This is a genomic window from uncultured Polaribacter sp. (assembly GCF_947501385.1).
GTDB lineage: Bacteria > Bacteroidota > Bacteroidia > Flavobacteriales > Flavobacteriaceae > Polaribacter.
In genome coordinates this window covers 1-115343 of the sequence record NZ_CANMVP010000003.1, presented here as the reverse complement: position 1 = coordinate 115343, position 115343 = coordinate 1, and the positions used below count along the sequence as shown (strand labels likewise).

Annotated in this window: 77 protein-coding genes and 4 tRNA genes (1 of these 81 running past the window's edge); 40 read left to right on the top strand and 41 right to left on the bottom strand. The window is 32.3% G+C overall.

Annotation, left to right across the window (positions count from 1 at the left end; translation table 11 throughout):
* Positions 1–214, bottom strand: partial view of a T9SS type B sorting domain-containing protein gene (locus Q0998_RS03055; protein WP_299666079.1) — the beginning only. It extends 1973 nt beyond the left edge of the window; the window shows 214 of its 2187 coding nt (coding positions 1–214); its start codon is at positions 212–214; its stop codon lies beyond the left edge, outside the window.
* A 392-nt stretch (positions 215–606) separates the two neighbouring features.
* Here Q0998_RS03055 and Q0998_RS03050 point away from each other — a divergent pair, with 392 nt between their 5' ends.
* On the top strand, positions 607–1617 hold the full coding sequence (locus Q0998_RS03050) for a dipeptide epimerase (protein ID WP_299666076.1): 1011 nt from the start codon (positions 607–609) through the stop codon (positions 1615–1617).
* 2 nt (positions 1618–1619) lie between these two features.
* Positions 1620–2660, top strand: a complete 1041-nt coding sequence (locus tag Q0998_RS03045; protein WP_299666073.1) for an aminotransferase class I/II-fold pyridoxal phosphate-dependent enzyme — start codon at positions 1620–1622, stop codon at positions 2658–2660.
* Between the two features lie 223 nt (positions 2661–2883).
* Here the strand turns inward: Q0998_RS03045 and Q0998_RS03040 are convergent, their stop codons facing one another.
* Together Q0998_RS03040 and Q0998_RS03035 are read right to left on the bottom strand one after the other, a co-directional pair.
* Positions 2884–4395 (bottom strand): SusD/RagB family nutrient-binding outer membrane lipoprotein, encoded by a 1512-nt coding sequence (locus Q0998_RS03040; RefSeq protein ID WP_299666070.1) that lies wholly within the window; start codon positions 4393–4395, stop codon positions 2884–2886.
* An 11-nt stretch (positions 4396–4406) separates the two neighbouring features.
* Positions 4407–7445 (bottom strand): SusC/RagA family TonB-linked outer membrane protein, encoded by a 3039-nt coding sequence (locus Q0998_RS03035; RefSeq protein WP_299666067.1) that lies wholly within the window; start codon positions 7443–7445, stop codon positions 4407–4409.
* Between the two features lie 289 nt (positions 7446–7734).
* Here Q0998_RS03035 and Q0998_RS03030 point away from each other — a divergent pair, with 289 nt between their 5' ends.
* The 3 genes from Q0998_RS03030 to Q0998_RS03020 all read left to right on the top strand — a co-directional run bounded on the left by Q0998_RS03030 (position 7735) and on the right by Q0998_RS03020 (position 10254).
* A complete protein-coding gene (locus Q0998_RS03030; protein WP_299666064.1) occupies positions 7735–8163 on the top strand; it encodes an OsmC family protein in 429 nt (142 codons plus the stop codon).
* Between the two features lie 77 nt (positions 8164–8240).
* On the top strand, positions 8241–9926 hold the full coding sequence (gene recJ / locus Q0998_RS03025; RefSeq protein WP_299666062.1) for a single-stranded-DNA-specific exonuclease RecJ: 1686 nt from the start codon (positions 8241–8243) through the stop codon (positions 9924–9926).
* 1 nt (position 9927) lies between these two features.
* The gene (locus Q0998_RS03020) at positions 9928–10254 is read left to right on the top strand and encodes a hypothetical protein (RefSeq protein WP_299666059.1); all 327 of its coding nucleotides are present in this window, start codon (positions 9928–9930) and stop codon (positions 10252–10254) included.
* A 92-nt stretch (positions 10255–10346) separates the two neighbouring features.
* On the opposite strand, the gene Q0998_RS03015 is transcribed toward Q0998_RS03020, so the two are convergent.
* On the bottom strand, positions 10347–10718 hold the full coding sequence (locus tag Q0998_RS03015; RefSeq protein ID WP_299666057.1) for a VOC family protein: 372 nt from the start codon (positions 10716–10718) through the stop codon (positions 10347–10349).
* Between the two features lie 139 nt (positions 10719–10857).
* Entirely contained in the window at positions 10858–13263 is a 2406-nt protein-coding gene (locus tag Q0998_RS03010) for a helix-turn-helix domain-containing protein (protein ID WP_299666054.1), read from the bottom strand.
* A 1494-nt stretch (positions 13264–14757) separates the two neighbouring features.
* Here Q0998_RS03010 and Q0998_RS03005 point away from each other — a divergent pair.
* Positions 14758–16119 (top strand): 7TM diverse intracellular signaling domain-containing protein, encoded by a 1362-nt coding sequence (locus Q0998_RS03005; RefSeq protein ID WP_299666051.1) that lies wholly within the window; start codon positions 14758–14760, stop codon positions 16117–16119.
* Between the two features lie 190 nt (positions 16120–16309).
* Here Q0998_RS03005 and Q0998_RS03000 read toward each other — a convergent pair whose 3' ends face one another.
* From Q0998_RS03000 to Q0998_RS02975, 6 genes are all read right to left on the bottom strand, one after another.
* Positions 16310–16483, bottom strand: a complete 174-nt coding sequence (locus Q0998_RS03000) for a hypothetical protein (RefSeq protein ID WP_299666048.1) — start codon at positions 16481–16483, stop codon at positions 16310–16312.
* A gap of 6 nt (positions 16484–16489) precedes the next feature.
* Entirely contained in the window at positions 16490–19498 is a 3009-nt protein-coding gene (locus Q0998_RS02995; protein WP_299666045.1) for a T9SS type A sorting domain-containing protein, read from the bottom strand.
* Between the two features lie 95 nt (positions 19499–19593).
* Positions 19594–20298 carry a response regulator gene (locus Q0998_RS02990; protein ID WP_299666042.1) on the bottom strand — a complete coding sequence of 235 codons (705 nt, stop codon included), beginning with the start codon at positions 20296–20298 and terminating at the stop codon, positions 19594–19596.
* A gap of 3 nt (positions 20299–20301) precedes the next feature.
* Positions 20302–22245, bottom strand: coding sequence for a sensor histidine kinase (locus Q0998_RS02985; protein WP_299666039.1), 1944 nt, complete (start codon positions 22243–22245; stop codon positions 20302–20304).
* 190 nt (positions 22246–22435) lie between these two features.
* The gene (odhB, locus tag Q0998_RS02980) at positions 22436–23674 is read right to left on the bottom strand and encodes a 2-oxoglutarate dehydrogenase complex dihydrolipoyllysine-residue succinyltransferase (protein WP_299666036.1); all 1239 of its coding nucleotides are present in this window, start codon (positions 23672–23674) and stop codon (positions 22436–22438) included.
* Between the two features lie 199 nt (positions 23675–23873).
* Entirely contained in the window at positions 23874–26606 is a 2733-nt protein-coding gene (locus Q0998_RS02975; protein WP_299666033.1) for a 2-oxoglutarate dehydrogenase E1 component, read from the bottom strand.
* Between the two features lie 182 nt (positions 26607–26788).
* Between Q0998_RS02975 and Q0998_RS02970 the strand changes: the two genes are divergently transcribed.
* The 3 genes from Q0998_RS02970 to Q0998_RS02960 all read left to right on the top strand — a co-directional run bounded on the left by Q0998_RS02970 (position 26789) and on the right by Q0998_RS02960 (position 27064).
* Positions 26789–26862, top strand: a tRNA-Asn gene (locus Q0998_RS02970).
* Positions 26863–26884: 22 nt separating this feature from the next.
* Positions 26885–26956: transfer RNA gene (locus Q0998_RS02965), tRNA-Gly, on the top strand.
* Positions 26957–26978: 22 nt separating this feature from the next.
* Positions 26979–27064 (top strand) — tRNA-Leu (locus Q0998_RS02960).
* Between the two features lie 53 nt (positions 27065–27117).
* Here Q0998_RS02960 and Q0998_RS02955 read toward each other — a convergent pair.
* The 11 genes from Q0998_RS02955 to pdxA form a co-directional block, all read right to left on the bottom strand.
* Positions 27118–30663, bottom strand: a complete 3546-nt coding sequence (locus Q0998_RS02955; protein WP_299666030.1) for a sulfatase-like hydrolase/transferase — start codon at positions 30661–30663, stop codon at positions 27118–27120.
* Between the two features lie 538 nt (positions 30664–31201).
* A complete protein-coding gene (locus Q0998_RS02950; RefSeq protein WP_299666027.1) occupies positions 31202–31906 on the bottom strand; it encodes a LytTR family DNA-binding domain-containing protein in 705 nt (234 codons plus the stop codon).
* A gap of 14 nt (positions 31907–31920) precedes the next feature.
* Positions 31921–32238 (bottom strand): Hpt domain-containing protein, encoded by a 318-nt coding sequence (locus Q0998_RS02945; protein WP_299666024.1) that lies wholly within the window; start codon positions 32236–32238, stop codon positions 31921–31923.
* A gap of 20 nt (positions 32239–32258) precedes the next feature.
* Positions 32259–32672 (bottom strand): response regulator, encoded by a 414-nt coding sequence (locus tag Q0998_RS02940; protein WP_299666022.1) that lies wholly within the window; start codon positions 32670–32672, stop codon positions 32259–32261.
* 115 nt (positions 32673–32787) lie between these two features.
* Positions 32788–33237 (bottom strand): Lrp/AsnC ligand binding domain-containing protein, encoded by a 450-nt coding sequence (locus tag Q0998_RS02935; protein WP_299666019.1) that lies wholly within the window; start codon positions 33235–33237, stop codon positions 32788–32790.
* 92 nt (positions 33238–33329) lie between these two features.
* The gene (gene accC, locus Q0998_RS02930) at positions 33330–34667 is read right to left on the bottom strand and encodes an acetyl-CoA carboxylase biotin carboxylase subunit (RefSeq protein WP_299666017.1); all 1338 of its coding nucleotides are present in this window, start codon (positions 34665–34667) and stop codon (positions 33330–33332) included.
* A gap of 86 nt (positions 34668–34753) precedes the next feature.
* The gene (gene accB / locus Q0998_RS02925; protein WP_299666015.1) at positions 34754–35236 is read right to left on the bottom strand and encodes an acetyl-CoA carboxylase biotin carboxyl carrier protein; all 483 of its coding nucleotides are present in this window, start codon (positions 35234–35236) and stop codon (positions 34754–34756) included.
* A 26-nt stretch (positions 35237–35262) separates the two neighbouring features.
* Positions 35263–36258 carry a beta-ketoacyl-ACP synthase III gene (locus tag Q0998_RS02920; protein WP_299666013.1) on the bottom strand — a complete coding sequence of 332 codons (996 nt, stop codon included), beginning with the start codon at positions 36256–36258 and terminating at the stop codon, positions 35263–35265.
* Positions 36259–36412: 154 nt separating this feature from the next.
* On the bottom strand, positions 36413–36607 hold the full coding sequence (gene rpmF / locus Q0998_RS02915) for a 50S ribosomal protein L32 (protein WP_299666010.1): 195 nt from the start codon (positions 36605–36607) through the stop codon (positions 36413–36415).
* 1 nt (position 36608) lies between these two features.
* On the bottom strand, positions 36609–37145 hold the full coding sequence (locus Q0998_RS02910; RefSeq protein ID WP_299666008.1) for a DUF177 domain-containing protein: 537 nt from the start codon (positions 37143–37145) through the stop codon (positions 36609–36611).
* 84 nt (positions 37146–37229) lie between these two features.
* Positions 37230–38267 carry a 4-hydroxythreonine-4-phosphate dehydrogenase PdxA gene (gene pdxA, locus Q0998_RS02905; protein ID WP_299666005.1) on the bottom strand — a complete coding sequence of 346 codons (1038 nt, stop codon included), beginning with the start codon at positions 38265–38267 and terminating at the stop codon, positions 37230–37232.
* 57 nt (positions 38268–38324) lie between these two features.
* On the opposite strand from pdxA, the gene Q0998_RS02900 reads away from it, so the two are divergent.
* Positions 38325–38909: a riboflavin synthase gene (locus tag Q0998_RS02900; RefSeq protein ID WP_299666002.1), complete on the top strand. Its 585-nt coding sequence runs from the start codon at positions 38325–38327 to the stop codon at positions 38907–38909.
* A gap of 4 nt (positions 38910–38913) precedes the next feature.
* Here the strand turns inward: Q0998_RS02900 and Q0998_RS02895 are convergent, their stop codons facing one another.
* The 7 genes from Q0998_RS02895 to Q0998_RS02865 all read right to left on the bottom strand — a co-directional run bounded on the left by Q0998_RS02895 (position 38914) and on the right by Q0998_RS02865 (position 51307).
* The gene (locus Q0998_RS02895; RefSeq protein ID WP_299665999.1) at positions 38914–39093 is read right to left on the bottom strand and encodes a PID-CTERM protein-sorting domain-containing protein; all 180 of its coding nucleotides are present in this window, start codon (positions 39091–39093) and stop codon (positions 38914–38916) included.
* 123 nt (positions 39094–39216) lie between these two features.
* Complete coding sequence (locus Q0998_RS02890) at positions 39217–43698, bottom strand: G8 domain-containing protein (RefSeq protein WP_299665997.1); 4482 nt, start codon at positions 43696–43698, stop codon at positions 39217–39219.
* A 121-nt stretch (positions 43699–43819) separates the two neighbouring features.
* Complete coding sequence (locus Q0998_RS02885; protein WP_299665995.1) at positions 43820–45316, bottom strand: sulfatase-like hydrolase/transferase; 1497 nt, start codon at positions 45314–45316, stop codon at positions 43820–43822.
* 15 nt (positions 45317–45331) lie between these two features.
* Positions 45332–45646: an L-rhamnose mutarotase gene (gene rhaM / locus Q0998_RS02880; protein WP_299665993.1), complete on the bottom strand. Its 315-nt coding sequence runs from the start codon at positions 45644–45646 to the stop codon at positions 45332–45334.
* Positions 45647–45655: 9 nt separating this feature from the next.
* Entirely contained in the window at positions 45656–47434 is a 1779-nt protein-coding gene (locus Q0998_RS02875; RefSeq protein ID WP_299665991.1) for a hypothetical protein, read from the bottom strand.
* Positions 47435–47463: 29 nt separating this feature from the next.
* Positions 47464–49221 (bottom strand): hypothetical protein, encoded by a 1758-nt coding sequence (locus tag Q0998_RS02870; protein WP_299665989.1) that lies wholly within the window; start codon positions 49219–49221, stop codon positions 47464–47466.
* A 115-nt stretch (positions 49222–49336) separates the two neighbouring features.
* Complete coding sequence (locus Q0998_RS02865; RefSeq protein ID WP_299665987.1) at positions 49337–51307, bottom strand: sulfatase-like hydrolase/transferase; 1971 nt, start codon at positions 51305–51307, stop codon at positions 49337–49339.
* A gap of 226 nt (positions 51308–51533) precedes the next feature.
* Here Q0998_RS02865 and Q0998_RS02860 point away from each other — a divergent pair, with 226 nt between their 5' ends.
* From Q0998_RS02860 to Q0998_RS02820, 9 genes are all read left to right on the top strand, one after another.
* A complete protein-coding gene (locus tag Q0998_RS02860; protein ID WP_299665985.1) occupies positions 51534–53000 on the top strand; it encodes a sulfatase in 1467 nt (488 codons plus the stop codon).
* A gap of 45 nt (positions 53001–53045) precedes the next feature.
* Positions 53046–54044: a LamG-like jellyroll fold domain-containing protein gene (locus Q0998_RS02855; protein WP_299665984.1), complete on the top strand. Its 999-nt coding sequence runs from the start codon at positions 53046–53048 to the stop codon at positions 54042–54044.
* Positions 54045–54192: 148 nt separating this feature from the next.
* Positions 54193–56922: an alpha-L-rhamnosidase gene (locus Q0998_RS02850; protein WP_299665982.1), complete on the top strand. Its 2730-nt coding sequence runs from the start codon at positions 54193–54195 to the stop codon at positions 56920–56922.
* A 239-nt stretch (positions 56923–57161) separates the two neighbouring features.
* Positions 57162–60407, top strand: a complete 3246-nt coding sequence (locus tag Q0998_RS02845; protein WP_299665980.1) for a TonB-dependent receptor — start codon at positions 57162–57164, stop codon at positions 60405–60407.
* 17 nt (positions 60408–60424) lie between these two features.
* Positions 60425–61957 (top strand): RagB/SusD family nutrient uptake outer membrane protein, encoded by a 1533-nt coding sequence (locus Q0998_RS02840; protein ID WP_299665977.1) that lies wholly within the window; start codon positions 60425–60427, stop codon positions 61955–61957.
* 77 nt (positions 61958–62034) lie between these two features.
* Positions 62035–63522, top strand: a complete 1488-nt coding sequence (locus Q0998_RS02835) for a sulfatase (RefSeq protein ID WP_299665974.1) — start codon at positions 62035–62037, stop codon at positions 63520–63522.
* A gap of 81 nt (positions 63523–63603) precedes the next feature.
* Complete coding sequence (locus Q0998_RS02830) at positions 63604–64779, top strand: carboxypeptidase-like regulatory domain-containing protein (RefSeq protein ID WP_299665971.1); 1176 nt, start codon at positions 63604–63606, stop codon at positions 64777–64779.
* 5 nt (positions 64780–64784) lie between these two features.
* Positions 64785–66317, top strand: a complete 1533-nt coding sequence (locus tag Q0998_RS02825) for a sulfatase (RefSeq protein WP_299665969.1) — start codon at positions 64785–64787, stop codon at positions 66315–66317.
* Positions 66318–66467: 150 nt separating this feature from the next.
* Entirely contained in the window at positions 66468–69761 is a 3294-nt protein-coding gene (locus Q0998_RS02820; RefSeq protein ID WP_299665966.1) for a glycosyl hydrolase, read from the top strand.
* A 192-nt stretch (positions 69762–69953) separates the two neighbouring features.
* Here Q0998_RS02820 and Q0998_RS02815 read toward each other — a convergent pair whose 3' ends face one another.
* The 5 genes from Q0998_RS02815 to Q0998_RS02795 all read right to left on the bottom strand — a co-directional run bounded on the left by Q0998_RS02815 (position 69954) and on the right by Q0998_RS02795 (position 77873).
* Positions 69954–71312, bottom strand: coding sequence for a family 43 glycosylhydrolase (locus Q0998_RS02815; protein WP_299665963.1), 1359 nt, complete (start codon positions 71310–71312; stop codon positions 69954–69956).
* A 1-nt stretch (position 71313) separates the two neighbouring features.
* Positions 71314–72687, bottom strand: a complete 1374-nt coding sequence (locus Q0998_RS02810; RefSeq protein WP_299665960.1) for a sulfatase — start codon at positions 72685–72687, stop codon at positions 71314–71316.
* Between the two features lie 132 nt (positions 72688–72819).
* Complete coding sequence (locus tag Q0998_RS02805) at positions 72820–74346, bottom strand: BNR-4 repeat-containing protein (protein WP_299665957.1); 1527 nt, start codon at positions 74344–74346, stop codon at positions 72820–72822.
* 9 nt (positions 74347–74355) lie between these two features.
* Positions 74356–76152, bottom strand: a complete 1797-nt coding sequence (locus tag Q0998_RS02800) for a hypothetical protein (RefSeq protein ID WP_299665954.1) — start codon at positions 76150–76152, stop codon at positions 74356–74358.
* Between the two features lie 56 nt (positions 76153–76208).
* Positions 76209–77873, bottom strand: a complete 1665-nt coding sequence (locus tag Q0998_RS02795; RefSeq protein ID WP_299665951.1) for a sulfatase — start codon at positions 77871–77873, stop codon at positions 76209–76211.
* 213 nt (positions 77874–78086) lie between these two features.
* On the opposite strand from Q0998_RS02795, the gene Q0998_RS02790 reads away from it, so the two are divergent.
* The 3 genes from Q0998_RS02790 (at position 78087) to Q0998_RS02780 (ending at position 82116) form a co-directional block, all read left to right on the top strand.
* Complete coding sequence (locus Q0998_RS02790) at positions 78087–80423, top strand: LamG-like jellyroll fold domain-containing protein (protein ID WP_299665948.1); 2337 nt, start codon at positions 78087–78089, stop codon at positions 80421–80423.
* 26 nt (positions 80424–80449) lie between these two features.
* A complete protein-coding gene (locus Q0998_RS02785; protein ID WP_299665945.1) occupies positions 80450–80617 on the top strand; it encodes a hypothetical protein in 168 nt (55 codons plus the stop codon).
* A gap of 74 nt (positions 80618–80691) precedes the next feature.
* Positions 80692–82116: a sulfatase-like hydrolase/transferase gene (locus Q0998_RS02780; RefSeq protein WP_299665943.1), complete on the top strand. Its 1425-nt coding sequence runs from the start codon at positions 80692–80694 to the stop codon at positions 82114–82116.
* A gap of 657 nt (positions 82117–82773) precedes the next feature.
* On the opposite strand, the gene Q0998_RS02775 is transcribed toward Q0998_RS02780, so the two are convergent.
* From Q0998_RS02775 to Q0998_RS02765, 3 genes are all read right to left on the bottom strand, one after another.
* Positions 82774–84522, bottom strand: coding sequence for a RagB/SusD family nutrient uptake outer membrane protein (locus tag Q0998_RS02775; RefSeq protein WP_299665941.1), 1749 nt, complete (start codon positions 84520–84522; stop codon positions 82774–82776).
* A 21-nt stretch (positions 84523–84543) separates the two neighbouring features.
* Complete coding sequence (locus tag Q0998_RS02770; protein WP_299665938.1) at positions 84544–87618, bottom strand: TonB-dependent receptor; 3075 nt, start codon at positions 87616–87618, stop codon at positions 84544–84546.
* 339 nt (positions 87619–87957) lie between these two features.
* On the bottom strand, positions 87958–88998 hold the full coding sequence (locus tag Q0998_RS02765) for a GntR family transcriptional regulator (protein ID WP_299665935.1): 1041 nt from the start codon (positions 88996–88998) through the stop codon (positions 87958–87960).
* A gap of 205 nt (positions 88999–89203) precedes the next feature.
* Here Q0998_RS02765 and Q0998_RS02760 point away from each other — a divergent pair, with 205 nt between their 5' ends.
* The 7 genes from Q0998_RS02760 to Q0998_RS02730 all read left to right on the top strand — a co-directional run bounded on the left by Q0998_RS02760 (position 89204) and on the right by Q0998_RS02730 (position 99529).
* Complete coding sequence (locus tag Q0998_RS02760; RefSeq protein WP_299665932.1) at positions 89204–91309, top strand: bifunctional aldolase/short-chain dehydrogenase; 2106 nt, start codon at positions 89204–89206, stop codon at positions 91307–91309.
* Between the two features lie 86 nt (positions 91310–91395).
* The gene (locus Q0998_RS02755) at positions 91396–92676 is read left to right on the top strand and encodes a sugar isomerase (protein ID WP_299665929.1); all 1281 of its coding nucleotides are present in this window, start codon (positions 91396–91398) and stop codon (positions 92674–92676) included.
* Between the two features lie 10 nt (positions 92677–92686).
* Entirely contained in the window at positions 92687–94060 is a 1374-nt protein-coding gene (locus tag Q0998_RS02750) for an FGGY family carbohydrate kinase (protein ID WP_299665926.1), read from the top strand.
* A gap of 6 nt (positions 94061–94066) precedes the next feature.
* Positions 94067–95212, top strand: coding sequence for an alpha-hydroxy acid oxidase (locus Q0998_RS02745; RefSeq protein ID WP_299665923.1), 1146 nt, complete (start codon positions 94067–94069; stop codon positions 95210–95212).
* Between the two features lie 105 nt (positions 95213–95317).
* Entirely contained in the window at positions 95318–96730 is a 1413-nt protein-coding gene (locus Q0998_RS02740; RefSeq protein ID WP_299665920.1) for a hypothetical protein, read from the top strand.
* Between the two features lie 304 nt (positions 96731–97034).
* Positions 97035–98297: a Gfo/Idh/MocA family oxidoreductase gene (locus Q0998_RS02735; protein WP_299665917.1), complete on the top strand. Its 1263-nt coding sequence runs from the start codon at positions 97035–97037 to the stop codon at positions 98295–98297.
* 23 nt (positions 98298–98320) lie between these two features.
* The gene (locus tag Q0998_RS02730) at positions 98321–99529 is read left to right on the top strand and encodes a Gfo/Idh/MocA family oxidoreductase (RefSeq protein WP_299665916.1); all 1209 of its coding nucleotides are present in this window, start codon (positions 98321–98323) and stop codon (positions 99527–99529) included.
* A 74-nt stretch (positions 99530–99603) separates the two neighbouring features.
* Here Q0998_RS02730 and Q0998_RS02725 read toward each other — a convergent pair.
* Together Q0998_RS02725 and Q0998_RS02720 are read right to left on the bottom strand one after the other, a co-directional pair.
* Positions 99604–99677 (bottom strand) — tRNA-Ile (locus tag Q0998_RS02725).
* Between the two features lie 60 nt (positions 99678–99737).
* Positions 99738–100709, bottom strand: coding sequence for a polyprenyl synthetase family protein (locus tag Q0998_RS02720; RefSeq protein ID WP_299665913.1), 972 nt, complete (start codon positions 100707–100709; stop codon positions 99738–99740).
* Positions 100710–100836: 127 nt separating this feature from the next.
* On the opposite strand from Q0998_RS02720, the gene Q0998_RS02715 reads away from it, so the two are divergent.
* From Q0998_RS02715 to Q0998_RS02695, 5 genes are all read left to right on the top strand, one after another.
* Positions 100837–101436, top strand: a complete 600-nt coding sequence (locus tag Q0998_RS02715; protein ID WP_299665910.1) for a TetR/AcrR family transcriptional regulator — start codon at positions 100837–100839, stop codon at positions 101434–101436.
* A 7-nt stretch (positions 101437–101443) separates the two neighbouring features.
* On the top strand, positions 101444–102850 hold the full coding sequence (locus Q0998_RS02710) for a TolC family protein (RefSeq protein WP_299665908.1): 1407 nt from the start codon (positions 101444–101446) through the stop codon (positions 102848–102850).
* Positions 102851–102860: 10 nt separating this feature from the next.
* The gene (locus tag Q0998_RS02705; protein WP_299665906.1) at positions 102861–104033 is read left to right on the top strand and encodes an efflux RND transporter periplasmic adaptor subunit; all 1173 of its coding nucleotides are present in this window, start codon (positions 102861–102863) and stop codon (positions 104031–104033) included.
* A gap of 7 nt (positions 104034–104040) precedes the next feature.
* Positions 104041–107535, top strand: a complete 3495-nt coding sequence (locus Q0998_RS02700) for an efflux RND transporter permease subunit (protein ID WP_299665903.1) — start codon at positions 104041–104043, stop codon at positions 107533–107535.
* Between the two features lie 547 nt (positions 107536–108082).
* On the top strand, positions 108083–108562 hold the full coding sequence (locus tag Q0998_RS02695; protein ID WP_299666332.1) for a regulatory protein RecX: 480 nt from the start codon (positions 108083–108085) through the stop codon (positions 108560–108562).
* Positions 108563–108856: 294 nt separating this feature from the next.
* Here the strand turns inward: Q0998_RS02695 and Q0998_RS02690 are convergent, their stop codons facing one another.
* Together Q0998_RS02690 and Q0998_RS02685 are read right to left on the bottom strand one after the other, a co-directional pair.
* Complete coding sequence (locus Q0998_RS02690; RefSeq protein ID WP_299665901.1) at positions 108857–109366, bottom strand: nuclear transport factor 2 family protein; 510 nt, start codon at positions 109364–109366, stop codon at positions 108857–108859.
* 2 nt (positions 109367–109368) lie between these two features.
* Entirely contained in the window at positions 109369–109998 is a 630-nt protein-coding gene (locus Q0998_RS02685; RefSeq protein ID WP_299665899.1) for a hypothetical protein, read from the bottom strand.
* 176 nt (positions 109999–110174) lie between these two features.
* Here Q0998_RS02685 and Q0998_RS02680 point away from each other — a divergent pair, with 176 nt between their 5' ends.
* From Q0998_RS02680 to Q0998_RS02655, 6 genes are all read left to right on the top strand, one after another.
* On the top strand, positions 110175–111116 hold the full coding sequence (locus tag Q0998_RS02680; protein ID WP_299665897.1) for an NAD-dependent epimerase/dehydratase family protein: 942 nt from the start codon (positions 110175–110177) through the stop codon (positions 111114–111116).
* A 62-nt stretch (positions 111117–111178) separates the two neighbouring features.
* The gene (locus Q0998_RS02675; RefSeq protein WP_299665895.1) at positions 111179–111790 is read left to right on the top strand and encodes a thioredoxin family protein; all 612 of its coding nucleotides are present in this window, start codon (positions 111179–111181) and stop codon (positions 111788–111790) included.
* An 87-nt stretch (positions 111791–111877) separates the two neighbouring features.
* Positions 111878–112363, top strand: coding sequence for an ABC transporter ATPase (locus tag Q0998_RS02670; protein WP_299665894.1), 486 nt, complete (start codon positions 111878–111880; stop codon positions 112361–112363).
* A gap of 6 nt (positions 112364–112369) precedes the next feature.
* Positions 112370–113521: a lycopene cyclase family protein gene (locus tag Q0998_RS02665; RefSeq protein ID WP_299665890.1), complete on the top strand. Its 1152-nt coding sequence runs from the start codon at positions 112370–112372 to the stop codon at positions 113519–113521.
* Positions 113522–113576: 55 nt separating this feature from the next.
* Positions 113577–114728 (top strand): tyrosine-type recombinase/integrase, encoded by a 1152-nt coding sequence (locus Q0998_RS02660; RefSeq protein WP_299665888.1) that lies wholly within the window; start codon positions 113577–113579, stop codon positions 114726–114728.
* A gap of 64 nt (positions 114729–114792) precedes the next feature.
* A complete protein-coding gene (locus Q0998_RS02655; protein WP_299665886.1) occupies positions 114793–115275 on the top strand; it encodes a hypothetical protein in 483 nt (160 codons plus the stop codon).
* Positions 115276–115343 lie beyond the last annotated feature (68 nt).

The following is a 115343-nucleotide window of genomic DNA, read 5'->3' as shown; positions in this document are numbered from 1 at the left end:
CCTGAATAAAAAACAATGCGATACCTGCATCATCTGCATCTGAAATCGTAAAATCTGTAACAACAGGTATAGAATTCCCAATACAAAAAGCTTGATCACCTTCTGCAAAAACAACTGGAGCAGCGTCTTGAGAATGAAAAACAGGAATAAAAAGAAAACTAAACACAAAAAATAGATTGTATTTAAGATTCAGAGATGTATTTAAAAAAATCATTAACTTGTAAAGGTTTTATTATTTTTATGGATAGCACAATTTAGTCCTTCAAATTCAAAAATAATATAAATTGTGGTTAAAAAACAGTAATTTATTTGGATGCTAAAAGAACAGTCTACATCTCATAAATCTAGTGGAATCATTTTACGATATTTTCTGTTACAAATGAAGAGGATCGTTACAAAATAGCCGGTTAAAATTACTAGACAAGTATTATTCAGTAAAGTATTTTTGGTTCTTGTGAAAACCATAATAACTTAGAATCTGGAAACCAAAAAAAAGAAATCTATCTGTCACAAAACACGATGAAATTATGGGAATATTTTCACATAAAAAGAATCAAATTTTTAAAATATTTTCTCTAAATTTCCTTTTTTAAATAGCTATTTATTATGAAAATTAAATTGCACGCATATAACTTAGAATTAAAACACACATTTACAATTTCAAGAGAATCACACAATTTTCAATCTAGTTTAATTGTAGAATTAACTGACGGCGGATTTTCTGGTTTTGGAGAAGCAACCTCAAATCCGTATTATCATATTACAGTTACCAATATGATGGAAATTATACATAAAAATCTATCATTTATTACTTCTTTAGCAGATGAACATCCTACAGTTTTCTGGCAAAAACTACAGCCTTTATTTCATAATAACCTCTTTGCATTATGCGCGCTAGACATCGCCTTCAATGATTTATATGCTAGAAAGAAAGGGAAAAAACTCTATGATTTATGGGGTTTAAATATCAATAAAAATCCAATGACCGATTATACTATTGGAATTGATTCCATAGAAAATATGGTGGCAAAAATGAAAGAATTGCCTTGGCCAATTTATAAAATAAAATTAGGTACAAAAAACGATATAGAAATAGTAACCGAGTTAAGAAAACATAGCAATGCTATTTTTAGGATTGATGCAAATTGTGGTTGGACAATAGATAAAGCTATAGAAAATTCTTACAAACTAAAAGAATTAGGTGTAGAATTTTTAGAACAACCATTGAAAGCAAATGATATTGAAGGAGCTAAAAAATTATTTAAAAACTCTGCATTGCCCATAATTGCAGATGAAAGTTGTATTGTAGAAAGTGATGTAGAAAAATGCGCTGGTTTGTTTCATGGAGTTAATGTAAAATTGACCAAATGTGGTGGTTTAACTCCCGGGAAAAGAATGTTATTAAAAGCAAAAGAATTGGGAATGAAAACAATGGTTGGCTGTATGACAGAATCTACTATTGGTATTTCTGCAATTGCTCATCTATTACCTCTTTTAGATTATGTAGATATGGATGGTGGCTTGCTTCTTAAAAAGGATATTGCCAAAGGAATAAGAATAGAAAATGGCGTAATTTCATATTCAGAAAAAAACGGAATTGGAGCGAGCCTTTTATAATTATGCAAATAGATAAAGCACCAGACACAACTGTTCTGATAAACAATATAGCCTACCTATATTTTAGTGGAACTTCTTATTTAGGAGTTGCTACTTTACCAGAGTTTCAAGAAATTATTTTTGGAAATATTAAAAACTGGGGAAGTTCTTTTGGTAGTTCTAGAAATGCAAATATAAAATTAAGCGTCTATAAAAAAGCAGAAGACTTTTTGTCTAACTTTTTAAAAAGTGAAGATTGTGTAACAGTTTCTTCAGGAACTTTTTCTGGTTTATTAGCCATTTCTACTTTAGAAAAAATGGTAGATACTTTCTTTTATATGCCAAAAACACATCCAGCAATTTTACCAAAGAAAGCAAAACCTGTTTTTAAAAATAATCGTTTACATTCTTTGTTACAAAACAGTAAAAAAGAAACTTTATGTATTGTTGTAGATGGAATTGCTGCATTAGAAACAACGCCTTTTAATTTTGATTTTTTGCATAAAATTTCATCGGATAAAAAAATATTTCTTGTTATAGATGAATCTCATAGCTTAGGTGTTTTAGGTGAAAACGGAAGTGGAATTTCGACGAAAATTAAAGTTAGTGATCAAATAGAAATGATTCGTGTGTCTTCTTTCACAAAAGCATTTGGTTTGAATGGTGGCGTTATTGCTGGATCGAAGAAATTCATCAATTTCATTAAACACAACCCGCTTTTTATTGGAAGTGCACCAATGAATCCTGCTTTCTTACAAAGTTTTTTAGATGCACAAGAACTGTACTACAATCAATTAAAAAAATTGCAGTATAATTGCAAGTATGTTTATGATGCTCTTAAAGATTTAGAAAATATTACAATTTCTGAAAACTACCCTGTTTTTTTTATTGACAATGAATATATTGCTGATGAGCTGTTATTACATCACATCATAATTACCAGTTTTTATTATCCTACATCCTCAAAAAAAATCAACAGAATTGTTTTAAACGCAAATCATACAACACCACAATTAAATTTCTTAATAAAAAGTTTAAAGAATCTGAGCGCTAAAAACAACTGATATACAGCTAAAAAATTTACCAAAAATAATTGTTTATAAATGGTCTGGCAGACTCGAGTGAGTTTTATCGGAAAATTATTCAGATGAAAATCTGATATCTGGCGGGTTTACTATTGATATTAAAATATAAGCATAGCATTTCTCTTATGTAGCTCATAATAAAAAAATATAGAAGCTACCAAAAATTTGGTTCTTGATAGCTTTTTATTTGTAATTCTAAGCGCTATTCAACTACATTCCACCAAACAGGTGTAGTTAATCTAACATTGGGGGTATTATCTGGCATGTTTTCATAATTTCTATCCTCTTCATTATATTCATACATCATGGCTTGAATCCAATCATTTGAATCAGGAAAAATAGACAAGTTTACGTTTACTGGTCTTTCTAAACCAGGGTATATCGTATTGCTATAATCCATTCTTCTCATATCTACCCACGTTTCTGGATCAAAAAGTAGTGTAATATATTTCTGAATCATAATATGTGATAAGGTAATACCGGTAGCCCCTACCTCATCGTCCATAGTAGCTATATAATTTGCTGTATCTATTGAATCTACTGAAGCTTTTTCAAAATCTGCTTGAACTCCAGCTTTTAAAGCTGTATAAGCACCAGCCATGTCTCCTTTTCTAAATCTTGCTTCGGCTTCAATATATTTAACTTCACTATAAGTCATCATATAGGTTGGAGACGTAGGGCTTGTATAATACCCACCATTTCCTAAAGAATAATTATCGCCTCCAGTAGAATTATCTGGTAAAGGTCCTTGTCCTGTTTTAACACCTTGGTATCCGCCATTTACAGCTTCTGGAACAATAATTTTAAGACGCGGATCTTCATAAGTAGTAGAAAGGTTTAAGGAATTTTTTAACAACTCTACAAAAAAATGTGAAAAGTAATCCACTCTTGAGCTTCCATAACCTCCCACAGCAAATGGCTGACGGTCATTTTCTGCTTCACCACCGCCATAACTTCTAAAGGCATTATCTGCATTTGATTGTAATGCTTTAGAACAGGCCTCTATAATTGCATCTGCATCATAAGCCATATCTCCAGCACTTTTTTTAGACAAATGGTTTAAGTAACGTGCCTTTAAAGCGTATGCCAATCTTGTCCATTGTTCTTTATTTCCACTATAAAAAACATCTCCACCGTCTTCATTTAATGCTATTTCACTTGGTTGGTTTATTTCTACAATGGCTTCGTCTAGCATTGTAGCGATACCTTGATAAACTGTTTTTTGATCATCGAATTCAGGTGTTAAATTTAACGAAGATTCACCATCATACGTTTCATTAAAAACAATAGCTCCGTATTGATCGGTGGTTGTGCCAAAACCATACGCACGTAAAATTTTACCAACAGCTGTAAAATTGGGTGAGTTATGTTTTTCTCCTAAAACTATTAAATCTGCCGTGTTTGGCAAAGAATATACATAGGCATTTTGCCATAAAAAATAGCGTCCGGTAGTAAGAAAACTACTCCATGTTTCTGAATAATAATTAGCAACATTTTGAGAACCATATTGGGTTATTCCTAACACCTCTCTACTACCTCTATAGATAATACCAGTAAACATATTTTCTATTGCTCCTTTTATACGATATTGGGGCTCTAATGATTCTGTTGTTGGTGCTGTTACAGAACTATTTACATCAAAATAATCTTCAGAACATGAGAAAAAAAAGATACTAGCTATGCATGTAAAGAGGGTATATATTATCTGTTTCATTTCTTTATATTTTAAAAAGTTAATTTAATTCCAATATCTAAACCTTTTGTGTTTGGTGTACTAAGATTATCTACACCTACTGAACCAGCACCAGGAATGCCTCCACCGAATGTATTTATTTCTGGATCTATACCACTATAATTTGTAATTGTAAATAAATTTCTACCCGTTAAAGAAAATTCTAAATTAGAAATTGATAAACGATCTAAAACTTTTTGGTTTAATGTATAACTCAAACTAATATAACGCAAACGTGTATACGAACCATCTTCAACAAAATTATCAGATAACATAGAGTAATAATCTTGATAATAAGATTGGTTTTTAGTCACAGAAATATCATTGGGCGATCCGTCTGCTTTTACACCAGGAATAATAGTAGTTTCTCCTCTATCTAAAGTGCTGGTACCAACGCCATAATATGCTAGTGCAGATGCAGTAGCATTATAAACTGTATTTCCTTCTATAATATCAAGTAAAAAAGATAAACCAAAATTTTTATACTTTATATTACTTGAAATTCCTAGCGTAAAATCTGGTTGTCTGTCAACATCTGTATATGTTTCATCTGCTAAAGTAGGGTATCCATTGTCTCCAATTATAACCTCTCCATCTTCATTTTTTAAGGCTCTTTTTCCACGAAGTGAAAATAAAGAGGCATTTAAAACGCCTGCTCCTGCTGCAGAGTTTAGAAAGGTCCAGGAATCTGATAAATAAACCTCATTAATTTCTCCAGGTAAATCTATCACTGTAGTCTTATTGCTACCAAAATTGAAATTCATATCCCATTGAAAATTGGAAGTAGATGGCATTAATTTTAAAGATAACAATGCTTCTAAACCTTCATTTTCGATAGCACCGCCGTTTAAAGTTGCATAAAAAGTTCCTGCAGTTGGAGGTACCCGAATGTCCGTTAAAATTTGATTGTCCGAAACACTCTTATAATAAGTTGCATCAAAACCAATCCTGTTATTTAAAAAAGTTGAGTCAAAACCAACTTCCCAGCTATTGGTAAACTCTGGTTCTAATGCTGCATTTCCAACATCTACTCCATTATACGCATAGCCCGAACTACCAAGTGGGTTAATTTGCGTTACTAAATAACTTTCTAACTGCCCTATTGGAGCATCTTTACCAACCTGTGCCCAAGTAGCCCTTAATTTAAAATAACTTAAGCCGTTTCCTTCTGATTTTATATCGAATAAATCAGTAAGAATAGCGGAACCACCAATAGAGGGATAAAAGAAAGATCTACTGTTTGAAGGTAGCGTAGAAGACCAGTCATTTCTACCAGTAACATTTAAAAATAAGGCATTTCTATACCCTAATTTTACCTCTCCAAAAACACCAACGTTTCTTTTTCTAGCAATATTTTCTGTAATTGTTTGATTTTCTGTAGCAACATTACTTATATTATAAATACCAGGTGCCAAAAACCCTTCACCTGTCATATAATCTGTTCTAACATTGCTATCTTCAATAGTATTTCCTGCCAATAGATTCAATTCAAAATGAGTAGCTATTGTTTTAACATACGTGGCAATAAAGTTAGATGTATACTTTTTATAAAGTCTTTCGTATTGTGATATATAGCCATCATTTCTAATGTCATTTAATGAACCATTTGCTGTTATTCTACGACTGTGTTGATTGTATATATCTGCTCCAAATTTATAAGAAAGGTTTACGTTTTCAAGTATCGCATAATCTAATGCTATTGAACCTATAAATCTATTTAATTCGTTGGTGTTAGGACTATTTTCTATGCTCCAATAAACATTATCAAACTCTTGTCCTGTAAAAAAACTTTTTTGTGCTCCATCTGCATCTAGATAATCATTTATATTAACGTTAGACGGGTAATTTAATAGACTTGTAATACTACCACCAGTTGCATTTCCTTGGCGGGTACTGTTAATATTTGTTCTAATATAATTTCCTAAAACTCCTAAAGTAAGCTTCTCTGAAAGTTTAGAATTCTGTGTAATTCTAAAAGTTGTTTTATCATAAGAGGTTGTTGGTATTATTCCATCATTAGCTATGTTTCCCACTGAAAAATAAGTGTTATTTTTTGCGCTTCCTCCAGCATAACTTAAAAAATAATTTTGCGTAATTCCTGTGGTATAAAAATCATTAATATGATTATAGGTTTGTATGCCTGAAGGAATTTGTTCTCCCCAAGATAACGGGCTATCATTATTATAAGTAATAGTACCATTAGTTTGAAGAATTTGTTCTCCTTGCCCATACACTCTTTGAATAGAGGGTGTACCCATAACATTATCTACTGAAAAAGAAGTAGATAAAAATACTTTACTTACACCTTCTTTACCTCTTTTGGTTGTAATAATTACAGCACCTTCAGCTGCCTGAATACCATATAGGGCTGCGGCTGCCGGACCTTTAAGTACAGTAATACTTTCAATATCTTCTGGATGTAAATCAGAGGCTCTATTGATACTGGCAACCTCTCCACTAGAACCTGTAGAGTTATCAATTGGCAAACCATCTACAATAATAAGGGGTTGATTATTACCTGTTATAGATGTACCTCCACGAATCATAATTACAGAAGAAGTTCCTGGAGCACCACCTGAACTAGTTACAGTAACACCAGATACTTTACCTTGTAGCGTGTTGATGATGTTATTTTGGTTGCCCTCTAAAAGTTCTTCAGATTTTAATGCCTGCGCAGCATAACCTAACGACTTTTTTTGCCTTTTTATACCAAAAGAAGTTACTACAACTTCGTCTAATAATCCAGCATCTTCTTCAAGAACCACATCTATTAAAGATGTATTTACTACAACTTCTTTGGTTTTGTAGCCTAGATAAGAGAAAATTAACACATCTCCATTTAAAGCTTTTAGGGTATAAAACCCATTCAAATCAGTGCTTGTTCCTTTGGTACTTCCTTTTACCTGAACATTAACTCCGAGTAATTCCCCTGAACTATCTGATACTTTTCCTTTAACAGTAATCTGTTGGGCATAAAAATTGAAGGTTAGGAATAAGCCTAAAACAGTTGAAATACTTATTTTTTTTTTCATAAAACGGTTTTAATTGGTTATAACTTTTATAAAAATATGTAAAAAAAATAAATTAACAGCAACCAAAAACTAAAAACAGCAAATAATTATCAATACAACTTCATAAACAGCAAAAAAAATGCAATTATAAAAATAAGAGCCTATAATTTATGAAATGTATAATTTTACTTTTTTTCATTTTGAGCCATAGAATCATAGAGATTTATTAAAAACAACCATGAACTTATAAGGGTTTTCTTATTTTTGTAACTGCGCAGAGTTGAATGCGTTAATTTTTTAAAAATAAGTTATGGTTAAAAATATAGTAACTACAGTTTGGACACAAAAAGAACAGTTTGAATCGAACAATCCAAGCGGACATCATTTAACAATGTTTTCTGTGGCAGATGAAGAAAATAAAGGTACTGTTGGTTACGGACCAAAAGCTTTGATGCTTTCTTCTTTAGCAGGCTGTTCTGCATTAGACGTAATCTCTTTATTAAAAAAAATGCGAGTAGAAACAGCAGATTTTAAAATTGAAGTAACCGCAGAATTAACAGATGAGCATCCTAAATTTTACAATAAAGTAAAGGTAGATTATCATTTTACTGGCAAAGATTTACAGCCAGAAAAAATTCAAAAAGCAGTAAATTTATCAGTAACAAAATACTGTGGAGTGATGGAAATGTTTCGACAATTTGCAGTAGTAGAAACTGAAATTTTCTTACATGATGAATAATTATAAAGTTGTAAATTCTTTTCACTAGAATTATTTTTAATACGTTGTTTGTATCTTAAGTTCAAAAATAAAATGCGATGAGATGGACAGTAAAGCCAGATCCAGAAAAAGAAAAAGTAGCAAAATTAGCGAAAGATCTTCAGGTTGATAAAACGATTGCAACCATACTTTGTCAGCGCAATATTGAAACTTTTGAGGCTGCAAAAAAATTCTTTCGTCCTAGTTTAGAAGATATCCACAATCCTTTTTTAATGAAAGATATGGATGTTGCTGTGAAAAGAATTGAAAGCGCAATTGCTAACAACGAAAACATCTTAGTTTTTGGCGATTATGATGTGGATGGAACCACTGCCGTTTCTTTGGTTTCCTCTTATTTAAAAACCATTTATCCAAACATTGCCACCTATATTCCTGATAGATATGCAGAAGGTTATGGCGTTTCTTATTTAGGGATCGACTTTGCAGAAGACAATGATTTCTCTTTAATTATTGCGTTAGATTGTGGTATCAAAGCCATTGAAAAAGTTGCTTATGCAAAAGAAAAAAATGTAGATTTTATCATTTGTGATCATCACAAACCTGGAAAAGAAATTCCGAAAGCTGTTGCTGTTTTAAATGCTAAAAGAGAAGATTGTAGTTATCCCTTTGACGAATTGTGTGGTTGTGGCGTCGGTTTTAAACTCATTCAGGCTCTGGGTGTTTCTAGAAATCAAACCATTGAGCATTTTGTACCTTATTTAGATTTGGTAGCTACCGCAATTGCTGCAGATATTGTACCTATGAATGGCGAAAATAGAACCTTGGCTTATTTTGGCTTGCAAGTTATCAACCAAAAACCAAGAAACGGAATCAAAGCCATTATTCATCAAATTAAAAAAACAGAACTCACAATTACTGATGTTGTGTTTATTATTGCACCAAGAATTAATGCTGCTGGGAGAATGAAACACGGAAATTATGCCGTAGAATTATTAACGGAAATGGATTTGGATGCTGCCATAGAATTTGCTGCAGCCATCGAAATTTTTAATGCAGATAGAAAAGATTTAGACAAGAAAATTACCAATGAAGCTTTAATTCAAATTATTGATAATGAAGAGGAAGAACGTTTTACCTCCGTAGTTTTTCAAGAAGATTGGCACAAAGGAGTAATTGGTATTGTAGCTTCTAGATTGATAGAAAAATATTACAGACCTACTTTGGTCTTCACAAAAAGTGGCGACAAATTAGCCGCTTCTGCGCGCTCCGTAAAAGGGTTTGATGTGTATACTGCCTTGGAAGCGTGTAGCGAATTTATAGAGCAATTTGGCGGACATAAATATGCTGCGGGTTTAACCTTATTGCCAGAAAATTATGAGAATTTTAAGGCTAAGTTTGAAGAAGTTGTAGAAAATACAATTGATAAACAATTGCTAACTCCTGAAATTGCTGTGGATGCCGAAATAGACTTGTCTGAAATTACAAATAAATTTTTTAGAATTATTCAGCAAATGGCTCCTTTTGGTCCACAAAATATGAAACCTACTTTTAAATCTACCTGTGTTCGTGATAATGGTTATGGCAAACAAGTGGGTGCAGATAAAACACATCTAAAACTGAATGTTTTTCAGGGCGATAATAAAAAAACTTATAATGCTATTGGTTTTAATCTAGGCGATAAAATGGCCTTTGTACAAGAGGAATTTGATATTGTATATGCATTAGATGAAAATGAATGGAATGGGTTTAAATCTGTGCAATTGTTATTAAAGGATATTAAATAATATGGAAAAGTTTGAAGTTAGTGCTTGGAATAGTGGAAACCTAAATTACAGAAGTAAAAGTTTTGGAATCAGATTAAAACTTAAAGATAGAAATCTTTGTTTTAATGAAACTCCAAAAAATGTTTTATTAAGTATAGAAGGAAATGATTTTTTTACAGTCAATTTAACTCAAGGATTTTGGAACAAATGTCCAGAGTTTAAACATTTAGAAATTGGTCTTTGTTTTTTTGAAAACGGAATGATTTCTTGGGAAAAAGAAAATCCTCCTAAATTCAATTTAACTAAAATAGATGAAAATAAATACTTGTTGAAAAGATTTTCAATATAATTGAATGTCATTTCTAGGAAGGAATCCGTAATAAGTGAAGTTTGGATTCCTGTTTTCACAGGAATGACAAACTCAAAAATTCTTTTTTAAAATTAAACATGCTGATCAATTAACACAACATTTCCGTCTGGGTCTAAAATTACAAAACTTGCAGCACCAGAGGTTGTTTCATCTGCTTCCGTTTCTAATTTAAGTCCTTCTTTTTTTAATTGTTGTTGTATGGTTCTAACATCATCAAACTCATCTAATTTATTGGCGCTTTCATCCCAACCCGGATTAAAAGTTAAAATATTATTTTCGAACATTCCTTGAAATACGCCTACTAAAGAATTTCCGTTTTTAAGAATTAGATAGTTTTTTTTTATTTCTCCTGCAAAAACTGAGAATCCTAATTTTTCATAAAATGCTTTTGATTTTTGAATATCTTTTACGGCTAAACTGATTGAAAATGCACCTAATTTCATAATTCTAGTTTTTGGTTGATGTCTTAAAGTTATGAAATTATTTCGTATTCGGATTATTTGTGGGGTCTTTCATTCTTGTTAAGATAGGAATTTATATAAATTTAGTTTGGATTTCTGCCTACGCAGGAATGCCAAAACTCTAAATCTCCATAGACATTAAAACCATTTTCAATTCCATATAGGTAAAACTTGGGTCTACTTTTTCTTTTAATGCTGTTAAGCCTTTTACTTCACCAGCAGCTTCTATTGCATTTCTAATTTTTTTATAGCGTTTTATTTCTATCAATTCTAAAACATCGATGTCTCCAGAAGTGATATAATTTGCCAAATGATTTTCAATGGTTCCAGCAGTTAAACTGCGTTCTTTTGCAATTTCTTTGATGGTTAAACCTGATTTAAACAACTCAAAAGAAATTTGTTTGGTTGGTTTTTTATCTTCCTTTTTTTGCTCATTGAATTTGTTAATTCCGTTTTCTTTACAATAGGTTTCAATAGCTGCTAAAATTTCTTCACCATACTTAGAAACACGCGTTTTTCCCATGCCAACTATTTTTAATAAAGCAGCTTCTGTTCTTGGCAATTCGTCGCACATAGCATATAAAGTCTCTTGCGTGAAAATCTGAAAATGAGCAATTCCTAAATCTTTTGCGATTCCATCTCTTAATTCTCTTAATTTTAAAGCTAAAATAGGATCGCGTTTAGGAACTACTTTTTTCTTTTTAGTAGGTTCCGTTTTTTGCAAAACAGCTTTTGCTCTAACTTCTAAATAAGGTTGAACTTTAAATCCAGTAATCATTTTTTGAAGTGCAAATAATTTTTCTTCTAATTTTTCTTGCAATGAATCAAACTGTTTAGAAAAGTCTTTTTTAACAGCTTTATTATCTGTTGAAAACGAAATTGTATCTAAGGGTTTCTGAATATTATTTTTTGTGTTTGTTAAGAAATAATCAATTGCTTTCTTAAACCTTTCTTGAATTGTACTGCTGTTTTCTGGTAAAATTCCTTCTTCAGAAATGGCCTTTAATTGATTTTTAAATCCGTTAGCAACTTTCATCAAAGCAACAATTCCTTCATCTTTTATGGTTTGTAAATGATCAATTACATCACCTTTAATACTTGTTCTGTTTTTATAAAAAATGTCAATCAATCTTGAAATCGGATATAAAAATGGTTGATAATCTAACAATTCTGAAATTAAATTCAGTTGAAACTCTTTTTCAGACTCATTTAGAATCCTTTCATCAGGATGATTTTCTGCTACACCTTGATTAAAAATACTTACAGTATTGTCATTTATAATTGCACTACTTGTAATGGGCGTCTTTAAAACCAAACCTTCTAAAGAAGTACACCTACTTAATGCCACATAGGTTTGCCCGTGTGCAAAAGACGCTTCTGCATCTATAATTGCTCTTTCAAAGGTTAAACCCTGACTCTTGTGAATGGTAATTGCCCAAGCTAAACGCAAAGGAATTTGCTCAAAAGAACCAGAAATATCTTCTTTTATTTCCTTCGTTTCTTCGTTGATGGAATAATTTATATGCTCCCATTTTTCTCTTTCTGTAACAATTTTATCTGTTTCATTGGCACATTGTACCGTAACATTTTCTCTAGAAATAGCTGTGATAATGCCTATTTTCCCGTTGAAATATCTTTTTTCTAAAGACGAATCATTCTTGATAAACATTACCTGCGCTCCAACCTTTAATTCTAATTTTTCTGAATTCGGATAGGAGTTTTCATTGAATTTTCCAGAAATTTCGGCTTGAAAAAAATGGCTTTTATTCTTCAATTTATTCAGCTCAGAATTGTTAATTAAATCTGCTCTTCTGTTATGTGTGGTTAAGGTAATATACCCATCTTCTTTGTCTGGTGAAAACGTTGGATTGTATCGTTCGTTTAAAATTTTTGCAGATTTATTCGATAATTCATCATTTCTAATTTCATTTAAAATAGTAATAAAATCTTCATTTTTCTGACGATAAATATGTTTCAGTTCAATAGAAACCACATTCGCTTCTTGATAGGCTTTAGCACTAAAAAAATAAACCGTGTTATAATATTGTTGCAACAAACTCCATTCATTAGACCTTACAACTGGCGCCAATTGTTGCAAATCGCCAATCATAAGAATTTGTGCACCACCAAAAACTTTATTTCTATTTTTATACCTGCGCATCACTTGATCGATGCCATCTAACAAATCTGCACGCACCATAGAAATCTCATCAATAATTACTAAATCTAACGATTTTATAATATCTATTTTAGTCTTCGAAAACTTCCGTTGTTGATTATTATTTGCAATCTGATTGGGTAGAATAGGTCCAAATGGCATTTGAAAAAAAGAATGAATCGTTACTCCTTTTGCATTGATTGCTGCCACACCTGTTGGCGCAACAATAACCATTCTTTTTAAAGATTCTTTCTTAATCTGATGTAAAAAAGTAGTTTTTCCTGTACCTGCTTTTCCAGTGATAAACAAATTTCTATCTGTTTTATCAATAAACTGTAGCGCAAGTTCTAATTCAGGATTTTTGGGCATTTTTGCTTTTTTTAAGCAAGGTAAAAAATTAAACATAATTTCATAAAAAATCTCAAGCAAATTGCTTGAGATTTCCTACAAATAATAATTGGGGGGATTTAATTACTTAATTGCAATGATTTTTATTGTTAAAATTTCCTTTTCTACACACTTTAAAAAATAAAAACTATTAGAAAAATTTACTGCATGAATTTTTTAATGATATTTTCTTTCTCTATGTAATCCTAATCTGTATCTATATCTAACAAATGAATTAGATTTAGAACAAAATAAAAAATATCGTTTGCAGTTATAACATTTATACAACTTAAACGCTGGAAATATTAATTTTAGTAAAATACTTCTTTTAACTTTCTTTCGGTAAGAGGAATTACATTTTGGGCACTTTAACATTACTCTTAATTTTAACTACTGACTGCTAATTTTTTTTAGGAGTTTTGATAGTTTCACTTAAAAATAATATTGAAAATATATTACTTAATTTGAACCTTACCTTTTGTTATAGGGTTTTATTTGTCTTTAATTATTATTTTTTTAATATTTAAAGAATATATATTTTTACAACAAATAAAAATATACATGCAAATCTAATATTTAAAAAGGTCTTTTTCCCCGCCCAAAATGGGTGGTTTTCATCTTTTTTTTTATAAAAAAATGTTTTATAGCACCCTATTTCTTTCAATCTTAAATTTTTACCTATAAATTTTTCAATCTTTCATGTGGGTTAAAAGATTGTCAAAACCATACTCTAGAAAACCATCTCTATATGCTTTTAAAATAAGGGTTACTTTTTAACAAAGCATGCTAAACTTATAAAAGCACTTTGATTACTTATTTCTTAAAATCCCACAAGTTTTGGACTTGATCCTTTCTTTTGTCTCTACGTATGGTATACCTATGCTCTAAATATAAAAACCACGACAAATGTTGCCGTGGTCTAATCATCTATGTTAGCCCCTAAATCTAACACAAATTATTACTCTTTATATTTTAATATGGTATGATAATAGTATTTCAAGATCCAATTTCTCCTATGTAAAGGAAGTAGGTTTTTCCAAAATACTACAGATCTAATTTGTTAGCGCTTCTTGCACAAAAGTAATCTTCCTTTTCCTTCTACAACCCACCCAAAATGGGTGGTTTTTGATAAATGTATATAATTTTAACATTTTTATATTTCAAAAGTTTAAAAATAGTACACACTCATCTTGATTTTATATATAAATCTGTCCATGAGGGGTAAATTGTTTAGGAATCCTATTTTTGAGAAGCATTGTATTTTTACAGATAAGAAAACAGCAAAAATATAAACGAATTTAACTATATTTTTTACAAAAGAGAACCCGACAAAGAAAAATTTGTAAAAATGTTGTAAACCTCCTTTTTATTTTAAAAAGAACAGCCTTAAACAGGCACATATAAGTAGATTCTTTTATATATTTGAAAGAAAAACAGCCACTTACGTTGAAAAAAATTAGGTATTACCTCCAATATTTGAGTATTATTTTAGTATTAGGTGCTTGTGCAGAAAATAAAGAGCATACTTTACAATTTTCCTTATTCTATTTTCAAGATCTTGCACAAAAAGAAACTATTCAATCTATCACCACCAAAGAAATGCGCCCGTTAGAAAACCCAAACTTAGGCTATAAAAATGGGGTGTATTGGTTTAAAGTTATTTTGTTAGAGGATCGCATTCCTAAAGCCATCGTTTTTGATATTCCCAGAAGTAGTATCGATAGCATTGGCATTTATAAAGATTTTAAAAGCCTACCCTATCAAGAATTAGACAATAGGTTTTTTTCACTTTTGGTGAATTCTACATCAAAAAGAAACACCTATTATATAAAAGCTCACTTTCAGAATAAAGTGTATTTTCCATTAGAAATAAAAGCATATAATAATGCGCAGTTATCTGAAAAATACAATTTTTTTATAAACGGAGTATTTTATGGGTTGGTATTGATGGTACTTATTGTGAATGTGTTTTTTTATTTTTCACTTAAAGATAAAACTTTTGTATACTATTGCTTGTTCTTGTTAACCATTACCATAAGTATTACCGGATTTGACGGCCTTTTAAATGCGCTGTTTCCCGCCTTTTTTTTGCTATATTTTATTCCTGTTTTGCATTTTTTGGTAGCGTTATGTGGGTTGCTTTTGGCAAATCAATTTTTAAATATCAAATACTACCAGCCCAACGGAAATCGAATAGGTGTAGGCTTACTTTTTCTAGCACTTTGTAATTATATACTGTTTTTTTGTTTTTATAACTATCTTTTTATTGCCATAGCCAATACTGTTTCATTACTTGTACTCTTATATTATTGGGTAATTGGGGTTTTTATTTTAAGAGATCACGAATTCGCAAGATTCTTTGTTATTGGATACTCATTTGTGTTATTTTCGGCGTTTTTATTTGTAATTCCTTTAGATTGGGGCTTACAAACATATACTATTTCGCTAAACTTTATAAAATTTGGTGCTTTATTTGAAATGTTGATCTTAACGTATGCAATCACCTATCGTATAAAAATTCTACACAAAGAAAATCGCAGGTTTAAAAAAGAAATAAACGAATATTTGGATAAGATTAAAATCCTAAAAGATTCTACAGGAGATACTTTTCTGAAAGAGCAGAAATTATTAAAATCAAAATACAATCTCTCTTTAAAAGAGACAGAGGTATTGCGTTTGATCTATAAAGGAGCTACAAATAAAAGAATTAGTGAAGATTTGTTTATCTCTTTAAACACCGTGAAGTTTCACATTAGAAATATTTATGGAAAATTAGATATTAACAGCAAAATTCAAGCTATTGATATTTATTCTGAAGTAAAAAATGCCAAATTATAATTGTAGTGTTTTCGATATGCTTTGTAAGTGCTAGTTTTACAAAAAGTATCATGGAATTTATGCAATAAAGAAATTAAAAAAATCCCAAGCAAAATGCTTGAACTTTTTTTATAAAGTATTTCGGACATAATATTCTTAAAATTTTAAAGAATAAAAGTTTATTTTTATCAATATAACTGATTATTTTGCATTAAAATCCACTTCCAGGTGCTTCTGGACTTTGTGCTTGTGCTTTTTGTGGACTCAAAATCATATAAGTACCTAAAGCTGTTAAAGCAGAATATTTACTATAAGAACCTATTTTTTTTAAAGCTTCCTTTCTAGTAATCTCAGTTTTTTTTGTGTTCTTTTTATTATTGTTCATAATTTTTTATTCCAGGATTATTTTTTTGCTCAATTTTCCATTTTCTGTTTGAATACACACAATGTAAACACCAGCAGTTCTAATTGGTAATGGAATCGTGTTTGTTGTTTTCCCCTGAAACCGTTTAGTAAATACCTCTTTTCCTAAAATATTGTACACAGATAAATTAACATTTTCATTCAGTAAACCAGATATTTTCAAATCATTATTAGAAGTTTTATAGATAGAAACTCCATTCAACATATCGTCATTTAAACTTAACGCTTTTGCATTAGTGGTATGTAAAAAGAAACGATCTGTTGTATTTGTATCTGTAGCAAATGATACATCATATTTACTATTTACCTCGTTTAATTGATTAAAAGTGTTATTTTCTTTATCTTCTAAAAAGACTTTGTACTCTATTGGCAAGTCTGTTGCATCTATAGAAAATGAAATATCGCCTTCTTTTGAAATGATACCCACAGGAATTACCATACTTTCAATATTACTTGTAGGTAAAGATTGAATGGTATAATTAACATTCTTATTATCTTCCACTAAATGAGTAAAAATATCTAAATCACTTCCATTGAAGTTTCCAATATCATAACCTGGGTCAAAACCTTTAGTAGCGTTGTTGAAATATTTTATATCAGTTGAAACTTTTACTGTTCCATTATCAATAAACAATTTAATATTTGGTATTGTTGATGCAGATTTCTGAAAAGTAGTTGTTCCTGCTACTGGTTTAGCTTGTCTTTTATTTTCATAGAATACAATATTAGTTTCGCCTGTTTTCATCCTAACAAAAAAACCCTGTCCAGGAGTAAGAAATCTATTAACTCCATCAACTTGTGTTACAGCTACATATTTATTCTGAGCATTATCCCACATATAAATACTTTTAAAATTGTCATCTAAAGAATTAATATTATCTCCTAAAAAACTTGAACTTCCATTTTCATTTGCAGGAATATATGCTGTAAAAGGATTTCCAATTAAAGACCATTTATTAGCTGGTAATGCTGAAAAAATAGAAACAGTATTTAATGATCCTTTAAAAGATACAGCACCATCAGAGCCTCTAGACATACTGTAACCTGTACCCGCTACAAATTCTTCTGTAACAGGTGTATTGGCATCAAAATATTGCCATTTATTAGATAAGTTATCATCATAAGACCCAATAGCATATCTTACAGGAGAAACAGTTGTATTACTGCGAATATTATTTACAGCTGTGTTTTGAGCAAATGATAGTATTTTTTGATCTGAAATAGGAGGTGTAACAACACTCCACTTATTTGCTAACAAACCACCTCTATTATATGTTATTTCTCCTTTTGAACTTCTTTTTACAAGTAAAACACCACTGTTTGTAGCGTCTGATGCTATGTTTACTTCTCCGAAACTAACAAAATCATTGTTTACAGTAATTTCCTTATCTACTGGGATATTTAGATTAGCACCATAATTCAATGTCAGATTTCTTAGACTTATATCTTCTACATCTATAATAATATCTTTATTTATAATGATATTGTCTGTAGAAGTTGGTAGACCTGCAGACCAGTTTGCTATGGTAGACCATTTATTATCAGAAGATGTATTATTAAAACGATTGTTAGTTGAAGGTCTACCTATTTTAAAAGAGAATCTCATATCCCTATCTGAAAACCTCGTATTGTTAACAAAAAAACTTCCTGCTGAATATGGGTTTCCAGAGTTATTAAAAGTGCTTATACCACTATCCGTAGTTGATAGTAATACTGTATATTCTTGCCCTACAACAATATTGATGTTCAAAGAAGATACATTAATATATTCTATACTACCAGATGTAGAAAAAGTAATTGATTGATTACTTAAAGTTCCTATCAAGGTACCTATGCCACCACCGCTGTAAATTTTTACTTCTAAATTATTTATTGAATTTTTTGTTGCAAAATCAAAACCTACTGATTGCAGTTTTCCACCTAGAATTGGTATAAAAGACTGCCCAATTAAATTAGTAGATGATAGTACAGTGCCTGAGCCATCTGGAGTTAAATTTTCTATTGAAACAGTTTCTGTAACTAAAGGTGTAATTAAAAATGAGAATCTTGTTTCATAGGGTGATGCTGTATTACCTAAATAAAGAGCTCCACCAGCATAACTGCTAGAAGTAAGAAATGCGAAATCAATTTCACCACCCGCAGAAGAGGGATCAAAATAAACTGTGTATTGCTGGCCTTGGATTACATTAATATTTAAATCATTTATATCTACAGTTTCAATATCTCCGGAATTCGCATTACTAATTATTTGATTTAACTTAAAACCTAAAAGAGCACCTGTGTTACCAGCACCATCGTAAATTAAAAAATCAACGGTTTCATCTGAAGAAAAATCAATACCTATTGTTGTTAAAACACCTGTACAATCGGCTGTGAAACTTTGCCCACGAAATTCTTTATGTCTTGTAAAAGTTCCAGTGCCAGTTGCTAAATTTTGTACAATACAAGATGGATTTTCAACAATAGTAGGTGTAGCAAAAAATGAAAATCCTGTCTCCCAAGATGAAGCCCTAGTATTATTAAAAAAAATATTTCCTTTAGGATAAGGACTACTAGTAAAAAATGAATAATCAATACTAGTACCAGCTATTGGTCTGAAATATACAGTATATAATTGTTCATTAGTCAAATTTATATTTAATGACCTAATATCAATATTCTCTATTTTACCTGCAACAGCGTTATTTATGACATAATTTAATTTAGACCCTAATAATATACCCGTATTTCCAGCGCCCTCATAAATTAAAAAATCTACAGTTGCATTGCTATAAAAGTCAAAACCGATAGTTAATAGGCTACCAGTACAACTTGCTGTAAAACTTTGACCGACAGCTTCACCACTTCGTGTAAAATCTTTAGTCCCAGTTCCTATATTTTCTTCTATACATTGTGCGTAGCTAAAGTTTGAAATTGCCAAACAAAATAATATAAGATACAAACATCTTATTTTTTTACTAAATAATATTCTATTCATAATAATCGAAATTTTATACAAAAATAAAAATTCAATTATGTAGCAAAGAAAACATGTGATGAAACCCCTTTTTTTTGTGAAGTAATTTGTTTTACCTATAAAAATTCTAGTTTATGATGTAATTCTTTTTTAAATGTTTTCGAAATCGAAATTTCTTGATTATTAATTTTTACAAAGCCATTACCAACCATATCTACTTTTTGCAAATTTATTATAGAACGCCTATGAACTTTTAAGAAATTTTCTTGCGGCAATTGATTTATAAAGTCAGATATTTTTGCTCTTATCAAATACTTTTTATCTTTTGCAAAAATTTCTAAATAATTACCTGAAGATTGTATGTATAAAATATCATCAGAATTTATTTTTATTTGAATGTAGTTGTCTTTAATAAATAGATTTTTGCTGGTTTTTGTTTTTTTAGAAGTAAAACTTTCAATGGCTATTTCGATAGTTGTAAGTAATGTTGGCTCATTATAAGGTTTCATTAAATAGCCATTAGGTCTTGTTTTTTTTACCTTATCAATTGTTTTTTTATCACCGTAAGCAGTTAGATATATTAGTGCTGTATTTTTTTCCTTTCTTATTTTTTCAGCTAACCAGATTCCATTTTTATCTCCTGCCAGATTTATATCTATTAAAACAATATCTACTACTGTATTTTTTAAATCTTCCCAAGCCTCTTCTGCATTAGAGGCACTACCTGTGATATCAAAATTATTTTCTTCTAAAATAGTTTCTAAAGTAAGTTTATTTATAGCATTATCTTCTACTATAAAAACAGCTCTTTGTTGAGACATAGTCTATTTTTTTTTGTTTTTAAATGTAAACGTGTAAGAAATTCCGTTATGACTACTTATGACTAAATCTGCATTTATTTCTGATGAAAGTGCTTTTATTAAGCGACTTCCAAATTTAGATTTGTCTTTTTTATTTAAATTAGACAAATCCATTCCAATACCATTATCTGCATATATAAATTGATACGTATTGTCTTTTTTTGTAATCTTAATCTTGATTTTTGCATCTATTGTGTTTGTAAAACCGTGTTTTATAGAATTTGTTATTAATTCTGTTAACATTAAACCAATAGGATTTGCATAATCTATATGTAAATAAATAGCATCAGCAATAATTGTTGTAGAAATAGAATTGTTATTTTGAACACCAATTATACTTTCTGCTAATTTGGCCATGTATTCTTGCATCCCTATTTGGGATACATTTTCTCTTTGATACAACATTTCATGTACTAAAGACATGGCTTTTATTTGTTGTTGAGATTGTATTCTAATTTCATCAAAATTTGTTTTTTTCTTTTTGGATTGTATTAATAACAGACCAGAAATTACTTGCAAATTGTTTTTTACACGGTGATGAATTTCTTTTAATAAAACTTCTTTTTCCTGCAATTGAGCAGTTACAATTTGTTGCTGATTTTTAATTACTTTATTTTTTGTTCTTAATCTAAAAAAGAAATACAAAACTCCAATTAAAAATAAAATTAGTGTTCCAAGAAATATATATTGATAATTAATAATTTTTTGCTCTTTTTCATTCTCCAACCTACTTTTCTCTAACTCTTTAGTTCTAACGTCAGTTTCATGTTTTACAACACCCAACATAAATTCTTTTTTAGTTTTTAAAACTTCTAAAGAATCTGTAAAATCTTGATGTTTAATAAAGGCCACTTGTGAAGCATTAAATTTATCTTGTGCTAATAAAGATTTTGCTTTAAGATTTAATGCTTGTATTCGCGTAGTATTATTAGTATAATTTTCTAAAATTAAAAAAGTACTATCTAAATAAACATCTGTTAATACAAATTTTTGGCTTTTAAAATAATTCTCAGCTATTTTTAAATAAGCGCTAGAAATAATATTTTTTTCTTTAAATTTTTTTCCGCTTTTAAGTTCATCAAAATAGAAAATTAAGCTTTTTTCTACAGAAATATCTTTATTCAATTCTCTTAAGTTAGAGATAACTACATTTTTAAAATGACTTGCATACTTTTTATCTGCATCTTTACTAAAATTTGCGTAAAAACTTATAGCTTCTATTGATTTCTTAAAGTAATAAGCAGCACTATCAGTTTGTTGTTTTTTAGAAAAACTTAAACCGATATTATTAATCATGCTACTTTGCTCTAAAAATTCTTTTTTAGCTTTTAATTCTTGGGCACATATTTTGTAGGACTCAATAGCTTTTTGATAATTTTTTAAGCGATAGTTAACATACGCTATTTCACAATCGTAAGATTCTTCTGTTTTAGTGCGATAGCCATAAATTTTACTATACTTGTAGTATTCTGGTAGAATATCTAAAAATGAAGCAAATTGCTCTGTATTTTTATAAGCTTGTTTTAAATCATAATAAATCGTTACTATATCTTCAATCTCATAGACTTCTTCATATTTTAAAATATTTTTAGAACGCGCAATTATTTCTGCATTATTTTCTTGATGAATATAAATACCTAAAACAGTTTGTTTAGCTTTTATAATTTGGAGTTGTGTGCCGTTTTTATTCGCCCAATATATACTAGTTTCAAAATAGGCAATTGCTTCATTAAAATTCTTGAAATTATTGTCTAATTTGAAATCACTTTTCTTTAGTTTATTATAAAGTTGCAGAGAGTATTTGAATTCATGTAAAGAAATTATAGGATTTTTAACAATAATTTGGGAAGAACTACTATAAATTATAGTAAAAAAGATGATTATTAAAATTATAGAGTTTTTAGTCAAAGTTTTTTTTTAGATCAAAAATAATAATTGTGTAGTATTTTCTTAGTTATAAAATTTATATTTTTATTTTATTAAATATTAACATGTCATAACACTTAATAATTTAGTTACTTATGTATTTTCAAAAGTAAAACAAAAAATCCCAAGCAACAGCTTAGGATTTTTAATATTTATAAGTCTAAATAGTAGACTACATTTCTAATGCTTTTGTAGGGTTGTTGTCCATTAACAATTCTACTGGATTTTCTAAAGCTTCTTTTACCGCTACTAAGAATCCCACAGATTCTCTACCATCTACAATTCTGTGATCGTAAGACAAGGCAACATACATTATGGGCTGAATGACCACGCCGCCATTTACTGCCATGGGTCTATTTACAATATTGTGCATTCCTAAAATTCCGCTTTGTGGAGGGTTTATAATTGGTGTAGATAACATAGAACCAAATACACCACCGTTGGTAATGGTAAAAGTTCCACCCGTCATTTCATCAATTGTAATTTGACCGTCTCTAGCTCTTAATGCCAAACGTTTTACTTCACTTTCCACACCTCTAAAAGATAAATCTTCTGCATTTCTAATTACAGGCACCATCAATCCTTTGGGTCCAGAAACCGCAATAGAAATATCTTGAAAATCGTGTTTTATTTGAAAATCTCCATCAATCATAGAGTTTACATCAGGATACATTTTTAAAGCTCTTACAACTGCTAAAGTAAAAAAAGACATAAAGCCTAAACCAACACCGTGTTTTGCCTTAAAGTCTTCTTTGTACTCTTTACGTAAATCGAAAATTGGCTGCATGTTTACTTCATTAAACGTAGTTAACATGGCTGTTTCGCTTTTTACAGCAACCAAACGTTCTGCCACTTTTCTGCGCAACATCGACATTTTCTTACGCTCTGTTCCTCTAGAGCCGTTTGCTGGTTGCGTTCCCATAGAAGGTACTGCTTTTACAGCATCGTCTTTGGTAATTCTTCCATCTTTTCCCGTTCCTTTTACTGAGGAGGACGCTATTCCTTTTTCTGCTAAGACTTTTTTCGCAGCAGGTGATGCAACTCTAGAAGCATAGGTATCTTTCTTTTCGATACTTGGTGCTTCTTTGTATTCCTTTGTTGGCGCTTCTTTTGTAGGTTTAGAGGTCGTTTCTTCTTTTGAATGTGAAGCACTATCGCTATCTGGTTTTGCAGCGCTTGTATCAATTAAGCAAACTACTTCACCAACATTCACAGCATCACCTTCTTCTGCTTTTAAAGTGATAATTCCACTTTCTTCTGCAGGCAATTCTAAGGTTGCTTTGTCAGAATCTACTTCTGCAATTGGCTGATCTTTTTCAACATAATCTCCATCTTCAACTAACCAAGCTGCAATTTCTACTTCTGTAATTGATTCTCCTGGAGAAGGAACTTTCATTTCTAAAACACTCATGGTTTCTTATTTTGCTTGCGCTGAAAAAATATCAGCATTTAATTATTTTACTTTTTATATTTTGAGCACCTACCACAGGTAGGTTTTAACAGGCTTTCCACTATATCTTTTTATTTATCTCTTCGAGCGCAGTCGAGAAGTTGTCAAATAAAAAGGATGCTGTTTCAATCCTTAACATGCCTGCGGCAGGCAGGGGCGCTTACTCATTACTAAAAACACTATCAATAACTGCTTTGTGTCGTTTTTTGAATCGTGTACTAGAACCTGCTGCTGGTACTGCGTAATATTTACGAGAACGAACATTCAATTTTACCAAATCGAAACGTTCTAACATAAAACTCCAAGCACCCATATTTCTTGGTTCTTCTTGTGCCCAAACGTAGTTTTCTACATTCGGATATCTATCTATTACTTTCTGTATCTTCTCTAAATGCAAAGGAAATAATTGCTCTATTCTTACCAAAGCAACATCTTCTCTTTCTAAATTTTCTCTTTCTTCCAATAAATCATAATAGAACTTGCCCATACAGAAAACTAGTTTTGTAACTTTATCTGTATGAATTGTGTCATCTATTACCTCTTGAAATTCACCAGTTGCTAAATCTTCAATACTACTAATTACTTTTTGGTGTCTTAATAGACTTTTTGGGGTAAAAACAATTAATGGTTTTCTATAATCGCGTTTCATTTGTCTACGCAATAAGTGATAGAAATTAGCAGGTGTTGTACAGTTTGCAACAGTCATGTTATCTATTGCACATAACTGTAAATAACGTTCTATTCTTGCAGACGAATGTTCAGAACCTTGTCCTTCATATCCGTGAGGCAATAAAATTACAATTCCGTTTTGTAACTTCCACTTGTCTTCTGCTGCAGAAATATACTGATCGAACATAATTTGGGCTCCGTTAGAAAAATCTCCAAACTGTGCTTCCCAAATGGTTAATGTATTTGGGTTTGCCATCGCATAACCATAATCGAACCCTAAAACTCCGTATTCAGATAATAACGAGTTGTAAATCGTCATTTGCCCTTTGTTCTCAGGATTTATATTTAATAAATTGATTCTTTCTTCTGTAACTTCATCGCGTAAAATTGCGTGCCTGTGAGAAAAAGTTCCTCTTTCTACATCTTGTCCAGAAATACGTACATTGAATCCTTCTTCCATTAAGGAACCATAAGCCAATGTTTCTGCCATTCCCCAATCTAATCTATTGGTTTCAAATGCCATGGTAGCTCTTCCTTTTAAGATTCGCTCTGCTTTTCTAACAAATTTTACTCCTTCAGGAACTGTAGAAACTATTTTTGCTATGTGTTTTAATTGAGTTGCTTTGTAGGTGGTATCTACTGTTTCTAACATCGTGGCAAGATCTTCTCGATCAAAACCTTCCCAAGTAGATTGCATGAATTCTTTTACTTTAGAAGTTTTATCTTCTTTAGATAAATCGAATTCCTTTTCTAACATTCCTTTGAATTCAGAAGTGATTTCAGATAAATAATTTTTATCTACAGTTCCTTCTTTAAGTAATTTTTCTGCATAAATATCTTTTACATTTTCGTGCTTAGATATTGCTTTGTATAATTTTGGTTGTGTAAAACGTGGCTCATCACCTTCATTATGACCGTATTTTCTATATCCTAATAGGTCTATAAAAATATCCGTTTTAAACTTCATTCTAAATTCTAATGCCATTTGCATTGCATGACAAACGGCTTCTGTATCATCTGCATTTACATGCAGAACGGGTGATAACGTTACTTTACCAACATCTGTACAGTAGGTACTTGAACGTGCATCTAAATAATTTGTAGTAAAACCAATTTGATTATTTATTACAATATGAATGGTTCCTCCTGTTTTATAACCGTTTAATTTTGCCATTTGAACAATTTCATAAGCAATTCCTTGCCCTGCTATGGCTGCATCTCCATGGATAATAATTGGTAGAATCTTGCTAGAATCGCCATTGTATTTTCTATCTATTTTTGCTCTTGTAATTCCTTCTGCAACTGCGGCAACGGTTTCTAAATGAGATGGATTTGGCACCAAATTCATTTTAATCTCATTACCATCTCTATAGGTTTTACTCAAGGTTAAACCTAAGTGATATTTTACATCACCATCTATATCATCATCTTCAAAGTCTTTCCCTTCAAACTCGCTAAATAAATCTCTTACTGGTTTTTTAAAAATGTTTACCAACGTATTTAGACGACCCCTGTGTGCCATTCCTAAAACACATTCTTTAACACCAAAAGTTTCTGCCGCTTCCCTTAAAGCAACACTAATTCCAGGAATTAAAGCTTCGCCACCCTCTAATGAAAAACGTTTTTGCCCCACATATTTGGTCTGTAAAAAGCTTTCGAAAGTAACTGCTTGGTTTAATTTTCCTAAAATATATTTTTTAGATTCTACAGAATAATTTGGATGATTGTCATTTTCGTTTAAACGATTTTGCCACCATTTCAATTTTTCAGGATTTCGCATATACATATACTCCACCCCAATAGAATCGCAATAAATATTTTTTAAGTGGTTTATAATTACAGAAAGTTTAACCCTCCCCAAACCTAGAACATCACCCGCAGAAAATTCTTTGTCTAAATCTTCTTTTGTCAATCCAAAATTTTCAAATTCTAGCGTAGGTTCGTATTGTCTTCTTTCTCTAACCGGATTCGTTTTGGTGAATAAATGACCTCTAGTTCTGTATCCGTTTATCAAATCTACTACTAAAAACTCCTTTTTTACTTCTTGAGGAATCTCTGTAGAGATTTCTTCATCAGTAAAAGAATAATCTTCGTTGGCCAAATCATACCCTTGAAAGAAGCTTCTCCAACTCGGTTCAACTGCATCTGGATTGATTAAATATTGATCGTATAAATCGGCAATAAAGCCTGTATGTGCTGCGTTTAAGAACGAAAATTTGTCCATATAATAATTTGTGCTTTGTAAATAAGCATATTGTGATAGCAAAAATACGATATTAGAATTTAAAGAAGAATTTATTTTTGTGATAAAAGAGTAAAAAAAATTATATTTTTTTTGATAAAATATTTGGTGATATATTAAAAAGATATATATTTGCACTCGCTAAACACAAATGTGTAGCAAACTCCTCTTTAGCTCAGTTGGTTAGAGCATCTGACTGTTAATCAGAGGGTCCAAGGTTCGAGTCCTTGAAGAGGAGCAAAGTTCATAATACATTGACTGCGAAAGTAGCTCAGGGGTAGAGCATCACCTTGCCAAGGTGGGGGTCGCGGGTTCAAATCCCGTCTTTCGCTCTATTATGAATAAAGTGCCAATGCTGAAGTGGTGGAATTGGTAGACACGCTGGACTTAAAATCCAGTGGTCAGTAATGGCCGTGCGGGTTCAAGTCCCGCCTTCAGTACAAAAACCGTAACATTTAGTTGTTACGGTTTTTTATGTTAAAACTTCTTAAATTCAATTAGAAACTAATTGAATTTTATTAATCCCAGATGTTAAACGAATAGCCCCAAAAGCAGCACTCACTTTTTTACCATTTAAAATAACAACAGTTTCAGAAGACTTATTTATTTTAAAATCAGCCACCATATTTGCAGGAATTTTTATTGTGTATTCCTGTCTTTTATTATTTAAAAATTTATATGCTGCTTTTATAATTCCTTTAATTGTTGGCACTTTTATACTGCTTTTTTTAAGTGAACCTAATTGTGGTTGTATCATTGCAGTTCCGTAACCAGCACTTTTTGGCTGAATTCCCCACAAATTTCTTGAAATAATATTCGCAGGTGTCGCGCCCCAGGCATGATTCCAGTCGGCATTTGGTTTGTATTTCATATCCCAAGCTTCCAATGTAATTGTAGCCCCAATTTTAATCATATTGTACCAACTTCTGTCGTGAGTTGCTGTCATTAAATCTAAAGCATAATCTGCTTCATTGGCATTGTACAGTGCTTCTAATAAATATTGAGAGCCATAAACACTACACGCCATGCCTCTTGATTTTATAAATTCAGTAACCGTTTTTTTATGTTTTTCGGGAACAATATGAAAAGCCAAGGCCATCATATTTGAATGTAAAGAACTGTGGTCTGTGCCTTCACCATCCACATAAATTCCTAAATTTTTATTAAATAGTTTGGTATTGATTGCTTGTTTTGCTTTCAGCGCTAATAATTGAAACTCTAAAGCTTCACTTGGCTTTTGTAAAATGGTGGCAAATGCTGCCATAATTTCCATATTTTTATAATAAAAAGCATTTACAACTGTATTTATGGGTGTAAAGACAAAACCATCTCTTTCTCCTGCTGCAGTAGCTAATTTCCAGCCAGTATCTTTTTGTGCTGGAGGCCAATCTACAATGTCTTTTAATTTTACTTTTGGATCTGTAAAACCCAGTTTTTTCATAAATTCTGGAGTTGCGCTAGACGAACTTATCAAACCATCTGCTCTTGCTAATTCTTTTAAAGTTTTGTGTTTTAATTTCTCATAATATTTTGTGATTAATTCTGTATTTCCCGTGTACATATAATCGGCATAAAATAGCAATGCTACATGTAGTTGCCATTCTGTTGGCCACGTTGGGTGTTCCATAAAATACTCGATTGTTTGTCTTGCCATTGCATATTCTTGATCTGTTGTGTAATGACTCAACTGATTTAAATACGCATCAGCTTCATACGGAATTCGTTCTCTATCGCCATCTACATACAATCCAGAGAATGTGGTTGCTTTGATAGAATATTTACACAAATCCCAAACCTGATTTAAAATATCGTTTGAACTATTAAAATCACTCTGATCATTTTCCCAATAACTATGATATGCCAATTGCTGAATATCGTCAACTTGCAGATTGCTTGTGGCGTTTTCTATTTCAGCATATCTAAAAGGCATTAAAACAGGAAAGTTTTTAGGCAATGCAACGGCTATATTTTTTGTATTTCTTTTATCTGGATGAATAGATAAAGCATAGTTTGTTTGATTTGGATGTACAGGGACTTTAATTTTTTGATACCGAATGCTTCCTGCTGGTTTTTTGTTAATTTTATTACCTTTTAATTGTTCACCAATATGAACAATTAACGTATCTATTTTAGATGCTTTGTAGTTAAAATTGAGGGTTGCAAAAGCCGCTTTTCCAAAATCTATAAAGTAAGAACTATCACTGTTTTTGTTGAAGATTTTTGGTTTGATAGTATCAATTTGAAAACTGTTTGGTGTGGTCAAATTCGTTTTAGAATCTGACATGGTAAAAGATTGAGGTACTGAATATTTTAGCAGTCTACTGTTCTCATCCCAAATTCTCACTTTCCAAAAATAGGTTTTACCAGCTTCTAAAGATTTTCCTTTATGCTCTATGTTTGAAGATTGATTTGTATTGATTCTTTGGCTATTCCAAACATCACCTATATTATTGCTTAATTTTTCTTCGGATGAGGAAACCAACAATTGATATGCAGTTTGTGAGGCAACAGTTTGTGGAACCAACCAACTAAACTCTGGTTTTTTATCATTGATAAAAACACCTTTTGTATTTCTGATAAACTCAACTGTTAAACCATATGGCGGATTTGTATAATTGTCGCTTTTTTCTTGAATTAACTCTTCACATTTAGCTCTTAAATTTTGAAGAATTTTTGCATATTTTTTCTTTTCTACCAAGTTACAAATCTCTTGTGGGTCTTTTTCTAAATCGTATAATTCTTCAATAGATTTGTCATTTATGTATCTAAAATATTTCCATTTTTTTGTTCTGACTCCTTCACTTGGTGGAATTTTTTCAAAATCCCACAAATGTTCTATCAGCACAGTATCTCTATTTACTGTTTTTACGTTGCCATTTACAATCGATTTTAAGCTTTTTCCTTGCCATGATTTTGGTTGCTGAAGCCCTGCAAAATCTAAAATAGTGGATGGTACATCTGTATTCAAAGCCATGACATCAATATCTTGATGTTTGTTAATTCTAGGGTCGTAAATAATTAACGGAACTCTTATAGAGTTGTCATACATCAACCATTTACCCGCAAATTGTCTTTCGCCTAAAAAATAACCATTATCGCCCATTACAATAATAATGGTGTTTTCTGCCAATCCTTTTTCTACTAATTTTTTTCTAATTTTTTCAATTTCTAAGTCAATGCCAGCAATCATTCTGTAATACCCTTTTACACTGTGCTGATATTTTTCTGGAGTATCATAACGCCACGTCCAACGCAATCTATTAAAACCCGCTTTTACGATTTCTGGTTGTTGGTTAAAGTATTTATCTTTGCCCAACGCTGGCTTTGGAATTGTAGTATTTTGCAACAACGCATCGGTTTCATTCTGCCAAAAATATTGATCTTTTGCACTGTCATGTGCATGTGGTGCAGAGAATGATAATTGTAAACAAAAAGGTTTTTGTGTACCTACATTTTCAATAAAATCAAGTCCTTTTTGACCTGTATAGCGGGTTAAATGAACCGTTTCTTTGCCTATTTTTTTATAGTAGTAACCTCGTTTATCTTTGAATTTATTATTTCTGTCATAACTTTCATATTCATCGAATAACTGCTCTTTATCTTCATACTTAACGCCAAATTTTCCATAGAAACCTGTGTAATAACCCGCTTCTTTTAAAATTTTTGGATATGAATTGTTCATATATTCTTCACGAATTGCACCCGTTTGGAAATTATAATTGTGCGCCCGTTCTTGCAATCCTGTAAAAATACTTGCTCTACTTGCAGCACAAATTGGTGTAGTTACCAATGCATTTTTAAAGTAAGTTCCAGAAGTTGCTAGTTTGTCTATTTCTGGAGTATATACCAATGTATTTCCTTGATAACCTAGTGCATCAAAACGTTGATCATCTGTTAAAATAAATATAATATTGGGTTTTTTATTTGTTCCGTTTTTTGAAATATTATGCTGGCTACGCACTTCACTTACTAAAAGAATAATTAGCACAAGGTTTAAAATAGTATTCCAAAAAAAATTATTTTTGTTACGTTTTTTCATTTTTTAATTATAAATTACTAAAGTCTAAAACAAATATTCTTTTAAAAATAATACTATGAGACCCAAAACACTATCTTGACCTGTCTCGTAAAATGGTTCTATTTTCAACCTTTTTTAGTCTTGGAATAATTTGCTCAATAACAATCATTAAATATATAATTAAAATTGATATCAAAAAAATGCTAAAAAAATGATTGTATAAAAAGTATTTAACTAGCAAAGGAAAGAATTAAGTGAATTGGAATTAAAAATTAGTACATTTAATAATAATGTTGTGTCTAGTCCTAAAAAACCGTAACATTTAGTTGTTACGGTTTTTTTATGTTTGGGCAAAAGAAAAGCCAAAAGTAAATTTGGCTTTTCTAGAGCAATTCATAAATCCCCCAACTTACAAATGTACTTCACTATGATTTTATAATTCAAAATATGTATTACTAAATACAATTTAAAGGTACTTGTATTTAACTACTTGGAAATTTTATTTCGATTAATGAAAGAATAATAAGGTTGAATGGTCTAAATCTTAAGGTGAATGATTTTATAAAAGATTCAATTTTTTAATTAAAGCTGGTTTGTGAGACCTACTGATAGGAATTACATATTTTTGTATTAAAACACTATTGTCTTCTATATCTATAATTTCTGATGTATTGATAATATAAGATCTATGAATTCTTAAAAAGATATCTGAAGGAAGTTTTTCTTCAATTTTCTTTAAAGTAGCATGTACAATAAAACTTTTCTTTTCAGTTTTAATACTTATATAATCTCCTTTTGCTTCAATTAGTAAAATTTCTGGAATATTGATTTTTACCAATCTTTTATCAACATTTGCAAAAATAAAATCTTTATTTTCTTTTTGAACTTCAGTTTCTTTAGTATTTAATTTCTCTGAGGACACATTAGATAGTTTTGCTATAGCTTTTTGAAAACGATCTACACCAATAGGTTTTAACAAATAATCTATGACACAATCAAATTCAAAAGCTTCTAAAGCATGATTTTTATCGGAAGTTGTTAAAATAACTTTGGGAGGATTTTTTAGCGTCTTCATAAAATCAAACCCAGAAAAAGTAGGCATATGAATGTCTAAAAAAGCAACATCTATACTATTCGAGTTTAGAAACTTTATAGCTTCTATTGCAGAAGAAAACTCTTCTTTTACAATTAGCTCAGTGTTTTTACACAACTGCCTAATAATTAGTCTTGCAGCTGCGTCATCATCTATTATTAAACAATTCATAGTGTTTAAAGATATTAATAATCCTCTAAATATACATGAATTTTGTGTAAGACATTTATAAAATCTTGATATAATTCGGTGTTTCCGTTTTTTAAATCTTTTTCAAAAACGGATGCAAGTGCTAAGCCTTTTTCCAAACCTAGAAGACTAATCTTATGCTTTATTTTATGAACATTGTTTGCGCTCTCCTCATAATCTTTATTATTAAATTTTTCAATAAAGGTTGCATACTCTTTAGGAAATTCTTCTGTTATGATATTCAAAAGACTTTCTTCAAAATCAAGATCTCCTTCAGAAATTTTTTTTATATACTTTAAATTTGGGGTTTCCATAGTCTATTAAAGTCATTTTATTACTGACAAATAAGTTCATTTTGTTTCCAATACTTTAGTAGCACCTTTACTTTCTTTGCATATTTAGAATATTGGGCTGGTTTTGTTAAATAGCCAGAAATTCCAAAATCATAACATTTTTTTAATTCATCACTATCTTCAGAATTAGACATGATGATAACAGGAATGTTTTTAAATTCAATAGTATTTTTTAATTTTCTTAAAAATTCTAAACCATTCATTTTAGGCATGTGCAAATCTAAAATAATAATATTGAAAAAGTTTTTTTGATTTTTTAAATAATCAAATGCCTGTTTTCCATTAACAGCTTCTGCTACTGCGTAAGGAAAACCACTGTTTTTACACACTTTCTTAAATTTTATTCTTTCAATCTCATCATCATCAACAAGCAAAATAGAAAGGGATTTCATCATTATATATTTTTTTCAACACGGTAAAAGTGGATAAAATATAAAGAACTAAATTATTTGTTAGACTGTCTGTTTAAAAAGCTCGTTAAGTGGCTAAGATTTCCTGTTCAGTTTTTAATTACAAACGTACTTGTCGATCTATTTGTTGATTTAAGGAAATAAATGTTTCCAATTTAGAGACTCCTTTTATCGGTTGAATTTTATCATTTAAAATGTGCATTAAACTCTCGTTATTTTTACACAAAATTTTTATAAAAACTGCATAATTCCCTGTTGTATAATGACTCTCTATTATTTCTGGAATTTCTTTTAATCTTTTAATAGTTGTTGTTAGCTGATGAGAAGCATCTAAATAAACGCCCACAAAGGCTGTAATTGTATATCCTATAGACTTAGGATTTATAATCATTCTATAGTCTTCAATGAGTTTCGATTTTTCTAGTTTACGTAGCCTTTGATGAATTGCTGCGCCAGAAATACCAACTTCTCTAGCAATACTTAAAATTGGTGTTCTTGCATCTTTTACTAAGGTTCTTATAATAACTTTATCTATTCCATCGATTTTCATACTATAAATATTTAGTATAAAGGTAAAAAAAATAGAGAATACAAACTGTATTCTCTATTTTAACTTTATAAATTACACTAAATATCTAGATTTTATTTCATTTCGAAATCTTCCATAAATTTAGTTGTATAGTTTCCTGCAATATAATCTGGATGGTCCATTAATTGTCTGTGGAAAGGAATGGTTGTTTTAACTCCTTCAATGACAAACTCATCTAAAGCACGCTTCATTTTATTAATTGCTTCTTCTCTAGTTTGAGCTGTAGTAATTAACTTTGCAATCATAGAATCGTAATTTGGCGGAATCATATACCCTGCATACACATGAGTATCTATTCTAATTCCGTGACCTCCTGGAGCATGAAAAGTTGTAATTTTACCTGGAGAAGGTCTAAAATTATTACTTGGATCTTCTGCATTAATTCTACACTCTATAGAATGCATTTTTGGATAATAATTTTTTCCAGAAATTGGCACACCAAATGCAACTAAAATTTGTTCTCTAATTAAATCGTAGTTTACTACTTCTTCAGTAATTGGATGTTCTACTTGAATCCGCGTATTCATCTCCATAAAGTAGAAATTTCTGTGTTTATCAACCAAAAACTCTACAGTACCAGCACCTTCATATTTAATAAATTCTGACGCTTTTACAGCAGCATTCCCCATTTGTTCTCTCAATTCATCTGTCATGAAAGGAGAAGGTGTTTCTTCTGTTAATTTTTGATGACGTCTTTGTACAGAACAATCTCTTTCTGATAAATGACAAGCTTTCCCAAAAGAATCGCCTACAATCTGTATTTCTATATGTCTTGGCTCTTCAATAAGCTTTTCCATATACATGTCATTATTTCCAAAAGCCGCTTTAGATTCTTGTCTTGCAGAATCCCAAGCATCTCTTAAATCTTCTGGCTTCCAAACAGCACGCATTCCTTTACCACCACCACCGGCAGAAGCTTTTAACATGACTGGATATCCTGTTTCTACAGCTAATTTTTCGCATTCTTCAAAATCTGCAATAATCCCTTCACTTCCTGATACACAAGGTACACCTGCAGCTTTCATGGTGGACTTGGCATTTGCTTTGTCTCCCATTTGGTCTATCATCTCTCCTGTTGCACCAATAAATTTAATGTGATGTTCTTCACACAACTTAGAAAATTTAGCATTTTCTGATAAGAAACCATATCCTGGATGTATTGCATCTGCATTTGTAATTTCTGCAGCAGCAATGATATTAGACATTTTTAAATACGATTCTGAACTTGGAGGTGGGCCAATACAAACGGCTTCATCTGCAAATCTTACGTGCAAACTTTCTGCATCTGCAGTAGAATATACTGCTACAGTTTTAATACCCATTTCTTTACAGGTTCTAATAACACGCAATGCTATTTCACCTCTATTGGCAATTAATATTTTTTTAAACATCTTGTTTAGTTTTTTAGTGATTAGATTTTCTTTTAAATGAGCTTGAAGAAATACTTCAACCATTTAACTTCTAAATTCTAATGAGACTATGATGGATCTACTAAAAATAAAGGCTGATCAAATTCTACAGGAGAAGAATCATCTACTAAAATTTTAACTATTTTACCTGAAATTTCAGATTCAATTTCGTTAAATAATTTCATCGCCTCAATCACACAAACCGTGTCACCAATACTAACTTCTGTACCCACTTCAGCAAAATTTGGTTTGTCTGGTGCAGGTTTTCTATAAAAAGTACCAATTATTGGAGACTTAATAGTAATGTATTTAGCATCGTCACTTTCTTCCTCTTCTGAAGCAGCTGTTTTTGCTGCTACAGGTTGTGCTGCTGCCACAGGAGCTGCAACTTGGGGGACACTTTGTGTTGGTGCAGCTTGAAGAATTGTAGTTTCTGTTTTTTCTGTACCCGTTTTAATTGTAATTTTTACATCTTCCATTTCTAACTTTACCTCGCTAGCGCCAGATTTTGCTACAAATTTTATAAGATTTTGAATTTCTTTAATATCCATTTTTCTTACTGTTTAGTTGTTTTTGTTTATGAATTATATGCCCATTTCAAATACGCAGCTCCCCATGTGAAACCACCACCAAATGCGGCAAATATTAGATTATCTCCTTTTTTTAACTCTTTTTCGTAGTCTGCTAGTAAAAGTGGTAAAGTGGCAGATGTTGTATTGCCATATTTATGAATGTTCATCATCACTTTATCAGAATGCACACCCACTCGTTTTGCAGTAGCCTCAATAATTCTCTTATTTGCTTGGTGCGCTACTAACCACTGAATATCTTTTTCTGTAAGATTATTTCTTTCTAACATTTTCTCTGAAACAGCTGCCATGTTAGAAACGGCATATTTAAAAACCGTTTTACCTTCTTGACGTACAAAATGCTGACCGTTTTTAACAGTTTCTAATGAAGGAGGCAAAATAGAACCACCGGCGGCTATTTTTAAAAATTCTCTTCCAATACCATCACTTCTTAAATATTCATCTTGCAAACCTAAACCTTCTGTATTTGCTTCAAATAACGCTGCTCCTGCACCATCACCAAAAATAATACAGGTTGCTCTGTCTGTATAATCTATAATTGAAGACATTTTATCTGCTCCTATTACCAATACTTTTTTATATCTCCCAGACTCAATATAGCTTGACGCTGTAGACATTGCATATAAAAAACTAGAACAAGCTGCTTGTAAATCATATGCAAAAGCATTTGTTGCGCCAATTTCTGTGGCTACATATACTGCTGTAGAAGCCACCATTAAATCTGGTGTTGCAGTAGCAACAATCACCAAATCTATTTCTTTTGGATTTAGATTCGATTTTTTAATTAAGTCTTCAGAGGCTTTTATAGCCATATATGAAGTTCCTAATCCTTCTCCTTTTAAAATTCTTCTTTCTTTTATTCCTGTTCTAGAAGTAATCCATTCGTCGTTTGTTTCTACGTAAGTTTCTAACTCTTTATTTGTTAGAACATATTCAGGAACATATTTCCCAACAGCTGAAATTGCTGCAGTTATTTTTGTCATATATATTCGTTTATAATTCCGATGTTAAGGAAATTCAAAGTAATGAAATTTATTCCACTTTTTGATGTAAATTTTATCAAAAACGATGAGCTTTCTTGTGAAAACGCAAAAAAACCCTCAAAATTGAGGGTTTTTTATATAAAATAAAAAATTTCTAAGCCTCTGCTGTTGCAGATTCTAATACTATTTGACCTCTGTAATAAAGTTTCCCTTCATGCCAGTGAGCTCTGTGATATAAATGCGACTCTCCCGTTGTAGGGTCTGTTGCTATCTGTTGAGCTGATGCTTTGTAATGTGTTCTCCTTTTATCTCTTCTTGTTTTAGATATTTTTCTTTTAGGATGCGCCATTTTATGTCTTTTTTTCTGTTATTAAATTCTTTAATTTATCCCATCTAGGGTCTGTTATTTCAACAGTTTTTTCTCCTTTTGATTGTAATTGTTTTAATGTTTCTAATGCTTCAGATTCCATAGTGCCATCTAATACTTTTGGATGCACCCTTTTACTAGGAATAGACAACACAATCATTTCATAAATAAATTGTGCTACATTAAATTGATACGCTTCATTCGGAAGAATTAAAATTTCTTCATTATCATCATTATATTCTGGACCAAACTTTATTACTAAAGGTAATTCTGAAGTAATTTCTTGATCGTACAACTCATTGGAAACATCACAAGGAACGTTTATGGTTCCTGTAGCTGTAAAAACAAGTTCAAATAATGTGCTTTTTTTAACAAATTCTAAGGATACATGTATTGTTGCATCTTCAAATTCATCAAAATTAAAAAGCGAAAAGAACGTATTGTCAATATTATATTCAAATATATGCTTTCCTTCTTTTAATCCTACAAACGGTATGTTGAATTGTTTCAAGTCTTTCATTATCAAACATCAATTGAGCGTGCAAAGATATAAAAAAATGTTTTCATACAATCTTTTCTTTTAAAAAAAGAAATTATTTTATTTCTACTTTACCAACAGTGGGTTTTTGGTAAGTTCTTTGTACTCGGTTCTTGTTTTATAAATTTGAATTGCAGCAAATAATGCTTCTTTAAAAGAAGATTCATTTGCTTTGTTCTTTCCTGCAATATCAAAACCAGTTCCATGGTCTGGAGAAGTTCTAATCTCATTTAAACCAGCAGTAAAATTAACTCCGTTACCAAAAGACAACGCTTTAAAGGGCGCTAAACCTTGGTCGTGGTAGGTTGCTAAAACTCCATCGAATTGTTTATAGGTTTCAGAACCAAAAAATCCATCTGCTGCATAAGGTCCAAAAACCAATTTTCCTGTTTCTCTAATTTCTGCTATCGCAGGTTTTATAATCTCATCATCTTCCTTTCCTATTACGCCTTTATCTCCGCAATGCGGATTTAATGACAAAACTGCAATTTTAGGTTTACCAATACCAAAATCTTTTTTTAAAGAAGTATACATCGTATTTACTTTTTCTTTAATAATTTCTGGTGTAATGGCTTCAGCCACTTTAGAAATTGGAATATGACCTGTAATTAAACCGATTCTTAGTTGATCTGTCATTAAAATCATCAAGCTATCTCCCTCTAAATTTGCTTCTAAATATTCTGTATGTCCAGGAAAATTAAAGTTTTCTGATTGAATTGTTTCTTTATTAATTGGTGCCGTTAATAAAATATCTATGGTTTTGTCTTTTAAATGATTTACAGCTGCTTCCAGTGATTTTGCTGCATATGCTCCAGAAATTTTAGTGGCTTGACCTAATTCAATCGAAACCTCTTCTTTCCAAATGTTTAAAACATTTATTTTGGTATGATTTATTTGCGTTATTGACGCAATACCATGCACTGGCACCTCTAGATTTAATGCTTTTTTATGGTAAGAAATTACTTTTGTAGCGCCAAATAAAACAGGTGTACAGAACTCTAGCATTCTTTTATCGAGAAATGTTTTTAAAATAACCTCTATCCCTATTCCGTTGAGGTCTCCTATAGAAATTCCTACAATTATTTTATCATTTTTATCAGCCATAACTCTTGTAATCTTCTTATTTTTGATTCCATACAAAAGTAACTAAAATTTAGGGAAATGTTTACGGGAATAATAGAAACACTAGGGACCATTACAAATGCTGTTAAAGAGCAAGAAAACCTACATTTAACGGTAAAAAGTTCAATTACTCATGAGTTGAAAGTAGATCAAAGTGTTGCTCATAATGGTGTCTGTTTGACCGTTGTTGCTATACATAATGATGAATATACGGTTACTGCAATTAAAGAAACTTTAAATAAAACCAATATTGGCGATTTAAAAATTTCTGGTAAAGTGAATTTAGAACGTGCTATGAAGTTAGGTGATCGATTAGATGGGCATATTGTACAAGGTCATGTAGATGAAACAGGAGTGTGTACTCATATTGAAAATCAAAATGGAAGTACTGTTTTTACTTTTTCTTATACTTCAGATAAAAACAACATTACTATAGAAAAGGGTTCTATTACTGTAAACGGAGTAAGTTTAACAGTTATTAATTCTGAAAAAAATTCATTTAGTGTGGCTATAATACCTTATACGCTAAATAATACTTCCTTTAAAAAGTTATCAATAAACGATGTTGTAAATTTAGAATTCGATGTCATCGGAAAATACGTTAGTCGATTAACACAGCAGTAAAGAGCTATCTTGTTATTTTTCTAATAGCGTAAATTAAACCCGTAGCCAACAAGAAAACAAGACCACCATCAACAGACAAGCCTGGCGGTGGTGGTGGTGGAATTGGTGGTGGTACCATTTGCCCAAAAAAAGATTGTGCAAAGAGTAGCACTGTAAAAAGTACTAGGTAATTTTTTTTCTTCATTTTATATCCCCCCAGATTAAAATTTTGAAATATTTTAGTTATGTAAAATTCTGTGCAAATATATAATTTTTTTATAAAACTATATGTATGAACTTATATCATAGGCAAATAAATTATTTTTCTTTAAAAGATAATTATTTTTTTTGTAATAATCTTTGAGTTATTTACTATAAATTTCACAAAATAAATACCTGCCTTTGCATTTAAAATTTGTATTGTATTTTTATTTTCTTTAGTATGAATTCTTTTCCCCGTAATATCATAAACAAATACTTTAACTTCATTGTAAGTCCCAATTCTTTTTATACTAATTAAAGCCTTTTTAGAAGCAGGATTCGGGTATAAAACAAAATCTTTTTCTAAAATTTCATCACTAAGCGAAGCTGTTGCGCAGGATGTTGCAGGATCTTCTGCACTTTGAGCCCTTATCCAATCTATTTCAAAATTTACATTACCATTATTTGTTGGATCTATTCTGAGGCCTTTTATTGTTTTTCCCTGCCAAGTATTGTTTGTAGATAAATCGATTACTAATTCTTGCCATGCTCCATTTCCTGTATAATCTACACTAGCTGTTCTTGTAGCCGAAACTCCACCATCTTCGTTCTCCCAAAATAGCTGAAATTTTGTTGTTGCAATATCTGCTTTCATTTTAATGGTCAGGGAACTAATTTCAGAACCTGACATATTTATAAAATCTGTATTTATTATTTGTGAATCGGCACTATTACTTGTTCCTTTAAGAACCCCATCTGTTTCCTCAGATCCGGTGATTGATTTGGTTGTGAATCCGTTAAAAATATCGTCACCATTAAACTCTATAGCAAAGTCTGATGCAGAATTAATATCTCTACATAAATCTTCTTCTTCATTATCAAACAAACCATCTTTATCACTATCTATACCAGGAACGCAAGACTTTGAAGGATCTACAGCGTTATTTCCACGAATCCAATCGATTTCAAAAGAAACATTTGTATTGTTTGTAGGGTCTATTCTAAAACCAGTAATAATGTTATCATTCCATTCAGCATTTTCAGAAACATCTAGTACTACTTCTTGCCATTGATCATTACCCGTATAATTGTTAGTGGCAGATCTAGATGCTGAGTAAGTACTCTGTTCACTTGTTTGCCAAAAAAGCTGCACTTTAGTACCTGCAATATTTGCTTTGTATCTAAGTGTAATTGTACGAATATCTGAACCTTTAAACGAAACAAAACCAGTTTTTATAATTTTAGAATCATTACCATTCGACGTACCCTTTATAACACCATTTATTATTTGTGAATTATCAATAAAATCAGATGAATACCCATCAAAAAGATGACTATCACCATTAAATTCTACTGCAAAATCTGACGCAGAGTTTTGATCTCTGCATAAATTAAATTCAACAGCGTCTAAAATACCATCTCCATCTGAATCCTGATTTACAGTTGTTGAAGAAATACTATAATTTTCTGGAATATCTGAGCCTAAATTTATAACGTTGATGCTAATTTCTCTAGTTGATGCTGTATTGATATCTCCTATGTTAGATTCGTGAAAACGTAAAATTAGTTTTTTTACATTCGTAAATTTGTCAAATTCTGTATCTTGCCCAATACGAATATTATTTGAGTCTGATGATTTATAAGTACCAACATTAAATTCTTGCCCATTTTCACTTTGAACAATTACCTCTACGTCAGGTCCAGTATAGTTTATACCTATAGTATTAAAATACTCCCAAACTTGTCTAGAAGCTAATGTAATTGCATAATCTGTATAACCATTTACGCCATTTCCGTTGTTTTGAACTGTAAAATTTACTTTGGTATTTGCGTATGCAAAAGTGGGTACTGTTAATCCATCTGTTGCGATTGCATTGTCCCTAGAATCATCATTTGTATCGATAGAACCTAAACTCATAGAGCGAACACTATAATCTATTAAGGTAACTCTATTTAGAATATTTCCCCAAGTTGAACTACTATTGCAATTACCTGAATTACAAATAAATACTCTGTTTTCATATTTGTATTCTCGTCCAAATTGTCTTTGAAAAAATTCACTTCTTGTATTTTTACTAATCAATTTAAAATAAATAGTATTGTCCTTTATTAAATACGCTTGGCTAGGACTAGCTTTTAATTGTGTCATATTAGTAACTCTTGCAGCATTGCCAGCAAATGCTATACCTGGAATATTCGGGTAAGCAACAATAACATTTTCAGAATTTGTTGTACAGCCATCTACTGAAGCAGACATATATTTTGGCAATTTATGATATTGAAAATTATAAGTATAATCTAAATCGTTTGTAATTACAGGCGCATCAAAATATAGTTGTTGTGTTTGTGTATTAAAAACAGCGTGCGTAGATTTATCTGGATATTCGGTAATAAAATAACGAGGTGTAAAAGCACCATCATTTTTATTCGTAAAATCTACATCTTTAAAATAATTATATGTTTTATTTTGTGTAATCCAAGCCCCCCATTCTGGTTTTTCAATTGCATTTCTCATTTGGGTATTTGCTCCTTTTTCGTATAAATTTTTACCGCTAGGGTTTGCTCTTATAATTGGTGAAACAGTAGCTCCAGGGTAACCCGTTAAACTTCCATCTTGATCTATAATACCACTTAAATACATAAAACTCAACCAAGAATTATTACCAAATTCAAATTTTACGTTTTCTTCAACATCAGGTCCATAAGTAATACCTCTAGCAAAATGATTCGTAGATTTTCTTGAAGCTCCATTTGTTTGAAAACAATAAGATTTAGCACCGTTTGAATTAAAACCGTCAAAATGAGTATCAACAATTCCTGAAGGACCATCATAAATACTATGCCCTCTAAAAGCATTTCCAAATTGTGTTAAAGGTCTTGTGGGGTATGGTAAAGATCTACCTGCCTGAATTTCACTAGCAGATTTAGGGTTTCCAATATTTGCAGATTTACCCACAATTAAAGAATTAAACAATGTTTGATGGTAAGAGAAAAAATCTGCACGACCATTATCTCCAAAATCACAATCATAAAAATCCATTTTATTGGCTCTAATCCAAACATTTCTATCTACAGATTTATAGCCATCAAAACGATTAATAATTGGTATAAATTGGCTTCCATTGGAGTTTTGAGGTCTGTAATGACCAGTAACAATCTCATCAGTATCTCTATCTATTCCTCCATCTACTCCCCAACTAAATAAATTAGAATGTGCTTTGTTATCATCAAAAATTCCCATCGGTTGTCTTCCTGGGTTATAGCTAGATTCTGGACCATCTAAAATTTCATCTAAAATTAAATGCCAAAAACCAGAGCCATCAGAACCTGCAGAAACGTTTCCTATAAAATCATTATTCGGGTTTGTAATCCAAAAAGTAGCGGGAAAAGCTTCAGGATGCGCACCTCTACCAGCGCCAACACCAATATCATGAGGTGTTGTTTCTTCACCATCTTTAGGTCTTTTACATAAAACACCTAAATTATTTTTAAATAAGTTTCCAGTTTCACTTCCATTTTCTAAAAAATATCCATGCCCTAAAAAGTCATAGCCAACATTTCCTTCAACTACGGTGTTATTTGTTCCATGAACAGTTATCAATCTATTATATGCTGTATGAATTCCTGCATTTTTAATAAATTGCCCGTCAGCGTTTCCTAATAAATGCCAATGCCAAGGATATTTACCCAACTGAGATTTTTGCCCCATTCTATACAATTCAATATTAGATGCTTTTGAAACTGAACCTGGCATCGACATAATATGACCACCAAAACCATTCGTTTCACTAGCAGCATCTCCTTGTATTTTTAAGTTATGCGTTAACAAACCTACTTCTGCTCTTTCATCTAAAATAAGATCTTTAGTACCATTATTATAAATTTGCTCAACACCAAAATGCATGTAATTTAATGGAGAGTTTAACGTTAAAACCATTCCGTTAATAGCTGTAATTGTTCTTTTTTCTGCTTGATGCGGGTCAAAGTCTGTAGATGCAATTACTATTTCATCACCAACTTTCCAACTGGTAATTTCTTTTAATGTGATTGCCGTTGCTCCTTTCTCTGCGGTTGCGTTTAATTGTGTCCATGTTTTTGTTGAAACACCATGTAATTCTAATTTTGCACCAGACATAACTCCAATTAATTTAGAACCCATAAGTGTATTGCCCATTAATACTTCTGAAGGATTTGAACCCGTAAGTGTTATGATACCATTTGCCGTATAAGCGTTTGTAGTACTTCCTATTTGAAACAAACCACCATCACGAACTATAATCCCTTTGGTAGTTAAATCAAAATCTGTAGTAAGATTTGATGGTCCTAAATTACCATCAATTACAATTGTTCTAGCATTCATCATTCCAGAAAGCGACACTCGAATTCCGTTAGGAATTGTTACGTCATCTTCAGTAGTTGGTATTTGGTTTGTACTCCATGTTGCTACATCATTCCAATCTCCTGTAGTAATTGCTTGAATAGGTGCTAATGAATTTGGGGTATAAGAATTTTTAAAACTAACAGACTTCGCTTTTAATTCTGGGTTTGTAAATGATGCTATTGTAAATACAACTAGTAAAAGAGTAATAAAAGAGTATGTTTTTTTCATCATAGCATTGTTTTAAATTTTAACAGATGAAAAAAATTTCAAATGTATACAAAATTCAAAAAAATGACTTAAAAAAGCATCCTGCCCTAACCTGAGAGATAAAAATTAAGAATTAAAATATTTATTCCACTAACATTTCTTGTTGATTTAGAAAATTAATTAGTTCTTTTTGATATGTTTTTTGTAATGATAAAATATTTTTAGAATTATACAAATTAGTCCATTCTTTAGGATCTTCTTCTAAGTTATAGAATTCACCAGTAATAATATCTTTTTCAGTATAATTTATGGCGTTTTCTTTTTTATTAAAGACTAAAATTAATTTGTAATTTGCTGTTCTCCACATAAAAGCAGCTTCTCCTTTTCTTTCGTGTAAAGCTGCAAATGTCGCTTTATTTCTATTTGTTGATAATAAACTTTCACCTAACAACCGGTTGTCTTGTTTGATATCTGCAAAATCTAATAGAGTTGGTAACAAATCTGTATTTTCTGCTGATAAATTATCAACCGAATTTCTCTGGATTTTTTTTGGTAGTGCCGTTCCTGATAGTATCATTGGAATTCTTACACTCGCATCATATAAGTTGTATTTATTAAACTTGTAATAACGTTCTCCTAACATTTCTCCGTGATCTGAGGTGTAAACAATCAAAGTATTTTCTAACAATCCTTTTTCTTTTAAAGCTGCTAAGGTTCTTCCCATCATATCATCAATCCAAGTTACATTTGCATAATAACGCATGGTCATTAATTGCCAATCTTCTTTAGAAGCTTTACTCCAATATTCTCTGTACATATCTCTTCTATTTACACCTTCTGAATGTGGAGAATTGTCTGCTGTCCAGTTTGGTTGTTCCGCATATTTAATAATATCTGCGTCGTACAAATCTTCATACCCTTTTGGCACATTATGACCTGCATGCGGTTTCATGTAAGATAAATACAAGAAAAGAGGTCTTTCATCTTCTCTTTTGTTGATGTAATTCAACACTTGTTTGGTTATCCAACCATCTCTATGTTGTTCCTCTTCTAACTTGCTGGTAAAACCTAAATACCCGAGATTATTTTCTTCTCCTGGACCCATATCTGCAATTTCATCATCGTATTTTTTCTTTGCTTCAGGATTCATTTCTAACATTGTAAAACCACCTTCTTCTTTAATTTCTGATGTGTAACGTGTTTCAAAACCTCTTGTATTTGTTTTGTGTTTTCCCCAATGTGTTTTTCCAAAACCAGCAGTTTCATAACCCGCTTCTTTAAAATATTCTGCCATGGTTTTTACAGGTAATTCTTCGTCTTTTAACCCATCGCTATTTCTGTAAACACCGGTTTGATTTGGATACAAACCCAACATCATAGAATTTCTACTGGGCACACACATTGGCGCTTGGCAAACAGCCTGACTATATAAAACTCCGTTTTTAGCTAAATTATCTAACGTTGGCGTAATTACCTGTTTATTTAAAATTCCTAAAGCGTCAAAACGATGTTGATCATCCATTAAAAAGATAATGTTTGGTCTTTTTAATGTTTCTTTTTCAACCTTTGCAACTTCTTTTTTGCAAGAAAAAATACAGATACTCACTAAAAGTATAATGGCTAATTTTGCTGTTTTCATTGTTGATATTTCATTTTAATTAATGTGAAAAATTGCTTCTAAATTTGATGATTTTGGACTATTATCTGGATTTGTTTCCATACAATCTGCCATAAAACTCCACCATTTTCTACAGATTGTTGTGTTTGCAATTTCTTGCCATTTTTGTTCGTCTTTTAATTCTGCGTACCCGAATAAAACATTTGTTTCGTTATCTAAAAAAAGACTATAATTAGAAACTCCATGAGATTTTAAAACTTCCTGTAATTCTTCCCAAATTGGATTGTGTCTTCTAATATATTCCTCCTTTTTATCAGAATATAGTTTCATTTTAAACCCTTTTCTAATCATTTTATTTAGTTATTTTTCTGTAAAATGATATTTAAAACGTCTGTCTGGAGCGGTATCTCCATTCATGAAAAAGGAGGTAATGTTTTCTAACTTTATAGGATTGTCTGCCCACTTAAAATAAAAATCAGCAGTTCCTTCTAAATCAATAGCTGTTTTAGCAACACACAATTCTAATTTGTTCTTTTTAATTTTGTAATTAACCTTTCCTTTATCAACCCAAGAGGCTCCGTTCCATTTTTTTAAGGTAGATTTTTTTGAAGATTTTACCTCATAATTTACTACATAATCATATCCTTCCCAACCTGTATTTGCATTTTTATCGATATCAATAAAAAGCAGCATCCATTTATCATCTTCATAATTTGTTATTTTTTTACGTGTTTCTACATAGAAGAAAATATCTTTTTTATCTAAACCAACTTTTGATGAAATTATATCATTTCTACCTGTTTTGTTTTTGTAATTTGTATCAGGATCATAGCCTGCAAAATCTCTGTGCATGGTATCTCCTGTAGGATCATAAAATTCTGGCTGAACAGTTGACCAATCCTCAAAGTTACCATCGATTTTAATTAAATTTGGTTGCGAGAATTTAACTGGTGGATTCATCCCTTTAAATTTTCTCATATTAGAAACTAATTGATAATAATAATTATCTGTATGCCCATTTTTCATAGGAGCCATATCTCTATTGAATTCTTCAGTAAAAGCATCCACAAAATAGGTGTCGCCTATTTTTATAGATCTTCCTGCATATCCAGGATGTTTTAATTTTCCATCCCAAATAAAGCGCTGTGCCAACCATTCATTCCATTGTGTAACCATCACCATTTCTGGGTCAACTTCTAAAGCTCTGTCCCATTGCTCTTGAAAATGTGCGCCTTCGCCAGTTGTTGTAGTTACATAGTATTCATTTACTTCTGGTTGTTTATTATTTGATCTACTTGTGCCATACAAACCATGCCCTAATTCTACTGGATGTCCAGCAACAGAAACAGGAATTTGCTCTGGAATATCTGGACTTTTGCTCCAGCCATAATCTTGTGGAGTTGTATCTACCCATTGCCAATGATTAGGGTTTTCTCTTGTTTTAGACCAAGCCCAACTGTATTTTATTGTAAAAAATTCTCTGGCTTCTTTTGTTAGATTTTCGTCTTTAGGATTTGCCATTATTACTGGTTTTCCATCCCACATAAACCATTGGTCTTTGTACAACCCTTTTCTGTAAAATTCATTATAAATTTTGGTAACAGTTAAGCCACTTTTTGAGTTTGTAGTAAATGTAATATCTGGAGTAGGAATTCCTTCAGATCGCATTTTTTTTCCCATTTCAAACAATGCTTTCACAGTTTCTGGATAAATATAATGATTGGTAACATCTAAATAGATGAAATCTACTTTTGCATTGGTTAGCATTTGTAAATCTCTACGCAAAACCCAAGGATCTTCAGCTCTGTAATATCCTTGTTCTGGTTCTCCCCAAAAATGAAATTTTCCTTTTGGACCCCATTTTCTTTTTCCTTTTGGGTCTTTTAAAATTTTAGTAATATCATATACTTTTTTAGAGTGATGCCCATGCCAGATGTAATAGAAAACGCCTACCTTTTTATTTTGCTTTACAGGCCCAGCAACATCAAAAGTTACAGTTTCTCTACCCAAAGCATCTGTTGCTATCCAATTATCTGTATTGTAATTTTGTAGTTGAGTTGTTTTAGTTGAATTCTGAGCTTTAACATTGAAAGAAACTATTAAAATTAATAAGAATAATAATTTTTTTAGTGATTTCATTATGATTTTTTTTAATGAATTGAAAAAATTTATTGCTTCACTTTTAATCCTTTTGGAGCATCAATTTCTGTGATTATTTTTCCGTTTCCGTTTTTTGTATGGCTAATTTTTAAGACTCCAAATTTTGTTGGAAATGTTCCTTTTACAAATTCTAAATCTCCTAAATGAGGCTTAACAATCACCGTGGTTCCACCATCAGCAACATTTACACCTAATACATATTGAGACAACCAAGCAGTTGGTCCACTTGCCCAACCATGTGCTAAACTATGGCGTAAACCAACGTAACAAAATGCACCAAAATCAGTATGAATATCTGCAACATTTTGTTTAGGAAGTTCATCTATTCTACCACTAATCTTTCCTTCTTCAATATTAAAATCTTCCCAGAAAGTAGTTGCACCTAAATCTAACATTCCTCCCCAATATTCACTTATTACATCAATCCCACCTTGATAATCATCGGCTTTAGCCATTGCTTCCAAAATATAATATCCGTAAAAAGTAGACATATTTTTAACACCATCTTTTCTTAAAATTTCTGTATTTGTTTTCTTCGCTTTTGCCAAATCTGCCAACACCATTAATGAAGCTGCTTGTTTAGAAGTGTTGCCTTCTGGAGTATGCTTTTTTAATCTTTTAGCAATTTTTTCATACTTTTTACATAAATCTTTTCTACCAAAAGTTTCCATCATTTCAGAACCCGCTTCAAACGTCATAATCATCATTGCTTGCAAACCTGCGTGTACTGCTTTTGGATCTGTACTTGTTGGCCAATCTAAAAATCGTCCACCATTTAAAATCTCCTTATTGTCTTTATCAATAAAAGTACTTAACTGATCTAATAAAGCAATCATATACATTTCTTGCTCTTTTAAATAGGCTAAATCTCCGTGATAATCGAAATAGTTTTTATGAATTAACAACCACCACATAGAATAGGAACTAATGGTATTCATCCATTGTGGTAAAGGATGCTGATCTCTTGCCAAGTCTAAACTTTTTGGAACTATATCATTTTTTCCAAAAACGGTATTAATTGTCATTACTTCTGGATGCATATCGCCAACCCAAACCAAACGGTCTCTTTTAATGCCGTCCCAAAGATAATTTTGCATATTCAAATGCACAGTGTAAGCACCCGTCATCCAAATATCATTCAATCTTTTATTATTACTTTCAAAAGAACCTAAATAATCTAAATCTCTATAAACAAATGTAGCTTCTATAGATTTAATGGGTGCGTTTTCTCCACCTTCAACAACATCAATTCGAATAAAACGAAAACCTGTTTCTCCTATTTCTACAGAACCCAACCAAGGCACTTCCACTATAAAATCACGTAAAGAATGTTCGTTGGTTGCGTTGTATTCTCCACCAATATCAGACATTGCTTCAGAAACAGATTCTCCAAAACGAATTCTTAATTTCATTGGTGTTTTAGAAGGTCTAATTCCCATAGAAATTTTTACACCTCCGTGAATTTCTTTTCCATAATCTAACAAAATTCCTGGCTTGTTGTCTTCTGTACTTATCAATCTAAATAAATTTTTGTCGTTTACAGCAACTTGCCCATTTCCTTTTTTTAATAAGGTTTGTTCATTTTGTATAAATTTACCCGTTGTATCTGTTTGCCACACAATTCTGTTAGGGGTTAAATAGGTTCTCACCATCTCTGAATGACTTGCTCTGTCTTCGTCATTCGAATCAAAAACTGGAGGTAATTGTGCAAATACTGCTGCTTTCATAAAGAATAAAATCAATAAAATTGGAAACGATTTTTTCATTTTTTTAAATGTTGTAATGATTGAATTTTTAAAATATATCAATAGTTGTAAATGTACTTTTTTACTTCTTTTTTGCTATCCTGTGGCAACCTGTGGACGTTTCTCGTTTACATAACTATTTAGAACTTGTTCTAAAACGGTATGCAAAAGCACTTTCTCTAACAGGTTGTATGGGCTTCATTTTTCCTTTTTGTTTAATTTTCACCCAACCTGCATCCCAAGTTATATAATAATGTGTGTTGGATTCTAAAGTAGGAAAATCTTTAAAAACGATTTCTTTTTCACCTTCAAAATCACTATTTATATCTAAATCTTTTGACCATAAAATTTCTTGGCTTCCATATTTTTGTAGGCGTATTTTTCTACCATTTGTATTCGCAAAAGTCACTTTACCATTAAACGTAAAGGTTAGTTTTTGATTGATACAAACATTGTCTTCCATAAATTCTGGAGACGCCTTTACCATCATATTTTTAACCCTGTCATAACCAAAACCTCTCTTTTTGTCACCAGTAGGCATGTTCCATAATTTGTCGTTATTAAAACCGTGTTTTTGAGTATAGTCATTCCAAGAATTTAGAAGCTCTTTGTATTTAGTTTGATGTTTTTTATGAACGTTTTCTGTTTCTGTTGGATCATTTTTTAAATTGTATAATTCAAAAGGACTGTCAAAAAAACTAACCAATTTCCAATCTCCTTTGATAATTCCTTTAGAACGATAAAACGCGGAAACAAAGAATTTTTCTTCTTGAAATTTTTCATTTTTGAGTAATGGCAACATACTTTTTCCCATCAATTCTTTTTTATCATTTGGATATTTCCCTCCTGCCAATTCTAAAAAAGTAGGAAATAAATCCCAAATTCGAATCATTTGTTTGTTAATAGAATTTTTCTTCAATTTTAATCCTTCAGGCCAATGTACAATCATTGGAGAACGGATTGCACCCTCGCCACTTCCGTGTTTGTAAGAACTAAAAGGGGTGTTGCTTAATGCTGCCCAACCATAATTTGTGGTAAAACCTGCGCCTCTATTTTGGGGACTCCATGGCAATGCGTTTCTATTTGTATGCAAACCAGCGTAGCAACCACCGTTGTCTGAAATAAAAATAATAATGGTATTTTCTAACTGACTGTCGTTTGTATTTCCATCTTGATTTGGGTCTTTTAGAAAAGCAGTAATTCTACCAATATTTTCATCCATATTATCTACCATACCTGCATAGGCACTTCTAGACAAGGCTTCAAAATCTTTTTGAATTTCCCAATATTTACTTGATTTTTCGGGTAATAAATCCCAATCTGGAATTTCTACACCCAATTTTGGAAGTTGTGTATCTTTGTCTACAATTCCCATTTTTTTCATTCGGGCTAGGCGCTCTTTTCGAAGTTCAATCCAACCTTTTTTGTAAACATTAATTCCTTTTTTAGGATCATAAAATTTACGCACATTTTTTTCAGGAGCATCTAATGGACTGTGAGGTGCATTGTATGAAACCATACTAAAAAAAGGTTTGTCTTTTTTAATGGCCTCATCCATATATTTTATGGCGTAATCTGTAAAATTATTTGTTGCGTAAAAATCTTTTGGCAAATCTGTATTTGGAAAAATTTTACCATCATTTTGCCATTTTGCATTTCCTTTTCCTGTAAAACTATTTATTTGTCCGCCAGTAAACCCAAAAAAATGATCGAAACCAAAATCGGTTTTTTTATTCCCAATTTTAAGATTTCCCATTCCATGATTTTTACCAACTAAATTTGTGGTGTAGCCTTCTTCTCGCATTAACTTTGCAATACTTTCTCCTTTTGGGAAACTTCCTTTTCCTGCAGCTATAAATTCAATTCCAGAAAGGATAGCAACTCTACTAGTAACACACATTGGTGAAACATAAAATTTAATAAAACGCGCACCATTTTCTGCTAAATTATCAATATTTGGTGTTGGAATTTCCCCGCCAAAAGAACTTACATCGCTATATCCTAAATCATCAGCAACAATTAAAATAATATTTGGTTTTTTATTTTGAGAACTCAATAGTTGAGTACATAAAATAAAGGTTAAAAAAAGTTTTATTTTGACGTTCATTTCAATCATTTTAATAGCTAATTTACTCAATACCATAAGTTCATCAAAAATGGTGCTAAATATTTCTATTTATATCCTGTACCAACCTGCTAAAGCTACCTGCAAGAACAGGATGCCCTATTGTAGTAATTATAATACCTTTAAATTTTAATATAAAGTATACTTGTAATTTATGAAATCTTTGAGCATTCGATTTTTTACGGTAGTGATTTTTACAACTCTAATTTTGAATTGTAAAGCATCTAAAGAGATAACTCATAAAAAAGCAGCTGAAAAACCATTAAATGTTGTTTTAATTTTAATGGACGATCAAGGTTATGATACTTCCATTGACGGAATGAAAGGAATAGAGACGCCCAATTTTGATGCTTTTTCAAAAGAAGGAATGCGTTTTACAAATGCATACGCTTCGGTACCTTCTTGCTCACCAAGCAGAAGTTCTATAAATACAGGAATGTTTCCACATGCAAATGGTCATTGGCGAAATACGATAACCCCAGAGTTAAATCAGCCAGATATATTCTTTGGAAGACAAGCACCGAGAGTAGACAAAGTAGGCATTCATGAATATATAAAAACCTTACCAGAAATTTTAGAGGAAAATGGTTTTTTTACTGCGATAACACAGAAGTTTCATATGAGTCCGCCTTGGAAATTTCCATATACAGCAAGAAATTCTGTACACAATGATCCTGAAAAATATAGCAGTGTAATTAGCAATTTTATTGATGAATCTGGCGATAAACCTTTCTTTTTTCAAGCGAATATTTCTCCTCCTCATAGAAATTTCGATCTTCATATGAATAAATTTCCTGAATACATGCCAAATCCTAATAAAATTGTGGTGCCAGATTATTTGCCAGATACCCCAATGATGCGAGAAGATTTGAGCAAATATTATGGTTGTGTACAATTGGCAGACGCTTGTGCAGGTGCAATTATAGAAACTTTAAAAGCAAAAGGAGAATTTGATAACACATTAATTATTTTCACATCAGACCAAGGGCAGCCATATCATAGAGCAAAAGCCTCTGCATATTCTGAGGGTTTACATGTTCCTTATGCTGTTACAGGACCAAACGTAACAAAAGGGCAAATTTCTAAAGCATTAATTTCTCACGTAGATATGATGCCAACTATTTTAAAGTTCTTGAATTTACCAATTCCAAAAACTGTACAGGGAAAGTCTTTGCTTGCTGTTTTCAATGGAAAAGAAGAAAATGTTGCAGGTAGAAAATACATTTTCGCAGAGCATAACTCTCATGGGCCAGATCCAAGAGAACATTATCCAAGCCGTATGGTTTTTGATGGAAGGTTCTATTATATAAAAAATTTAATGCCTAAAAAATCTTATGTATTACCTGCAGATTTAAGAGCATATAAAGGCTGGAGTAATAAAAGTTACGATGCAACTATTGCAGTAAAAGAAACACACCCAATGCAATATGATTTGTTACGAACTTTAGAAAATGGAAGACCCGCAGAGGAACTATATGATATGAAAAATGACACTTATCAATTAATAAACCTTGCAAAAGAGCCTAAATTCCAAGAGAAAAAGATCGAATTAAGAACTGCTTTAAATAAATGGAGAGAAGAAACAAGAGATATAGAAAACAATCCTGCGAGAATAAAAACAAGACTTTTAGTGAATAATTTATATAGAAACAGGTTTGTGCAGGATAGAAACTAATTCTAGTATTCATAGTATTGTTCTAAATAATAAACAATTTATATGATGAAAAAATTACTTATAACCTTTTTTACGTTTGCATTAGGAATGCAATTTTTAAATGCTCAAACAGCAGATACCAGTAAATATTTAATGTATTTTCCTTTTGATGATAACGTTACAGACGCTTCGTCAAAAAATGTTACTCTAAATCCAAAAACAGCTGGTATTGCGATAAATACCTATGAAACAGGTAAATTTGGTAAAGCTGCTTTATTTAATGATAAACCTTACATAACTGCTAATAGTACCTTTGACGCAGGAGAATCTTTTAGTATTTTAATGTGGGTAAATTTTAATTCATTAACTTCTTCGGGTAATGGAACCCCAAAATTAATACATCAAGAAGATGGGGGCACTGGCTCTTTAGCAGGAAGACCATTTCAGTTAGCTACACCTTCTGCTGCCATAGGGGTAAAAGTAAATACTTCTTTTGGAGAAATAGTGTCAAATTCATCAGATAATCCTGTTGCAGATACTTGGATTCATGTTGCTTTGGTCATGGATAAAACTGCTGAAACTATTAAGATGTATATAAATGGTGTACAAGATGTAAGCAATACTATTGGAGATAATATTAAAGTTTCTAATAAAACAAACAACTCGCAAATATCTTTTGGTGTTCAAAAGAACTCAACTACAACTGGTTTGCTAGATGCCACAATAGATGATTTTTTAATTACTTCTGAAGTATTAGATGTAGATGATATTAATAATATTATGACGAATAGTGCAGCTGAAGGTGGTAATGTTTTAAGTGTTGAGAATTATACTGAAAATACCGTTGATTTTAAATTATTTAAATCAACTCCAACTTCATTAAAAGTTGAATCTGCCATTAATTTTAATACTTTTAAAATAGTAAATGTATTAGGGCAGGAAGTAAAGTCTGGTAAGATAGAAAATAAGAGAATCTCTTTAAATTCTTTATCTAAGGGATTGCATTTTGTAAAACTATATTCAGACACAGATAAAATAAGAGTATCTAAAAAGATAATTTTATAAATAAATATAATTTAAGAGAGCAAAAAACCCGATATTTAAATCGGGTTTTTCTCTTTAATCTTAAAATAAATAAAGCCAAGTATTTGATTTCAATATGATAAACAAACTATTTAATAAAAAAATAAACCTGCTATTTTTAGTTATTTTTATGACTATTACAATCTTTGGAAATAATTCTAATGAAAATTTCCCGTTAAAAATTCATCAATTAAGAATCGAGTATTTAGAAAATCCTGAAGGGATTGATGTTACAAAACCAAGATTTAGTTGGGTTTTAACTGCTGATGGTTTTAACAGGCACCAATCTACATATCAAATATGGGTCGCATCTTCAGAAACTTTATTAAATGATAATACTGATGTTTGGAATAGTGGCAAAATTTCATCAAACGAAACCAATCAAATTGTGTATGCTGGAAAAGAATTAGTTTCTGGGAAAAAATATTTTTGGAAAGTAAAAGTTTGGGATAAAAGCGGCGTTTCATCAACAAGTGAAACTGCATTTTGGTCTATGGGAAATCTTGATTTTCTGGATTGGCAAGGAGAGTATATTGGTCATGATGCAGGCTATAATAAAAAAGACAAATACACAGAATTATACTTACCTCCTGCTCGGTATTTGCGTCATTCTTTCAAGATTAACAAAAAAATAAAAAGAGCAACAGCATATACAACTGCTTTAGGTTTGTATGAACTTCGCTTGAATGGAAATAAAGTTGGAGATGATTATTTATTGCCCGGTTGGACGGATTACAACAAGCGTTTATATTATCAAACTTTTGACATTACAGACCAACTCTCTCAAGGAGAAAACATAGTTGGAGCTATTATTGCAGATGGTTGGTATTCAGGTTATATTGGCTATGCACTTTTAGTTAGGTTAGATAAAGTAAGAGAATTTTATGGAGTGAACCCTTCTTTTATGGGTCAAATTAAAATTGAATATGAAGATGGAACTTCAGAACTCATTGCTTCCAACGATAAAACTTGGAGATCGAATCAAGGTCCAATTTTAGAAGCAGATATTATTATGGGCGAAACCTATGATGCTCGATTAGAACTCAAAAATTGGGATAAAGCTGGTTTTGATGACAGTAAATGGAGCAAACCAAAACGCTATACAATTCCAAATGGAAAATTAATGGCTTCGCCAACAACCGCCGTTAAAAATCAAGAAACCATAAAACCAATTAAAATCACAGAACCAAAACTAGGAACGTATATTTTTGATTTAGGTAAAAATATTGCTGGAATTGCACAATTAAAAACCAAAGGAAAATCGGGCACAAAAATTACACTTCGCTTCGGAGAAATTTTAAAAAGTAACGGAACTTTACTAACAGAAAACTTACGTAAAGCCAGGGCTACAGACACCTATATTTTAAATGGAAATGGTATTGAAATATGGGAGCCTCGTTTTACCTATCACGGGTTTCAGTTTGTAGAAGTCACTGGTTTAACAGAAAAACCAACCTTAGAAACTATTACAGGAAAACAATTGAGTTCCATAAAAACAGATGCAAGTACTTTTGTTTCATCAAACCCAATGAATAATGCGTTATTCCAAAATATAAAAACAACGCAAGCTGCCAATTTTGTCGATATTCCTACAGATTGCCCACAACGTGATGAGCGTTTAGGTTGGACAGGAGATGCACAGGTTTTTGCACGTTCTGCAACTTATAATGCAGATGTGGCTTCTTTTTTTACAAAGTTCTGTATCGATTTAGATGATGCACAACGTTGGTATGGCGCGTATCCGAATTTTGCTCCTTTCCCGTTTTCGAGACCAGGACAATATTCTCCAGCTTGGATGGAGGCAGGAATTATAATTCCATATACCATGATGCAAGTATATAACGACACAAGAATTGTAAAGTATATGTATCCGGGAATGCAAAAATTCATGGAGTTTCAAAAAAAGGCAAGTACTAATTATTTAAGACCTGGAGCAGGAAAAAACTGGGGAGATTGGTTGGCCGTAAATGAAACCACCAGTGACGATTTTATAGCATCTGCATATTATGCCTATGGTACTAAACTAATGTCTGAAATGGCAAGTGCTATAGGTAGAACTGAAGATGCTAAAAATTATGCCGAAGATTTTAAAAAGATAAAAGAAGTTTTTTCTAAAAAATACATTCTCTCTAACGGTAAAACTACAGAAGACTCCATGACTACGTATGCTTTAGCATTGTATTTTAATTTGTATCCTTCAGTATTGGCAAACAAAGGCGCAACACGTTTAGCTGAGAAAATTAAAGAAAATGGTTACAAATTTGCTACAGGTTTTTTAGGAACAAAACATGTAATGTTAGCACTTTCTAAATATGGTTTCCATGAAGTTTCTTATAAATTATTTCAACAAACAGCATACCCAAGTTGGGGATATTCTATAGAAAACGGAAGTACTTCTATTTGGGAACGTTGGAATAGTTTTACTAAAGACAACTCTAAAAATTCCGATTTGAATGCGGCTATGAATTCTTTTAGTCATTATGCATTTGGTTCTGTTACAGAATGGATGTTTCAATATGCAGCCGGAATCGATACAAAATCAAACGGTTATAGAAACATCATTATAAAACCAGCAATTACAAAAGAAATGGAATTTATTAATGGAAGTGCAAAAACTATTAACGGAACAATAACTTCAAACTGGAAAATACAAGGAAAAAATTTCTATATGACTTTAAATATTCCCGCAAATACAACTGCAAAAGTTTATATTCCTACAGATAAATCATCAAAAATAATAGTGAATGATAAAAGTTTGAAAAAGCACCCGAATCATAAATTAATTTCTACAAATGAAACGGAAACTATTTTAGAGGTTGGTTCCGGTAACTATGTAATAAAAGCTCCACTAAAGAGATAAATTTTTATTGCAAAACATTTAAAAGTGCTCTAAAATAAAATTTAGTGCGCTTATTTTATTTACAAATAATAAAAAAAACAACCTCTCTTTTCGAGAATAAATATTATTTCAACAATTATTAACCCTTAATTTTAAAATTTTATCAATTAATTTAAAGATAACAAGAAAGTGCAGGATGCGCTGTCTTTTTATTCTTCTTAACATTGAGGTAACATTTAACTATAACTATAAAAATAATTATGACACGTACGTACAATTATCATTTTAATGATATTTTAAAGAAAACGTTGTTTTTAGTTTTGATTTGTATTTCTTTTGGAATGCAGGCACAAACACCAACAATTAAAGGGAAAATAACTTCTGTGGAAGGTGACCCTTTACCTGGAGCGTTTGTGCTTCAAAAAGGAACAAAAAATGGAACTTCTACAGATTTTAATGGAAATTACAAATTAACGTTATTACCCAATCAGGGTAAAATCTTGGTCTTTTCTTATTTAGGTTATAAGAATACTGAAAAAGCAGTTGGAGCTTCAACTACTTTAAACGTAAAGTTAGTAGAAGAGTCTCAAAGTCTTGATGAAATTGTTATTATAGGTTATGGACAGGAGAAAAGAAAAGATGTTACAGGAGCAATCAGTTCTATTAAAGCGAAAGATTTAGAAGATCAGTTTTACACAAATATTACAGAAACAATTCAAGGGCAAGCTTCTGGAGTTTTTGTAAGTTCAGATTCTGGTGAACCAGGCGGAGGAATTTCAATAAATATTAGAGGTATTAATAGTATTACTGGTAGTACACAGCCTTTGTATGTATTAAACGGAATTCCATTAGGCACAGATACGCAGGCTGCGGGAGATTTATATTTTACAGGTACAAATCCTTTGGCTTCCTTAAACCCTGATGATATCCAAAGTATTGAAATTTTAAAAGATGCTTCTGCAACTGCAATATATGGTGCAAGAGCTGGTAATGGTGTTGTCTTAATTACTACAAAAGAAGCAAAAATAGGTAAAGTTAAAATATCGACAAATATAAGAACCTCTATTTCTTCTATTGGCACCCCTTACAACCTAATGGTTGGTGGGCAATATGCACAATTTAGAAATGATATTGTTACACTACAAAACCCTCAAACTTCTTTTGATGATTTATTAGCTGATAATAGAATTCCTTTCGATGGTCGCTCTATAGACAGACCTCTTCCAGAAAATGCAAGAGACGGTACGCGTTTTATGGATGCAATTTTTAGACAAGGTGTAAATAGAAGTGCTAACATGACCGTTTCAGGTGGTAATGAAGATTTATCACAGTTATTATCTGTTAACTTTAATGAAAATGAAGGAAACATTATTAATTCTAAATTTCAAAGAGTTAATTTAAGATACAATTCTAAAATGAAAATAGGCGAGAAGTTTAAATTAAATTCTAACATTCAATTAAACTACGCTAGAAATCAAAGAGTACAAACAAGTGCAAGAACAGGTTTGTCTGGAGTGGTTTTTACGGCTATGAGGATTAGTCCTTTTGTACGTTTATTAGACCCAGAAACAGGAGATTTTAACCAATTTAGTGAGGATGGTCAAATGATTACAAATCCAGTGATTGAGGCAACAGAATCAGATAATGTTCAAAAAGACAAAAGATTAATATTCTCTACAAACGGTGTTTATGAATTTACATCGGATTTAAAATGGACGAATAGAATTGGTTATAATGCTGGTATCAATACAAACCAAGTTTTTAATAACAAGAAAACAGTAGTTGGAGGTAATTCTAGTGGTCGATTATTTTTGGCAGAAGCAGAAAACAATCGATTTACAGCAGAATCTTTTTTAAATTTTAACAAAAGGTTTGATAAACACAGAGTTAATGCTACTGCTGGTGCAAGTTATACAGATATTACCGCTTTTAGAAAAAGAGAATTGTATACAGATTTTACTTTTGATGATTTAGGTATAGATGCATTACAATTAGCTAGCACATCACAAAATTTTATATCTATAAGAACTAACAATTATTACAAGTCCTTATTATACAGATTAAACTATACGTTTAACGATAGGTATACATTAACTACAACTGGTAGGTATGATGGAGATTCTAAATTTAGTCAAGGAGAACCTTGGGGATTCTTTCCATCTGCAGCTCTTTCATGGGATGCTCATAAAGAAAAATTTATTAGAGATGTGAGAGCTATATCTTTACTAAAATTTAAGGTTTCTTATGGTCAGGTAGGTAGCTCTAACGGGGTAGGACCGTATTCAACATTGGATACCTATAATATTAGTAATATTGGTTTAACAGATAATAATCTTTATACAGGTACATTTCCTTCAAGAATTTCAAATAGAAATTTAACTTGGGAAACAAGTACTACATTAAATCTTGGCCTAAACGCTAACTTCTTTAGAAATAGGTTAAGAACAAGTGTAGATGTTTATGAAAGAGTTACAGAAAATCTTTTAAATAACCAGCAAATTCCTAGGCAAACAGGTTTTAATTCAATACCAATTAATGATGGAGAATTGAATAACAGAGGTATCGAAGTAGATATTGCCTACGATGTTTTTAAAGAAGAAAACTTCTCTTGGACTACAAAATTAAATTGGACAAAAAGTAGAACAATTTTAGAAGAATATGGAAGCAATGAGTTTTTAAATGGACCTAATGTTGGTGCAAATTTCTTTGGTATTGGAGCAACAAGAACATATCCTGGAAGACAGTTAGGTGAATTCTATGGTTATAAAGTAATCGGTTTAATTCAACCAGGCGATTTGGTAGACTATGCTGCGGGTAATTTTAATATTAGAACAGAAGAAGTTACTGATGAAGATGGAGTTGTAACGCAACAACAAATTTTTGCAACTACAGCAAGAAATAATAATGGTAATGGTGCTCCTGGAGCAAATTCTCCTGGTTTGTGGAAATTTGAAGATGTTGATGGAAATGGCCTTATAAATCAAGAAGATAGACAAACAATTGGAAACCCAAACCCTGATTTCTTTTTTGGTTGGAACAACCAATTTAGAGTAGGAGATTTTAATATTTCTATGTTTGTACAAGGTTCTGTAGGTAATGATATTATGAACTTGAACAGAGCTTTTATTGGTTCTGGCTGGTCTGGTGCAAATGGAACACAAAATTATTATAACAATCGTTGGACGGTTGACAACCAACACAATGATGTTAGATATCCCAGTTTTAATGGGCCAACAGGTATAACAGTACCAAACTCTGTTTTTATTGAAGATGGTTCTTATGTAAGATTAAAAAACTTAAGTGTTAGATACAACTTAAAAGGAATAAAATTCTTTTCTAATGTGGGTATCGTTTTTACAGGAACAAATTTAGTAACCATCACAAATTATACGGGGCCAGATCCAGAAGTAAGTACTAATGGAAACGGAGCTTTAAATAGAGGGATAGATTATTCAGCTTTTCCTAGACCAAAAGTGTATACTCTTGGATTAAACTTAACATTTTAGAATTAAAAAATAAGAACATGAAATTAAAAAAATTATTAATTCTCGGAATTATATTTATAGGACTACTTTCTTGTGATACAGAATTAGAAGAAGAAATTTTTTCTACTTATAGCGCAGGAAATTTTTTCCAAAATGAAGAACAGCTACAAGCTCAAAACTTAGGTATTTATGAAGCTTTTAGACATGTAGTTTGGGAGCAAGATATGTACTTTTTAGTGAGTATGACTAGTAAATACGCTACTAGTAGAGTACCAAGTTTTGCTTGGCATGCAGCCTACCAAACTCCAGACAGGCAACCTGTTAGATATTCAAGATTATGGGATATTGGTTACAGGGCAATTGCTAGAGCAAATACTGTTATTAAAAATGTACCGTTATCAAATTTTTATGCGGAAAATACAGAATTAGCAAAACAATACGTTGCAGAAGCTAGATGGATGAGAGCATATTCTTATTTTCAGTTAACACAACTTTTTGGAGACATTCCTTTATATACAGAGCCAGTAGAATCTGCAGATCCAGCTATTTTATTAAAACCAAGAAGTGCTACACAAGATATTTATAATTTAATTATAGAAGATTTAGAATTTGCCAAAGATAATTTGCCTGTTTCTTGGAATAAAACAGGTACAGGTAGAGTTACAAAAGCTGGTGGTGCTTTTTTATTAGGTAAAGTATATTTAACCTCTGCAGGCTTTCCACTTCAAATAACAGCTAATTATCAAAAAGCAATTGATGCTTTAAAGCCACTTGCAGACAACCCTACTGCCTATGATGTAGAATTATTATCAGATTGGAAAAGTGTTTTTAGTATAGATAATGAAGGGAATAAAGAAGTAATTTTCGCTCATGGAAACATTTATGAAAACTTACTAGGTTCTGTTTTACCTTTTTGGACCAACCCACAATTTAGTGAGTTTGGAGGAATACAATCTAGAAATGGTAGTGGATATCAAATCGCATGGCACCCAAATTTATTAGATTTGTATGAAGCAGATGATGATAGACTTGTAGATGGTTTTACATATTCATATAGAAGAATAAATAACAATGCACTTATTACATACAGACCAACGCCTTTAAATGTAGGAGGACTTACTTATGGTGGAAGAAACGGAATTTCTGGAACAAAATACCAAGATGGTGGAGCCATTGGTAATGTAATTCACTCTAAAGATCATATTGTATATAGATATGTAGATGCTTTTTTAATGCTGGCAGAAGCATATAATGAAAATGGAAATCCAGCAGCTGCTTTACCATATTTGAAAACGGCAAGAGATCGAGTAAAAGCAACAGTAATTAATACTACAGATCAAGATGCATTAAGAATTATTCTTAGAGAGGAAAGAATACGTGAATTGTATGCTGAAATGGGAGAATTATTCGACATTAGAAGATGGAATATTGCTGAAGAAGAGTACAATAACCATCTGTTAAGGCAATGGAGAAATCCTAACCAAGGTTGGGATGAGAAGTTTAAATTAAGTCCAATACCGCTTGTTGAATTAGGTAAAAACCCAAATTTAACTCAAAATACGGGTTGGTAATACTTAATTATATGTTTAAAAATAGCTGTAAATATATTTGTTTACAGCTATTTTAGGATAAATTAAATCGCAGTCAAATGAAAAAACGAGTACTATATTCATTTATTATTTTTAGTATTTTCTCTTGTAAACCAAACAAGGTAGAAAACTCACAGAAAATTTCTGAAGAAAAAGAACTACCAAACTTAGTGATTGTTTTGTCAGATCAGCATTCTGCAGATATGGTGGGTGCTTATGGTAATACACAAATAATAACTCCAAATTTAGATAAACTGGCGAGTGAAGGTGTTTTGTTAGAAAATGCCTTTTCTAGTCAACCCGTTTGTACTCCATTTAGAGGAATGTTAATGAGCGGAATGCATCCACTAAAAAACGGTGCTTTTGTAAATGATGTACCATTATTGCCAAATAAAAAGAAACTGTTAGCTGAAATTTTAAAAGAAAAAGGGTATCAAACGGCCTATTTTGGTAAGTGGCATTTATTAGGAGGAAATAGAGATAGACCTATTCCTAAAGAACTTACTTATGGGTTTGATAAAGTTTTAACCAACAATTGCCATGTAGATTTTAGACCGGGAAAAGCTTTTTTTTGGAACAAAAATGGAGAAAAAGAATTTTTTAATGAATGGGAACCTTATGCACAAACCAATCAAGCAATCGATTATTTAAAAGAAATAGATACCTCTAAACCTTTTGCAATTATTGTTTCCTTACATCCACCACATGACTGGGGAAAATTTAAAGGAGAAGACGGCAAAATGCATTACAGATATGATACGTTAGATGAGCTAATGAAATTATACAATAGAGATGAAATTGAATTACGACCAGATTTAAAAGATACACCAGACAGAAGAAGAATGTATCATGGTCACATGGCGCAAATTACTGGTGTAGATATTGCTTTAGGAAAACTAATGAATCAATTAACAACCATGAATGTCGCAAATAATACAGTAGTTGCTTTTACAGCAGATCATGGAGATATGTTAGAATCTCATAACGCAAAATTACCAAAACAATATCCGCATGACTATTCTAATAAAATTCCGTTTATTATAAAGTATCCTAAGAAAATAAAAGCAGGTTTAAGAACAAAAACCTTGCTGGCAACAATGGATATTTTGCCTACACTTTTAGGATATATGAATGTTGATACAAATCAAAGCTTCGATGGGAAAGATTTATCAGAAAAAATAATAGCGAACAAGCTTAAGGAAAATGATTATGTACCTATTTGGAATTATAGAATTGGAAGAGCAAGAAACTCAAATTGGCGAGGTGTAGAAACAGAAAGGTATACATTTTCCACTTCAAAAGAGAGTAATAATGCTTTAATAAACACACTTTTTGATAGGGAAAATGATCCTCATCAATTAAATAATCTTTATAATAATTCATCTTATGCAGCTATTCAAAAAAAATTAGAAGGGTATACTAAAGAATGGATGCAAAAATATCATGATGAGTTTTATGGGGCCAAAGAATTTAATAAAGTGCAGCCAAAAAGTAAGTGGACCTATAATTATAAATACTCACCATTAGAATTATTAAAAAACAAATAGTTGAACTATAAAAAACATTTCATTTTGAATCTAAAAAAAATACTTTTTCAAGACGTACACTTTAAACATCTTTTTTTCTTTATGTTTTTATTTGTGGGTGTTAATTCTGCTCTAGCACAAAAAAAAAATGAAATAAAAGGAATTGTTTTAGATGAATTTGAGAATCCTATACCTTATGCAGCTGTTGGTATTCCTTCAAAACAAATAGGTACAGCTACAAATGATGACGGAGTGTTTTCTTTGAAAATATCTCAAGAAAATTTAACGGACAATCTAGAAGTTTCTACATTAGGTTTTAAGACCTACAAAATAAAGATTCAAGAATATTTAGATAAAAAATTAGCTAAAATTATTTTAATAGAAGATGTTGTTTCCTTGGCTACAATTACATTAGAAAAACCAACAAATCATGTGAAAAAAGCGTTTAAAAGGCTAAAAAATAATTCTCTTAGTTCTAAACATCAAGTAGATATGCTATACAGAAGATCTTCTGTAGAAAATGGAAAAACTCGTTTTATGGTAGAGCATTATCTAAACATCATAGACTATGGTCCTTCTGATACAAGATTTGAAGAGTTAGGTATTGCAGAGGCAAGAAAATCTGCAGATTATAGGTTTGCTTTTAAAAAACAACCTGCACACGCTGTAAATGTAATGGTACAATTAAATCCTTTAAGACAAAGAATTTATGAATCAGATTATAATTGGGAAAGAATAGATGATACTTCTTATGATGGTGAAGATGTTTTAGTAATGCAAGGGAAAAAGAAAAATCAGAAAACGCATAAAAAACATAATTGGATTAAACTTTACATAGGAATGGATACCTATGGAATTTATAAAATAGATGTCTCTAGACATGCTAATAAATTTTCTAATTTAAAAGCCCTTTACATTTATAAAAAAAATGCTAACGGAAAATTGGTTTTAAGTTATCATAATAGGGTTGCTAATTTTAGAACTCCAATTAGTGCTCAACAACAAAAACTCTTAAAGTTAAAAGACAGAAATGTTGTTAGTTCTTATAGACATGAAGCCATTATCTTGAATATAGAAACAGATAAAAAAAAGTTTGATATTAGAAATACGCTTTACGATAAAAAAGATATGGGAGATTATGATATTAAGTACAATCCAACATTTTGGAATACTATTTCTTTACCTCCAGCAACAAAATTTTATAAAAAGAGTGTAAAAGAACTAGAGTCTATTTATAGAGTTTCTTTGGAATCTCAATTTAAAGCAGTAAATAAATAACTATTATGAGAAAAAACATATTTATTTTAGTGTTACTATTCGCAATAATTAGTATTTCTTCCCAAAAAAAACAGCCAAATGTTGTATTTATATTAGCAGATGATTTAGGTTGGAGTGACGTTACATTGTATGGCAAAACAAAACTATACGAAACCCCAAATTTAGAGCGTTTAGCGGCAAGAGGCGTTACGTATACGCGAGCATACGCAGCAAGTCCATTGTGTTCACCAACAAGGGCAAGTATTTTAACTGGGCAAACACCAGCAAGAACAGGGGTAACAGCACCAACAGCACATTTAGGTAATGTAAAATTAAAAGCTTCTTTAAATAGAGGAACTGGGCCAGCTAATAAAGCAATAATTTTAGAATCGGTAACAAGATTAGATACTAAACTACCAACTTTAGGAAAGCAATTTAAAAAAGCTGGGTATCAAACTGCCCATTTTGGAAAATGGCATTTGGGTGCAGATCCATACTCACCAATACAACATGGTTTTGATGTTGATATTCCACATTGGTCAGGTCCAGGACCCGCAGGAACATTTGTGGCTCCTTGGCGTTTTAAAAATTTCAAAGAAAAATACGCAAAAGAACATATAGAAGATAGAATGGCAGATGAAGCCGTTTCTTGGTTGCGAAAAATAGATAAATCCAAGCCATTTTTTATGAACTATTGGCAATTTTCTGTGCATGCACCTTTTGATGCAAAAGAAACGTTAAAGAAGTATTACAGCACAAAAGTAGACCTAACCGATGCCCAACATTCTGCAACCTACGCAGCCATGGTGCATTCTATGGATGACGCCATTGGACGCTTATTGGATGAATTAGATAGATTGGGGCTAAGCAAAAACACCATCATAATTTTTACAAGTGATAATGGAGGAAATATGTACAATGCAGTAACTGATATTTTACCAAGTGGTGAAAAATATATGGCTGCACCAACAAGTAATAGACCTTTGCGTGGTGGAAAAGCTACGATGTTTGAAGGCGGAGTACGCGTACCAACTATTATTTCATATCCTGGAGTTACATATCCAGGTACAATAAGTGATGTGTTGATTCAATCCACAGATTTTTACCCAACTTTACTAAATTTAGCTTCTTTAAAAATGCCTGAAAACCATGCCATAGACGGAATAGATATCACGGAAACGCTAAAAGGGAAAGATATTAAAAGAGACGGAATTTTTACCTATTTCCCTCATCAACCAGGTGTTCCAGATTGGTTACCAACTTCTATTTCTGTGCATGCTGAAGATTGGAAATTGATTCGTTTATTTCATCAAGGAGATAATTTCAAACATGATTATTTATTGTACAACCTAAAATGGGACGTGAGTGAACATAACAACTTAGTAAAAGTATACCCGAAAAAAGTAGCTGCATTAGACAAGTTAATAGAGAAGCATATAAAAGAAACAAAAGCAATTGTTCCTATTCCGAATTCAAAATTTGATGTTTCAAAATACAAACCAGAAAATATTGGAAAGCAAAATGGCGGACTAAAAGGGAAAAAATTAGAAATTAATTAAAAAGGGAATTCTGATAAGTAGAAGAGGAGCTAAATGATTCTCTTTTTAAATGTAGTAGTTATTTACAGTATTGAACAGGATAGTTTAAGCTGTAGTTTTTTTTATTTTACACATTCAATTTGTTCTAATAGAAATACTAATTATACCTCGATGATACAGCCAAAAACTTCATTTAGAAATATTGCAATACTTTTATCTTTAGTATATTCAATATGTATTAGTTGCAAAAAAGATACAGGAATTGAAAAAGTCGACTTCGATAAGATACAATCAGATTTTATAACGCCTTCAAAAGATAATACATTATGGTGCTATTGGTATTGGATTGGCGATGACATTTCCAAAGATGGTATCACCAAAGATTTAGAAGCGATGAAAGCAGCCGGAATTGGTGGCGCCTTAATTGGCAATATCAATCCTGAAGAAAAAGATGGAAAAGTGCCCATTTTAAGCGAAGAGTGGTGGAGTCACATGGTACACGCTGTAAACGAAGGCAAGCGCATTGGTGTCGATATCGGAGCTTTCAATTGTCCTGGTTGGAGTCAATCGGGTGGTCCTTGGGTAAAACCAGAGATGGCGATGCGCCATATGACCTATTCTGAAATCAATATTGAAGGGGGCAAAAAAATAAATTTACAATTGACAAAACCTTATGAAGAATTTCAAGATGTCTATATTTTGGCCTTTCCTTCACTTCCTTCTGAAAAACGATCATTGTCAACAAAAAACAGTAAAATCAACATTATACCAAGCATAAAAAACACAAACTATTTATTCGATAAGAATACGGCAACCGTTGGTAACTTCTCTAAAAAAATAGAAAAACATCAAATTAATTTCAATTCAAATCAATCTATAACAGCAAGGAGTTTAAAGATTTTACCAGGAAAAACAACTATTGAATTGGAATGTACGGTCATGGCGAAAGTTGATGGTGCATTCAAAAACCTAAAAACATTTAAAATTAATAGAAGTAATTTAAAGCCTAATGTTGGTGCTAATATGTATGCACCCATTTTAGAATCCTTACCCGAAACAAAGGCAAAAGAATTTCGATTGGAATTTAATGTTACGCCGAGAATTGTAAAAGCAATGAAGGCTCCAAATGCCAAAGTACAAACCTTCGGAATTTCAGAAATTGTAATTTCAGAAGCTGTTGGATTGCAAGAATTTGCTGAGAAAAATTTAGGAAAAATGCACCCAACACCTTTTCCTGCTTGGGATAGTTATTTATGGCAGTCACAACCAAAAGTTAATGATGCTAGCTTAAAAATTACACCTTCAAACGTTATGGACATCAGCGAGAAAATGGATGCCTCAGGCAAGCTGATTTGGGAAGCTCCTGTTGGAAATTGGACCATCCAACGCTTCGGCATGACACCAACAGGTACCAAAAATTCACCTGCTGCTCCTCAAGGCAAGGGTTATGAAATAGACAAAGCGAATAAAGAACTGGTGCAATACCATTATGAACAATACATCGGCGAATTCTTGAAACGGATTCCTGAAGAAAGCAAAAGTGCTTTCAAATATGTCATTGCAGATAGCTATGAAATGGGTTCACAAAATTGGACCGATGGTTACGAAGAAAAATTTGAAAAGCAGTTTGGTTATAATCCAAAAAAATATTTACCTGTGTTTTCTGGCAGAATAGTAGGAAGTGTGGAAGAATCCAACCGATTTTTATGGGATTTAAGACGCTCTGTTGCTGATGCTGTTGCTTATGAATATGTTGGCGGACTGAGAGAAGCGAGTAACGAAGACAATTTGCAATTGTGGTTAGAAAACTATGGTCATTGGGGATTTCCATCAGAATTTTTAATGTATGGTGGACAATCTGATTTGGTTAGTGGTGAATTTTGGAATGAAGGCACTTTAGGAAATATTGAATGTAAATCGGCGTCATCTGCAGCACATATCTATGGCAAATCAAGGATATCAGCAGAAGCTTTTACTGCCGCAAATAGAAGTTATGTTCGTCATCCAGCAATGCTTAAAAAGCGAGGTGATTGGGCATTTACTGAAGGTATCAATCATTTTGTGCTACACCTTTATATTCATCAGCCTGATGACAATCGGGTGCCCGGAGTCAATGCATGGTTTAGTACAGAATTTAACCGTCATAATACTTGGTTTAAAAAATCAAAAACCTATTTCGATTATTTGAGACGAAGCCAGCATCTTTTACAACAAGGTACTTATACTGCTGACGTTTGCTATTTTATAGGTGAAAATACGCCAATAATGACAGGTGTTCGGAATCCAGAATTACCAAAAGGCTATTCCTACGATTATATCAATGCTGAAGTGATTTTGGATAGATTGTCCGTTAGCGATGGAAAATTTGTATTACCAGACGGTATGTCTTACAGTCTTATGGTGTTACCGCCTTTTGAAACTATGCGCCCTGAATTACTTGAGAAAATTGAATCCTTAGTAAAGCAAGGTGGTAAAATATACGGTCAGGCACCTGTAAAATCACCTAGCCTTCAAAATTATCCTGAAAGTGATGAAAAGGTGAAACAATTGGCAACAAAAATGTGGGGTAATTCCAATGAAAAATTAAAGCAATATGGTGAAGGTTTTATTGTGAATGGTTTAGAATTACAAGAGGCTATGAAACAATTGGGGATAAAAAAAGATATTGATTTGAACAGTGAAGTTCCTGTATTATGGACGCATCGCAAGTTAAATGATATGGACATTTACTTTTTAACCAATCAAAGTGATGACAGCATTAGTTTTTCACCATCGTTCAGAGTGAACGGCATAAAACCGCAATTGTGGGATGCTGTCACCGGAGAAATCAGAGCTTTACCTGAATTTACAGAAAAGGATGGTCGTATTACCGTTCCTATTAAAATGGAAGGCTTACAAAGTTGGTTTATTGTGTTTTCAAATTCAGATGCTAGTACTATAGATAGGAAATATTTAGTTAATTTCCCTGAATCCAAAGTCGTAAAGACTCTTGAAAATTTATGGACGGTTGATTTTCAAAATAAGAACATTGGACCAAAAGAACCTGTAGAATTTTCTAAACTCACAGATTGGGCTACCAACGAAAATGATAAGATAAAATACTATTCAGGAACTGCGGTCTACAAATCAACTTTTAATTATAGAAAGGAAGATGACAACAAATCGCTTTTGATAGATTTAGGAAATCTAGGTGTCATGGCATCGGTAAAAATAAATGGAATAGATATTGGGACTACTTGGATAGCGCCTTTTCAACTCAAAGCAAATGACGCTATAAAAGACGGAGAAAACACCATTGAAGTAGAAGTGGTTAATGTTTGGCGAAATCGCTTAACAGGAGATAAAACACTTCCTAAAGACCAGCGAACCACATGGGTTAATGTAGATGCTGTGAAGCCCCAAGAAGAATTAATTTCATCAGGACTTTTAGGTCCTGTGACCATACAAATAATTGATGGTAATTAGAATTTTAGAACCTATTGTTGCCCGATAAAAGAATTAAGATCGCTTCCTTTTAGAATCAAGAATCTAGACTTGCAATTTTAGATGTCATACTATCAATCTTTCAAAAAACCAAAATCTAATGTTTTAAAAAGGGATTAAATGAACTCTTTAAAGAAATATAAAATATTACTATTGATTTCAAATGGTAACATATTAATCAAACTGAAACCAATCAATTTCAAACAGTTCTCCATCAGATCCTGAAGCTTCTAACCAGAGTGCATGAATGCCCGTTTCGTTTTTTACTGGAACTATTATTGTTTGCCAGTCTTTATTGGCTTGTACTTTTAAAGTCGCTAATTTTTTATTCCAAGGTTTGTCCGAATACACATTTAATTTACCCCCAAGAATAGATTTTACACGTATTTTTAGAGTTGAAACTCCATCGCCAAAATCTAAATACTTATAAATTGCAGCATCTTTGTTTTTAAACTCAGAAAGTATTTCATTAATATCAGACTCTTTTTTAATACGAACATTTCCATGCAAAAGACAAGCAACAGCTGCATCAATCTTAGTTGTAGCTTTAAGAGGTGGTCCTGCACCTTGTGATGTCATTTCAACTTCAGAAATTGAGCCATCTTCTAAAAATATTATTTTCTCCACACAAGCTTTTCTCATGGTTCTAACACCATGTGTGGAACGATGATAAAATACATACCATTGATTTTTATATTCAATTATAGAGCCATGATTGTTCCAACTATTAGGATTTGCTCCATTATTATCAATAATGACACCTCTGTAAGTATAAGGTCCAAAAGGAGAAGTACTTGTTGCATATCCTATACTGGTAGGTTTATCTTCTCTGCTAATATCTGAATACACCAAGTAATAGATTCCTTGACGTTTGGTAAGATAAGCGCCTTCATGAAAATAGTGATTTTTCTCTGTGATGATATTTTTTTGAAGTGTTCTAGCGTCAATTGTTTTCATACCAGCATTAAGTTTTGCCATTTTAAGGTTGAATTGCCCCCATAAATAATAAGCAGCACCATCATCATCAATAAAAACAGAGGGATCTATTTGATTGTGTCCTTTTAAATCGATTTTTTCGCCGTTTATAAAAGGGCCTAATGGATTTTTAGAGGTAGCAACACCTTCTGGTGCTTGTAGGTAAGGTTGACAATAATATAAATAATAAGTATCAGCTACTTTAATGGCATCTGGCGCAAATAACACAGCATCATTATAGGGTACTTGATCATTAACACCTTTAGAAGCGAACACATTTTTAGAAATGTTCCAATCTATCATATTTTCTGTATATAAAATGTCATGGCTACCAGAACAATAATAATTGGGATTCTCATCAGTAGAGCCATAAACATAAAGCTTTCCATCATTAAAAACTTTTGCTGATGGATCTACAAAATAGAATCCTGGAGGAGAAATAGGGTTTTGAGAATAGCCTATTTTTGGAGTAAAAAATAATATACTAAAAACTATTATACCATTTAAAAAATGGATAAACGGTATTGTTTTATTGCTGTCTAAGAGTTTACCATTCATATTATTTAACTTTATGCTTCAAAACGTTATATCTGTTTCTTTGTTTTTCTAATAGATTCTTATAAGTAGCATCTTTTGCTAAATTTTTTGTTTCATTGGGGTCATTCGTAAGGTCATACAATTCTTCATAACCACTTTCAATAAATTTCATATATTTCGTTGTTGTACTCACAACACCTTCAATTTTGGGCAGTTTTGGACTTCCCAAAAATGTATGTCCATAAAAGAAATCTTCACGTTTATTATTTTTTTCAGTATCAAAATCAAGCAAGTTTATTCCTTGCATAACAGTTGGTTGTTTGATTCCTGCAAAACCTAAAATAGTAGGTGCGATATCAATATTCAAGCCAATTTTATCTGTTTTATGTATTTCTGAAGGATTCCGAGGATCATAAATAATCAGAGGAACACGTATGGATTCCTCGTGTCCAAACCATTTACCAGCCAAACCGTGTTCTCCAAGATAAAATCCATTGTCACCCATAAAAATAATGATTGTATTTTTATCTAAATTTTTAGATTTAAGTGTTTTCCTTAATTTCTCAACAGCATCATCTACACCAGTTATTAAGCGGTAATAATTTTTGACACTTTCTTGATATTTTTCAGGAGTTTCAAACCTTAATTTCCAACGTGCACGTGCAATATTCTCATCAGTACGAAAAAAATTAGGAAATGATTGCCAATATTTCGGGTCTGCTGTTTTAGGTTGAGGAATACTGTCATCTTTGTATAAGTTAGAATATTTTGGGTTGGGAATAAACTGTCTGTCATCTCCATCTTGGCTATGAGGAGATTTAAAACTCACAGAAAGACAAAATGGTTGTTGGTTCGTTTTATGTAAAAAAGTGTCAATTTTTTGAGAGACCAAATCGGTATAATGAATGAAATTTCCATTGGCATCTTTATTTTCATAATTAGGTTGATGTAAAGGCGTTCCTTCCCAATAATCAAACGATTTTTTAGGTTGATTTTTTGGATTTCCAACACCAAATTTTCCAATAAAACCAGTTCTATATCCATTTTTTCTTAATATCATAGGATATGTATTATCGAAAGCTTCTTTGGTGAAACTGGTATGAAAACCATTAATACCATGTCTAGATTGGTATTGTCCGCTTAATATACTAGCTCTGCTTACCATACAAATTGACGTTGTAACATAAGCGTTAGTATAAAATTGACCTTGTGAAGCTAAATGATCTAAATTTGGCGTTTTTATAATAGTATTTCCAGCAATACCTAATGCATCCCACCTTTGGTCATCTGTTAATAAAAATATGATATTGGGTTTACTTTCTTCTTTAACAATCGTTTCATTTTTACAACCAAGACAGAATATTAAGCTGATTAGTAATAATTTGTAATTTGACATAAAGTTATTTTTTTAAAGTAGTATTCTATTCGATTATTTATTCTTGATAAACACATTTAGATTCTTTAATTATGTCTTTAAATTGAGAAATATTTAATGTAATTGGAATTGTTAAAATGGCAATTTATATTTTTATTTATGATGAATGATTTGTCCAACTATTTTGGTATCATATTCATAAAATTTAGGGTAGTTCCCTTGCATCCAAAGTACAGCACTTTTATCTTTTGTCCATTTAGGAACAATAGGTCTTAAATTATCTTTTTCAGAATTTTTAGTTAGTGCAACCCAAGTCCATGTTTTACCATAATTTTTGGTCTTTCCCATATAAATTTCATTTTGCTGTTTGCTAGAAACTGAACTTATTAAAGGTTTTCCTGTAATTGGATTTGCACTTGTAGAAATAAAAACAATATCTGGATTTGAAGCACCTACAGAAGCCAAACCTGTATAATCTCCTTCACGATCAAAGCCAAAATTATCACCAGCATAGGCCATAAAATTAACATGCCATTGTTTACCATCATGTCTTACATAAAAATATCGATGGTCTTTTTGATTGTCATTTGCTCTAAACTGAATAACACCAAATGGATGATTATCTGGAGTAATTTTAATATCTGTAATCCAACCTCTTCGCATGGCCATAGCATTAATGAGCGTGCTGTCTTTTAAAAGAAGTGTCATTGCAGTTGGTGGTGAAGCGTTTTCATCATACAAATTCTCATCTATAACAGTGCCATCAGTTTTATGCAATTTTCCGTTTTCAATATAGGCATGATATATAGAGTTGAGGTAAGGTCCAGGAGCAGATCGATCTGCATTAAAATTAACTCTGGGATGATCGTCAGTAGCAAATAAATGCACTTTCGATTTTCCATCACCAGCATATTTTACATACGCTCTTCCTCCATCAGCATGATCTGGCCAGGCATCTTTTGCGTTTAAAGTTTGTCCGCCATATACCCAATTTTCTCCAAGATCATTGGAATAGATAAAATTTGAATCAAATCCACGAGAACGAATGCCATTAAAAATTTGTCCATTTCCGTTGTTCCCTTCAGATAAATAGATAGGATTTGTATAGGTAATTCCTCCTTGCGGTGCATCAGACAGGATTGTTTCGTTCCAGACAGTTGGATCGTTCGGATTTGTTGATATTTTAGTCCGTATAAATTTATCATTGCCATGCTTTGACCAATTCACGAGATAACGTCCATCTGGACGAATTAAAAAGGAAGGAGAAGCATGATCATCCATTTGCAATTGATCATCTAAAGTAATACGAGCTTTTTTTGAGATAGGATTTTTTAAATCTTTACTAATTTCTGCCCAATACAAATCAACATCGCCTCTTTTATCACTTGAAATATCACCATAGGTTACTGCTCCTGTTATTAAAATAGGTTTGTCTGGATTGTTCGTATCCATAATTACACGCTGGTCTTGAAACCAACACCAAGATCCTGGACGATCATTGTCAGAAAGCTGAAAAATTTCAGAGTGATTTTTTGTGATTTCTGAAAGATCATCTACGATTTGACTTTTATTAACTGATGTATTGGGCAAATTAGCGCAACTTCCTAAAAAAAGCAAACAGCCGAAAGCATATCGTAAATAATTAGATTTGTTGCTGTTTTGATATTGTTGTAAACCCATTTTAAAAATTTATTTTTTTGATATCTTTAAATTAAAGATTAATTTTTCCATTTTAATAATATCTGATTGGTAATACGCTTTCAAAAATTCCTTGTGATTTTTTTCTGGAGCAATTGCTAAAATTTTTCGAATAATTTCTTCTTTTAACCAATATCCATTAATATATTTTTCTTGTACAGAACTTGCTTTGCTGAGCTTAATTATTGATGCATCAACCAATCCGTATTTAAATGCGGTTCTAAATAAACGCTGTGCACTTTGCCAATTTTCTTTTGCAAAAGCACTATTATGTAGCCGTAATTTATTCCAATCATGCGTGGTAACATCTAAAATTTCTCCAACATCATTAATTCCTAATGCTAACAATGAATCTGTTCTATTTGATTGTCCATCACCATTATAATCGTAAGTTATTTTATCAAAAAAACCATTATTGTTGGTGTCTTCATATTGAATAACTTCCTCAACTTTGTCGGGCATTTTTGTAGAAGCTACTTCATTAGGATGTGCTCCAGCCCAAAAAGCTCGATTTCTATCTACTGTCCAAGCACCTTTTTCTGCGCCCAAAAGATGAATTTTACCATCCCATTTTGTTTGGTATAATTTTGCTTTTCCACTAAAATCGAGATCCCATTCGCCACGATCTCCAAGCGCATCTGATTGTGGATGATAAATTGGTGAGTTTTTATTGTACCGTTTTAAAATGTATGGGTTTCCTGGATAATAAATTTCTACGCGTTCCCAACGATGGCTATCATCATCTTCATCAACGGTTAAAAAAGCGCGTGCCCAGGTTGCAGAAAAAAGCCTATTTACTGCACCTTCTCTTTTCAAATAAATAAATTCTGTTTGTTGGCGCCATTTTGAATGCCGATAATAAGGAAGCACCCAATTTGGTGCTTTTACTTCTGGAATATGATGCACTTGATCTTTATAGTTTAATCCTAGAGCTCCAGCCACATACAATGTCATGTCATAATCCATTTCGTTATCACGACCCGAATCATTATCTAAATCATAACTTACCCAAGCTTCATCTACAATACCATCAAAACTTAATTTATTTCTATCTTTTTTATCAAATATTCTATTATCTGCCACCCGAATTGACATTTCAGACAAACCATCTTCATCAAAATCATAAAATAAAAAAGGATTTTCCCAAGTAAATGATGGATTTTCAACAGACCAAATAGGTGCATGTTCTTTTAAAAAAGTAGCATTCCCATGGTAATTTGTGCGCCAATTTGGACCTTTATCAAAACGAGTCCAAGAGACTGAGAGGTCATTCCATTCAATATCTGTTAACAAACCAGTATTATCTGGATCTATCATCACAAAATAAATGGCACCGCTTTTTCCAAAAACCCAGTTAGCGCCAACTTTTGGATTGCGACTAAATATTTGAATATCTGGAATTCCATCTGCATCTCTATCAGCCCATTTTACATTATAATCTGCTGGTCCGTCATAAAATCCATCATTATCCATATCTACTTGCAAAGCATCATTTATCATATCGCCCCATTTATCATTCATTGTGGCATTGTCATTTTCATCAAACCAACGTAAACGTTTTCCTTTCCAATTTAATTCTATGATGTCTGGATCGCCATCTTTGTCAAGATCTGTATATAAAATTTGATTTTTTATAAGCGTATCTAATTTTGAATGTCTCAAAGAGTTTGTATTAATTTCTCTTTTATAAACTGCTGTATCTGCTATTTTAGATTTTTGAGCATACAATGTTGTGATGCAAAAAAATGAATAGATATTTATGAGAATAATCTTTTTAAAGTTTTTCATCTTTCGTTTTTTAAAACTTACTTTAATATTTTGAATGTTATTATCCAGCGTCTAAATTACTTTTCAACTGTAGCCATTAAATCTTTAAAAGGAGTTTTTCGAACTTCTTTTTCTGGATTATAATCTGGATTAATTTTAGGCCAATATCTTTTTGCTACGTTCTTTTCTAACCAAGACACCAACTCTTTAAAAAGTACATCTCCTTGCTCTTTATTGGAAGAATATAAATCGTTTTTTTCATAAGGATCTTTTTCGATATTATACAAATGCAATCTACCATACCAATCAAAAATTAACTTAAAATCTCTTTTTCTAATCGCAGAATGTGGTGTTAACGCATAACCATCATAAGGACTCTTATAAATTACGTTAAAAGGATAATGCCAAAAGTGTGTATCTTTTGTATAGGTATTTTGTTCATTTTTTTGATCAGATAACAAACCCAGAATACTCTCACCGTCTAAGTCGTTTTCTTTTACAATTTGTTTTGCATTGTAACCCGCAGCTTCTAAAATTGTTGGAAAAATATCAGTACAATCTACTGGAGTATCTACCCATTTTCCACTTTCAATTTTTCCTTTCCATCTAAAAATAAGTGGTACTCTAATGCCACCTTCAGTTAAACAGGCTTTTCCGCCCAAAAAAGGAGAATTCTCTGTACCTTGATTGTTTGGTGTTATTTCTGCATCAATTCCGCCATTATCAGACATAAAAACGACCAACGTATTTTCTTCAATTCCTGTTTCTTTTAATTTGTCTAAAATTTTTCCAACAGACCTGTCCATACTTTTTATCATAGAAGCATAAATAGCATCATCTTGTCCATTAAAACCTTTTGTTTCCTTCGCATTGAAATACTCAATTTCTCCTTTTTTCCCTTGATAAGGTGTGTGTACGGCGAAATGCGAAAAGTATAAAAAGAAAGGTTTGTCTTTATCTTTTGCTTTTTCTTCAATATAATGTAAAGCTTGTGTTGTTAAATCATCTGTTAAATACTTTTCGCCAGTATCTTTTCCTGAGTCACCTATCTCCCACTCTTGTTGAGGCATTTTTGGGAAACGATCTTTTGATTTCTGATTCCAAGGTTTTTTCCAATTAAAATATGTTGAGCCTCCACCATCAAAATAGGCCAAGGTTTTAAATCCGTTATCTTTTGGTTGAAAGCCTTTTGCCCCAAAACCACCAATGTGCCATTTGCCAATAAATGCAGATTGATAATCTGTCATGGCTTCTGCAATAGACAATTCATCTAAATTGGTTTGTGTGTGTTTTCCTGTTGAAACCCCAGAATTTGAGGTTGCATTTATATGTGGTTGTTCAATTAAAATATTGTCTTTATGTTCTAAAACATCATTTGCATAGTATCCTTGAGGAACTTCTAAATTCTGGTTATAATAGGTGTTTCTATGTGGCATTGCCGTTGTAAAACCAATTCTTGCCGCATATTTACCAGTTAAAATACTGGCTCTTGTTGGCGAGCATAATTGATTCGCATAAGCTTGCGAAAAAGAAACACCTTCCTTCATTAGTTTATTAATATTTGGGGTTTCATAAAAAGTACTATCAATAGAGGTATTTAAGAATTTCGCAACGTATGCTTGTGTATCTACAATACCATAATCATCTGCCAGAATAAAAATAATGTTTGGTTTTTTTGCTTCCTCTTCTGTACAGGAGAAAATCAAAAGAGAACCAAAAAAGAAAGACAAAAAATACTTCATTTGAATTGATTTGTTTGAAACATAAATATAAGCGAATCAGAAAAAGAAACTATCCTGCACTTTATGGTCTAAGTTAATTAATGTTTAAAAATAGTAAACAAGGTAGTGCAGGATACTAAAAAGGAAAAGCATTTATACATTTGGAAATACACTATTTTTTAACTAAAAAATTAGTAAAAAACCAATTTTTAACAATTTTATAATATAATTATGATGAAAAAAATACTTTTTACGATGGCGCTGGTATTTAGCTTTCACCTCATAGATGCACAGGCTATTGATGGTACCAAAATTAAAATGCACTTTCCTTTTGATAGTGATGTAAGCGATGATTCAAGTGAAGGCGTTACTTTAAATGCTAAAACTGCAAATGTAGTAGATACATATGTTACAGGGAGAATTGGAGACGCTGCGTTGTTTAATGGTAAACCATATATAACAACAGGTAGTACTTTTGATGCTGGTGCATCATTTACGATTGCATTATGGATCAAGTTTAATTCAGTAAATGTTCCTTCTGGTACAGGTACACCAAAGATAATCCATCAAGAAGAAGATCCAGATGCGAATACCCTAGCTGGCAGACCCTTTCAATTGTCTGGTGCAACCAGGCCTATAAATACTTCTTTCGGAGAAGCAGTTGCATTTAACTCAACCACATCTCCAAGTATTGATGAGTGGGTTCATATAGCTCTAGTTATGGATAAAACTGCAGAAACAATAAAAATGTATATTAATGGAATCGAAGACAGAAGTGAATCAGTTGGAAATGCTATTAAGGTAGATAATAAAACGAATAATGCTGAGTTGTCTTTTGGGGTTCAGAAAAGTTCATCTACCGTTGGTTTGTTAGATGGATATATGGACGATTTTTTAATTACTACAGAAGTATTAACTCAAAATCAAATAAAATCTGTGATGACTTTAGGTGTCGCAGAATCAAAAACATCAAATACTAATATTTGGTTAGGTACATCGGCTGACTTTGGAACAGGAGCCAATTGGTCTCAAGGAACATCACCTGTTGTTGCTGAAAATGTAATTATACAGAGTGGTGTTGCAAATAACCCAACAGCGAGTGCAACATTTTCTGCAAAAAATATAATTATACAAAAAAATGCTTCTTTAGATGCTGGAACTAATGCAATAACAGCCACTTCTACTACCGTTTATGGAGGTGGTAGTCTTATCGCTAAAAGTACTGTTAGTGGAACTTTTATATACAATGCTATCACAACAATAAACAATACTGCGCCTCCTCAAATAAGTGGAAGCTTTAACCCAGCTGTTTGGAATTTAATGTCATCTCCCGTTGTTGGAGAAACTTATGACAATGCTTGGATTTTAGATAATTTTATTGGTACAGGTACTGGACCAAACAGAGCTATTGCTTTATATGACAATACTTTGGCAAGCAGTAACTGGGATTATTACCAAGCAAATACAACTGCTGCAACTTTTGATTCTGGAATAGGTTTTTCTACTAGAAAAAAGACGGTAGATTATCAAAGCAATAATGAAGAGTTTTACGAATTTATTGGAACTTTTCCAGACGCAGATGTTTCTTTAACAATAACACAAGGAGCAGGAAGTAATTGGAATTTAGTAGGTAATCCTTATCCTTCTTACATCTCAGCAGCCGACCTGGTTACAAACAATACTACTAATTTATCCGCAGGATTTAAAGCATTATATATTTGGGACCCTTCTGATGCATCTTATAAATCTTTACCAGGAACTCACATTGCTCCAGGGCAAGGATTTTTTGTGAATGCAGCAAACTCTACTGCTAACAATTTTGTAATTGCAGAGTCTTTGCAAAGTCACCAAACTGGCGTAAATGCAACCTTCTACAAAAATAATGCAACAAAAATAAGCTTAAAAGTTACCAATGGTAATTTAATAAGAGCTACACAAATTAATTATGCGAACGATCATAAGTTAGGATTAGATGATGATAATGATATTGGAATGTTTACGGGAGTTGGTTCTAGCTTAAATATATATTCAGAATTATTAGAAAATAATACGGGTATTGCTTTTGAAAGACAGGCGCTTCCAGATTCAGGTTTTGAAAGTATGGTAATTCCTATTGGTGTTATTGCTGATGCAGGTCAAGAAATTACATTTTCTTCCAATGCACAAAATTTACCTTCTGGGGTAGCAGTATATTTAGAGGATAGAGAGAAAAATAGCTATACAAGATTAAATGAATCCGATACCTATACAATTACACCAACTAGCGCCTTAAAAGGTACAGGAAGATTTTATATGCACACAAGTGCTTCTAGCGTTTTAAGTACAGAAGATACATTACTAAGCTCTATAAATATTTATAACACTAATAATACGAACTTAAGAATTACAGGTTTAAAAAGTGGAAAAGCTTCTGTAGAGTTGTTCAATATTTTAGGAAAAAGAGTCGTATCAACTACTTTTTCTGCTGTAGGTGTTAAAAATATATCGTTACCAATTTTAGCTACAGGTGTTTACATTGTGAAATTACAGACAGCAACAGGAAACACTAGTAAGAAAATAATTTTAGAATAATAACGAGGATATAGAAAACATACATCATGAAAAAAACAACAGATAAAACTCAAGAAATTTCTCGTAAAGACGCTCTTAAAAAAATAGGTAATTACGGTAAATATACAGCATTAACTGCACTAGGAACCTATATGATTTTAAATCCTCAGAAAGCGCAAGCACAAAGTCCAGAAGCTCCTGGAACTGGATTTTAATTTACTATTTACATAAAAAATGCCTCATTAAGAGGCATTTTTTATTTTACATTACCCTTAAAATATATCAAATTATGAAAAATCAGTTCTTTTTTATTTATATCTTTTTAAGTTTTACTATTTATAGTCAAAAGAGACCAAACTTCATTGTTATTTTTACAGATGATCATGGGTTTGCGGATATTGGTGCAAATGGTTCTGTAACAGATGTAAAAACACCAAATATAGATTTGTTAGCTGCAAATGGTGTAAGAATGACATCAGGTTATATTACAGCGCCTCAATGCATTCCTTCTAGAGCTGGCTTACTAACTGGTAGGTATCAACAAAAATTTGGTTTAGATCAAAATGGAACTATTCCACTTCCACTAGAAGAAGTTTTAATTCCACAAAGATTAAAAGAGGCAGGTTATGTTACTGGAATGACTGGTAAATGGCATTTAGACCCAAATCATGGCGCTAAAGACTGGATAAAAGAAAATATGCCAAATGCTCCAAAAAATAAAAGAGTTCGCATTCCTCAAAAATTAAGATTGCCTTATGCAACCTCAAGTAGAGGTTTCGATGATGTTTTTGAAGGACCCATGAATAGATATTGGTCAAATTATACTTTGGATGGTAAAAAAACGAAACCAAAATATATCAATGAAAAAGGATTTCGTTTAGAGATTCAAACAAAAGCAGCATTGAGTTTTATCAAACAAAATTCTGGCAAACCATTTTTCTTTTACCTTTCTTATTTTGCACCACATGTTCCTTTAGAAGCAACTAAAAAGTATTTAGATCGGTTTCCTGGAGAAATGCCAGAAAGAAGAAGACATGCATTGGCAATGTTAGCTGCAATTGATGATGGTGTAGGAGAAATAAAGCAAACCCTTAAAGATCTAAAGATTGCTAAAAATACACTCATCTTTTTTATTAGTGACAATGGTGCTCCTCTTAAAATTTATAAAGAAGACAAACCAATTTCCTTTAAAGGCGGTGCTTGGGATGGCTCTTTAAATACTCCTTTTGTTGGTGAAAAAGGAATGTTGTCTGAAGGCGGAATTAGAGTTCCTTTTATTATGAATTGGCCAGCAATTTTGCCAAAAGGGAAAGTGTATGACAAACCTGTTATTTCACGAGACGTTGCAGCAACTGCAATAGCACTCGCAGGGTTAAAAAAAAGTAAAAATTTAGATGGTGTAAATTTAATTCCGTTTTTAACAGATCAAAAAAAAGGAGAACCTCATAAATCCTTATTTTGGAGGTTTTGGTCGCAATCTGCAATTAGAGAGGGTAATTATAAATATTTAAAATTTGGTCAAAGAGAATTTCTTTTTGATGTAACTACTAAAGAACACGAAAGTAAAAATCTTTTGAAAGTGCATCCTAGATTAGCAAAAAACATGAAAAAACGTTTGATCAAATGGTCTTATACCTTGCAGAAAAAAGGGATTGATTTAAAAACAGCAGGAAATGAAAAAAAATGGTTCGATTATTATTTCCCAAAAAAATAATATGTAAAATTCACATACATATTATAAAACAATATTTTACCTGTTGTGCATTTTGATAAATTCTGTCAATTCGAGTGAATTTCACGATTAAAATAAGTGAAATTTGTATCGAGAATAAGAATTTTCGTTTCTAAACTAGTTCTCGATACTATTTTTTTATCAAAAATCACTACCATTGACATGTTTATTTAATTTATTGACTCTTAAACACTTAATAGTTCTCGACTCCGCTCGAACAGACATATTTTATAGATTAATTCATGTCATTCCAACCGCTTGATAAAAATTTTTCTCGGGTCTCGAACTGACATTTTGGAATACATTTAACTCAAAATGCACAACGGGTAATATTTTATATAAAATTAAGTAATTGAAAAACCTAGACCCAAGGGTAAAGGTATCAAGTAAGAATTTCTTTTTTATTCGGCGCAAAGTATCGGGGAATAAACCCATAAATCCCGCTAAAAAAGCGGGATTAGTCTGCCTGCATAGTCAGATTCAGCTAGCAATTTTTAATTCATTTCTTCGCTTCCGAAGCTTCAGAGTTTCACTAATTTAAAAAACCCTGCTTTATCAAAAAGATAAAGCAGGGTCTTGGGGGAAGGTGTTATTGAATTAAATTAAATAACTACTTCAAAATAACTTGTTATAATTAAATTACCATCCTGGATTTTGATTTATGTTGAAATCTGGAATGATAGAACTATCTGTAATCGGTATTGGAAAAATAAGGTATTTATCGTCATAAGCGTTACGTGTTTCGGTAACGAAACGTTCATAAGTAAAATCTGCACCTACCTTTCTAATTTCCATTGCCGTTACAAGACGCCCAGTTTGATTTAAAATTTTCCAGCGTCTTACATCCCAAAAACGATGTTCTTCAAAAGCCAGTTCAACACGTCTCTCGTTTCGAACACGGCTTCTAAAACTTTCTTTTGTCAAACCTGCAGTTAACGGAGGCATATTTACACGAGCTCTCAGGGTATTGATGGCAGTATATGCAGCTACAGTAGGTCCATTCGCCTCATTTTCTGCTTCTGCATAATTGAGATACAATTCTGCTAAATGGTATTTTTTATACCTTGCAGAAGAAGACTGTCCTCTTTGAATTTTAGGATTAAAGAATTTACGTAAGTAATATCCTGTATGTGTATTTCTTCTGTTTGGCGGTGTTTTAATCAGTTGGTCAGAGCCTCCTATAAATGTTTCCACAGTATGTATTCGACCTCTAATATTATCATACAAAGCTCCGTTATACCAAACTGTTGCATAAAAACGAGGATCACGACCCACATAAGGATTATTTTCGTCATAGCCAGAAGCTGGGTTTATAATAGGATTCAAATGGTCAGCATCTGAATATCCAGTAATGGCCGGTTGCCCATTTGCCATTTCATAAGCATCTACCAGTTCTTGGGTAGGACAAGAGCCCGCTTTAAAATTTCCAGGTAAACTTGGCATCGCATTGATATTTCTAAACGTAGGAGGTGCACCTAGATTGATCTCATAAATCGTCTCACGATCTCTTGGTGATGGATTTTTATCAGATTGTGTAATTGAATATTCTTCATAATCTGGGTAAAGCTGGTACTCACCTCCAGTGGTTAAAGCATCTAGCGCATTTTTTGAAGCCGTTGCTGCTGCCTGCCATTTGCCGGTATCGTCAGTTTCATTCCATAAAGGACTCGCATTGTATAGAAGCACTTGAGATTTGATTGCATGCGCAACTGCCTTACTAAAACGGCCACGTTCTTGCTCTTCAATAATACGAATAGGCATCTCGGGATTGGTAATTACCAGTTCACATTCTGTTGCTATAAAATCTGCACATTCCTGAAAGGTAGGACGGATTAAGCCCACATAATCAAAATCTGGTGCTAAAGGTTCTGTAAAAATTGGTAATGCACCGTATTGTTTAATCAATTCTAAATAATAAAAAGCACGCAGTAACCTAGCTTCTCCTTCGAATCTTTTTCTATTTCTTTCATTTGAAATGTTTGCTGTTTCTACATTTGCAAGAAAAATATTGGCATCGCGTATGCCTGCCCAAAAAGAGTTGTAACGACTAATGTCAGGATCTGTACCTTGCCCTCTAAGTTCTAGTGGGTTTACGGATGGTGTTAATGAACCGGTAATCCATCTTGCGTTGATATTTAAACCATTATTACCTACATCCGCATCTTGAGCCTCATCTGATGCCCCTGCTAAAAAGGCAAAAAACATGTATCTCCAAGAGTACCAAGGAATATTTTCATAAACGGTATTTAAATATGCCTCAGTTTGTAGTTCATCTAGAAAAACATCTTGTAAAGTAATTCTTCCATCGGGAGTAATATCTAAAGGATCCTCCTCACAACTTAATGTGAAAAGAAATAGCGCTAATAGTATGTATTTATAATTTTTCATTTCTTTTGGTTTTAGCAAGGATTAAAAGGATAGATTGATCCCTATATTGTATAATTTTAGTACTGGATATGATAAACCTTGATTTAATTCTGGATCAAAATCATCCGTAGGGAGATTGTCCCAAGTTATTAAATTTAGCCCGTTTGCATAGATTCGAAAATTTTTTACGCCTATACGATCGGAAACATTTTTAGGAAGATTATATCCTATCTCCATATTTTTGAGCCTTAAATAACTAGCATCGACTATAAAAAACGAGTTTCTAATTTCATTAGGAGAAGCTTCCCGAGTAAGTCTTGGATAATCGATGGTTTCTCCATTTTCAAATCGCTCTTGTGTCCAACTTGTAAGGTGTCTTGCAAAATAATTGGGTCCGTCAGCAAATGTTCCTCGACTTTGGTAGTAATTGGTTACGTTCGATACACCTTGAAATAAGATGCTTACATCAAAATTTTTGTAAGTGGTATTAAAGGCAGCCCCAAAAGTATATTCGGGAACCCGAGAATAGCCAATAGGTGAAACATCCTTTTCATTAATAAAATTATCTCCATTTAAGTCTTTATATTTGAAATCTCCAGGTCTCGATTCATGACCTCCTACATTCTGAACAGGAGAGGCATCTATTTCCTCTTGACTTTCAAAATATTTATCTACAAGGTATCCGAAATTTTGACCTATACGATATCCTTGTTGCCGATATCTAAAGGCGAAATCTTCAGGTAAAAAAGGTTCGTCAGCAAATTCCTGAACATTGGTTGCATAACTTAAATTTACTCGTGAGAGTATTGAAAAGTCTTTGTTGAAAGCTTTTTTGTAATTTAGTTCTATCTCATAACCTTGATTTTTAACCACGCCAATATTTACAGGTGGTAAAGCACCTATAGGTAATCCATTTAACACAGGTATTGTTCCACGATTTCTCAAAATATTGTCTCTATTTTCATAAAAAACATCCACTTTCAAATCAAAAGATTTTAAGAAACCAATCTCAATCCCTATGTTTGTTTTTCGTGCCACCTCCCATTGTAAATCCTCGTTTTTAAGCTGACGCGTTATAATACGCTGTCCTTCACCCAAACTTCCAGAGAATCCACCACCGGTAACATCAATGTCATCTAAATATAAAAAGCGATCTTGACCAAGTCGGTCGTTCCCAACTTCTCCGTAGGAACCCCGTATTTTAAGAAAATTTATTGTGGGCTTTAAGTCGTCCCAAAATTTTTCTCTAGAAATTACCCAACCTGCTGAATAGGCAGGGAAAAAACCATAGCGATTTCCTTTCTTAAATTGTTCAGAGCCGTTGTAACCTGCATTAAATTCTACAAAATACCTACTCTTATACCCATAGGTAAGCCTGGTAGCTATTCCTCGAAGATTAAAGGGAAGTTGCTGACCTCTAATTTCTTTTTGTTGTTGATATAATAAGAGTCCCTTTACATCATGTGCTCCAAAAGTTCTGTCGTAATTTAAACGTGCTTTCACATCTGTAAAACTTCTAAAGCCAGAATTACCACCTATAGCTAGTGGTGTATCAATACTGTCATCAAATGGTCTAAAGAATATACTATCTCTACCTGACTGTGTCTGCTCAATAACTTGAATAACTTTAGGATAATCTTTTGAAGCGGTTAAGTTATTTGTTGCTCTTGAATCGAAAGAAATTACAGCTTCTGTAGAAAGACCTTTTAATAGATTATCTAATTTTAATCTCATTCCATAGGTTGCGGTAATGTTTGATCGTGTTTGCTGTCTATATCCAGTTCTATTTAAAATTCCATAAGGCGGGTTTGTTTGTGTAGGAGAGGTAACTACTACGCCATCGGGAGATAAAGGACCTGGAATATTTGAGGGAATATCGAAAACATTTGCCAAAATAAATAAGGACGGTGAAGCACCTCCTTGTCCTGTAGAGGCAACTGACACTGCAAATGGTGAGTTTTGTTTTTCTACATATCCTGCTAAGTTTAAGAAAGCACTTAAATTAGGATTCAGTTGGAGATCTATATTAGATCTAAAATTATAGCGATCTAATTTAAAACTAGGGTCATAATTAAGATCATCTTCTGTTTCAAACTGTCCTCCCTGGTTCAAATATCCTGCATTTACAAAGTATTTTACACTTTTATTGGCACCAGATACATTCATATTAAAACGTTGTTGTAGCGAAAAATCACTTACAAGCATGTCTACCCAATCTGTATCTGGAAATTGCAAAGGATCAGACCCTGTTCTATAGGCTTCTAGAGCCTCAGTAGTATATGCAGGAGCACCACCATCATTTACCTGTGCTAGGTTTCGTAGCGTTGCAAACTCAAAAGCATTTACAGGTTGTGCTAAACGAGTAAACATCTGAACTCCGCTTTCATAGGTTAAAGTAATGGCAGGAATTTCTGAAGTTCCTCGTTTGGTAGTCACCAAAATAACTCCATTTGCTCCACGTACTCCAAAAATTGCTGTAGAAGATGCGTCTTTTAGAATGGTCACAGACTCTACCTCATTGGGGTCAATATAATTAAGTTGACGTTCCACACCATCTACCAAAACTATAGGTGACTGTGCATTGATAGTACCTTGCCCTCTAATAAACAACTGAGTAAGATCCCGTCCAGGTTCTCCACTAGTTTGTAAAGAAGTTAATCCTGGCAATCTACCCGCTAATGTAACGGCTAAATTTGCTGCGGGACTTTGTTTGATTTCCTTAGTGCTAATAGAAGCAATCGCACCCGTTACGGTTTCCTTTTTTTGTTCTCCGTAAGCGATGATTACAATCTCACTAAGTTCCTGATCATCAACAATAAGGTTGAAATTTAAAATAGTCTTACCATTCACAGGAATTTCAAGGCTCTTAAAGCCTATGTAGGATGCCCTTATTGTCCCATTAGAGGGGACAGTAAGTGAATACTTTCCATCAAAATCGGTAACGGTTCCATTGGTTGAATTACCAAGTTGGATGATTGTTGCTCCTAGAATGGGAGTTTTTGTGCTTACGTCGTAAACAGTACCAGTTACCGTAATGTTCTCCTGCGCTTGCAAGTTTTGAACAAGAAAGATACTGATAAAGAATAGCCAGCATAATTTGAATACATGTACTTTCATTATGAGTTGATTTTAAAAGGCTCAAAATTAATAGTGGCTAACAGAAAATTTTTCCCCTTTAAGTTAATTTTTTATGAAATTAAGAAGCTCATTAACTACATGCATCCTGTAGTATGCTGTTTGTTAGCTCTGTAGGACATGTGTTTATCATATATAGAATGATAGTACACTCCTATATATTCGGGGTAAAATGTTAAATATTAAACTGGAAAATTTACTTACCTAGCGCAACTATTAATCTATAAAATCAACAAAAAGCTAATTATTTATTCCGTTTAATGATGAAGTCGTTTTTAAATATAAGTAGTTGGGGATTCAATCAATTTTAGTAGTGATTGCTTATAAAGAATTTCTGTCAATAAAATTAAAAGGCACTTTAAACTTTCCCTTTTTCTTTTCTAAAATCATTTTTGCCGCTGTTTCACCCATGATTTTAAAATCTGTAGAAATCACAGTAATTCCTAATAATTCTTTTAAAGGAGTATCATTGTAAGAGATAATACCAATGTCTTCTCCTAAAACATATTCGTCTTCTCTTGTTCTTTTGACTAAATTCACCAAATCAGATTCTTCTATGGTAACAAATAAATCTCCCTTTTTAAGAATCATATCTTCACAAACTTGTTCTAAAATTTCAAATTCGATATTGTATTCCACACAAAATTTTCTAAAACCATGTAAAATTCTCTTTGGATATGGATACACCGTTTTTCTTGGGTAAAATAAAATAAGATTTTTATACCTTTCCATCTTAGGATACGCTTCACAAAGTGCATTGTAAATATCGTTTTCAAAATCCTGAAAAATCTCTACAGCACCTCCTTCCATTCCCGATTTTAAATTGTCTAAAATGACTAATTTTTCTTTAGAGATGCCTTTTAAAGCTTTTATTACTTTATCTGTATAACTCACATGTGTAAGCGCTTCTGTTTTAAAGTGAGGCATAATCACATAATAATCATAAGCAGATTTATTTTTTGCAATTAAATTTAAAAATAAAGATTCATCACAATGATAAATGTGTAAATCTGTGTGAGAATTAGGTCCAATACTATCTATAAAAGAATTGTAAGTTCTTAATTTATAGGAACTCAATTTATTGACTAAAAATAAGATATTTACTTTCGATATTAATTTTGTTCTTGTAATGTAATAGCCTTTCCCTTTAATCGATGAAATTATATTGCGCTCCTTTAATATATTATAGGCTTTTTCTACAGTATCTCTAGACAAATAAAATTCCTCACTAAACCGATTAATTGAAGGGATTTTTTGGTCGATCACCAAATTTCCATTCGAAATATTCTGAATGATTGCATTAACAATCTGTTGATACTTTGGAATCCTAGAATTTTCATCAATTGAAATAAAACTGAACATATATTTTGAAAAAGGTTATTTAATTAATATCATTTATCTTGTAGCGTCACTAGAAAGACCTAAAATAACAGATTTTATTTGGATTGACAACAGTAATATGTAAAAAACATTTTTCAAAAAAAAATAATAATTTCACGGTACAGTACAGGATACGATTAATTGAATAGACCTCTAAATTTGTTTTTGATAAATTTTAACAAACCTTATGAAAACGAATACAAAAGCATTTAAATACGTAGATTATTTATGGGATCAAGACAAAGCAGATGCTCTAGGAGATGACCAAGTAGCGTTATTCTTATACCGTTCTAATATTTTAGGGGCAGATTTAAGAATTACCAATTATGGTGGTGGAAACACCAGTTGTAAAACCATAGAAAAAGATCCTTTGACAAATAAAGAGGTAGAAGTCATGTGGGTAAAAGGTTCTGGTGGAGACATTGGTACTTTAAACAGAGCAGGAATTGCAGGTTTATACACTAGCAGATTGCGCGATTTAAAAAAAGTGTACAAAGGTTTGCATGATGAAGATCGAATGGTGGGTTTGTTCAATCATTGTATTTACGATTTAGACAGTAAAGCACCATCTATTGACACACCATTGCATGGTTTATTACCATTTGCACATATAGATCACCTACATCCAGATGCATTAATTGCAGTAGCCGCTGCTAAAGATAGCCAGCAAGTAACCAAAGAAATTTGGGGAGACACTATGGGTTGGGTGCCTTGGCAAAAACCAGGATTCGATTTAGGCTTGCAATTAGAGCAATGTTTGGCAGACAATCCAGGAATTAGAGGTATTGTTTTAGGTTCTCATGGTTTATTTACTTGGGGAGATACCTCTTATGAATCTTATATAAACAGTCTAGAAGTTATTGAAATGGCTTCTGAATATATTGCCAAAAAAATTAAAGAAAATGGCAAAGTTTTTGGCGGACAAAAAGTTGAGAGCTTGCCAGCAGCAGAGCGTACAGAAAAAGCAGCCCAGTTAATGCCGTTGTTAAGAGGTTTGTGTTCTTCTGAAAATAGAATGATCGGTCATTTTTCTGATACCAATGTGGTCCTGCAATATATCAATAGTCATGATTTAGAGCGTTTAGCGCCCATGGGAACTTCGTGTCCAGATCATTTCCTAAGAACAAAAATTCAACCATTAGTTTTAACATTAGATAAAAATCAAGACCTATCAGATACAGAAGCGATTCGTAAAAACTTAGAACCTGCTTTTGAAGCCTACAGACAAGAATATGTAGATTATTACAACACCTGTAAAAAGGAAAACAGTCCTGCGATTCGTGATGCAAATCCTGTTATTATTATTTATCCGGGAGTAGGAATGTTTAGTTTTGCAAAAAACAAACAAACCACCAGAGTTGCCAACGAATTTTATATCAATGCCATTAATGTCATGCGGGGTGCAGAAGCCATTACGGCCTATACTTCTTTGCCAAGACAGGAAGCTTTTGATATTGAATATTGGTTGCTAGAAGAGGCAAAATTACAAAGAATGCCAAAAGAATTACCATTGTCTAGAAAAGTAGCTTTTGTTACTGGTGCAGGTGGCGGTATTGGTAAAGCCATTGCTGATAAATTAGCTGCTGAAGGTGCAAATGTTGTACTAACAGATATTAACGAAGAAAGTTTAATTGAAGCAAACGCAACTTATAAAAGAGATGTTTCTGCCTATGCCATTTGCGATGTTACCAACAACGATTCTATTGCCTCAGCATATAAAACAGCATGTATCGAATTTGGTGGTGTAGATATTATTGTACACAGTGCTGGTTTGGCAATTTCTAAAGCATTAGAAGACACTACAGATAAAGATTGGAACATTTTACAGAACATCTTGGTAAAAGGGCAGTTTGAACTGGCAAAACAATCTGTAGCAATTATGCGCAAGCAAGCTTTGGGTGGCGATTTTATTTCCATCGCTAGTAAAAACGGTTTGGTTGCTGGACCTAACAATGTAGCGTACGGAACCGCAAAAGCGTCTCAACAACACATGGTGCGTTTATTAGCCGCTGAATTAGGAAAAGATAAAATTAGAGTCAATACTGTAAATCCGGATGGTGTAATTGTAGGAAGTAAAATCTGGGAAGGCGCCTGGGCAGCAGGTAGAGCGAAAGCAAACGGAATTACTGTAGAGGAACTACCCGCTTTTTATGCCAAAAGAAACTTATTAAACGAAATCATTAGACCCGAAGATATTGCCAATGGCGTATTTTCTCTTGTTGGAATTCTAGACAAATCTACTGGGAACATTATCAATGTTGATGGTGGTATGGCCAATGCATTTGTAAGATAATTCAAATTATCTAAATATAATTATTTTAAAAACTTCCATAGAGAATTCATAAATTTATGGAAGCTTTTTATTAAAACCAGATTTTTATGAAATTAACAAAACAGCATATAGCAGACGACAATAAAAAAAGTCTTGCTTTACAAAACAATCAGTATCACTTTTTAGCAGATACTTTAACTGCAAAAGGACATGATGTACATCATATGGTATCGAAATTAAGTGATTTTCAAGTGGCAATTCCTAGTTGGGCTTTGGGTGCTGGTGGAACTCGTTTTGGACGTTTTTCTTTTTACGGAGAACCATCAACACTAGAACAAAAATTAGATGATGTAGGCATTTTACACGCCTTAACACAAACTGCTGGTGCGGTTTCTTTGCACATTCCTTGGGACATTCCTTCCGATTATGCAGCCATCAAACAACAAGCAGATAGCTTACAGATCAAATTCGATTCTGTAAATTCAAACACCTTTCAAGATCAAAAAAATGCGAAAGAAAGTTATAAATACGGCTCTTTAAGCAATACAAGTCAAGCGGTTCGTGAGCAAGCCATTGCGCATAATTTAGAGGTGATTAAAATCGGAGACAAATTAGGTTCTAAAAGCCTAACCGTTTGGTTGGCAGATGGTTCTTGTTTTCCGGGTCAAAACAATTTTCAAACCGCCTTACAAAATACACAAGACAGTTTAAAAGAAATTTACAAAGGTTTGCCAAAGGATTGGAAACTTCTCATTGAATACAAACCCTATGAACCCAACTTTTATGCTACAGTAATTCAAGATTGGGGCACCTCTTTTATGCTGGCAAATGAATGTGGTGAAAAAGCATTTTCTTTGGTTGATTTAGGACACCACTTGCCAAATTCGAACATCGAACAAATTGTCTCTATGTTAATGTTGAAGGGTAAATTAGGAGGCTTTCATTTTAACGATAGTAAATATGGTGATGATGATCTTACCGTTGGAAGTATCAAACCTTATGCACTTTTCTTAATTTTTAATGAATTGGTCTATGGGATGGAAAACAATCCTCAAAATCCAGATTTAGCCTGGATGATTGATGCCAGCCATAATGTAAAAGATCCTTTAGAAGATTTAATTCAATCTTTAGAAGCCATTCAAGAGGCTTATGCAAAAGCTTTGCTAGTAGATCAAAATGCATTAAGAAGGGCACAATTAGAAAATGATGTGGTTGCCTGTCAAGAAATTTTACAAGGTGCATATAGAACAGATGTGAGGCCTTTATTAGCGGCTGCAAGATTAAAAACGGGTGGCGCAATTCATCCAATACAAAGCTATAGAAATTTAAAGGTAAGAGATGGCTTGATCAAAGAAAGAGGAAAAAATACCATAGCCACAGGATTGTAAAATAAACATCATGAAACAAAAAGTAACTGCCGTTTTTGACATCGGAAAGACCAATAAAAAATTCTTTCTTTTTGATAAAAATTACAAAGAAGTATATCGAGAATATGCCTCTTTTGACGAGATTAAAGATGAAGATGGCTTTCCAACAGAAAATTTAGCGGCTTTACAAGCTTGGTTAAAGGAACTTTTTCAGCGCATTTTACATCATGAAGAGTTTACCATAAAAGCAATTAATTTTTCTACTTATGGTGCCAGTTTTGTGCATTTAGACGAATATGGAAATCCGTTAACACCACTTTACAATTATACCAAAGAAATTGACGCTACCGTTGTAGCCGATTTTTATAAAGAATACGGTCCAGAATTAGAATTTACGAGCACTACAGGTTCCCCAAAATCAGGGCTTTTAAATTCAGGGATGCAGCTCTATTGGATCAAATATACCCAACCAGAAATCTATAAAAAGATCAAACATTCGTTGCATTTACCACAGTATTTGAGCTTTATATTTACAGGAATTCCTTTTAGTGAATACACCAGTATTGGTTGCCATACTTCTTTGTGGAATTATGAAAAGAAAGACTATCATCATTGGGTCTACAAGGAAGAAATTCATAAAATTTTACCGCCAATTGTTTCCACAGAAACCAGTGTAAACATGAATTACAATGGCACAAGAATTAAAATAGGCGTAGGTATTCATGACAGTTCTTCTGCACTACTTCCGTATGTAAGAAGTGTAAAAAAACCATTTGTTTTGGTCTCTACAGGGACTTGGTCTATTGCCTTAAATCCGTTTTCAGACGTTCCTTTAACCATCGAAGAAACAAAAGCAGGTTGTATCAATTATATGAGAATTAATGGAAAACCCGTTAAATCTTCCCGTCTATTTTTAGGAAACGAATACAAATTACAAGTCGAAGAATTGTCGAAAAAATTTAATATAGACCAAGACTATCACAAGAATGTAGCTTTTGATTATGATGCCTATTCAGAAATTATAGCAGACTTTACCTATGCTTTTCGATGGAAATCTTTTGCTGATGAAAACATGCCACAAAAAACAACTTATGCTTACAATACATTTGAGCATGCATACCATCAATTAATGATAGAGTTGGTGCAATTGCAAGTACAAGGAATTAAAAGAATTGTAGATACCCAAGAAATTGATCGTTTGTATATTGATGGGGGTTTTACAGACAATGACCTGTACATAAAATTATTATCACATTATTTAAGAGGAATGAAATTACGCACTACCAAAGCTTCTTTAGGTTCTGCATTAGGCGCAGCCATTGCAATTTCAGACACCAAATTAAACTCAAAATTCTTGAAAAAGAATTATGCGCTAAAAAAACACGTTCCTTTTATTATCAAGTAAAAAACTATGGCCATAAAAATAGATACACGCTATCCATCTATAGATGATTTAAGAAATAAAGCACGAAAAAAAATTCCAAAATTTGCTTTTGAGTATTTAGACGGTGGTTGTAATGAAGACGTCAATCTGCACAGAAATACTTCAGAATTAAGGGAGGTGCAATTACAACCAAATTATTTACGAAATCATGGCGGTTCTTCTACCAAAACCAAATTGTTTGGCATTGAGTATGACGCGCCTTTTGGAATTGCGCCTGTGGGTTTGCAAGGTTTGATGTGGCCAAATGCTCCAGAAATCTTAGCAAAAGCTGCTTTCGAGCACAATATTCCGTTTGTTTTAAGCACCGTTACCACCACAAGCATCGAAAGAGCAGCAGAGTTAACAGAAGGCAAAGCCTGGTTTCAATTATACCATCCTACAGAAGACCGTTTGCGTAACGATCTCTTAAAAAGAGCTGCCGCTGCAGCATGCCCAGTGTTGGTGATTCTGTGTGATGTGCCTAGTTTTGGCTTTAGACCAAGAGACATCAGAAATGGTTTGGCAATGCCTCCTAAAATGAACGTTAGTAATATTCTGCAAGCCTTTGGCAGACCACATTGGAGCTTACAAACCTTAAAACATGGTATTCCTGGTTTTGCAAATTTACTCCCCTATATGCCAAAAAATTTAGACCTCAAACAATTGGGAAAATTTATGGATCAGACGTTTTCTGGAAGATTGAATGAAGAAAAAATAAAACCAATTCGTGATTTATGGAAAGGTAAAATTGTCTTAAAAGGAGTGGCTTCTCATGATGATGCCGAACAAGCCATTCGCTTAGGCTTAGACGGAATTATTGTGTCTAATCACGGGGGAAGACAGTTAGATGCTGGAGAATCCTCCATCAAACCATTGACCTCGATTGCCGAAAAATATGGTAATCAAATTGAAGTGATGATGGATAGTGGCATTCGTTCTGGCGTGGATGTTGCCAGAGCTTTGGCTTCTGGTGCTAAATTTACATTTCTAGGACGTTCTTTTATGTATGGCGTTGCTGCATTGGGTAAAAAAGGTGGAGACCATACCATCTCTTTATTAAAAACAGAATTACAACAAGTAATGGAACAAATTTGCTGCGAGCGTGTAGCGGATTTTCCAGAGCACTTAATCTAAAAAACAGGAAGTAAGATATCAGACGAATTGACTTCAAGATTGAACAATTAAAGTTATAGGTCTTGAAGTCAATTTTTAAAAAAAATCAATCAAAAACACAAACTTATGAGTCAAGTAAGCATAGAATCAGATCAAATTGAAGAAATCGCTGGCGGAGAATTTGAAAGAGAACCCGTTCCGAAATCCAAATTAAAAGGCTGGGGAAGTTTTTTAGGAATGTATGCGGGAGAGCATGCTGCGGGTACCGAATTTATGATCGGACCGCTTTTTTTAACAGCGGGGGTTAGTGCCTTTGATTTAATTGTAGGTTTGTTAATCGGGAATTTGTTGGCTGTTTTGAGCTGGCGTTTTTTAACAGCTGAAATTGCGGTTAAAAATAGATTGACTTTGTATTTTCAATTAGAAAAAATTTGTGGTAAAAAATTAGTCACTGCCTACAATTTGGCAAACGGAATTTTGTTTTGCTTTTTAGCAGGTTCTATGATTACCGTTTCAGCAACTGCTGTGGGGATTCCTTTTGATATGGAAATGCCAAAATTAACAGACACCATGCCAAATGGAGTGACTTGGGTAGTTATTGTTATTGCCATTGGTGCCGTGATTTCTCTGATTGCTTCTAAAGGCTATGATACCGTTTCTAAAGCAGCAAACTGGATGTCGCCCGTAATTGTATTGGCTTTTATAGCCTGTGGAATTGTTGCTTTAAATCAATTAGGTGTGGAAAGTTTTTCTAACTTTTGGAACATTTGGGGCGAAGGCTCTGAACCCTTTCCTGGACAAACAAAATTTACCTTTTGGCATGTGGTTATTTGGTCTTGGTTTGCCAACGGAGCCATGCATATTGGCATGTCTGATTTGTCTGTTTTTCGATTTGCTAAAAAAGCAAGTGCCGGTTGGATGACTGCGGCAGGCATGTATGTAGGACATTATATGGCGTGGATTGCTGCGGCACTTTTATATGCGGTGTATTTAAAATCTCCAGAAGCCTTGTCTTTTTTAAATAATGGCGAAGCGCCACCAGTTGCACCAGGACCTTTGGCAAACAATGCCATTGGTGTTTTTGGAATCATTGCCGTGGTTTTAGCCGGCTGGACTACCGCCAACCCAACCATTTATAGAGCAGGTTTGGCCTTTCAAGCCATCATCCCAAAAGCGTCTACTTTTTGGATAACTATTATTGCAGGAACCATCGCGACGATCGCTGGTTTATTTCCTGCTTTCGCCATGAAATTATTAGGCTTTGTTGCCTTATATGGATTTATTCTAGCTCCTATAGGTGCTGTCATTGTCTTTGAACATTTCTTCGCAGAAAAATTCGGAATTATAAAAAATTATGCTGAAATAGCAGGAATTAAAGTCAATAACGCCGTGCTCTTTGCTTGGGCTATTAGTTTTGGGTTGTTTTACTTTATCTCCGTCCAATTTGACGTATTTCTATCCTTTGTTACATTTCCCGCTTGGCTATTAAGTGGGGTTTTGTTCTTGGTTTTTAGTAAGAAAATTCAAAAGAAAAAATGAAGAAAGTGGTGGAAAGAATGATAATTATTTGAATTAGGAACTGTTTAAAACAACTTCTTTTTTTATTCTAATCATTATCAAACCTTATAGGATAGCGTATTATTACAGAAAACTTATTTTAGTAGCTATTGTAAAATGAAAAACCTCGCCCCAAGGGTATGAGGTATCAAGTAGAAATTTCTTTTTTATTTCGACATAGAGCATCGAGGAACCAGCCTGCCGCCTGGCAGGTAAAACCCATAGATCCCGCTAAAAAAAAACGTTAGCGGGTGCAGGTATTGCCGTTGCCAATTCAGCTATGGCAATGTCTGCAAAAAGTTATACTAATATTATAGGTGCTAATGACAGAATACATGTTGCAATCGCAGGTTTAGGAAGAAGATTAAACGCATTTAAACAACCAATCGCGCTAAAAGAAAGCAATGTAAAGTTGTTATATCTGTGCGATGTTATGGAAAGTCAATGTATAAAAGGTTTAAAAGAATTTAGAAAACATATTGATTACAATCCGAAATTAGAAAATGATATCCGAAAAGTTTTAGACGATAAAGATGTTGATGTACTTATAAATGCTACGCCAGATTACTGGCACACACCTGGTTCAATTATGGCGATGCAGGCAGGAAAGCATGTATATGTTGAAAAACCAAGCAGCCATAATATGTATGAAAATGAGCAATTAGTAAAAGCTGCAAAACATTTTCATAAAGTGGTTCAAATGGGAAATCAACAACGTTCATCAAATCATACTATAGACATTATAAAAGAAATTCACAGCGGAGTTATTGGAAAACCATACAAAGCGGTTGCTTTTTATAGCAACGGAAGAGGAAAAGTTCCTTTGCAGAAAAAAGCAGCTATTCCTAAAGGTTTAGATTGGAACTTATTTCAAGGACCAGCTCCTAGAAGAGAGTATACTTCAGAAACATGGAATTATAATTGGCATTGGTATGGTTGGGAATATGGAACAGCAGAAGCAGGAAATAATGGAACCCATGAATTAGACATTGCAAGATGGGCTTTACAGGTAGATTATCCACAGCAGGTGTATGTTGAAGCAGAGAAACGACATTTTTTAGAGGATGGTTGGGAAATGTATGATGATATGGAAGCTACTTTTAAATTTGCAGATGACAAGGTTATAAAGTGGGATGGAAAATCCCGAAATAACTACAGCACTTATGGTGCAGGAAGAGGAACCATAATATATGGTACAGAAGGTACTGTATTTGTAGATAGAAATAAATATAAATTGTTTGATAAGAGAGGAGAACTAGTAAAAGAGTTCGATTCAAACTCTAAAGAAGCCGGAAACGTTTTAGGCGGCGGTGGAGATACATCTACACAACACGTCCAAAATCTTTTCGAAACCATCAGAGGGAAAGCCAAATTAAATGCCCCAATTGATGATGCGAGTGTGAGTATGGCCATGGTGCATTACGCAAATATTGCCTACAGAATTAACAAAGGTTTTGATGTTGATGATACAACAGGAATCATGTACGATCGTGAAGCAATGGCATTGTGGAGTAGAACCTACGAGCCTGATTGGGATATCAAGTTTTAAGCATCTTAATAAATACATTTAAAATGGATAGACGTAAGTTTCTAATAAAAGGAGGTGCAGTAACAGCATCTTTAATAGCAACAACATCAGTTTTGGCCAATATTGGGTCTGATTTTAATGCTGAAAGAAAAATTAATATTGGTATAATCGGTACTGGTAATAGAGGTAATGGATTGATTCCATTTATAAATGAAATTGAAAATTTAAATGTTTATGCCTGTTGTGATATTCTTCCATTTCGTCTTGAAAAAGGATTAAAACGAACAAACGGAACAGCAAAGGGCTACGCCGATTATAAGGATTTATTAAATGATAAAAATGTTGATGCGGTTTTAATTGCATCAACATTTAGCACACATGCTCAAATAGCAATTGACGCCATAAATGCAGGAAAGCATATTTACTGCGAAAAAACAATGGCAAAGGGCTATAGAGGAGTTTTAAACTTGGTTGAAAAAGTAAAAAATTCGAAGTTAATCTTTCAAACAGGACACCAATATCACAGTTCCAGATTGTACACCCACGTTGTAAAACTAATAAAAGAAGGTAAAGTAGGAAATATTTCTGCTTTTGATTGTCAATGGAATAGACATGGAAATTGGAGAAGGCCAGTGCCAAAACCAAGCTTAGAAAAAGCGATTAACTGGCGAATGTATAGAGAATATTCAGGAGGTTTGGTGGCTGAATTATGCTCTCATCAAATTGACTTTGTAAATACTATTTTAGAAGAAAATCCGCTTCAAGTTATGGGAACTGGAGGTGTTGACTATTATAAAGATGGCCGTGAGACCTATGATAATGTGCATTTAATTTATAATTATCCAAATGGAATCGAGGCTAAGTTTACCTGTATTTTAAACAATGAAAAAGATGGGTATCAAATAAAAGTTATTGGCGATAAAGGCACTATTGTAATTACCACAAATACTGCTAAGTTTTATCCAGAAGGGAGAAAAAAACAACCGTCTAAAATGTCAAAAGAAGTGGATGGTGTTTCTGGTGCTACCTGGCAAGCAGATGATGTTGACTATTACGAACCGATTGATGTTTCTCACAAAAACCCAAGTAAACAAGCCTTGATGGATTTTAGAGATAGTATTTTAAAAAGAAAAGAACCAGATTCAAATGTTATTTCAGGTGCAAAAGCAGCAATATGCGTTCAAATGGGATTGGACGCCATGTATAATAATGAAATTGTTTATTGGAAACCTGAATTTGATTTGGACGATTGATTTATAACAAATAATTAGAACCAAAAAAACCTTAAAAATCAGTAGATTTTTAAGGTTTTTGTTTCAAAATAAAGTGGTCCCACTTGGGCTCGAACCAAGGACCCTCTGATTATGAGTCAGATGCTCTAACCAGCTGAGCTATGGGACCGAAATTATTGGGTGCAAATGTACTATTTATTTTAAAATCTTACAATAAAAAAGAAAAATCTTAAACAGATCTATCCATCAACCACAAACCGAAGTTCTTTAGTTGCTGTTTAGCATCCTCTTCAATATCCATTTTAGATAAGGTTTCGAATGCTTTTTGAGTATAATTTTCTATTTCTTCTTTTATCAATGTAGGAATGTTATTTAGCTCGAACACTCTTCTAACATCTGCAATTTTAACTGAATTTTCTTTTAATTTTTTTCTATAAAAATATTTTAGTTTTCCTTTGTCATTTTCACTTGAAACTTCCAAAGCTTTTAAATATAAATACGTTTTTTTATTCTCTATAATGTCCCCTCCTACTTGTTTCCCGAATGTTTCTGGATCTCCAAAAGTGTCTAAAAAATCATCTTGCAACTGAAAAGCCAATCCTAAATTCAAACCAAAATCATAAATCAAATTGGCATTTTCATCATTGGTTTCAGCAACAATAGCCCCCATTTTTAAAGCTGCAGCGACTAGAACAGATGTTTTTAAACGAATCATGTTAATATATTCATCGATGGTAACATCACTTCTTGTTTCAAAATCTACATCTAATTGCTGCCCATCACACACTTCTAACGCGGTTTTACTAAACAATTTTGCCAATTTTTGAAAAACAACAGGCTCATAGTTTTCAAAATATTGATACGCCAAAATTAACATCGCATCTCCAGAAAGAATTCCTGTATTGATGTCCCATTTTTCATGAACAGTCGCTTTTCCTCTTCTTAAAGGTGCGGCATCCATAATATCATCATGCACCAAAGTAAAATTATGAAAAACCTCTACAGCCAAAGCTGCTGGCAAAGCCTTTTTAAAATCACCAGAAAAAATATCGGTAGCCATTAACGTAAGTACAGGTCTTATTCTTTTTCCTCCTAATTGTAGAATATAATCTATGGGTTCGTACAAGTTTTTAGGCTCGTGAATCCAGTTTTTTGATGCTAAATAAGATAAAAATGCTGTTTGATAATGTAAAATGTCCAAATCTGTAATTTTTTGTAAAAATAATGTAAAGAATTTTCTCTTTCTACATCAAATGTTAAAAAATCATTAAAACTTTGGAAACTTTTTTTGTTTCTAAAGTTTCCATTTGTATATTTGCATCCGAAATATGAGAGAAAAAATATTAGAAGCATCAAAAGATCTGTTCTTAAACTTAGGTTTTAAGAGTGTAACTATGGACGAAATTGCCAGTAATATGGGTGTTTCTAAAAAAACCATTTACAAGTACTTTAAGAATAAAACCGCACTTGTTGCGGCTGTAGCAGATTATATGTTTGAGACAATTTGCTGCGGAATTGATGGTATACTTGAACAAGAAACCAATCCTATTGATGAATTGTTTGCTATCAAAAAATTAGTGATGAATCATCTGAAGAATGAAAAAGCTTCTCCTTTTTATCAATTCCAAAAGTATTATCCAAAGATATTTACTGTTTTAAGAAAAAATCAGTTTGAAATTATGCAAGATACTATAACGGATAATTTAGAACGAGGAATTAAAATGAATCTTTACAGAGAAAATTTAAACAAAGATTTTATCTCAAGAATATATTTTTATGGTGTAAGTACCATAAAAGATCAAGATAATTTTCCATTAACACATTTTTCTATGGGAGAGTTAATGAACTATTATTTAGAATACCACATTAGAGGAATTGCCACTGAAAAAGGAATCCAAGAATTAAAAAATCAATTAACACACAAATAAATATACAATGAAAAAAACAGTATTGGCAGTGGTAGCTTTCTTTTTTCTATATGCTATAAACGCGCAAGAAAAAACGATGCAACTCTCTTTAGAAGAAGCTATAAATTTTGCTTTAGAGAATAGTTACAATACACAAGCTGCTAGAAACGACATGAATGCTGCAAAAGAAAAAGTTTGGGAAACCACCACCATTGGTTTGCCTCAAGTGAATGCGAAAGTAGATTATCAAAATTTTTTAAAGCAACCTGTTTCTTTATTACCAGCAGCAGCTTTCGATAATACAACCTCTACCGTAGAAACCGTAGAAGATTATTTTGATTTAGAAAGAAATAGAGATCCTACTGCACCAGATGGTTTTATTCCAGTCGTTTTTGGAACAAAACAGAACGTAAATGCTTCTGTAACATTAACACAACTATTATTTGATGGTTCTTATTTAGTAGGTTTACAAGCTGCTAAAACGTTTTTAAAAATTTCTGAACAAGCAGAAGAAAAAACAGCATTGGTAACAAGAGAGGCTGTTATTAATGCGTATGGAAATGTTTTAGTAACCGAAAAAAGCATTTTAATTTTAGAAGGCAATATTAAAATTTTACAAAAGAATTTTAATGATGCAAAAAAAATCTATGAAAATGGATTAAACGAAGAGGAAGACGTAGAACAGTTAGAAATAACCTTAGGCAACCTTAAAAATCAATACAACAGTGTTGTTCGAATGAAAGAAATCGCATATCAAATGTTGAATCTTTCTTTGGGAAATGCTACCAATACAAACCTAATTTTAACAGATACCTTAGATGGTTTGGCAGAAGAGAACATCAATTTGGCATTGATTGGAACAGCATTTAATTATACCAATCATATCGATTTTAGAATTTCTGAAAACGATAGAGAAACCAAAAGATTAATGGTAAAGTTAGAACAAAGTAAAGCATTGCCTAGCTTAAACGCATTTGTAAATTATGGAAGTCAGGCTTTTTCAGATTCTTTTACTTTTTTTAATGGCAACCAACAATGGTTTGGTTCTTCTTTATTAGGAGTAAGTTTAAATGTGCCTATTTTTAGTAGCTTCGGAAGAAAATCTAAAACTGCACAAGCAAAAATAGCCTTAGAAACTGCCGATTTAAGATTAGAAGAAACCAGGCAAAAACTCTCTTTACAAGCTCAAAAAGCAAAAAATGACTATCAGTTGAGTATTGAAAATTATGAGACTTCTAAAAAGAACGTTGGTTTGGCAGAAAGAATAGAAAAGAAACAACGAATTAAATTTTTTGAAGGAATTTCTTCTAGTTTCGATCTGTTACAAGCACAAAATCAATTGTACGCACAACAGCAAAACTATATACAATCTATGCTAAATGTAATTGCACAAAAAGCTGCTTTAGAAAACGCATTAAACATTCCAACTAAATAACCAAATGATCATGAAAAACATATATGTATTACTCTTAACAGTGCTTATTATCACTTCTTGTGGAAACGAAAAAGAAGTATCTGTAGCCGACGTTTTAGCGACTAATGATGTGGCACAAATAAAATCTAAAAAAGCAACACTCGATGCAAAACAACAAGCATTATCCGTAGATTTAAAACAATTGAACGATAAGTTAGATGATTTAAACGAAGATAAAAACATACCTTTAATTACTACCATGAAGGTAGAAGAACAAGTTTTTACACACTTTATCGAATTACAAGGGAATGTACAAACAAAACAGAATGTTTTGGTATATCCTGAAATGCCTGGCATCTTAAAAAGTGTCTATGTAAAAGAAGGCCAAAGAGTAAAAAAAGGACAAGTGCTGGCTAGAATTGACGATGGTGGAATGTCGCAACAATTAGCACAATTAGAAGCAAATGCACAATTGGCAAAAACAACGTTCGAGCGTCAAAAAAGATTGTGGGATCAAAAAATTGGCTCAGAAATTCAGTTTTTACAGGCTAAAACATCTTATGAGGCACAAAATAGTACTGTAAATCAATTAAAAAGACAGCTAGGGAAATCTACTATTAGAGCACCTTTCTCTGGAATTATTGATGATGTTTTTAAAGAAAGAGGAACAGTTGTTGCGCCTGGTGCTGGTTCAGAAATTTTTAGAATTGTAAACCTGTCTAATATGTATATTGAAACGGAAGTTCCAGAAACGTATATTGGGAGCATTACAGAAAATAAAACGGTAGAAGTGAATTTTCCTGTGTTGGGTGAAACAGTGGAATCTAAGATTAGACAAGTTGGTAATTTTATCAACCCGAACAACAGATCCTTTAAAATAGAAATAGGCGTACCAAGTTTAGAAGGTAAAGTAAAACCAAACTTAACGGCAAGGTTAAAATTGAATGACTATACAAACGCGAATGCAATTTTAATTCCGCAGTCTATTATTTCAGAAAATGCAAATGGCGAACAATATATTTATATCCTAAAAGATAAAAAAGACAATAATGAAGCTGTTGCAGAAAGACTCATTATAGAAACAGGAAAAACGCAAGGAGATTTCATTGAAGTTACAAAGAACCTTGCTGCAGATGCTGAAATAATTATGGAAGGTGCAAGAAGTGTAAATAACGGTCAGGTTGTTAAAGTGATCAATAAATAGTAGAAAGATGGCGAAAAAAAATAAACAAGTAGATAAAGAATTTAAACTTTCTTCTTGGGCAATAAATAATAAAACTACTATTTATGTCTTGATGTTTTTGATTCTTTATTTAGGAATTTCGGCATACTTTACAATGCCTAGAGAGAATTTTCCAGAAATAAACGAAACGAAAATTTACATTAGTTCTGTCTATCCTGGTAACACCGCAGAAGATATAGAGAAACTCATTACCAATCCGTTAGAAGACAAGTTAAAGTCTGTAAGTAATGTGGTAGAAATTACCTCTACTTCTCAAGAAGATTACTCGATTATTACGGTAGAGTTTGATGAAAATATTGATGTAGACAAAGCGAAACAAAAGGTAAAAGACGAAATTGATCAAGAAACTGCAGGCGAAGATTGGCCAACATTTAATGGTGCAAAAGTAAGCCCCAATGTGTTTGAGCTGAGCATGTCTGAAGAAATACCCATTCTAAATATCAATATTTCTGGAAATTACCCAGTTGCTAAGTTGAAAGAATATGGGGAATATTTACAAGATGAAATTGAAGATTTAACAGAAATAAAAAAAGTAGACATTCGTGGTGCGCAAGAAAAAGAAGTAGAAGTTGCGGTAGACATCTATAAAATGATGGCTGCAAAAGTCAGTTTCGATGATATTACCAATGCTATCAACCGTGGAAACGTTACCATGTCTGCTGGTAATTTTATTACAAGTCAGCAAAGAAGAACCATTCGAATTATTGGTGAAATTGAAAAACCGTCAGATTTAGGAGATTTTGTAGTGAAAGCAGAAAATGGAAATCCTATTTATTTAAAAGACGTTGCAGAAATTTCTTTTAAAGACAAAGACAAAACAACCTATGCAAGAGAAAACGGACATGCTGTTGTCATGTTAGATGTGAAGAAAAGATCTGGTGAAAACATGGTTGCTGCTGCAGATAAAGTGGGCAAAATTGTAAAAGATGCTACTAAAAATAATTTTCCTCCAGATTTACAAGTCACAATTACAAATGACCAATCGCCAAAAACAATCGGTCAAGTAGATGATTTGGTCAACAACATCATATTTGGAGTCATTTTAGTAGTGATTGTTTTAATGTTTTTCCTTGGCTTCAAAAACGCCATTTTTGTTGGTTTTGCAATACCAATGTCTATGTTTATGTCTTTAATGATATTGGGCGGTTTAGGCTATACTTTAAATACAATGGTTCTTTTTGGTCTCATTATGGGGCTGGGAATGCTGGTGGATAATGGAATTGTGGTGGTAGAAAACGTCTATCGTTTGATGGACGAAGAAGGAATGACCAGAATTGAAGCCGCCAAAAAGGGAATTGGAGAAATTGCGTTTCCAATTATTATTTCTACGGCAACAACCGTAGCAGCCTTTATTCCTTTGGGTCTTTGGCCAGGAATTATGGGTCAGTTTATGGTGATATTACCCATTACGTTATCCATTGTATTAGGTTCATCTTTATTTGTAGCTATTTTCTTTAATTCGGTTTTGGTTTCTCAATTCATGAGTACAGAAGATAAAGATATGCCCTTAAAAAGCATTATTAAATTAACCAGTATGATGGCTATTATTGGTTTGCTTATTTTCTTCTTTGGTGGAGATTATAATGCTTTGGGAACCTTAATTTTATTCACCGCTATTATGTTGTGGGTATATAGATTGGTGTTAAGAAAAGGAGCCAATTACTTTCAAAAAAACACCTTGGTTTCCTTAGAAAACTGGTATGGAAGACAATTAAAAAAAGCATTGTCTGGTTGGACACCTTATGTTCTAGTAACAGGAACTTTTGTACTGTTATTTATTGCATTTGTAGCATTTGGTTGGTCTGTTGGTGAACAAAGAACAAAAATTGAGTTTTTTCCAGACAACAAACCAAATCAGATTATTGTCTATATAGAATATCCTGAAGGAACAGATATCGAAAAAACCAATGAAATTACCTTAGCAATAGAACAAAAGGTCTTTGGCGTTTTAAACCAAGATATGTATACCGAAAATGGTAGAAATTTTATAGTAGAAAGTACCGTTTCTCAAGTGGGTGAAGGTGCTGGTAATCCGCAAACAGATGGTGGTTCTTCCGCAGAAATGCCACATAAAGGAAAAATTACCGCTTCTATGCGAGAGTACAAGTATAGAAAGGGAGAAGATAGTGAAGTGTTACGTCAAAAAGTACAAGCTGCTTTGGTGGGTATTTATCCTGGCGTTTTAATTTCGGTAGAAAAAGATGCGAATGGACCACCTGCAGGATCTCCAATTAATATTGAATTGAACGGTGAAGATTACGAAGAATTGATTTTTACAGCAGAGAGAATGCGCGATTATTTAAATACACAAAGTATTTCTGGAGTTGATGAATTAAAGATTGATGTTAACAAATCAAAACCAGGCATGCAGGTTTTGGTGGATCGTAAAAAAGCAGGAGAATTAGGTGTGACCACAGGGCAAGTTGGGCAACAATTAAGAGCCGCTATTTTTGGAAACAAAGCAGGAATTTATAAAGAGAATGGCGAAGATTATGATATCTATGTCCGTTTTAATAAAGATGACCGATATAATAAAAGTGCTGTTTTCAATCAGAAAATAACCTTTAGAGATCAAGCTTCTGGGAAAATTAAGGAAATTCCTGTTTCGGCAGTCGCTTCTCAATCCAATAGTTCTGGATTTAGTGCCATAAAACACAAAGATGTTAAACGTGTAGTTACGGTGTATTCTGCGCTTTCTCCTGGAGAAACAGATGCGGGTGCTGTGGTCGCAAGAATTCAGAATTCTATGAAGGGTTTTAAAGATTTGCCAAAAGGAATTAAAATAGATTATACAGGCCAGATTGAAGAACAAAATAAACAAATGACCTTTTTGGTGGGTGCGTTTTTTACAGGTTTAATGCTAATTTTCTTTATCTTAATTTTCCAATTTAATTCGGTTTCAAAACCAGGAATTATCATGTTGGCCATCTTTTTAAGTTTTATTGGCGTATTTGGAGGTTTGGTAATATCTGGAGCGCCCTTTGTAATTATGATGACGATGGTGGGTATTATTTCACTGGCAGGAATTGTAGTAAATAACGGAGTTGTTTTGCTAGATTATGCACAATTATTAATTGATCGAAGAAAGCTACAAGACGGTGTTGCTAAAGAAGATTATTTACCATTAGAGAGTTTGTTTGAATCTGTTGTAAAAGCGGGTAAAGCGCGTTTAAGACCTGTTTTACTAACGGCAATTACGACCATTTTAGGATTGATTCCGTTAGCGATTGGTTTAAACATTAACTTTTTTACTTTATTTAGTGAGTTTGATGCAAATATTTATATGGGCGGAGACAATGTTGTTTTCTGGGGACCATTGGCAAAAACTGTTATTTATGGTTTGTTAATTGCAACCTTTTTAACGTTAATTGTAGTGCCTATTTTATTCTTTTTAATTACAAAGTTTAAAATGAGATTGAAAGGACAATTGCCTCATCAATTAGAAAAGCAAGAACTTGCTTAAACAATAAAGTATAAATTTAAATTAGAGGGTTGAAATTATTATGATTTCGACCCTTTTTTTGTTAAGTACTTAACAAGCTTAGCATTTTATCCTGCAAGGTCTTCAAGACCTTGTAGGTATTAAAAAAGCTAACTATATACTTATAGGGTTCGTTTTGTTAACTTGTATAGGTATGCAAGGTTTTGTAGAAATAAATGATATCTATTTAACAATTTTTAATTTGGGCGTTTTAATGCACTTTCCACTATCTCTTTTTATGCTGAATTTATTTCAGCATCTCGCTCGCAAAATAAAGAATCTGCTTATTTATAACAGATACTGCATCGAGTTGAGCATAAAAAGGTTAAGAATATCAACAGTTATTCGAACGGTTTCAATTTCTAACGTTCATTGAATATTTACTAAAATCCTGCAAGGTTTTTTTAACCTTGTAGGTATATTTTAAAAAGAATCTATGTAAACCTACAAGGCTAAAAAAACCTTGCAGAAATTAAAAAGAGGTTGGAGATTCATTGAATCTCCAACCTCTTTTTGTATTTTCGAAGGTATGTTTGGAAAAAAGAAAAAGTCTTTTACAGTGGATGAATTAAAACGAAAGTTAGAAAATTACTGTGTCTATCAAGATCGCTGTCATAAAGAAGTAGAACAAAAAATGCGCGAGTACAATTTGATTCCTGAAGCTAGAGAATTGATTTTGCTAAGTTTGATGAAAGATAACTTTTTAAACGAAGAACGGTTTTCTAAAAGTTTTGCTCGTGGAAAATTCCGAATTAAAAGTTGGGGAAAACAACGCATTGTTCGAGAATTAAAATTTAAAGATATCTCTGCTTACAACATCAAAACAGCTTTAAAAGAAATTGATGAAACTGAATATATTGCCACAATTTATCGAATTACAGAAAATAGAAATGCCGTAATTTCTGAACCCAATATTTATAAAAGAAAGAAAAAACTAATTGATTTTTTAATGCGAAAAGGTTTTGAAAGTGAACTGATTTATAAGGTTGTAAATGAAGTGGTTTCTTGAATATTTAGCTACTATTAATAAATGGTAAAAAGATCTTCGACAAGCTCAGATTGACATTCTTATTATTTATTGGTTTTAGGAATTAAAATAATAATGATAAACTAATAAATTTGATTGTTTGAATTTAGAAATTGCCATAGTTTACAAGAAAACAAACTTCCAAAAGACAATAGTTAGCAAAAACTCTTAGCCCTGATTGAGTGGCTTGTTTGAGCTCTTTTTAGGTTTCTGATAAAATATCAGCGACCTAAAAAAGCGAGTAACGAAAGCAGGAAACAGCTTCAAAAAATCTGGCTAATACTTCTCTAAAAAAAGAGCATCGTTCTTCTTTTTTGCTAAAATTACTGCCTGAATATCATCATTTGGTATGGTTACAGACAGCACATAATGCTTTATTTTCCAAATAGTATCTTTTTTTTCTAACACTCCAGAACCTCTGCAGGTTCCCATCCAAGTGATTAACAACTCATCAAACCAAACAAAATTGCCGTTTTCATTTACATAGACATTGCGTTCTAAGGTTTTAAAATTCCACGCTTTGCCTTTGTCAAAATAAGGTTTGCTAAAAGCTGCAAATTGCTTTTTTGTCCAAATTTCTTCTGCGGCAGTTCCAATATAAACCGCAGCACTGTCCATTTTGCCAAAATACTCCTCAAAATTAGCTTCTGATGCTGCTTTGTGCCAATTGACTAACAAAATATGCACCTCTTTTTTTATAGCAGCTGTATCTACGTTAATTTCTTTAGAAGTACTGCACTCATAAAAAAAGAAAATACCGAGAATTAAAACTAAAAATTTTTTCATAATTATTGTTCTCTTTTTTGAGATCCGTTATCTAGATTATTCTTGTCAAGTATTTTTTGTTTGATTCTTAAATCTATCGATTTTTTAGAAACACTGTCTATTCTTGAGCTGTCTAAACCAATAAACTTTACATCTACATCAATATCATTTTCAAAATTTATTTTCGCTAATACAGCATTTATCTTCGTATTTAAAGCAGAAAAAGCAAGCATGGTTTTATCTATTTGTGTATTTACCTCATTGGGTTTTATAGCAGAAATGGTAATCAAATCTGCCAATCTTAAAGTTTCATTATTTAAAATATTAATTCTTGCATCTAGAGAAGGTGTCTCAAAAATTTTTGGTTTTACACTGTCTTTTAAATTTTTAACTAAGCCTTGTAATTCTAAAGCATTGCTTAATGCTTCATTGGGTGATATTTTTCTAAATCTTACAAAAAAAGAATCAATTGCTTTGAGTTCTTTCCAATCTTCTACATCTTTCCAAAAAACGGGCAAAACATTTTCTGTTGGTGTATGTGTACTTACCAAACTCATTAAAGGTTTTGGTTTTTTTAAGGCATCTTTATCTCGCTTCTTATTACCACAAGAAATTACAAAAAGACTTAATATGAGAAGACATGTATATTTCACAATGCTGTTTTAAAAGGTAAAAATACGCAAATTAATAGCTTCCGCTCTCTTTTTAAGAAAACCCTAACAAAACATAAATATTAGCTATAAAATTATTGAATAATAATTTATTTAAAATATAATTACGAATCCTTAAATTAATTACCTTTGTTATTGATTTTAATTGAATTTTAAAAATGAGTGAAATTATTCTAGTAATAGGTGCGAGCGGTCAAATTGGTAATGAACTCACCCAAAAGCTACGTGCTATCTATGGAAATAATCATGTGATTGCTTCAGATATTAGAGCAGGAAACGAGGAAATGATGACTTCTGGTCCCTTCGAAATTATAGATGCCACAGACAAAGAAACCATTTTAAAAGTGGTGAAAAAATACAAGGTTTCTCAGATTTATTTGTTGGCCGCCATGCTGTCTGCAACTGCGGAAAAATTTCCTCAGAAAGCTTGGGATTTGAATATGACCTCTCTTTTAAATGTCTTAGACTTGGCAAAAGAAAAACACATACAACAAGTGTATTGGCCAAGTTCTATTGCTGTCTTTGGACCTACAACTCCAAAAGAAAATACGCCTCAAAAAACAATCATGGAACCTGCTACGGTTTATGGAATTAGTAAACTTTCTGGCGAATTTTGGTGCAATTATTACCATGAAAAATTTGGCGTAGATGTTAGAAGTTTACGGTATCCTGGTATTATTTCTTGGAAAACAAAACCTGGCGGCGGCACTACAGATTATGCCGTAGATATTTATTTTAAAGCTGTGGAAGAGGGCAGTTTTGAATGTTTTTTAGCTGAAGAAACTCGTTTGCCAATGATGTATATGAATGATGCTGTAAATGCAACCATTCAATTGATGCGGGCTTCTCCTAAAGATGTAAAAATTAGAACTGCTTATAATTTGGCAGCCATAGATTTTTCACCAAAAGAAATTGCAGCAGCAATTAAAAAGCATATTCCTGATTTTACAATATCTTACAAACCAGATTTTCGACAAGAAATTGCAGATAGCTGGCCTTCTTCTATAGACGATTCTGAAGCTAGAAAAGATTGGGGTTGGAAACATGATTTTAATTTATCTTCTATGACAAAAGACATCCTTAACCATTTAAAATCTTAAAGTTTCTTTTGTAAGTTTAAAAACAAAAAGCGTCTAAGGTATAGAATTTAGCACCGACTAATATGAAGGAAATTATAGAAAAAAGTTTAGAGAAGTCCATCTCTTATCAGAAATATAGAATATTGATTAGTGATTTGTTATCGGAAGGAAAATCAACAGGGCCATATCAATCAGCAGCAATCACAAATTATAGTTTGTTGAATGACCGAAGAATGAAACGGTTAGATAAAACCCTAAAACTTTCTGAAGAAACAGTGCAAGCATTTCAAAATATTGAGGAACCACAAACTTGGCTAGTACTTACAGAAGGTTGGTGTGGTGATGCTGCACAAAATTTACCCGTAATTCATAAAATTGCAACTATTTCAGATAAAATAGATTTAAAATTAGTTTTAAGAGATGAAAATCTTGCCTTGATGGATTTGTTTTTAACCAACGGTGGAAGAAGCATTCCTAAATTAATTGCATTAGATAAAAATAATACAGTTATCGACACTTGGGGACCAAGACCTACTGTTGCCACAAAAATTGTGACAGACTACAAGGAAAAAAATGGTGTTTTAGATGCACAATTAAAAGAAGACTTACAGGTTTGGTACAATAAAGATAAAGGTGCAAGCGTACAAAAAGACTTTATGACACTTGTGAAAAATACGGTTTCTAAGGAGGTTTAGAAAATAATTATCCCAATACAAAACCGTAAGCTTATATTGAGCTTACGGTTTTTCTTTTGGTTATATTTGTACTTTATAAAAAAAACAATGTTTGTAGATTTTAAAGAAATTCCTGAAGATGCTAAAGTGTGGATTTACCCTTCTAGCAGAAAGTTTTATCCAAATGAAATTGAAGAAATAGAAGAAAAAATAAAAACTTTTGTAGAAAATTGGAAATCTGATGATGAAGATTTTAAAGCATCTTACCAATTTTTACACAACAGGTTTATTGTTTTCGCCGCAGATGATATCGCAAAAGCGCTAACACATACAGATATAGATGCCTCCGTTTCTTTTATTTTAGGTTTGCAGCAAGTATATGAAGTAGAACTTTTAGACAAAATGAATGTTTGCTTTAAACAGGGGAAATTTGTACAATATAAAGATTTAAAAGACTTTAAAAAACTACTAAAGAATAAAGCTTTAACGGGTAAAACCATCATTTTTGATAATTTAATTACCACCAAACAAGATTTTGAAAATTTTTGGGAAATTCCTATTGAAGAAAGTTGGTATCATCGGTTTTTGAAATAAATTTTTATGAAGTATGATTATATAATTGCAGGTTCAGGTTGTGCAGGATTGAGTTTGCTGTACCGAATGCTGCGAGAACATACACTACAAAATAAAAAGATTTTAGTTCTTGATAAAGAACTTAAAAACACCAATGATAGAACTTGGTGTTTCTGGGAGAAAACTCCGGGTTTATTTGAAGGAATTGTGCATTCAAAATGGAATACTTTAGAGTTTCTATCTACAGATTTTGAAGCAAAATTAGAGCTAGGTGCGTATACCTATAAAATGATTCAAGGTATTGATTTCTATGAATATGTAAGAAACTTTGCTCAGAATTTTACCAATGTTACGTTCTTACAAGAAAGTATTGTTGCCATTACTTCGGAAGAAAATTCTGCTACCGTAAAAACTGAAAATAATTCCTACGAAGGAAACTATGTTTTTAATTCTACGAGTATTTTTAACCCAAAAATCACAGTAGAAAACTCATTATTACAACATTTTAAAGGTTGGGTAATTAAAACAGAAGTACCTGTTTTTGATCCTGAAGTGGGTCGGTTGATGGATTTTAGATTGTCGCAAGAAAATGGTGCTACTTTTATGTATGTTTTGCCAACTTCTACTACAGCAGCTTTGGTTGAATACACACTTTTTAGTCCGACAGTTTTAGAGAAAGAAGCTTATAATGTAGCCTTAGAAAACTATATTAAAAACGAATTAAAGATTGATAAATATGTTATTTCTCATGAAGAATTTGGCGTAATACCAATGTCTTTAGCGAATTTTAAAAAAAGTATTGGGAAAAATATTATGAATATTGGCACTGCAGGTGGCTTTACAAAAGCAAGCAGTGGATATACTTTTCAATTTATACAAAAAGATGTTTCTGAAATTATTAGCAATTTAAAATTGGGTAAGAATCCTGACCTAAACTTATCTTTTAGAGACCGAGTATACAATTGGTACGACCGCACGTTAATAGCTGTTTTACTGTCTAAAAAATTAACAGGCGCACAAGTTTTTACCAAAATGTTTCAAAAAATACCTGCAGAAACAATATTAGCTTTTTTAGCAAATGAAAGTACGCTCTTAGAAGACATCTCTATCATGAAAAGCTTACCATTAAAACCATTTTTAACTGCTGGTTTAAAGCAACTTATCTACAAAAAAAAGTAATTATTACATATTCTTTCTTTTTTTTAGCTATATTTATACAGCTATAAAGAAAAAAATGGACGATACACTTACTATTTTTTTAGAACGAAAATTTCATCGGAAGAAACCGAGAATTCTTATCAAATTTGCTTACAGTAAAAAACTAATTGCCATAATAAGAGCTGTTTCTGGTTGTTATTGGAGTGCGACATTAAAATCTTGGTATTTAGAGGATACTCAAGAAAATTTAAAAATTATAACTACACTATTTTCAGGAATTTGTAAAATTGATGTTACAAAACTACATCCACCTAAAAGACAACTAAACAGTTCTCAAAAAACGTTGTTAAACAATTTTTACAAGTTTTTAAAAGGAAAAAGATATAGCAAAAGCACAGTGAATACCTATGTCTTTTTTATTGCAGACTTTATAAATTACCATCGAGACAAAGATTTAACACTTTTAAATAACAGAAGTGTAGAAGCATTTATTGAAACTATATTTATAAAGAGGAAGTATGCTGTAAGTACACAAAGGCAATTTATAAGTGCGTTAAAATTATTTACAATTTATTATCCCGATACTCATATTGAAAATTTAGAACTTACAAGACCAAAAAGGTCTAGAAAATTGCCAAGTATTCTATCACCAGAAGAAGTTGTTGCTATTTTACAAACTACTAAGAATTTAAAACACAGGGCAATTATTGCGCTGCTTTATTCCTCTGGTTTGCGCGTAGGAGAAATTACAAATTTGCAACTATCTAATATTGATATTGTCAGAAAACAAGTAAAAATTGTTTCAGGTAAAGGTAGAAAAGATCGGTTTGTAGTTTTAGCCAATTCGTTTTTACCTTTATTACAAAACTATTTACGTTCTTACAAGCCTCATTTTTATTTTATAGAAGGTCCAGGAAGGAACAAATATTCAGAAAGCAGTATTCGAAAGTTTTTACAAAAAAATGTTGCGTTAACAACTATTAAAAAGAAAGTTACACCCCATACTTTAAGACATAGCTATGCCACGCATTTATTAGAAAACGGAGTTAGTTTACGTCATATTCAAGAACTTTTAGGACATGCCAAACCAGAAACAACCATGATCTATACCCATGTTGCAAAAAAGGATTTATTAGCTATTCAAAGTCCATTAGATTCAATTTTAGTATCTTTAGAGAAAAATAACAAACAAGAAGAAAAGTTCCTTTTATCCGGAAATATCCTTTGATAAAGGGGAATCTTTTTCTTGATATAACGAGTTGCCAACAAGCTGAAAAAAATCCGAACACAAAATGAAAATCGAGTTTAAAGAAGAACAAAAATTTACACAATGGTGGCTTTGGCTGATTTTAAGCGGAATTGGAATTTTACCGATTTTCGGAATTTATAAGCAATTAATTCTCGGAGAAAAATTTGGAGATAAACCAATGTCTGACTTCGGACTGATAATTTTCTGTGTGTTTATTTTTGGTTTAATAGCTATGTTTGGGTTTATGCGATTGAAAACTGAAATCGACCAAAATGAAATCCGAATGAATTTCTTCCCTTTCGTTAAAAAGCGAGTAAATTGGAAAGAAATAAAAAACGCTGAAATTGTGAATTATGGATTTGTTGGAGGTTGGGGAATCCGACTTTGGACAAAATACGGAACTGTATATAATACGAAAGGAGATAAAGGTTTGGCGATTGAACTTCAGAATGGAAAAAAATTTCTAATCGGAACTCAAAAAGAAACTGAACTGAATAAAATAGTGGAAAAAGCCAGTTGGCAATAACTAAGTATATGGCGTGCCGATAGGCCAACGCTATATATTCTGTTGACTGATCCGGGAAGTTTTTAGAT

Bases quoted from the DNA above. Each gene is read 5' to 3' on its own strand.
- Q0998_RS03050 (WP_299666076.1), top strand. From the start codon at position 607: ATGAAAATTAAATTGCACGCATATAACTTAGAATTAAAACACACATTT.
- Q0998_RS03045 (WP_299666073.1), top strand. From the start codon at position 1,620: ATGCAAATAGATAAAGCACCAGACACAACTGTTCTGATAAACAATATA.
- Q0998_RS03040 (WP_299666070.1), bottom strand. From the start codon at position 4,395: ATGAAACAGATAATATATACCCTCTTTACATGCATAGCTAGTATCTTT.
- Q0998_RS03035 (WP_299666067.1), bottom strand. From the start codon at position 7,445: ATGAAAAAAAAAATAAGTATTTCAACTGTTTTAGGCTTATTCCTAACC.
- Q0998_RS03030 (WP_299666064.1), top strand. From the start codon at position 7,735: ATGGTTAAAAATATAGTAACTACAGTTTGGACACAAAAAGAACAGTTT.
- recJ (WP_299666062.1), top strand. From the start codon at position 8,241: ATGAGATGGACAGTAAAGCCAGATCCAGAAAAAGAAAAAGTAGCAAAA.
- Q0998_RS03020 (WP_299666059.1), top strand. From the start codon at position 9,928: ATGGAAAAGTTTGAAGTTAGTGCTTGGAATAGTGGAAACCTAAATTAC.
- Q0998_RS03015 (WP_299666057.1), bottom strand. From the start codon at position 10,718: ATGAAATTAGGTGCATTTTCAATCAGTTTAGCCGTAAAAGATATTCAA.
- Q0998_RS03010 (WP_299666054.1), bottom strand. From the start codon at position 13,263: ATGCCCAAAAATCCTGAATTAGAACTTGCGCTACAGTTTATTGATAAA.
- Q0998_RS03000 (WP_299666048.1), bottom strand. From the start codon at position 16,483: ATGAACAATAATAAAAAGAACACAAAAAAAACTGAGATTACTAGAAAG.
- Q0998_RS02995 (WP_299666045.1), bottom strand. From the start codon at position 19,498: ATGAATAGAATATTATTTAGTAAAAAAATAAGATGTTTGTATCTTATA.
- Q0998_RS02990 (WP_299666042.1), bottom strand. From the start codon at position 20,298: ATGTCTCAACAAAGAGCTGTTTTTATAGTAGAAGATAATGCTATAAAT.
- odhB (WP_299666036.1), bottom strand. From the start codon at position 23,674: ATGAGTGTTTTAGAAATGAAAGTTCCTTCTCCAGGAGAATCAATTACA.
- Q0998_RS02975 (WP_299666033.1), bottom strand. From the start codon at position 26,606: ATGGACAAATTTTCGTTCTTAAACGCAGCACATACAGGCTTTATTGCC.
- Q0998_RS02955 (WP_299666030.1), bottom strand. From the start codon at position 30,663: ATGAAAAAACGTAACAAAAATAATTTTTTTTGGAATACTATTTTAAAC.
- Q0998_RS02950 (WP_299666027.1), bottom strand. From the start codon at position 31,906: ATGAATTGTTTAATAATAGATGATGACGCAGCTGCAAGACTAATTATT.
- Q0998_RS02945 (WP_299666024.1), bottom strand. From the start codon at position 32,238: ATGGAAACCCCAAATTTAAAGTATATAAAAAAAATTTCTGAAGGAGAT.
- Q0998_RS02940 (WP_299666022.1), bottom strand. From the start codon at position 32,672: ATGATGAAATCCCTTTCTATTTTGCTTGTTGATGATGATGAGATTGAA.
- Q0998_RS02935 (WP_299666019.1), bottom strand. From the start codon at position 33,237: ATGAAAATCGATGGAATAGATAAAGTTATTATAAGAACCTTAGTAAAA.
- accC (WP_299666017.1), bottom strand. From the start codon at position 34,667: ATGTTTAAAAAAATATTAATTGCCAATAGAGGTGAAATAGCATTGCGT.
- accB (WP_299666015.1), bottom strand. From the start codon at position 35,236: ATGGATATTAAAGAAATTCAAAATCTTATAAAATTTGTAGCAAAATCT.
- Q0998_RS02920 (WP_299666013.1), bottom strand. From the start codon at position 36,258: ATGACAAAAATAACTGCAGCAATTTCAGCTGTTGGGAAATATGTTCCT.
- rpmF (WP_299666010.1), bottom strand. From the start codon at position 36,607: ATGGCGCATCCTAAAAGAAAAATATCTAAAACAAGAAGAGATAAAAGG.
- Q0998_RS02910 (WP_299666008.1), bottom strand. From the start codon at position 37,145: ATGAAAGACTTGAAACAATTCAACATACCGTTTGTAGGATTAAAAGAA.
- pdxA (WP_299666005.1), bottom strand. From the start codon at position 38,267: ATGGCTGATAAAAATGATAAAATAATTGTAGGAATTTCTATAGGAGAC.
- Q0998_RS02900 (WP_299666002.1), top strand. From the start codon at position 38,325: ATGTTTACGGGAATAATAGAAACACTAGGGACCATTACAAATGCTGTT.
- Q0998_RS02895 (WP_299665999.1), bottom strand. From the start codon at position 39,093: ATGAAGAAAAAAAATTACCTAGTACTTTTTACAGTGCTACTCTTTGCA.
- Q0998_RS02890 (WP_299665997.1), bottom strand. From the start codon at position 43,698: ATGAAAAAAACATACTCTTTTATTACTCTTTTACTAGTTGTATTTACA.
- Q0998_RS02885 (WP_299665995.1), bottom strand. From the start codon at position 45,316: ATGAAAACAGCAAAATTAGCCATTATACTTTTAGTGAGTATCTGTATT.
- rhaM (WP_299665993.1), bottom strand. From the start codon at position 45,646: ATGATTAGAAAAGGGTTTAAAATGAAACTATATTCTGATAAAAAGGAG.
- Q0998_RS02875 (WP_299665991.1), bottom strand. From the start codon at position 47,434: ATGAAATCACTAAAAAAATTATTATTCTTATTAATTTTAATAGTTTCT.
- Q0998_RS02870 (WP_299665989.1), bottom strand. From the start codon at position 49,221: ATGAAAAAATCGTTTCCAATTTTATTGATTTTATTCTTTATGAAAGCA.
- Q0998_RS02865 (WP_299665987.1), bottom strand. From the start codon at position 51,307: ATGAACGTCAAAATAAAACTTTTTTTAACCTTTATTTTATGTACTCAA.
- Q0998_RS02855 (WP_299665984.1), top strand. From the start codon at position 53,046: ATGAAAAAATTACTTATAACCTTTTTTACGTTTGCATTAGGAATGCAA.
- Q0998_RS02850 (WP_299665982.1), top strand. From the start codon at position 54,193: ATGACTATTACAATCTTTGGAAATAATTCTAATGAAAATTTCCCGTTA.
- Q0998_RS02845 (WP_299665980.1), top strand. From the start codon at position 57,162: ATGACACGTACGTACAATTATCATTTTAATGATATTTTAAAGAAAACG.
- Q0998_RS02840 (WP_299665977.1), top strand. From the start codon at position 60,425: ATGAAATTAAAAAAATTATTAATTCTCGGAATTATATTTATAGGACTA.
- Q0998_RS02835 (WP_299665974.1), top strand. From the start codon at position 62,035: ATGAAAAAACGAGTACTATATTCATTTATTATTTTTAGTATTTTCTCT.
- Q0998_RS02830 (WP_299665971.1), top strand. From the start codon at position 63,604: ATGTTTTTATTTGTGGGTGTTAATTCTGCTCTAGCACAAAAAAAAAAT.
- Q0998_RS02825 (WP_299665969.1), top strand. From the start codon at position 64,785: ATGAGAAAAAACATATTTATTTTAGTGTTACTATTCGCAATAATTAGT.
- Q0998_RS02820 (WP_299665966.1), top strand. From the start codon at position 66,468: ATGATACAGCCAAAAACTTCATTTAGAAATATTGCAATACTTTTATCT.
- Q0998_RS02815 (WP_299665963.1), bottom strand. From the start codon at position 71,312: ATGAATGGTAAACTCTTAGACAGCAATAAAACAATACCGTTTATCCAT.
- Q0998_RS02810 (WP_299665960.1), bottom strand. From the start codon at position 72,687: ATGTCAAATTACAAATTATTACTAATCAGCTTAATATTCTGTCTTGGT.
- Q0998_RS02805 (WP_299665957.1), bottom strand. From the start codon at position 74,346: ATGGGTTTACAACAATATCAAAACAGCAACAAATCTAATTATTTACGA.
- Q0998_RS02800 (WP_299665954.1), bottom strand. From the start codon at position 76,152: ATGAAAAACTTTAAAAAGATTATTCTCATAAATATCTATTCATTTTTT.
- Q0998_RS02795 (WP_299665951.1), bottom strand. From the start codon at position 77,873: ATGAAGTATTTTTTGTCTTTCTTTTTTGGTTCTCTTTTGATTTTCTCC.
- Q0998_RS02790 (WP_299665948.1), top strand. From the start codon at position 78,087: ATGAAAAAAATACTTTTTACGATGGCGCTGGTATTTAGCTTTCACCTC.
- Q0998_RS02785 (WP_299665945.1), top strand. From the start codon at position 80,450: ATGAAAAAAACAACAGATAAAACTCAAGAAATTTCTCGTAAAGACGCT.
- Q0998_RS02780 (WP_299665943.1), top strand. From the start codon at position 80,692: ATGAAAAATCAGTTCTTTTTTATTTATATCTTTTTAAGTTTTACTATT.
- Q0998_RS02775 (WP_299665941.1), bottom strand. From the start codon at position 84,522: ATGAAAAATTATAAATACATACTATTAGCGCTATTTCTTTTCACATTA.
- Q0998_RS02770 (WP_299665938.1), bottom strand. From the start codon at position 87,618: ATGAAAGTACATGTATTCAAATTATGCTGGCTATTCTTTATCAGTATC.
- Q0998_RS02765 (WP_299665935.1), bottom strand. From the start codon at position 88,998: ATGTTCAGTTTTATTTCAATTGATGAAAATTCTAGGATTCCAAAGTAT.
- Q0998_RS02760 (WP_299665932.1), top strand. From the start codon at position 89,204: ATGAAAACGAATACAAAAGCATTTAAATACGTAGATTATTTATGGGAT.
- Q0998_RS02755 (WP_299665929.1), top strand. From the start codon at position 91,396: ATGAAATTAACAAAACAGCATATAGCAGACGACAATAAAAAAAGTCTT.
- Q0998_RS02750 (WP_299665926.1), top strand. From the start codon at position 92,687: ATGAAACAAAAAGTAACTGCCGTTTTTGACATCGGAAAGACCAATAAA.
- Q0998_RS02745 (WP_299665923.1), top strand. From the start codon at position 94,067: ATGGCCATAAAAATAGATACACGCTATCCATCTATAGATGATTTAAGA.
- Q0998_RS02740 (WP_299665920.1), top strand. From the start codon at position 95,318: ATGAGTCAAGTAAGCATAGAATCAGATCAAATTGAAGAAATCGCTGGC.
- Q0998_RS02735 (WP_299665917.1), top strand. From the start codon at position 97,035: ATGTCTGCAAAAAGTTATACTAATATTATAGGTGCTAATGACAGAATA.
- Q0998_RS02730 (WP_299665916.1), top strand. From the start codon at position 98,321: ATGGATAGACGTAAGTTTCTAATAAAAGGAGGTGCAGTAACAGCATCT.
- Q0998_RS02715 (WP_299665910.1), top strand. From the start codon at position 100,837: ATGAGAGAAAAAATATTAGAAGCATCAAAAGATCTGTTCTTAAACTTA.
- Q0998_RS02710 (WP_299665908.1), top strand. From the start codon at position 101,444: ATGAAAAAAACAGTATTGGCAGTGGTAGCTTTCTTTTTTCTATATGCT.
- Q0998_RS02705 (WP_299665906.1), top strand. From the start codon at position 102,861: ATGAAAAACATATATGTATTACTCTTAACAGTGCTTATTATCACTTCT.
- Q0998_RS02700 (WP_299665903.1), top strand. From the start codon at position 104,041: ATGGCGAAAAAAAATAAACAAGTAGATAAAGAATTTAAACTTTCTTCT.
- Q0998_RS02695 (WP_299666332.1), top strand. From the start codon at position 108,083: ATGTTTGGAAAAAAGAAAAAGTCTTTTACAGTGGATGAATTAAAACGA.
- Q0998_RS02690 (WP_299665901.1), bottom strand. From the start codon at position 109,366: ATGAAAAAATTTTTAGTTTTAATTCTCGGTATTTTCTTTTTTTATGAG.
- Q0998_RS02680 (WP_299665897.1), top strand. From the start codon at position 110,175: ATGAGTGAAATTATTCTAGTAATAGGTGCGAGCGGTCAAATTGGTAAT.
- Q0998_RS02675 (WP_299665895.1), top strand. From the start codon at position 111,179: ATGAAGGAAATTATAGAAAAAAGTTTAGAGAAGTCCATCTCTTATCAG.
- Q0998_RS02670 (WP_299665894.1), top strand. From the start codon at position 111,878: ATGTTTGTAGATTTTAAAGAAATTCCTGAAGATGCTAAAGTGTGGATT.
- Q0998_RS02665 (WP_299665890.1), top strand. From the start codon at position 112,370: ATGAAGTATGATTATATAATTGCAGGTTCAGGTTGTGCAGGATTGAGT.
- Q0998_RS02660 (WP_299665888.1), top strand. From the start codon at position 113,577: ATGGACGATACACTTACTATTTTTTTAGAACGAAAATTTCATCGGAAG.
- Q0998_RS02655 (WP_299665886.1), top strand. From the start codon at position 114,793: ATGAAAATCGAGTTTAAAGAAGAACAAAAATTTACACAATGGTGGCTT.